The following is a 112,398-nucleotide window of genomic DNA, read 5'->3' as shown; positions in this document are numbered from 1 at the left end:
CGTGGAGGAGGGCACGCTTCGGCAAGTTTGCCGAATACGGTGTCGCACTCCCCTCCCCCCTCGTGGGGGAGGGGCTGGGGGTGGGGGCCACCCCCTCGTGGGGGAGGGGCTGAGGGTGGGGGGCATCCCCCTCTTCCTATTCCCCACCACCTACGGTATACTCATTAAGGCATAGTCTTCTGAACTGAGGAGCACTGGCTATGAGCAGCGTAATGATCGGTGTGATTGGCGGCAGCGGCCTGTATGCAATGCCCGATCTCAAAAATCCGGAAGAGGTGCGCCTGACAACACCGTTTGGCGATCCCAGCGATGCGTTTATCATCGGTGAATTGGAAGGTCGGCGAGTGGCGTTCTTACCACGCCACGGTCGCGGGCACCGCCTGAATCCCAGCGAAGTGCCGGCGCGGGCGAATATTTATGCCTTCAAGCTACTCGGCGTGCGCGCACTGATTTCAGTAAGTGCGGTTGGTTCGCTGCGCGAGGATTACGCTCCCGGTCATGCCGTTATCCCCGACCAGATTTTTGACCGCACGAAGGGTATTCGTCCCGCTACCTTCTTCGAGGGCGGTGTCGTGGCCCACGTTGCCTTTGACCGTCCCTTCTGCCCGCACCTCAGCAACATCCTTTTGCACGCAGCCCAAGCGGCTGGCGCGGTAGTGCATCAAGGTGGAACGCTAGTAGTCATGGAGGGGCCGCAGTTTTCAACCAAGGCTGAGAGCGAAGAGAATCGTCGCCGCGGCCATAGTTTGATTGGGATGACGGCGCTGCCCGAAGCGAAACTGGCCCGCGAGGCCGAAATTGCCTATGCGACGTTGGCAATGGTGACCGATTACGATGTCTGGCATCCTGAACACGATGCGGTGACCGCTGACCAAGTGATTAAGGTGCTGAGTGCGAATGTCTCTCTCTCACAGCAGATTGTGCGCTTGGCCGTAGCCCAGATCGACGAGAACTTTACCAGCCCTGCCCACGATGCGCTGCGCTACGCCATCATTACCCATCCCGATTATATTCCCGCCGCTATCAAAGAACGGTTAGCGCCGATCGCTGGCCGGTATTGGTCATAAAACGATGACCCAACACGACATCCGCATTATTCCGTTGCACGGTATCGGTGAAGTGCGGCCGGGTGATGATCTGGCCACCCTGCTCGCTACAGCGATCGATGCTGTGGGGGGCTTAGTTGCCGGCGATATTCTAGTCGTGACCCAAAAGATCGTCTCGAAAGCCGAGGGTCGGCTGGTTGATCCGGCTACGATCGAGCCGTCACCGTTTGCCGAACAGATTGCCCGTACCGCCAAGAAAGATGCCCGCTATCAAGAGGTCGTCTTGCGCGAGAGCAAACGCATCGTCAAGATGGCGAATGGTGTGCTCATCACCGAAACCCATCACGGTTTTGTTTGTGCCAACAGTGGCGTCGACGAGTCGAATGTCGATGGTGGTCGGCAGTTAGCCTTGCTACCGGTTGATCCCGACGCCAGCGCCGCCGCGCTGCGCGCCGCCTTAGCTGCCCGCTATGATCATGTGCCAGCAGTGATTATCACCGATACCTTTGGTCGGCCATGGCGTGAAGGGCAAGTCAATGTCGCCATTGGCGTCGCCGGCATCGCCCCGCTGCGCGATTTCGCCGGCGTCGATGACTCCTATGGCTATACGATGCAGGCTACGCTGATCGCTGTTGCTGACGAGTTGGCCGCCGCCGCCGAGTTGGTGATGGGGAAGATCGATCGCGTGCCGGCGGCACTGGTGCGCGGCTACCAGTACCAGCCGAGCGAGACCGCCACTGCGCGCCTGTTGATCCGCGATCCTCGTTTTGATCTGTTCCGGTGACGTTTTTGGCGATGTGCCAGAGGACGCGGAGAATATGTGCGAATCCTCTGCGTTCTCTGTGGTCTCTGCGATGAAATATCATAAGCTATGGACTTTTTTACGCTTGCCCAAACCCGCCGTACCGTGCGCGCCTTTTTGCCCGATCCGCCGCCACGGGCCGCTATCGAACAGATTCTCACTGCTGCCAGTTGGGCGCCATCGCCCCATGGCCGTCAGCCGTGGCGGTTTGTGGTCGTTGAGACGGCTGAACGCAAAGCAGCCTTGGCCGAAGCAATGGGAGCGGCGTGGCGTCATCATCTTGCTCTCGATGGCCACGATCCGGCGACGATTGAACAACGGCTGCAACGGTCGCGTGAACGGGTGCTCAATGCGCCGGTGATGATTGTTCCATGTCTGTATTTGAACGATTTAGATGGGTACCCTGATCCAGAACGGCAAGCTGCCGAAACAACTATGGCCGTTCAGAGTTTGGGTTGTGCCGTGCAGAATATGTTGTTGGCGGCATTTGCGTTAGGCTTGGCGGCCGGTTGGATGTGTGCGCCCTTGTTTGCGCCGGTGGCGGTGCGTGCGGCGCTCGAACTGACCGACGATCTGCATCCGCAAGCCCTTATTCCGATTGGATATCTGGCCCAAGAACCTAAGCGCCGACCACGCCGTTCGTTGGATGAACTCGTGGTGGGGTGGATGTAACGGCTGTCATCCCGCCCCGCCAATATCTTGCCGGTTGAGGGTACGGTAGGCGCTGTACCCAAAGATCGCACTGTAGACAATGATGACAATGATCGCTTGCCATTGCGAGGGCAGCAAATTGAGATCGAGTGCCGAGGTCAGTACACTCTGATCGAGGCCGAACATCCGGCTATTCTCTATTATCAATCGGTTGATGTTCGGTTGGAGCAAGAGGTTGACGAGGGCGCGAATCAGCGGATTAACCGCACCAATGGTGTTAAGTGAGCCGGCGCTTACGTCGAAAGCAAGAAAGATCAAGCCGCCGCCAACCCCAGCAATGACCGAGCGGCCAACGATGGCGCTTGCCGCAGCGATTAGGGTGTAAGGGAGCATGACTAGCAACGCTCGTACCATACCTATTGGCAAGAGCAGAAGGTCAACAATGCCGAGTCGTTGCGGCAAGCCAAGCAGACCACTGAAGAGCAGTGCCAACACGATGCCGACGATCAGCGTGATCACCATTGCGCTCAGCAATGCGAGTTGTAAGGCGACAAGCTTGGCCGAGAGGTATGCGCCGCGATTGGGGGCGCGTGTCAACAGTACTCGTAGCGTTCCCCAATTGAAATCACTGCCGAAGATGCCCGCCGTCAAGATCACTGCTAGAATGCCGCCGGTGCCGTTGATCGCGCTCAACATTGCGCCGAATACGCCGGGCAAGCTCAATTGACGCTTGATCTGCTCGATTGCTGCCGTGCTGAGTAAGCCAAACGTGACGTTACCGCCGCTGAAGGTACCTTCTTGCAGCGCTACTATCAGAAACCAGAGCGTCTGTTGCAATGCGGTTAACGTGAGGAAGATGCCCAATAGCAACAACGCCATAGGCCGGCGCACAATCTTCATCCACTCGGCAGCGAGCAGGTTGGTAAACGTTGTCCGTGCCTCCATGGCGGATACCTCTCTTCGGCTTCCGATTGCACCGCGTATCTTACACCTCTGCCTTTGTCACCGTTAAGAAGAACTCTTCCAGTGAGCTGTTGCTGGCTCCGATCTCAGCTACAATAATGTCAGCTTTTATCAAGAGCGCGTTGATTTCGCCGGCTCGATCAGCAGGCGCGTTAACGAAGATCGTCTCGCCTTGCACCATCACACTGCCTACCCATGTTAGCGTCCGTAAGAGGCTCACCGCTGGCCCCGGATCGCCTTGCACCCGCACGCGCACGCCTTGCCCGCGCCGCAACAGGGTGGCGACGTCACCGGACGCGATCAGCTTCCCGTCTTTCATAATTGCTACCCGCTGGCAGAGCTGCTCGACCTCGTGCAATAGGTGGCTGCATAGCAAAATAGTGCGCCCACTAGCGGCGAGTTCGCGAATGAGGTTGCGGATCTCGACTGTTCCCGCCGGATCGAGGCCATTGGTCGGCTCATCGAGCATAATCAGTTCGGGGTCAGGGAGCAGTGCCGCAGCAATCGCAAGGCGCTGCTTCATCCCTTGCGAGTAGGTAGATACTTTGTCGCGCGCACGTTCACTCAGCTCAACCGTCTCAAGTACGCGCTGCACCCGCTCAAGCGGAATGCCGCCGGCACGGGCCAAGACGCGCAGATTGTCGGCTCCGCTGAGGTATGGGTAGAACGCTGGCGCTTCAATCATTGCCCCAACCCGTCGCAAGGCGAGCGCCGGCTCACGTTGGACATCGTACCCAAGGACTAGTGCTCGACCTTTGGTTGGTTTGACCAATCCCAACAACATCGCGATGGTGGTGGTCTTGCCCGCGCCGTTTGGGCCGAGGAAGCCGAACACTTCGCCTGTGCCGACGGTAAGGTTGAGCTGATCGACGGCAATTCGTTTACCGTAGCGCTTGGTAAGTTCTATCGTTTCAATGGCGTTCATGTCCGTTCCGCAACGACGTTTGTCGGCTGTATGATAACACAAAGAATGTAGGAAGAAGGCGCGAGCAAGAAGGTTGTCAAATCAAGCGTTAGACGGATCGAACAGCCGGAGGAGCGAGCAATCACCGCGCACTGCAGCATGGGCGACTGCCCGCCCGCAGACTGCGCCTATGACGTTGCCGGTGCCGTTGTACGCGCCGATTGCCCACACGTGGGGCCGGATCTGGCGGGCAATTGGCAAAATACTATCACGACGGTAGGCTACCTGTGCCGCCCATCGCCGCTCGACCGGCGCCTGACTGCCGATCCGTTCGCGGAGAAGCCGTTCGAGCGCCAACTGTACTGGCACCGATGGCTTTGGCGGCGCATCCCATTCTTCGGCGGCGAAGCGATCGCGGCAGCCGCCGAGTGCGATGCGGCCATCGGGTAACTGTTGCCAGTAGTCGTAGCCCCAGCGAGTGTAGACCGGACGTGGGATGGAGCAGGCTGGGTCAGGGCCAGTAGCCAGCATTTGCAACCGAGCGCTGCGCACCATCCCGCACAGCTCCGGCGCTAGCCGTTCCAGACCGCCATCAACAGCAATAATCACGTGTCGGGCCAGAATTCGTCCGTGCGGACATTGTACGGTTGTGCCTTCAATGGCCAATGCCGGCGTGTGGGTAAAGAGCAGCGCCCCGCCCTGCTGCGCTCGTTCGGCTAACAGCCGGCACCGGTGCAGCGGTTGAAACGCGCCATCGGTGGGCAGCAGCAACCCTTCACCCTCTGGGCCGCAGTATGGCTCAACCGGTAAATCATCGGCCCGCATCGCCTGCAACTGGGCGTTACAGTCGATGGCCTCTTCCGGCGAAGCGGCAATGCGCAGCGATCCGACCCGGCGCACAACCTCCGGCATTGCGGTGGCCATCTGCCCGATTTCGGCGATCGTGAGCCGGTAGATGGCTGCGGCCCGCTCGCGCCCGATAGCGGCGACCGCATCGTGGTAAAACGCGGCGAGACCGGCCAGTAAAAAGCCGCCGTTCCGCCCGGCTGCGCCACCCCCGACCGCACCGGCATCAATGCCGGCCACGCTTACACCGAGATCGAGGAGCTCGTGGATGCAGGCGAATCCCGATCCGCCTAACCCAATGACGCAAACATCCACTGCAATCGCGTCGGAAAGCATGGGGTATGCCGGGTCTGGCGCATCGTGCCAAATTGGTTGGTCGTCTGATGATAGCAAGCGGGTCATGATCGCTGCCGGCTTCAAACCGGTTCTTGCCGGGTAGCCGGCGCTTGCAATCCCTGCCGGAAGATGCGCACCACCAAATCCGCTGTCGCCGCCGGATCATCGGTTGGCGGCAGATTGCGCCCACCCACAAACGGAAAGCAGAGCAGCGAAGAGAATGTACGAATCACATCAACTGGCTGCAAATCAGCCGCTACCTCGCCATTCGCGATTGCAGCTTCGGCCAAGCGCAAGACGCGGGCCTGCGCTTGCAACAGCTCATTGCGCGAATGGGGATGTTTTTCCAGCAGCTCGGCCACTTCCGGCAACCAGAGCTGGTACGCCGCTGCGCGATGTTGTATCTGGAACAACACGCTTGCATGCAAGAGATCGCAGAGCTGTTCGAGCGGTGATCGATCGGTTGGTTCACCAATCGCAGCCACCGCAAACAGATCGCGAATCAGGCGTGCAATCATAGCGGCCAGCAAATCTTCACGGGTGGGGAATTGGTTATAGAGGGTGGGTTTCGAGATACCAACCCGCGCAGCCAGTTCATCCATCGCCAGTGCGGCAAAGCCGCGTTCGGCGATGAGTTGATGGGTCGCGGCGAGGATTTCGTCGCGCAGCATCTGACGGCGGCGTTCACGGAGCGTTGTGCTCATAAGCGTCTATAATCAACCGGCCAACGACATTGTTGTCAACCGGCACTATACCACAAAGTAGGCAACAATGCGGCAGCCGAGGTGCGATCCACGGCTGCGGTCATCGTCCGCCAACATCACTTATCGGTGAGGATGGTAATGCGCACGCTCATGCCGGCACGCAACCCATTTTGCTCGGCAAGCTTGACCCGCACGGTGAAGGTGCGCACATTGCCGACCACATTTGCCACCGGCGCGACGAAATCAACAGTGCCATTGAAAACCGTGCCGGGCAGCGCGTCAAGCCGCACTTCAACCCGCTGGCCCTCACGCACGCGGGCCACGTCGGTGTCACTGATCGCCGCCTCGATGTGCAATTCGCTATCATCAACGATCTGCACTGCCGGCAGCGCCCCCGTGCCGGCTAGATCGCCGGGATCGACATTCACCCGTGCCACGATACCATCGAACGGTGCACGCAACACGGCCTTGTCGAGGTTGAGTTTCGCTGCCGCCAGCGCAGTTTCCGCAATTTTGACCGCAGCCTCGGCGGCGATCAGACTCTGGCGCGTCGGTGGTGCAGTAATCCGTTCCAAATTGGCTTGGGCTGCTGCTACGCCAGCCTGCGCTGCCGCCAGCGCGCCGGCTCGCTGATCGCCGCGTAGACGGTCAAGCGTGGCTTGCGCTTGCGCGACTGCTGCATCGGCGGCTGCGATCAGATCAGCCGTCGGCCCATCGAGCAGGCGTTGCAAGTTGCTGCGAGCCGTGCGCACCTGCGCTTCGGCAGCGGCAATGCCGTCAATCTCGTTTTGGCGCGCTTGCTCATACGCCAATTGCGCTTGTTTGTACCGCGTTTCTGCCGACTCAACCGCGCGGAGCAATTGCTCCTCGGCGTCTTTCGCTTCTTTGGGCAATTCGAGACCGAATTTGGCCAATTGCTCTTCGCGCTCACGGTTCTTCCAGTACAGATCGGAATAGGCTTGCTGGGCATCGCGTAGTGCATTGGCCGCTAGCGTCACTTGCAGTTCGGCATTGGTCTTCGCTGCCGAGAGGTTGGTGCGCTGAAGGTTCAAATTAGCTTCGGCCTGTTCAACCGCAGCCCACGCTGCTGTCAGGTCGGCGTTATTCGGCCCGTCGAGCAAGTCGTTGCGGCGGGCGATGGCCTGTGCCAGCGCTGCCTCAGCCGCAGCGATATCAGCGTCAGTGACACTGCCGCGCGCCTGCCGCAAGGCCGCTTGGGCTTGCGCTACCTGCGCGCGCACCGCCGCGATCTCTTCCGGCGTCGCCCCTTCGATCAGACGCTCGTAATTGGCTCGCGCTTGCGCCAAACTCGCTTCAGCTTGGGCGACTTGTAACTCGAGTTCGCGCGCATCGAGCGCCACTAGCGGATCACCGGCTTTGACCCGGTCGCCTTCAGCCACAAAGACCTCGGCCACCACGCCGGGCACGCGGAAGCTGAGATTTGCGCTGCTGCGAGCCACTACCTCGCCGCTGGCGGTGACACCAAGGCTAATGGTTGGCGCGCTCGCTAAGTCAATCGTTGTCACCGGCTCGGTGGTGGGCAGGGGCGCCACGGTTGAGCGCACTTCTACCGCCGCCGCCGTCGGTGCCGGGGTCGGCGCCGGGGCGGGAGTGGCGCAGGCGGTCAGGATCGCCAGCGCGCCGCCGATCAGGGTGGGAACAATCACTCGTCGCATTGTCACTTGGCTCCTACAATCGTATTCAGTGTATCTCTATTATTAATCTCCAGACGGTTCGCTCGCCGGCGTTGACGGTGGTGCAGGTGGCACTGCGGGTCGGGTAACTTGCGTTGCCGGCGGGATAGCCACACCGGGACCGGGGGCGGGCAGCTCGAAGCCTTCGTGCGGCTGGGAGCTGCGAAAGCGTTGCTTCAACCATGTTACTGCTGCATCCATCAAACTATAGACGGTCGGCACTACCAGCAGGGTCAGCGCGGTTGAGGTCAGCATACCGCCGATCAATACCCACGCCAGCCCTTTGCGGAACTCGTTGCCTTCACCGGTAGCCAGCAGGTGCAAGCCAAGCGCCGTCGGCATGGCGCCGGCCACCAGCGAGAGTGCCGTCATCAAGATTGGGCGCAACCGGATCGCGCCGGCCAGTTTCAGCGCCGAATGCTTGTCGAGGCCCAGATCGCGCAACCGATTGGTAAAGTCAACCAGCAAGATCGAGTTCTTGACCACTAAGCCGAGCAACATGATCAGACCGATCATGCCGGTGATGTCGAGATCAATCCCCACCAAGCGCAAGGCGAGGAACGCACCGATGAAGCTGAATGGCATTGCCATCATAATCACCAGCGGCTGGGTAAAGCTGCCAAATTGCGATGCCAACACCATGTACACGAAGAGCACCGACAGGCCCATTGCAAGAAAGAGCGATGAGAAGCCTTCGCTCGTCTGGGCAAAGGTGCCGACATAGCTGACAATCACTTCTGCTGGGATGTTAAGAGCGTCGAGCCGCGCTTGCAGCGCCGCTTGAGCGTCGCTCAGGTTGATGCCCTCAAGATTAGCCCCAATCAACACCTGATTGAGCCGATCGTAGCGGCGGATTGAGACTTGACTAGAGGCAAGCTCAAGCGTGCCCAGTGAGCTGAGCGGCACTACGCCAGCGCGGGTCGGGATACTAATCGCGCCAAGGGTCTCAATCCCGGCCCGATCTTGGGGGGCTAAGCGCACTACCACGTCAGTATCGCTGGTACCGGTGCGCAATACTGTAGCCCGGTCACCGTTGATTAAGGCCCGCACCGAAGTGGCAATATCTTCGTTGGTAATGCCCAACTCACCGATGCGCGACGGGTCGGCACGCAAGCGCAATTCGGGCTTGCCCACTTGCAAATTGCTGTCGATGTCAACCAATCCCGGTATGGCTGCCATCTCGCGCTGGATGGCTTCGACAATCGGTGCTAGCTCGATGGCGGGGCGGGTAGTTTGCAAACTCACTTGCAGCTCGCGCCCTTCCACCCCCGCACTTGAGGGTTGGAAGCTCGGCACCGAGAAGCTCAAGCGCGGCAAGAAATTCAACTGCTCACGCAGGCGCTCTTGGGTTGGTAATGTCGGTGTGCGGCCAACCAGCGTCACTGCGAATTCGGCTCGCTCAGGAAAACCGGTTACGCCCACCCGCGCAATCACATTCTCGACCGCCGGATCGTTCAGCAAGATCTGCTCGGCCTGCCGCGCTAGCCGGTCGGTTTCGGCCAGCGTTGTGCCCGGCGCTGCCTCGAAGCGCATGATGAACTCGTGCGGGTCTTGTTCAGGGAAGAAGGTCAGCTTGAGACCGCTCGCGACCCAGACGCTCAACACTAGCACCGCAATCGAGATGCCGACCACGATCAGCCGGTTACGCAGACTGGCTAGCGTCCAACCCAGCAATTTGCCGTACCAGCGGCCCATTACGCCGGGGTCTTCGTTGGCTTCTTGCAGCAAGCCGATGTCGCGCTCGCTGACCTCGTCGGAAATCGGCACTTCGACGATCGGTTCGTGCTTAGCATGATGCGGCTTGGGCTTGAGCTTGACATTGGGGAACAGATTGGCTGACATCATTGGCGCGAAGGTAAAGGCTTCGGCCAGCGAGAGCAGAATCGCGATCGAGACCACCAAGCCGAACGACTTGAAGACGATCCCGGCCACGCCTTCGGCGAAGGTGACCGGCACGAAGACCGCCACGATCGTCAACGTCATTGCCACTACCGATAGGCCGACTTCCCACGTGCCTCGTGATGAAGCCACCCGCGGGCTTTCGCCCCGTTCGAGGTGGCGGAAGATATTCTCGCGCACCACGATGGCGTCGTCGATTACGAGACCGACGCAGAGCGAGAGCGCCAGCAGGGTGACGAGATTAATCGTTAAGCCGAAGATCGGCATAAAAATGAAGGTGCCGATCAAGATCACCGGCAAACCGGCCATCGTGATAATCGTGCTGCGCAGGTTACGGAAGAAGAACCATACCACCAGAAATGCCGCGATCGAGGCGAACATCAACTCTTCTAGCGAGGAGAGCACCGATGAACGCACTGCCTCGGACGAGTCAAGCGGAATGTTGTATGTCAGTTCGGGAAATGCGGCAAAGGCCTGATCGAGCGCCCGGTAGACATTATCAGCGACAGTCACGGTATTGGCACCCGATTGCTTGAGCACGTTGAGGATGATGGCGTCGCTGCCGTTCAGCCGTGAAATGGTGGTAACGTCGGCAATACCCTCTTCGACGACTGCCACATCGCCCACCCGGTAGGGCGTGCCCGAAATCTGTACGCGGGCAATATCCTCGACGCTGCGTAACAGCGAGGGTACGCGCAGACTGATCTCGGCATTGTTCTCAACGATAGTGCCAAGACCAAGGTCAACGTTTGCCTGTTGCAGCGACCGGCTGACCTGCGCAGGCAGCAAGCCATACGCCTGCAACTTGGCGAGGTCGAGCCAGACGTTGATCTGGCGCTGTTGACCACCGTTTACCGTCACTGAGCCGACACCGGGGGCGCGCTGGATGCGCGGCACGATCTCGTTTTCGATCAGCGTGCGCAGTTCGAGAGGGGTGCGTCCACTCGTATCGGCGACGGCGATCTGCATAATTGGCGACTGATTAGGATCAAACCGCTGGAAGACCGGTTGCCGCACGTCGCGCGGCAGTTGCGGCAAGATGCTATTCACGCGTTGCCGCACATCCTCTTCGAGCTTTTCGGCCCGGTTGCCGGCTTCAAATTCGAGAATAATTAAAGCAAAACCCTCGCTGGCTTGCGATGTGATATGCTTGAGCCCGGCGAGGGTGTTTACCGCATTCTCGATTGGACGTACCACCTGATCGACGACGCTTTCGGGGCCGGCGCCGGGATAGGTGACGCTGACGGCCACAATCGGCACGTCAATTTCAGGCAAGAGGTTGACGGGGGTCGAGCGGAATGAGAGAATACCGAAGGTGATGAATGCCAGCATGACCATCGTGATGAAGACGGGCTGGCGAATCGAGACATCGGAAATCCAGATGCCGTTCAACTTCTCCCGGCGTGGCGGGGTCATTGGTTATCCTCCCACAAGACATTGTTGCACAGGCTTTGTTACACACTTGTTTTTACTATAGCGTAAAGTTTTCTGACGGTCAAGGATGAAAAGGATGAGATTTCGCCGATTACTAATCATCTTTTTCGCCATTTGGTGGGGATGGCCGGCACTGGTTGCGGCCCAACCCGCTGAAGTGTCGTTGGCTGATTACGATCGGTTACTACGGGCTGCCCATGCTGCGGCGCAGCGCGGCGATCTGCTTGATGTACAGGTGCTGGCGGGTGAATTGGCGGCGATCAAGCAGGTGCGTATGCCTGACGGCCAGCTTGCGCACGTCGATCAGAGCTGGCTTACAACGGCGCTAGCCTCCAGCGCTCCCGATTTGCCAGCGATTGCCGCCCGACTAGGGGCATTGATCGATGCGTTAGCGCCACCCGGCGTTGTGTCGCCGGAAGTAGCGTTGCGCCAGTGGCAAGCGGTGTACAACGAGCCTCCCTTCAATCGTGCAGGGGAGGGATGGCTAACCCGATTTTTAAATTGGTTGTTTGATCTGCTCGATCAACTGACCCCAAATCCCCCAGATGTTCCGGCTCCTGACGGGCCGCCAGCCAATCCCGTTGTGTTTACCCCGCTAGTCTGGACCATATTAGGGATTGCAGCCGCCTTGATCGTTGGTTTGCTCTTCTTCTGGGTGCGTGGTGTGCGCCGCACCCTGCGCGCGCCGGTCAAGACACCGGTCGCCGATGGCGATGATCCGGTGACGTACAGTGAGGCGCAACGTTTGGCCGCTGAAGCGCGCCGAGTCGGTGATCGGCGCAGCGCGGTGCGCTATCTTTATCTCGCTGCTCTGCTCTGGCTGGATGAACAGGGGTTGTTGGGCTACGAACGGTCGCTTACCAACCGCGAACACCTCCACCGGCTGCAGAACCAGCCGCCGGTGCGTGATCTGCTCGCGCCGGTGGTGGCAACCTTCGACGCGGTGTGGTACGGTTTCCAGCCGATCGATGACCAAGCGTTCGCCCGTTATGAACAGCAGGTGGCGGCGGTGCAGTCCTTGACCAAACAACCAGCGGGAACGTTATCATGAAGCTGCGGCTTGAATTGATCTTGCTGATTACGCTCTTTGCCGGTCTTGGTCTCTTTGCCGCCTACAGCGCCGAGCAGGCCGGCCAGCGCACCCCTGACGCGCGGGTGACCTCGTTTAGCAGTAACGATAATGGTGCGCTGGCGCTCTATCGTTGGCTCACGCGGGTGTATGGGCAGGTTGACCGGCTGGCCTATCGCCCGTTTGTCTTGACTCCGAATGACGGGCTACTGTTGGTGTTAGGGCCGAGTGAACGTTACCAGCCGGCGCAGGTTGAGGCCGTGGTCGAGTGGGTCAAAGCGGGTGGTGTTCTCGTGGTAGCTGACAATGTGCCCAGTCCGCAGAGTGCCGTGTCACCATTGTTGGCTGCGTTTGATCTCAAACTCATCGCAAGCGAACGACGTATCACCACTGCTGCTGTTTTGCACCCCGCGCTGGGCGCGCCGCCGGTCGCTCACGTGCCGGCATATACACGCGTGGTGTTGGCTGTGACCTCGCCGTTGCCAGCGTTTGCGCCGCTGGCGGCTGATGGTGCAACGACGATCGTAGCCGGCCAACGCTTCGGTGATGGTTATGTATTCGCCTTGTCAAGCGTGTATCCCTTCACCAACCAAGGCCTGCGTGAGCCTGAATCGGCGGCGCTGGCGCTCAACCTGCTCCGCTGGTTGCCTCCCGGCGAGCGGATCGTGTTCGATGAATTTCACCACGGCTTCGGCCCGTCAACCGATTTGCGCAGCTTGTTGCTAAGCAATCCGCTTGGTTGGGCCATCCTTTACAGTGTGGCGATGGTTGGCCTGTACATCCTAACCGGCAGTCGCCGGTTCGCTCGCCCACTGCCGTTGCGCAGCGAGGCCACTCGCCGCAGCAGTATCGAATTCATCGACAGTATGGCTGGCATGCTGCGCCGCGCGAAACAGATTTCCTACGCTGCCGAACATTACCGGCACATGCTCCGACGACGGCTAGGCCAGCCGTATGGCATTTCGCTTGCGCTTGACGATGATGCTTTTGTCGCGGAATTGGCCGCGATTCGCCCGATCGATCGCGCAGTCCTGAGCCGGGTGCTGGCCGAGTTACGGCGCGCCGATCTGAGCGAGGCAGAGTTATTGCGGCTTGTTGCCGAAGCCGATCGAGTTGGCTAGCGACAAGCCTGCCGGTCTATCTCGACACGTTCGGAGAGGTCAAACCGATGCGCAATACCCGGCGTTCAACGTTGCAAGAAGTGATCAGTCTGCTTGATGAAGGCGTCAATCTTTATCGGCAATACCTCAGCACCTTTGCGCTGTTGGCCGGTCTGTTTAGTTTGCCGGCGCTGGTAGTGACGTTCAATCTGCTCTTTTCACTCGGCGATATTGAGGACATGTTGTTTGAGGATCTGTTCCTGATTCTTATCAGTCTGCTCTGTACTTCCTTACTCATGATCCCGCCGCTGACGCGCGCCACCCGGATAGCGGTCGATGGACAGCCGCTGCCGCTGCGCCGCGTTATATGGCGTTGGCCACAGATCGGGCGCTGGATAATCGCTAGTATATACGGTGGGGTAATGGCGTTGGTTTGGGTGATGATCATGTCGTCGCTTGGCGGAGTCTTATTCTTTATCGTTTTTTGTGTACTGTTCGCTGTAGTTGCCGTTACAAGTACGGCGTTAAGTACCAGCGCTTTGATCGTGTTTGTGCCCTTAATTATCATCATGGCTCTCATAGCGTATTTTCTCTATCTCGTTCTTAGCGCCGCTGGTCTGGTGGCCGCTTTGTATAGCATCCAACCGCTCATTGATGACACCATTTCCATCGGGCTTGCATTCAAGCTCTCGTGGAGTCTGCTCTTCCGGCGTTTCTACTATAATGTGCTTGTTTTTGCCTGCGCGGCGTTGCTCTTCGGCGTGTTAGCGGTGATTGTGACGCTGACGATGGCGGTGTTGCTGCCTGCGCCCTTTGGTCTGCTGTTCGGCGCGGAACATCCACTTACCCGCGGCTTGAGCGCAGTGGCGTGGGTGATTGGGTTGACAGCAGCGATGCCGCTGTTGCCAATCTGGAGTACGCTTCACTACCGGCAGATGCTGGCCGAGCGCAATGGTGTCGATCTGGCTCGGCGCATCCAGCAAGCGGCGAACGGTGGGGTGCGGTTGGCGGCGTGAGGTTGGTCATTGCGCAGGGGTTGCCCACACCTGCACTAGCGGCTGGGATGGCTGAACTGTTGTCATTGTGAGGGAGTGGGTAGCACCCGACGGTAGCAATCTCCCGCTGTGGTGAGAACGAACGCTGAACGGGTGCATTCTGTGTTCGGAGGAGATTGCTGTGCCGCGTGGCTCGCAATGACAGGTGGAAAGCGGCAATAATGCAGAGCGATACTGTTATCCATAATGAACGGAATAACCGTATGAATCCCATCAGTGTGATCAAAGTCAGCGGCCACGAACTCGACGATCCGGCGTTTCTGGGAGGTCTGACTGAAACAATTCGTACCATGCATCAGCCAGTGGTGCTAGTGCATGGCGGCGGGAAAGAGATCAGCGCGGCTGTCGAGCAGGCCGGTTTGCAGGTAGAGTTTGTTGATGGTTTGCGGGTGACTTCGCCGGAAGTGATGGCGATGATGCAAATGGTTGTCTGTGGCACGATCAATAAGCGGATTGTGACTGCACTGGTTAATGCCGGCGTGCGCGCGATCGGTCTCAGCGGGCTTGACCTCGGTCTGCTTCGTTGTGACCCTTACCGGCCTAACGGGCGCGATTTGGGCCGGGTGGGGGTGGTGACAACGGTTGATGGCGCAGCGTTGCGCCAGATGCTGGCGTTGGGTTGGTTGCCGGTGATTGCGCCGGTGGCGTTGGGGAACGCCGATGGCCTGAGCTACAACGTGAACGCCGATATGGTGGCCGAAGCCGTGGCCGGCGCACTCAGCGGCGCTGAATTGGTGTTTGTCAGCAATGTGCCGGGTGTGTTGGTTGAAGGCCGGGTCGTGCCAACGCTCACCCCTTCGGCAACGGAGGCGTATATCGCAACAGGGGTCATCAGCGGCGGCATGATTCCGAAGGTACGGGCAGCCTTGGCCGTCCTCAGCCGTGGTGCCGCGAGCGTCCGGATCACAAATTTGGCTGGTCTCAGCGATGGCGGTACGCGCTTTGTGGTTGAGGAAACCAGACCATGACCAACCGCCAGAATCTCTTGACGCTCTTCCCCGATCTTGACCCAGCGGCCCAAGCCGATCTGGCGGCATTATTGCAGATTGGTTCGTATCCGGCGGGGCATATCTTCCATATGCCGAATGAAGCCGGCACGCACGTCTTTCTCTTGCAACAAGGCCGGGTCAGGATTTATAAGCTCTCGCCGGAAGGGCGGGCGTTGACCTTATTGGTGCTCCATCCACCTAGTTTGTTTGGTGAAATGGCGCTGATTGGGCCGGGAATTCACGATACTTGTGCCGAAGCGATGACCGAGTGCCTTGTAGCGCGGATCGAGCGGGAAGCGTTGCGCGCTTTTCTTAGCCGCCATCCGGGAGCGGCGATTGATCTGATGGAGTTGATGGGGGCTCGCTTGCGCACTATGGAGCAGCGGCTGGCCGATATTGCGTTCAAGAGCGTGCCGCAGCGATTGGCAGCCCTGTTGCTCGATTTGGCCGGCGATCCGGCTGATGGCGCAACGCCGGCTACGCTCGTCCGTTATACCCACCAGCAATTGGCCGAGATGATCGGCGCCTACCGCGAGACGGTAACGAAGGCGCTGGGCGATTTGCGCGAGGCTAACCTCATCCGGATCGCTGACGATGCAATCGTTTTGGTCGATCTTGCCCAATTGCGCCGCTTGGCATCCGGGTAAATATTCTCTACGGAATTATACCGTAACAACTACGTTCTCGTGTTACAGTAATAGTACCGATGATATCCGGCTAACGGCGGTTGCCATCATCGCCAGACTCGGGTACAATCGAGAGGTTATGATACTGTTGCAAGGAGTGCAATTGATGGTAACCTACGACGATCTCGTGATGGCGCTGGAAGATGCATGGCTTAGCGTTGGCCTGCATGAACACGCGCTCATAGAGAGCGTCATCCCCGCCACGCACGATCGTACCTGCAAGATTGAACTCTTCCCCGATCACGCCGAGCCGTTAACCTTGGCGACGATGCCGCCGTGGCTTGAGATTAACTTTACGTGGTCGCCGGTACATCAACTGATTAGCGAAGGCCGTGATTTGCCGGCTGATCCGCTCGAATTGACCATGACGTACACGGTGACGCTGACCAATCACCGTGATCGGAGCGACATTGAACTGGTGCGCATGTTTCAGCGCGCTGTCCATACCGCCTTCGAGCGCCACTTTCCGGCTGAGATAGCCGAGGTTGAGCCGGTTTCGGTGGAAGTGCGGCGCGTGTATCAACCTGCCGGGCAACGGGTTGAATTGGAAGCGGTGCAGTTAGTCAGCTCAACGATGGTTGACCTGTTCGAGCAGTGGGAAGACCGTGACGTGCAGAGCCTGCGCCGGCTGTTGCGTTCGGAGATGAGTCTGGCCCGCACGATCATCGCTAATCTGAGCGATACCTTCCATCCGCACGGTAATGGCGGCTATCGCTCGGTGGATGCGGCCTAGCATTGGGGCGCGATAAACCGCGCCCTTGCTTCAGCCGCTATCGAGCAGCACGCCACTTGTCGCTACCAACGCCGCGATTGCCCATCCATATCCCCATTGTACCGGTAAGCGGCACGATGCCGCTATACCGGCTAGCGCGATTGCCATCGCTGCCGCTACACTTAGCCACGCCGGGGCGACAGTGATGGTGTTGATGGCGGCGCTGAGCGGCAATATTCCGACTAGCATGAGACCTAATGCGCTGCAAGCGGCAGCTAGATGGGGTTGGGGCGGGGCAAGGCGCGGGATAGCGACGATCCAAGCCCCTGCACCGAGGAGGAATGCTGCCTGCCGCATCGGGCTAGGCGGCCAGCGTAACAGGCCGCTAAGCTCGAAGGTGCCTGCTGCGCTAACCAGCGCGAGCGCGGCAAGGAAGGTGGGCAGGTATTGCGCGGCGAGCTGGTTCGGATCGCAGCGCTCGGCGGCGGCGCGGCGCAATTCCGGCCAAAGCAACAACGTTACGGCGGTTAGTAAATCGAGACTGTAAGCGAACGCCGCCGCCGGGGCGAGTGGAAGCAGCGCAATAGCGCTGAGCGGCGGCAACAGATCGATCAATCTTGGCGCAGTGAGTGGTTCCATTTGCCGGATACCCCGCACCCGCGCTAAGAGCAACGCAGCTAACACCGCGCTCAACCCGCCGGGGTAGAGCAACAATCGCGGCCACCCTTGGCCAAACGTGCCCAGCAGATCGCTCATACCCACCCGCGCCAGCGACTGATCAGCCAGACGAGCGCGCCGAACAGCCCCATCAACGCGGACAACGCTAGTCCCGGCGCGGTCGCTACTGTGCGCGCGCCGGAGTCGAGCGCCAGCAACCCAGCCCATCCCCATGGTTCGATCGTGCCATACGGGGTCAACCCGCCTTGGAGATGGTCGCTGAGCGGGCGGAGCAGCCAACGCGCTAACGCTGGTGCTGCAAGGCCGAGCACGAGACCGGCCAGCGCGCTGGCTGCGCTTGACCAACGGCCCGGCCCTTGCATGTGGCGGCTCGCCGCCAGCATGCACAACAATGCAGTGGCCCACACAACAATGGCCAAGACCGGCACGCCAGCAGCCATCGCTGCGGCGCTGGCCGACCAGAACGCGACAAAGCCTAGGGTTCCCGGCACGGCGCCGGCTAACAGCCAACCGGCCCACGCTGCTGTTCCCGCGGTTGGTTGCGCCAGCCGGCGGAAGGTGAGCTGTAGCAGTAGCAACCCGGCAGCCGCTACCCCAGCCGGTGAGGCGCATCCGGTCGCGGTAAGAGCTAAGCCGCTCAAACTACGTTGCAGCCACTCCTCCGTTTCCAGCGGCTCAGTCGCTGTGGCCGCCCGCCACGCCGTGCTAATCGCTAGCATGCCGCCTACCAGCAGCATTGCCAACTGCCAACCCAGATTCCACGATCCCACGCTAAACAATCGTAGTACGGCGGCAATGCCGGCTAGCGTCGCTAGTGGCTCAAATGGTCCTCGTTTGGAAGTAGTGAGATCGAGGATGCCGGCGGCAATTGCTGTTCCAGCCAAGAGCAAGATGAAGCTAAGGCTATTCAAGCCATCGCCGCTGGCGTTCACGTGCCATGATGATGCCAACCAGCCGATCAAGCCATACCCTGCGGCCAACGCTAACCCAGCCCCTCGTTCCCGCCAACGTTCGCTCACGATCAGCGTTACCAGCAGGCCCATAGCAATGCCAGCCAGATGACCGCTCAGTATCGCTATGCCAAGCGCCGCCAGTTGCCCCAAGCGGCGCCAGTGGGCTGGCATAGTGAACATGAGAAGACCTGCCGTGATCAGCACGAGACAACTCAAGCCATCAATCACGATGAAGCCTTGTAATGTGGTGAATGGCTGGCGCTGGATGCGTAGCAGCATTCCGCTGCCGCTCAACGCAGCAATCGCGCCAGCTAGTCGGTAGGGTACGTGGTTAGAGGGTAGCGAACGCATGGAGAAACACACTTTGTCAAAATAAGATAAGTCCATTATAATCACCGAACAATCGTTTTTGCAACTGTTCTGTACAACGTATGAAACGCTTCTTCTCTATCCTGCTCGACATCCGCCACTCTGATGAAGAAGTCCGCCAGCGAGGACGAAATATTGCCATTATCGGGCTGGCCTTGTTTGTCATCAATGTGCTCATTGCGGTTTCAATTGTCATTTCTTTCCCAGAACTGATTGTACTCTTGATCCCGACTGGGTTTGGCGCCGCGCTCTACATCGCGATCATTGGCATGACCCGCATGGGGTATGTTGATCTTGCCGGTTGGCTGACCGTTGTGGTTTCATTGATTGGAACCATTTCTGCTACGATATTTCATCCTGATCGTCCGGTTGCCGTGTTTATTGTCGTGCCGTTGGTGCTAGCAGCAACGATTCTACGGTTTCGCGATGTTATCGTTGTAACGGTAGCAGTGCTAATTGGATTAGTGAGCATCGCATTTTTGGCTGAGTCAGCAATTATTTCGTTGCCATTACCCGATTTTTTAGTGACGACCAGCATGTTAGTGAGCTTTGTCGCGGTTATTAGTTTCGTCCAGAGCGCCGGTAATGAAAAGCTCTATCATCGTTTGCAGGCTGCATTGCAACAAACCCGACAAGCGGCAACGCAGTTGCAGCTCATGAACGAGGAGCTTGACCGGCGGGTAGAAGCCCAAACTGAAGCGTTGCAAGAGGCGCTGCGCGAGCTTGAAGATCGCGCTGTCGCCCAGAGTCGCCTACTGGCTGAAGTGATTGCGCAACGTGACGTGATCCGCGATCTGAGCGTGCCAGTGCTGCCGGTGGGCAAACAGGCGTTGGTGATGCCGTTGGTGGGTACCATTGATCGCGATCGGTTGACGCTGACTCAAGAGCAAGCGTTGGCCCAGATCGAGCAGCAGCGCGTGCGTTGGTTGATCCTCGATGTGACCGGCGTGCCGGTGATTGATACTGAGGTTGCCGCTGGGATGATGCAACTGGTGCAGAGCGTGCGCTTGCTAGGGGCGGAGGTGGCGCTGGTCGGGGTGCGACCTGAAGTGGCGCAGACAATGGTGAGTCTTGGCATTGAGTTGCCGATTTCGCACGTCTTCAGCGATCTCGCTGGGGCAGTCGAGTGGGTTGGCCGGCAATTGGTGACGCGGTAGGAACATTGCAGCGCAATATCCTTACGGCGCAGGGTACGTATGCTGGTAATCGGGGCGTGGACGGCGCGCCCACGGGTGATGTTAGCGGGATAGCGGCCAGTGCTCTGGCTTTAGCTACCGTTGATCAGCTCTTGCCGGCGATAGCGGCAGTTGACGCAGTAGGTGATGCGGTATCCGGCAACCGTAGCACGCTGGAGCGTATGCCCGCAGTTGGGGCACACGTTGGTTTGCACTTCGCCGCCGCCGGTCACAACCGGTTCAGGGCGCGCTGCCGGCGCCACCGGATGGGCTTGGCTCGATGATGGCGAGGCCGGCGCGGTTTGTTTGGGTTGGAAACTCCACGCTTTGCTGAGTAATTCAACGATCTGGGCATAGTCAAGCGCGCCGCGTGAGCGCGGATCGTGTTCGTAGATCGTCTTTCCCACTGCCGAAGCTTCCGATAAGCGCACGTTCACTCGTACCGGCGGCATGACAAGCTGGCCATAGGTGCGGTTGAGGTGTGCGAGCAGTTCAATCGATTGCTTCATCCGTGGATCGACCATGGTGGGAATGATTGCACGCACCACGCTAGTGCTGCCCTTCACCCGCGCAATTTGAGCGATCAGCTTTTCCAAGCCGCGCACCGAGAAGGGTTCGACGGTGGTAGGCACGATTACTTCGGTGGCGGCCATCAACGCATTTTGATTCAGCACCGTCAGCGAACCGCCGCAATCGAAGAAGATAAAGTCATATTCCGAGCGCAACGGGCGCACCAGTTGTTCGAGCACCCGCACCCAATCGGCGCGTCCGGCAATGGCTTGCTGGGCGAGCAGCAATGACTCATCGGCGGCGACGAGGTCGAGGTTGGGGCGTGCGCTGATCCGCAGATCGGTCAGCGGTTTATGATCGACGATCGCTTCGTAGAGGGTGCGGCGCGCGCGCACACCGAGCGCCATGGACAAATTGCCCTGCGCGTCGATGTCGATCAACAATACCCGCGCCCCTTTCAGCGCCAACCCGGCGCTGAGATTGACAACTGTGGTGGTCTTGCCGATCCCGCCTTTGAGATTGATAACTGCGACGATCCGCGCCATGCGCTGCTCCTTACTCTGGCGCTCTGCGAGGCAACGCGTTGCCAGTGTAGTAGAGCAGGGGCAGCATGTCAAGTAGCGACGACCCCGCAGGGCCGTCGCTAAGGCAGGTTTGGCGCTTAGCGCACCCCCTCCAACCGATCTTCGAGGTCAGCATAGATCTCGCGCAACTGCTCAAGGGTGGCGTCGTCGGCTTGCCAGAAGCCGCGATTGTGAGCTTCGAGCAGGCGACCGGCGATGCCGGCGGTGGCGTGCGGGTTGAGACTGGCGAGCCGCTCGCGCATCTCTGGATCAAGCAGGTAAGTTTCGGCGACGCCTTGGTAGACCCAACCGTCAACCGCTTGGGCGGTGGCGCTCCAGCCGTAGGTGTTGCTGACCCGAATCTCGATCTCATGCACGCCTTCGTAGCCGTGCTTGAGCATACCTTCGTACCATTTCGGGTTGAGCAACTTGGCCCGGCTTTCGATCCGCACCATCTGCTCAAGCGAGCGCACCCGACTGGCCCCCGGTGTGACCAGCTCGGCTACTTCACCCATGAGCGCCGTCGGTCGCACACCACGGGTCTTCTCAACGCTCTTGGTCAGACCGCCGAGGTACTCGTAGTAGTGGTCGATGTCGCTGATCCCATTCTCAACGCTATCGACATTTTGGAAGGTGACGCTCACCGTTGCCAACGCCTTTTCCATCACAGCGCGCGCTTCACTCCATTCGCCGCCGGGTTGGAAGGCGAAGCTCTTGCGAGTCATGAAGGCTTCGGCCAACTGGCCATCTTCCTCCCACGTGCTGCTCTCGACCAGATGGTTGACGTTGGCGCCATAGCTGCCGGAAGCGTTTGAGAAGACACGAGTCGCCGCCGCTTCGACGCTCAAACCCAATTCAGCAGCTTGCGCCAGTGCATGGGCGCGCACGAAGTTGTACTCTGGCGGTTCATCGGCGGTAGCGGCCATGCGGATGGCACGATCGAGCAACGCAGCCTGCGCGGCGAACAGATCGCGGAAGATGCCGCTCACCGTCAGCACCACATCAATGCGCGGGCGGCCTAACTCGGCCAGCGGGATCAGCTCGACCGTGGTGATCCGGCCTAGTTCGTCAGCGACAGCGCGCGCGCCGACCAACGCCAGCGCCTGTGCGATCCCCTCACCCTCGGTCTTGATATTATCGGTGCCCCACAACACCATCGCCACCGTTTCGGGGTAGGCTCCCTGTTCGGCGCGTACCCGTTCGAGTAGCTCGTTGGCGATGGCCATACCGGCGGCGGCGGCAGCCGGAGCTGGTATGTGGAACGGATCAAAGGCGTGGATGTTGCGGCCAGTGGGCACGACCGACGGGTTGCGCACCACATCGTTGCCTGCCGAAGGCAGCACATAGCCGCCGTTGAGCGCGCGCAACAAACCGCTAATTTCGCGCTCGGTGGTCATACGACGCTGAATGTCGAGCAAGTAGTCCCACAGTGGCGTAAGCTGGCCGTGCGGCAGCTTCACGTGGCGAGCCAACGCTTCATCGGCGGCGTGGCCTGTGCCGTGCTCAACTAGCGCCGTTACCGCTGCGCGGCAGATTTCCTCGATCTGGCGATACTGGGCTTGGGCCGCCGGATCGTGGCGCAGGCGTCCGGTCAAAGCAGGGTAGTCAACCCCCAAGGCGCGGCCAACAATGTGGGGCAGCGGTTCGAGCGGCGGCTGGTTATGGCCGCACGGCACGCGGGCAAAGGTTGCAATTAGGCTCAGCACATCGACCTGCTCGCTCGCTTGGGGTGGTTGGCCGAGCACGTGCAAGCCGACCGGAATCATCCGCTGCTCGACCTGCAACAGTTCGTGGCCGAGCGCGGCGACATACTCGTCACCCTCGCCGCTGACCGCAATATTCAGTGCCTCGGCTTGGGCGCGTAGGTCGTCGATCAAAGCCGGGTCGGGATAGGCTCGGTAGCGATCGATGCTGTCTTTGAGTGCGCGCAACCCTTTGTAGAGACCGGCCTGTTGCACCGGCGGTACCAGATAGCTGACCAGCGTCGCCATGCCGCGCCGGCGGGCAATGCTGCCTTCGCTGGGATTATTGACGCAGTAGTAGTACACGTTAGGCAAGCCACCGAGCAAGCGCAATGGCCAGCACTGCGCGCTGAGGCCGGCCTGCTTGCCGGGCATAAACTCAAGCGCACCGTGGGTGCCGAAATGGAGCACAGCGTGGGCTTTGAACACCTTGCGCAACCAGACGTAATATGCGGCAAAGCCATGGTGTGGGGCGGCGTCCTTGCTCATCAACAGCCGGATCGGGTCGCGCTCGTAGCCGAAGCTGGGTTGCAGACCGACAAACACATTCCCAAAGCGGCGGCCAAGGATATGGAGCCGCTTGCCGTCGCTGAGTAACTGGCCGGGGGCCGGCCCCCAATACGGTTCGATATCGACATAATCGGGGAAGAGGCGGCGGTACTCTTCAACTGGCAACGAATCGGCGACGTTACCGTCGGTGCCGTGCAGCAGAGCGTTACCTTCGACCACCAGCCGGCGCAAATCATCAGCGCTCGGCGGCAATTCGACCGTATACCCGGCGGCGCGCAGCTCTTGCATCAGGCGGAAAACACTGGCAAAGACATCGAGATAAGCGGCAGTACCGGCGTTGCCGAGATTAGGCGGGAAATTGAACAGGGTAATCGCGATCCGCCGTTCGGACGGGGGCGTGCGGCGTAGTGCCACCCGGCCTGCAATCCGGTCGGCGGCTAGTTCAATTTCGGCGGGCAGCGGGATCACATCTTCGCGACCGCGCGGCATACCGCCGATTACCAGCGGATCGGTTGCGCCGTCGAGTTCGGGCAGCGACACATTGAGTGCCAGTTGGAATGGCGCAATCCCGCGATCATCGCTGCGCCACTGCTCAATGTGCTGAAAGACCAGCGGGAACAGATCGAGTATCGGTGTATCGAGCTGGTCGAGGATAGCGCTGGCTTGGACGGGATCGGTGCTGGCCGGCCCACCGACGAGAGCGAAACCGGTAGTATTGACAATCAGATCAACATCAGCCGGCGGCTCGTGGCGGCGAGCGCGGACGGCATCGGTAAAGAAACGCTCGACCGTGGGGCGCATATCGAGCGTCGGGCTATAGGCGGCGCGCACTTCGATGCCACGGGCCTCAAGCGCGCGGATCAGCGCTTCGAGATGGGCGCTATTGCCCGACAGCGCAAACGGGCGCATGGTCAGTAACCCGACCGTGCCACCAGTAAATTTCTGGCGCTGCTTGCGCCGCCAAGCGCGGTAAGCGGCCAAATCAGCAAACGGCTCTGGTGCATCAGGGTGAAACGCACCGGATTCGGGAATATCCTGCGGATCAAGTACCGGCAGCTTGCCCTTATAGCCGGGTACATAGCGTTCGATGAACAGCAGTAGCAACCGGCGCAGATTTTCGGGCGTGCTAGCGGCCCAGAACTGGTGCGCTATGACATAGCTATGGATATCGCGCGCCTTGCCGGGCAAAAACTTCAACATCTTGCTCAGGCCGCGCACCAGCGACATCTGGCGCTGAATCTCGCCGTGACCGTGTTTGGGTTGGAATTGGCTCAGCCACTGGCGGAAGGCGCTCTGTTCGGCGGCGGGTTTGGGGCGGAGATCAAACTTGCCAATGCGCGTCTGCTTAATCAGCGAGGGGCTACTCATGATCATGCAAACCGGGCACGGCGCGGTTGCCAAAATTTCGCTCAAGGGGCGGATATACTCTTCGCCGAAGAGCATTGAGCCAAAGACAAAATCAGCTCGTGCCACCGCAGCGGCCAACCGCTCCCAATCGGCGGCGGTGCGCATATCGGGCGGGGTAAAGAAATCAATCGCTAACCGCAGACCGTATTCGCGTTCGATTGCCGCCGCCGCCTTGCGCAGCGCGGGAGCGTTGTTGGCTTCGATACACATGAACACGAAGCGCATAGCAGATCTCCTTGCTAGTTGGTGCAGCGACGCAATGGTACGGCGCGCCGGCGCCGTCACGTTTGTGTATTCAACCTTTGTCCAAGAAGCTATTTTTCATTATATGATATGTCATTATAGATACGTTATCTCATTTTGTAAAGAAACACATATTCTGGAGGCACGGATGGTGAAGATTCAGCAACCGGTGACCGGTTGGCCGCTGCGTGCGGTGGGGTGGTAGGGCAACAGATGGTTCGGTTATGCGGCACTCACACGCGCAGACAAGAAAATTGATGTTGTACCGTCTCTCGTTTTTCTAATACAGGTCTCGCCAATCCGTTGCTTTATGCTACACCTACCCTACAACGCGCCAATCGACCACAGCAAAGGAGCTTTGGGGTGGTCGTCTAGATTCACTGGCATGAGAACGATCGGGCGTGGCAAGAACAAGCATTACCGCAACTCAATTCCCATCTACCACTCGATCCGGTTGGTAAGCTTTTGCTCGCATCGCACTGCCTGAGCGGGCCTAGCATCATCTGTTTTGACCACGCTGCTGCCAAGCTCTGCGGCTTGGTTCAACGCTGGAGTTAGGGTAGCCGACAGCGCTTATTGCTCATTGTCCGCGAACCAGTGGCGCAGGTCGTTGTTACGGGTAGATACGTCCGAGGTGTTGGTATGGAGCGAATTGCCGGAATCGGCGGTCGTAGTAGGCGTGTTGATCCGGCGCTACGCGGTCATGGCCATTCTCATATCTGACCAAGCGAAGAACGGTGAGGGCGCTTGTCTGCCGATCTGATCTTCAAGCCTAGTGCTGCCGGCTTCAGAGTTGAAATGCCAATCCGCCCGCAGCATCGGCTCGGTGTCAATCCTGTCGATTCCGAGCTGGATACACGCGCCGCTGTGTTCTCAGCAACTGAACGCGAACATGTCCGCCAGTTCCTTGCGCGAGCGCATCTTTTTGCAGAGCTTGTAACGCCGTTATGATACGCTGTGTCGCATTGGCACCATGCTGGCGATCCGGCAAGCAGCATGGTTGCGTTGTGGACCAGTTCAGATAGCTCCGCGCAGCCGCACCTAACTTGCCCAAGACCTTGGCCTGCACGTTTCAACCGTATGTCGCGCGGTAGCTGGCAAATGGGCATTACTGCCTAACTGCGCGTTGGCGCCGCTTGATAACTTCTTCGCCGAGGCAAGACCGATGCAAGAGGCATTACGTGAGCTGAATGCAACTGAATCCTACCCGCTAAGCAATGAAGAACTGTCCCAACGGTTAGCTGCGCAGGGATATGCGGTTGCGTGGCGTACTATTACCAAATACCGCAAACAGATGGGAATTCTGGCCCGCCATCAGCGCACTCGTCAGCGCCAATTGGCCAATGCAGGTCAGCAGTTACGTAGGTTCATTTCAAAAAAGACATGAAATCTTCGCTTTGCATCTACATACGATATTCGTGTTCGTTTGCACAAATTTCTCTTTCTGCCTATACTACCCGCCAAGCAGCCTTTCAATCACATATGGAGCCATTCATATTATGAGCCGTGGTATCGCGTTGCTCCTTGACTACGATAATGCCAGTCGCACAACGTTGGTGAACCGCTTACACGAATGGCAATGGCCCGTGTTGGCAACAACCGATGCCCGGCTGATGGCGCATTATCTCAACGATCAGCGAATCGCTATCTGTATTGCTAATGCTACGCTTTTTTCAGATCCACAAAGCGATTTGAAAATAATCAGTAGCACCCTCTCGCCGCATCAGAAGATTGTGCTGGCCGGCGGCGACCCGTGGTTGTTTATGGCCCTCAATGCCAGTTGGCTAGCACACGTTCTCTGGTTGCCGTATCCGGTGCCACATACGTTGCTAGAGGCAATCGTTCGGCCTACACCCGTCGCTGACGATAGGGTTGTGCTTGCCACTGACCATATCGAGGCTGATTCGCCCGGTTTGTTCGCAATCGATCCCATCCAGCGCCGGCTTTACCTCGGCCACCGCGAAGTGCGTTTGAGCAAAGATGAATTGAAGCTGTTGCAATACCTTTACGATGCGAATGGCCGTCTCTGCCAGTACAAAGAACTGGCACAGCTCCTCTACCCGTCACATTATGACGAAGAGGAGTCGCGCCATTTATTGCGGGGGCGGATGTACTATCTGCAATCGAAGATCGAGCGTGATCCGAAGAATCCAAGGTATCTGGTGTGCGAACGCGGTGTCGGTTATCAATTGCGCGTGCCCCGCAAGCAATCGGCTGCCAACCCGCAGCCCCAATTGCTAGCGTAATCGCACCATCCGCACAATGCCGCCAGCAATACCTAACCCGATCGCCAGCCACACCAACCACAGTTCGCTGCCGGCAGCCGGCAGATTGACGCTGCGGGCAGTGACCATAACCACGCTCAGATCGCTGCGGGGTGCGTTGCCGGTGATTACCGGAATGATCCCATCAGTAGCAAAAAGTGTGTTGCCGCCAGATCGAATGTAGCCTCGGAGGGTGTACACCCGTCCGGCGTCGATTACCGCCGGGTTGTAGGTAAGATTAAAGCGGAACGGCGCCTGTGCGCCACTAGTGGCAAATGTCTGTTCAACAATCACCCGTCCGGCTGTGCCGCTAGCAGTCACTTCGGCAATTTGCAAGGTCACGAGCGCATCAGCCGGCAACGCTATCCGTTCGTAGTAGGTAATGGTGCCGGTGAGGCTGGCAGTGCCTTGTGCTATGGTCAGGGTTGGCGCGATAAGCAGCAATACCCCGATGAGAAGGACCATTGCCCGGCGATAGAACTGCATAGTCTGCTCCGTGCTGCAACATCGGCAAGAGAAGATGGTATACTCAAGATTATAAACGATGTGAACGCGCAAAATCTGGCGCAGAGATGCAGGTGCGAACCTGCTTAGGCGGTGATAATGAGATGACGCCAACCTGTTGACTCGTACTTGTGCGCCTTTGCGTTACGTTTCGGAGTTCTTATGCCGCTCTATCTTGTGACAGTGGCGTCGCGCGCCGCCGCTTCGCCGCAGACGCTCTATTTGCTGGCTGGCAATGAATTAGTTCCGGCGGCGGTTTCCCTCGTGGTCGATCAGCTCTTACACGATCCGATTGTGCAGCAGGCCCATTGGCAAGTGGTGGAGGAGAATCGGCCTTTGACCGATCCGTTTCTGCCAGCGACCGAGGCGCTAGTGTTGGAAGTGGCCTATCGGCCCGGCGTGACCGACAGCGAGGGTGAGAGTGCGCTTGAAGGGGCGTATCGGTTGGGGGTGCGCGGGATCGAGCATGCCCGCGCGTTGCGCCGCTATCTCTTACCGCCTGACACCGATCCGGCCCAAGCTGCTGCTGATCTGTCCATCGAGGTGGTGCATACGACGATTGCCTACCATTCCGGCCAGCCTAGCCCGGCGCGGACAGCGTTCTACACGATGCTGGTTGCCGATCCGGCCCCGACCAAGCCAGTGGTGGCAACGGTGCCGTTGCGCGCGGCTAATGACGCCGAATTGCTTGAGATTAGCCAGCGTGGGGTACTGGCGCTCGATTTGGCTGAAATGCGGGCAATTCAAGCTTATTTTACGGTGCAGGGGCGCGATCCAACCGATGGCGAGCTTGAGACGATTGCCCAGACGTGGAGCGAGCATTGTTCGCATAAGACCTTTAAAGCCCGCGTGCAGTATGAGCAGCCGCCAGAGGAGTTGCCGACGAATGCGGCGTTGCATCCTATGCTGGCCCGACTGGCCGCCGGCAAGGCTGACATTGACAGCCTCATCCGTACCTTCTTGATGCGGGCAACCGAGCAGGCGTTGGCCGGGCGCGATGATGCATGGGTGTTGAGCGCGTTTGTGGATAATGCTGGCATCCTTACTTTTGGTCACGATTACGAAGTGTCGTATAAGGTCGAGACCCATAACCATCCGAGCGCGCTGGAGCCGTTCGGCGGCGCGAATACCGGCGTTGGCGGCGTGATACGTGATGTGTTGGGCGTATCGGCCCGCCCGATCGCCAATATTGATGTGCTCTGTTTTGGCATGCCCGATGCGCCGCTCCCGCCTCCCGGCGTGCTCCATCCGCGCCGGATCGCGAGCGGTGTGGTCGCTGGTGTGCGCGATTACGGCAATAAGCTCGGCATCCCCACCGTTGGCGGGGCAGTATTGTTCGATCCCGGCTATACGGCTAATCCGCTGGTCTACTGCGGCACGGTCGGCATTGCCCCACGCGGCATGCACCCGCGCAACGCGCGGCCCGGCGATATTATCGTGGTAATGGGCGGGCGCACCGGGCGCGATGGCATCCACGGCGCGACCTTTTCCAGCATTGAGTTGACCCATACTACGGCCAGCGAAGTGGGCAGCGCGGTGCAGATCGGCGACCCGATCACCGAAAAGAAGATGCTCGATGTGCTGTTGCAGGCCCGTGATGCCCAGCTCTATTCGGCGATTACCGATTGCGGCGCCGGCGGCTTGTCGTCGGCGGTCGGTGAGATGGGCGCTGAACTAGGCGCTGAGGTGCATCTCGAACATGTGCCGTGCAAGTACGCCGGTTTGCAGCCGTGGGAAATTTGGCTGTCGGAAGCGCAAGAACGCATGGTGCTGGCCGTGCCGCCAGATCGGCTGGTAGCGCTGCTCACGCTCTGCACCGCCGAAGAGGTCGAAGCAACGCCGATCGGGCGCTTTACCGATGATGGCCGGTTGCGCGTCTATTATCACGATCTAGCGGTCGTTGATCTTGAGATGGACTTTTTGCACAAGGGGCGGCCCCAGCGTACCCTCAGCGCCCGTTGGGAACCGTCGCCGGCGCTGAGACGATCGCCATCGCTCGCTGATGTACAGCCGGAAGCAGCGCTGCTGGCGCTACTGGCCCATCCCTCTATTGCTTCCAAAGAGCGAATTATCCGCACGTATGATCACGAAGTGGGGGGCGGCACGGTGATCAAGCCGCTGGTCGGCGCTAGTCTCGCCGGGCCATCTGATGCGGCAGTGATCAAACCGGTGCCGCACGATCCGGCTGGCTTGGCGCTCGGCTTTGGCATCTGCCCGCGCTATGGCCGTCACGATCCGTATTGGATGGCGCTGGCCGCAATTGATGAGGCGTTGCGCAACGTGGTGGCAGTTGGAGGCGACCCTGACCGCACGGCTATTCTCGATAACTTCTGCTGGGGTGACCCCAAGCAACCCGATCGCATGGCTGGGTTGGTGCGGGCTGCGGCGGCCTGCTATGATGGCGCAGTTGCCTTCGGTACACCCTTCATCAGCGGCAAAGACTCGCTGAATAACGAGTATCGCGATGCGAATGGCAATCGGGTGGCGATCCCGCCCACGCTGTTGATTTCGGCCCTGAGCCACGTTCATGATATTGGCCAGTGCGTGACTATGGATCTCAAGCAGGCGGGTGATGTGATCTACCTGCTCGGCGCGACGCGGGCCGAGTTTGCCGGCAGCCATCTGGCGGCGGTTGGTATGATCGAAGACGCCGGCGCGTTGCCCAAAGTCGATCTGGCGGCGGCGCGTGCCACCTTCCGCGCGATCCATCGTGCCATTCGCGCCGGTTTGGTGCGCGCTTGCCATGACCTGAGCGAAGGTGGCTTGGCAGTGGCGGCAGCCGAGATGGCGATCGCCGGTGAGTTCGGGATGCACCTGACCCTCAATGGGGTTGACCTCGACCCGATCACGTTGCTGTTTAGCGAAACGCCGAGCCGGTTTTTGGTTGCGGTCGATCCGGCGCAGAGCGCAGCGTTCGAGGCAATGCTGGCCGGCTTGCCGCTCGTGCGGTTGGGTGTGGTGACGGCAGCGCCGGAGGTGCAGGCGGTATGGCGCGATCAGACCCTGATCAATCTGCCGGTGGCCCAATTGCGCGCAACGTGGCAACATGGTCTTGACGCAATTAGTGTGAAGGACGAGGAGCTATGAACGGGCAGAGTCCGCTCGATCGGGCCGCATTTGCGGCTGACATCGAGCGCCGGTTGGTGGCTGAGCCAACTGTCGATTTCCTTGGACGCGAAGGCGATATTTTGCAGGTGTGCGTCGCCAATCAACGGATGCGGGTTGATTTGACCAACTTCTACAATGCCTACACGCAGGCGCCTGAGCATCTTGATCTGGTGTACAGCACCCTCTTGCGAGTGCTGCACGAACAGACGCCGGCACGCGAGGCACGCACCTTCACCGAGGTGGCAGATCGAGTGATGCCGATGCTCAAACCGATTACGCTGCTGAACGCGGTGTTTGAAAAGAAGTTGCCGATGCTAGCCTACCGGCCCTTTCTGGCCGATCTGATCATTGCGTATGTGATTGATGAACCGCAGAGGGTAGCCTACATCAACGAGCGCCATTTGGAGCGGTGGGGGATTGGTGAGCACCAGTTGCACGAGCGGGCGTTAGCCAATTTAGCCGCCCGCACTCACGAGCGAGCGCACTTTTTGATGACCGGCGAAGGGGCGCAGCGGCTCATCGTCGCCAACACCCAAGACGGCTACGATGCGACCCGGCTGCTCTTGCCCGATCTGCTGGCGAGCTGGCAGCCCCATTTTCCGGGCAAGATGGTCATTGGTATTCCTAATCGCGATTTTCTGATTGCCTTTAGCGATGCCGACCAAGACATCTTGACCAGCGTCGCGCATCAGATCCAGCTTGATGCCGCCCAACGCGAATACAGCCTGACCGATCAGCTCTTCACTATCGAAGACGGTCAGATTCGAGAGTACATCTGGGAATAGCAGCGCGCGCCATTGCACGATAGCGCGCAAGGAGCGAGAACTCTGCTGGCGGTTGTTATTACCTTTCTGCTGTACGGCGCTGCATGCTGGTTGTGGTGGCAGCAGCGTAATCCGCTTTACGTCTTTGCATTGGCAGCAGGTCAACTGAGCACCCTGCTCGAGCCGTTTTGGCGGCTGTTGTACAGCATTCAAACGGTGCCGTCGCTGACCTCGCTGGTAACGGCGCTGACGACACCTTTCAATGTCACGGCTTCATTTCGCGCAGCATGGCCCGACACTTTGCCGGCGATGATTATTGCGGCGCTCTACCTCTATCGCTGGTGGAATCCCGGCCTGTTGAACGGTCTCTTCACCTACGCCATCTTCATCAGCATACAGTTGTTGGCAAGCGTGCTAGGCTTGCGCGATCCGGCGCCGCCGGCACTGCTCGGTTCATTATCCTTCGGCATCAGTGCCGAGTTGCTGGCAGCGCTGATGAGCGCCACGATCACGTATGGCCTCTGCTACGTCTTTATTACGGTACAGAATTACTCGTGGCCGATCATGGCGGCGGCTATCTTGCCGATGCCGCTCTTCTTGGGCGGGTTGGTCTACGGGGTGACCGGTGCGCCGTTGTTAATCAGCCGGCTGTTGCCCGACGGCGAGTGGCCGACACGAGTAGGATTGGTGCTGACGCTGCTGCTGTTGGGGTGGTGTGTAGCGATTATCACGTCGGGGTTAAACCGGTTAAACCGGGTGGCGTAAGCAAGATAAGCGACACGAGAGTCAGACAACAATCCGCGAACGGCGCTGACGATGGCAACATCACGCTTGACCCCCGAACTCCTGCTTGCCGCCTACCGGCAAGGCATCTTCCCGATGGCCGACGAGAACGGCGAGATCGGCTGGTACGAACCGGTGCGGCGGGCGATCATTCCGCTTGATGAACGCTTTCACGTCCCGCGCCGGTTGGCGCGCACCGTGCGATCGGGGGTGTTTGAGGTAACGTTTGATACTGCTTTCGAGGCAGTGATCACCGCTTGCGCCGAGCCGGCGCCGGGCCGGGAGACAACGTGGATTTCGCCGGAGATCATCCGGGCTTATAGTGAGTTGCACCGGTTGGGCTATGCCCACAGCGTCGAGTGTTGGCGTGACGGCCAACTGGCCGGCGGCCTGTACGGGGTAGCGATAGGCGGTCTGTTTGCCGGCGAAAGCATGTTTCACCGTGTGCGCGACGCCAGCAAAGTGGCGTTGGTGCATCTGGTCGAGCGATTGCGGCGGGGCGGGTTTGTGCTGCTCGACTCGCAGTTTGTGGTGGGGCCGCACATGTTGCAGTTCGGCACGATCGAGATCTCGCGCGGTGAATATCACCGGTTGTTGCGGGTGGCGTTGCGGACGCCAGCGGTATGGTGAGGAAGAGGGCGCGGCCTTGCCGCGCCCATGGGAACGAGGCAGGCCTCGCCCTTACCGTTGTTTGCGTTTGCGTTCGCGGCGGGCTTCGCGGCGACCGGTGGTAGCCACTGGTCGTGGTGTTGCGGGTGTCGCATCAGCCGGTACTTGACGAGGGGTAGGCGCACGGGTACGCGAATTACGCACCAACTCGGGCAGCACATTACGCATGTAGTAAAAGACATAACCGCCCAAGATCAGCTCAATGACAAACTGAATGTAAAACCAGAAACGCAGGTTAAAGGTTGGCGTATTGAGCATTCGGGCCACACCAAGCGCCACACCAAAGCCACCCACAATCATCAGCGCAATCCCCAACTGGCGGAAAAAGGTCGCTTTGGCCACATTCCGCTCAGTGTGCAGCCAGATGAAGTAGGCGCCGCCCGCGACCAGCAGAATCTGCACAATAAAGAATGTCCACGCATACGAGCCAAATGTAGGACTAACAGCCACGAAGTAGTCGAAGAACCCCATAATGACAAGCCTCTCTCCACGGTCGCCGAGCGTCGGTACTGCTAGATTGTGGCGGCGATTATAGCAGCGCCGGGGATGCTCGTCAACCGTCCATGCTCCATTGCACAATGTTCGCACCAGAAACGTGCCACCTTTTTCGCTAGACATATACAGCAAAAGTATGTATAATGTGCAAAACGCCGCGTAATTTGTGAGGGAGTACACTATGCCCTACCGCATTCGTCGCCGGGCCCATGATCTGATCTGGGTGGTGCTGGAGGATCATCTACACTTGGCCGAAGCGGAACGGTACTATCAAGAAATGTGGCGCTTACTTGACCAGTGCCCGAAGCCGACGGATCTGCTGGTGGATGGGCGACGAATCTCTAGCGCTGATTGGGGAGCGCGCCAGCGTACCGAAGCAATCGCGCGCCATAAGCATTTAGGCCGGATTGCCTTTATTGTTTCTGAACATCATTTACTGTTGTTTGCGCCGTTGGTGCGATTTGTTAGTGGGGTTGGTTTGTTTGGCACCGAACAAGAGGCATTACGGTATCTTGGTACGGTGATGGAATATGGAGATTGATAGTTTTTCTGTTCATTACTACTGCAAAACCTGTGCATAATTGCACAGGTTTTGTTCGTTTCATGTTCAGATTGTATTTGAGGCTATGATCTTGCATAATATACTCAGGTTATTATCGCTGACGACAGGAGCAATGGTGCTATGAGCCAGCCGACAGAATTTGTGATGGTGCTGGGGATGCAGCGGTACAGTCAGGATTTCTTTCGTCGCGCCGAGGCTGAGGTGCGCAAAGAGATACCCGATTTCCGCTTGCATATATTTGAAGATCGCGATGTCACCGTGCGCCCGGCTGAGGTTGAGGCGGCGATTGCCCGCTGTCAGTGTCTCATCCTTTCCCTAATTACGTTAAACGAGACAGCCGAGGTATTGATCCCGATGGTCGAGCGCCACGATCCGCCGGTGGTCTTTTCGTTTGAAGGCCTCCCCGAGGTGATGCGGCTGAATAAGGTTGGTTCGTATAATCTTAAGGGTGGCAAGGGCATGCCCAAACCGGTGCAGAATGTGGCGCGGCTGTTAGTCGGCGGGCGCGAGGAAGACGCGCTCTACGGCTACGTCAAATTGCAAAAAATTACCTCAAAACTGATCAATTTCTTGCCCGGCAAGCGGCTTAACGATTTTCGCAACTGGACGAATGTCAATAATTATTGGAATCATCGCAGTATTGCTAATGCAGCTAATATGTTTAAGCTCATCTTGCGCGAGTATAGCGGGATGAGCCATCTGCGGGTTGACCCGGTGGTCGAGCTGCCGAATATGGGGTTTGCTCACCCCGATGCGCCAAAGTTGTTCGCCAATCCCCACGAGTACGAGCGGTGGGAAAAGGAGCGCAACCGCGCGCGCAAAGGTGTGCCGGCTCCGCTCGGTACAGTGGCGGTGCTGTCGTTCCGCGCCCATATCCTTTCTGGCGCTGATTACCCCAATAAGATCGTCCAGACGCTCGAAGCCGCTGGCTTGCGGGTGCTGCCGATCTTTGTGATGGGGATCGAGAGCCATATCGTGGTGCGTGAGTGGCTCAGCCACATGAAGGTCGATCTGGTGATCAACACGATGGGCTTTCCACTGGTCGGCGGCCCAGCCGGTTCGACGAAGGCCGGCTTGACCGTTGATGTCGCCCGCGAGTTGCTCAGCAAGCTCGATGTGCCGTATATCGTCGCCCAACCGCTGTTTGTGCAAGACGAAGACGATTGGCGCGAGCGTGGCGTTGGCCCGCTGCAAAGCACCTTCCTCTATAGCCTGCCTGAAATGGATGGCGCGATCGCACCGGTGGTGTTGGGTGGGATGCGTGGCAGCACGATCACAACGGTGCAAGACCGGATCGAGCGGCTGGCCCGCATTGCGTGCGGGTTTGTCCGTTTGCGCAAGAAGGCGAACCGCGATAAGAAGGTGGCGATTATTGTGTACAATTATCCGCCCGGTCAAGGCAAGGTGGCGACGGCGGCCTTGCTCGACGTGCCGGCCAGCCTGATCGCGATCCTCGATCGGTTGACTGCTGAGGGCTATCAGGTGGGTCGCTATCCGCGCGATCCCGATACCTTCGCGCGCTGCCTTGAAGGTTTGGTGAGCGATCAGCCGCTGCCGCCCGGTCATCCGCCGGTGGTGATGGGGGTGAGTGCCGATCTGAAAGATTTCTACCGCTGGCTGCGGCCCAGCGATCAAGAGCGGATTAATGCTCGCTGGGGTGCGTTCCCCGGTGATATTGCCCCGCTGGGGCGCGATAAAGTGCGCTTGGCCGGTACCCAGATCGGCAATATCTTTATCGGCGTGCAACCGGTGATCGGTATGCCCGGCGACCCGATGCGACTGCTGTTCGATAAGGAAAATACGCCGCACCACCAGTACGCCCTCTTCTACCGCTACCTCAGTGAGAGCTTTGGTGCCGATGCGATCATTCATCTCGGCATGCACGGCACCGCCGAGTGGATGCCCGGCTTGCAACTTGGCCTGACCGATCGCTGCTGGCCTGATATTTTGCTCGGCGATGTGCCGAATTTTTATGTTTACCCGATCAACAACCCTGCCGAGGCCAATATCGCTAAGCGGCGCGGCTATAGCACCATCATTGGCCACGCTATTCCGCCGTATGGCCGGGCCGGTCTCTACCGTGAATTGCAAGCGTTACAAGACTTATTGGCTGAATACCGCGAGCGACCGGCAGCAGTCGCTGACGATGACCAAAGCCCAGAGGCGGTTGCGATCATGCAGAAGATCGCGTTGCTCAACCTTGATAGCGATCTGGTGCGCCAGCCCAACGAGCCGTTTAGCCGCTTCGCTTCGCGGGCCTACGCCTATCTGCGCGATTTAGCGGCGACGATGATTACCGATCGCTTGCACGTGTTGGGCAGTGCCCCGCCGCCCGAAGAGCAACTGACCCTGATCGTCGAGACGCTCAAGGTGCCGCGCGGCGAGTTGCCCGGTTTGGCTGATCTGTTCCTCGCGGCACGGCGCGTTACAATGCGCTACGGCGACGTACTGGCGCGGGCGCGGCAGGGTGATGCTGAAGCGTTGGCCCTGCGCGACGAGATTGAGTCCCGCTGCACCGAATTCGTCCAGCAGACGGTCTTTGGTCATCTGTCGCCCGATCAGGCTGCGCACCAGTTTGGCTTGCCTACCGGCAACGAAGTGCTGGGGCTGATCCAGCATGGGCGAGCGTTGCTGGCGGCATTGCGCGATAATACCCAAGAACTTGACTACCTCATGCGCGGGTTAGGCGGTCACTACATTCCGGCAGCCCCCGGTGGCGACATTATCCGCGATGGGGTGACGGTGCTGCCTACCGGGCGCAACATCCACAGTCTCGACCCCTTCCGGGTGCCGACCGATAGCGCCTACGAGCGCGGCGCGCGCATCGCCGAGGCGTTGATTGCTTCTCATCGCGCCGAAACCGGCCAATACCCAGAGACAATTGCGCAGGTGTTGTGGGGTCTCGATGCGATTAAGACGAAGGGCGAGTCAATCGGTATCGTGCTCGGCCTAATCGGCGCGCGCCCGGTGAAGGATGGGCAAGGCAAAGTCGGGCGCTACGCGCTCATCCCGCTGGCTGAGCTGGGCCGGCCCCGGATCGACGTGCTTATGACTGCCTCCGGTATCTTCCGCGACATCTTCGCCGGCACGATGGATATGCTCGACCGGTTGGTGCGGGAAGCGGCTGAGGCCGATGAGCCGGTGGAGATGAACTTCATCCGCAAGCATGTGCAAGAGCTAATGGCTACCGGCAAGAGCTTCGATCAGGCGACGGCGCGTATTTTCACCCAAGCTGCCGGCACTTACGGCACCGATGTCGATGAGGCGATTGAAGGCAGTGCGTGGGAGAAGCGGGAAGAGCTGGAGGAGCTGTTCATCAAGCGCAATGCCTACGCCTTTGGCGGGCGGCAGAATGGTGAAGCGCAGCCAGAGGTATTGCGCTCGTTGCTCGGTACGGTCAGCCGGGTAGCGCAAGAGATCGATAGCGTTGAGTACGGCTTGACCGATATGCAGCACTACTACGGTTATTCAGGTGCGCTGAAGGCTGCCGCCGAACGGGCCACCGGCCAGCGGGTCCCGCTCAATTTTGTCGAGAGCTTCACGGCTGAGACGAAACTGCAAACGCTTGAGCAGACGCTGCGGGTCGAATACCGTACCAAGTTCCTTAACCCGAAGTGGTACGAAGGTATGCTGCGTCACGGCCACAACGGCGCCGCCGAGATTGCCAGCCGCTTCACCTACATGCTCGGCTGGAGCGCCACGACCGATGCGGTTGATAAGTGGGTTTACGACGAAGCTGCCAAGACCTTCGTGCTTGACGACGCCATGCGCACCCGGATCGAGCAGCTCAATCCGGCGGCGGCGCGCAATATGGTAGGTCGCCTGCTCGAAGCGAACGCACGCGGGATCTGGCAGACCGACGAAGAGACGTTGGAACGGCTGCGTGAGTTGCATGCCGATCTGGAAGATCGGTTGGAGGGGGTGGCCTAGGGCCGTATGACGGCACCGGGAGAGCCAACTGCGGCTCTCCCGGTTTTGTTTTTCTGAGGCGCGGCGAGGGTGTATCTCTCGCTGATGTTGCAATCTGGCGGCCGCATCTTTAGATTACCCTACCCATCCCCCTTGACAAGCTGGGAAACTAGTTGTATCCTCCAAATAGTTTGAAAAAACAAACTATTTGGAGGATCAAATCGTGTACCACGAACTCGACCCACCCTACACCCCAGAGCGCGTCGCCGAGTTGTTCAACCTCGTGCATAGCGAGCTGATGGGCCAAAGCATGGAGACGCTCTTACAATTCTTGCAACGGACGAACCTCTCGATGCCGCGCCTGATTGCACTGATGCACATGCACCGTTGCCAAACGGCGACCATCTCATCGCTGAGCGAGCATCTCAATTTAACGATGGCAACCACCAGCCAGATCGTCGATCAACTGGTGCAAGATGGGTTGGTAGAGCGCAGCGAATCACCGTATGACCGTCGTCAAAAGCTCGTCTCACTCACGCCCGCCGGAGCGCGGCTGGTGGCTGAAGCGCGCCAGATTCGCTTGAGCGAAGCTAGCCGTCATCTCCGCCAGTTGCCGCCTGAGCTGCTCGAGCGGCTCGGTCAGGCGCTCAGTGCGGCGTGCCGCGAGTGGAACCTCGCGACGGCTGAGTAACCTTATACGCAGTGAGTGCGCCTTCGTTGAAGATAGCGTGGATGCCGCGCTGTCATGGGTGTCTGTTTGCAATACGCAAAGACGCGAAGGCGGCAACGGGTGCGAGGCTTTTGTGTTGGAAGGTATGAGGGTACATGTGACGATCCATCCTAACCCTTTGCGTGGATCACTTCTGCGCCTTCAGGTTGGAGGAGATTGCTGGTGGGCTACGTTCCCTCACCCTAACTTGAGGGTAAGATAGACAACATTTGACATAAGTTTGGCAAGACAAGGAGTTACCCAACCGTATGGCTACGACCACATCGCCAACGACTGTAGCTACAACCCGGATTGATTACGCCGTGACGCTTGATCAGCGCAGCAAAGTGCTGATCTTAATCGGAGTCTTGCTTGGTCTGTTTCTCTCGGCGCTCGATCAGACGATTGTCTCGACAGCTTTGCCGCGGATCGTGGCCGATCTGAAGGGGATCGAACTGATCGGGTGGGTTTCGACCAGCTATCTGCTGGCATCAACGGCGATGGTGCCGATCTACGGCAAGCTGTCAGATATCTACGGGCGCAAATATGTCTTATTGTTCGGGATCGTGGTCTTTTTGCTTGGCTCGCTGTTGTGTGGCTTAGCCGGTGATATGACCCAGTTGGTCTTCTTCCGCGGCTTACAAGGCTTTGGCGCGGCGGCGCTCACCTCAACCGCTTTCGCCATTCCCGCCGACCTGTTCGCACCAGCGGAACGGGCGCGCTATATGGGTCTGTTTGGCGCCGTATTCGGCTTGTCGAGCGTGGTGGGACCGTTTATTGGCGGTCTACTGACCGACAACCTGAGCTGGCACTGGATCTTCTTCGTCAACTTGCCGTTGGGCGTGATAGCACTCGGCTTTATCATCGCCAAGCTGCCACGCTTGCACAGCGGCCTCAAACCGGCGATTGACTACGCCGGCGCAGCAACGTTGCTGCTGACGGTGATCCCATTCTTGCTAGCGTTGACACTCGACAAGAATGACTTTCCGTGGACGTCGCCGCTGATCGTGAGCTTGTTTACCGTCAGCATAGTTGGCTTGATCTTCTTCCTGCTGATCGAGCGGCGGGCTGAATCACCAATCTTGCCCTTACACCTCTTCCGCATCCGCACCTTCACCCTCACCGCAATGATCGGCGTCACGGTTGGCGCCACTCTCTTTGCGGCAATCTTCTTCCTCTCGCTCTATCTGGTCAATGTGCTCGGCGTGAGCGCCACTGCCGCCGGCACTACGCTCATTCCACTCACCCTTAGCCTTGTGGTTGGGGCGATGGTGTCATCACAGATCGTGCAGCGCACCGGGCGCTACAAGTGGGTGATCATCGGCGGTATGGCGATTATCGTCGCGTCACTCTGGTGGCTGACAACGCTCACCCCTGAGACGTCGATCTGGATGGTGCGGCTGCGCATGATCGCACTTGGTCTTGGTCTTGGCCCCTCGATGCCGATTCTCAATCTGGCGATGCAGAACGCGGTACCGCGCACCGATATGGGGGCGGCAACGGCCAGCCGGCAATTCTTCCAGCAGATCGGACAGGTGGTGGGTTCGGCAGTCTTCGGTGCGCTGCTCACCAGCGTCTTGACCACGACTCTGAGTGCGAATCTGGCTCCGATTCAGGCCCAATTGCCGCCGGCAATGGCTGCTCAGTTCGACAGCAGCGCGCTGCGCAATGGGATGGGTGCCGGCGAAGGGGCAAGCGGCGAAGTGGTTGATCCGGCAGTACGGATCGAACAAGCGATTGCCGAGCAATTTGCCGCCCGGCGCGAGTTGATCACGCGCGCGCTGCGCGATGCTGATCCGGCGGCAATCGAGGCGCTACGCGCTGACCCGCAGATCCCTGATCAGCAGAAGGCGATGCTGGATATGGTTGGGAGTTTGCCGGCAGTCGCCCGCACGCAGGCACTCGACCGGGTGTTGGCGCAGCTTGACCAAGCCGAGCAGACGGCCCGTGCCGAGGGTCGGGCGATCGGCGAGCAGATCAGTGCAGCCCTGAAAGATGCCTTCACTACCAGTGTGACAACCATCTACTGGTACGCGATTTGGTTGGCAGTGATCGGGTTGGTGCTGGCATTGTTCATTCCCGAACTGCCGCTCCAACGCAGCTACGGCCAAGATTTGCCGCCAATGATGGAGTGAGCAGTCGCAACGCGAGCAAAGGGCGTTGCTTGCCCCCTCCCCCGCTGGGGGAGGGGAGGACGACTCCTCCGCCGGAGGAGGGATCAGGTAGGAGAGGAAGCCAAAAGGACGTGAACATCGCCGAGGGCGTAGGGGATGGGGATAAACTCCGCATCCTCTGCGCTCTCGGCGTCCTCTGTGGTAAACATTCTGCCCAACTTCCTCAGCCCAGCACTGGCGGCGATGGCGGCGCAAATCCCGGCTGCATTGTCGCTGGCGCAGTGTGACCGGCGGCATGAAAGGGCGATGGACACTTCATAGGCGACAACCGGCCAGCACGCAACCGCCGCCTCACTGCACAGCCTCGGCCAGTAACCGCATCGCCAAACGGTGCGCATCGCTGTTACGATAGCCCTTCATCGCCGTCGCATCGCGCCAGACCGTCTTCTTCCAAACAACATTGCCCCACTCGAAGCGGATGGCGATATGAACAATGCCATCGGCGCGTTAGTCCTGCACCATCGTGCGCCAGACAAAGAGTGGCATGAGGAAGACCGAACGGACGCGCAAGCGGGTAATCGAGACTTTCTCAATTGATAGTGTTTATTTATGATGTAAATACACAACGTTAATTTATTTTTGTCAAGCGGCTACTCCCATCACTAGTCAAGTCAGGTATAATACACAAAAGATCCGTCCGATATGGCAACGAGGTGTTATGTGGCTACTCCACGATCTCGTCGTGGTCGCGGCCAAAAACGCAGTTCCGCATTAACGGTGCAGCGGCGGTTATGGCTGATCAGTCGGTTTGTGCGCGGCCCGGCGACACCCGCCGAGCTAATCGCCGACGCGCGCCGCACCTTCGACTCTGGTATTTATCCTGCTAACGCACTGGTTGCGCTTCGCCACGATTTCAACGCGCTCCGCAGCGAATTTCTCTGTACAATCGAACGCCAACCTGACGGGCGCTACGCACTGACCGATTTTGGCCGGCTTACCTTACTCAATCTACCTGACGAAGAGCTTGAGGCATTGGCCTTTCTCATCACAATGTTCAGTGAAGGCAACTGGCCAAACGGCCCGCAGGTACGATCGCTACTCGATCACGTCATTGCGTTACTACCGCCAGAACGGCGGTCAAACCTCCGCCAACAGCAGGAAATGGAGATTGAATTCCCCCAAAGCAGCCAACCGGTTGATCAACAATGGTTAGCCCGACTCAAGCGCAATCTGCGCCGCCATGCGCTACGCTTTCTCTACCGCTCAACCTTTAGCCAAGAACCGGAAGCGCATCGGGTGGCGCCGGTACGGCTCTTGATGCGCGACGGCCATATCTATCTCGAAGCCTACTGCTACAGTTCACCTCATCCGACGACGGTAGGGCGCTACGTACCCTACCGGGTTGACCGCATCATTCCCGATTCGCTGCACGTCGAACGGCGGGTCTTGCCACCCGAACTGCCGCCGCGCAAGATGTGGTCATTGCGTTACCGACTCTCGCCGCAAGTGGCGCGCAACCGCGACGTAGCGCTCTGGTTTCCCAACAGTTCAGTGACGTATCACCCCGACGGCAGTGCCGAGATCTCGGCCCAAACCAGCGATCTGTGGCAAGCCGAGCAGATTCTGCTCCGCTACCGCGAACATTGCCGCGTGCTCGAACCGGATGAGTTGGTGGAAATGATCCGGCAGACGATCGAGCGGATGCGTGCGGTATATGCCGAGTAAAGGGATAGCGTGCGGCAGCTTGGTTGCCGACACGGAGATGCGATTATCGCCACAACAAGCTGAGATAAAGCAGCGTAATGACGGTGATACTGACGATGATAAGGCCGTTGATAAACCACTGTGGCGCCGGCTGCGGTTGTAAGCGCTCGTCGCGCACCACCTCAAGCTCGGCCTGCAATGCTGCTAGCGTCACCTGCCGATTTGCCGGAAACGGATTGAGCATTCTCGCGATCAGCGCTTGAGTGGAAGGCGGCAACTGCTCACCATCCAACAGCTCGTGCAACACCCAACCCAGCGCGAAGAAATCGCTCCGTTCATCAATCGGCCAGCCGGCCCATTGTTCGGGCGGGGTGTAGGTAGGCCGGCCAATCCCCTGCACTTCCGGCGCGAGCTGGCCGTGATAGCGGCTCAGGCCGAAATCGATCAGTGCCACCTCACCGCGCACTCCCACTATAATGTTTTGTGGGTGCAGATCACCGTGAATGATCCCGTGCGCGTGCAAGATGCTTAGCACCCAGCAGAGATTGATCGCGATGGTGAGCGCGTCGTGCGGATGACCGGCGGCAAGGATGGACGCTAGCGTCTGGCCGGGAATGTAACGCTGGACATAGTAATACCCGTGGCGATCGCGGCCCATCGTAATGAAACGCGGGAAGCAGGGCCATTCACCATAATATGCCTCCGGTAGTGCGTGAACTATCTTGATCTCGCGCAAGAACGCGCGGGCAGCGTCGCGGATCGGCAAGCTGCGACTAGTGGGGGCAAGGCGTTTGATCACTACGAATTGCTTATCCCGCCCATCGTAAGCTAGATCAACAATGCTGTGAGCCGTGCGGGTCAGCAGGCGAACCACCTGAAAGCGATTGGCCACGACCTCGTTGCGCGGAACCGTTGTCATCACGGCACCTCCAACAGGTCGCGGAGGGTGCTGAATGGCGTTAAGCCATCGAGGACGAGCGTTTCATCACCATATTCGATCATTAGTGTGCCGGTATCGAACCAGTAACCGATGGGATTGGACGGGAAGCAATATTCGCGGACATAGATCCGTTCGATGATGCGGCGTGAACCAAACGGATAGCCGTAATCGATGATGAGCCTGTCACGGGTGATCACGATGTTGAACCGGCGTTCTCGGATCACCAGCACGATCAAGACCAGCAGGGCAGTCGTACTTGCGAAGGCGAATCCAAATGCGAGCGAGATATGCCCAGTGATGAAGGTTTGCCGTGCCAATCCAGCGCAGCTTCCGTAGAGGGCAGCGAGGCCGAGATAGTGCTGTAGGCGCCGCAGCGGATGACGACGGAACGGGGTCGGGGGAGACTGGTGAATGATCGCCATCGTGTCCTCCTTCGCCGGGTGGCGCGAGCCGGTTCGGCAGCACGAACCGATCTGAGGGCCGGTGTTCCGCTAGGTGCCTGCTTCTAGCAAAAAGTACGGAAAATCACCTCCTTTTTACGCTTTTTTAATAAGTAAGTAAGTTTGTTGTATGCTGCGATGTGGATTTGATTTGTTACGATGATTATAAGTACCCACAGATCACATCGCATCCATCAGAAGACTCATGGTTGGATTAAGTGTGATCGCCAAAAGGATCATGCTTCATGGCAAAGATATGCCGGCGCTCGCCGCCATTCGGCAACAAAAAAACGGCGCAGCCGGCTGCGCCGTCTCTCAGTATCGCTATTGGCTCTCGGTTTAGGTCGATTCGGCTGGAAAGCTGCTGCCCACTTTTAAAATACCGAGATCATAGGCGCGCGCAATAGCGTGAACCCGATTGGTCACTTGCAATTTATCACAGATGTTTTGAATATCCCGTTTAACCGTGCCGGCGCTACAACTCAACTCTTTCATCATCTCTTCGATCAGAGCACCGCGCGCCATCAGGCGAAGGACTTGTTCTTCGCGTTCGGTGAGCGGGTTCGTGAGGTTATGCCGGGTATGCGCCCGCCGAACTTTCCGCAACACCTCCTCTAACAAGCGTTCGAGTTGGTCAGAGTCGTTGAAAACCTCTTTCGAGACGGCCATATCAGCGCCTTTGCGCTGGACCTGTTCGATCCACTCTGGATAAGCCGTCATCGCAATAACAGCCACCCGCGGCGCTTGGCGTTTGATCTGTTCGATCGCATGAACACCCGTCCATTTGTCGCCGTACCACGAAATATCCATCATGATGATATCTGGTTGGAGCTTGCTTGCCATGCTGATCGCTTCTTGTGGGGTGTGTGCTTCACCAACGCATTGAATATTGGGAATATAGGCGAGTACCTTTTTCAGCCCTTCGCGAAAGAGAGCTAAATCATCGGCAATAACGACTCTGATGAGGGTGTCCATGCCTGCTCCTCCTTGATCGGTCCGGTGATCTGCACGATGACGCCGCCGGTAGGACGTGGTTGTACGGTTGCCCGCCCGCCGATCCGTTCAGCCCATTGTTGAATTGCAGTTAAACCATACGCACCCCGCTGGCGCAGGCTTTCCATACTCTCCGCCATACCGCGACCGTTATCTTCGATCGTGAGCGTAAAGCCAGTGTCTGTTTGGGTGTACTTAATCCATACCGCGCCGTCTGGCTTGAGATGGATTTCAGCGTGTTTCGCGATATTGGCGAGTGCTTCTTGACAAATGCGGAAGAGGGCGTAAGCCGTTTTCCGAGGCAGGCTGATGTTGGTCAAGGGATCGAAGAAGATCGGGATATCTTTGAGCACCGATCCTCTAAGCAAATTGATGTAATCATTGACCATCCGGTCAAATGACTGCTCGAGATCGGTACGTCCGCGGAGATCGTCTTGAATATAGCGCAATTGTTGGTAGAGAAACTTCGCCGCTTGATTCGTTTGCAGTAACTGCGGGGTAATCGAAGCTACCGGCTCAGCTCGTTCGAGTTGTCTGATCATCGTATTGAGTGAGAAAATTATGGTTCCTTGCACAAAATTAAGCAGATCATGGACATCGAGACCTAAACTTTCGCGGGTTGTCCGGCGAATATTGACGATATTCACCCCGTTCAAGACTTGTTTACCAAATAATTCCAATAAATCATGCGCTGGCGCAGGGAAACCCTCGCCATAGTCAGGTTCGTAATTTTCAAAGATTAATACGCCAACCACCATCTGGCGCTGGTCGCGAATCGGGCCAGCAAGCAAGGAACGACCGCGCGCGGTAGGCAAATGCTCAAGCTCATCGCCGGCAATGCCATGTTCGGCATACCATGCCAGCAACGTATCACCAGTAAGGGTGATGATCTGATTGTGCGCCGCAATGGTGGTCGCCAAACGCCAATAGGCTTCATTGTCGAAGTAACCATCGCGCTGCGATGACACCGCTAGCTCAAACTCATAATCTGGTGATCGGCGCAGGAAGATGGTACAGTGCTCGCATGCGAACAGGTTCGCTCCGAGCTGGGCATACGATGCAATGAGTTTGCGCTCGTCATGAATGCTCATTAACGCCGTGCCGCTCTCAAGCAACACCCGTAACTGTTTTTGTTGCTGTTGTAGCGTTTCCACCAGCCGCGCGTTGTCAATTGCCGAAGCGGCGGCATTGGCAAGCAGCATGCTCAATACTACATCGCCTTCACGGTAGAAGGAGGGCGTATGGCTGTCGAGCGCGATCATCCCGATACATTGGCTGCGATAGATCAGCGGTGTATAGAGGATGCTGCGAATGTTCGCTGTCTGATACCGTTCCGATTCTTGGACAAAGTGGGGGTAGGTTTGGGTGACATCAGTCTCAACCAGCGGTTGTTGCTCACGCAACACACGGCTGTTAGGGAACCGCTCATCGTGAATATCGAACGATAAGGAACAAACCGCGTTCCGATCAGCAAAGCCGTCGCATTCGACAATCTGCAAATAATGGCCGTAGAGCAACTGAATCGAAGCGCTGTCGTAGCCTATCAGATTATGATAAGCTTTGAGGATATGCTGATAGACGCCGGTAATGCCTTCGCTCAAGTCGCTCATCTGCTGAATATGCTTGCGTAGGCGTTCAGCCTGTTCGTTCCGCCAAATCACGGCTGCTGCCAGCTGGGCATGGGTCGCCAGCGCCTCGAACCGCCGGCGTTCCTCGGAGGTAAATGTCCGTGGCTTATCGTAATCAAGGGTGAGAATGCCAATAATGCTGAGGTAGCCGATCAGTGGCGCGACCATCAGCGCGCCAATAGGTGGTTTGCGGTGAATAAAATCGGGGTCGTGAGCGGTATCCGTGACAAACTGAATGTGCCCTTCACGCAGTGCGCGCGCATTAATGCCGGCGAGGGGGCTAGGTGGTGCGCCGTAATCAAAGCCGCGCCGGTGGCGGGCCACGATCAATTGTAAGGTCTGGCTCGCCCGATCGAGCCGCCGGATTTCACATTTGCTTGCGGCAGGAAACGCTTTCAGCGCTTCTTCAACGATCGTAGCAAAAACGGTTTGGCCGCGCGTGCTGGCATCGTAGATGCGGTAGAACCGTTCCGTCTCTTCAAGCTGCCGTTGCCGGGCAAGGTACAGTTCCCGGTACTCGATTGCATGGGCGAGCCGTTCGCAGATCATGGTCAAATCAATTTCATGCAGGCGCTGAAACCCCTCACTGTGCAATTGGCCGTGCTCGTTCAGCCGGTTGACTAACCGCACAACGCCGATAATCCGCCGGCGTCCGTTGAGTGGTACGACTAAGAGATGTTTCACTTGCCTGCTAGGGAGGGCCTGTTTGTATGCCTCAAAATATTTGGGATGCGCGGCCAGATATTCGGCAAGATTATCGATGATCACTGGTGAGGCGTCGAGGTTATTGGCGACAACGGTTCGCCCAAACGGTGATCCCGCTAAACCGGGCAATGCAAGCCCGGTAATCCCTTGGCCTAATTCGTAATTCTCCTCGAACGGTAAGGGCGGGCCACTGATGATGTCACGGGTCAGCCGCCCATCCTTGAACCAAAAGATCGCCGCTGATTCCGCTCCAAAATCTTTACGCACCGAGTTCAGCAGTTGGTGAAGAGCGATTGTATACCCTTGCTGATCCTCTTCAACAATAGCATTGAGCAATTGTTCGTACAAATCCAGCCGGATCGTGCGCGGTGGATTGAGAAACAGCAAGAGCTGCTCACCATCTGCGACCCGTTGCGACTCGACATCAAATTTGATTCTACGCCCACCGGGAATTTGCATAGTGTATCGTTGCGGATAGGGTTGGGGCTGTTGGCAGGCTACGCAATTCGCATGCAAGCAAACCAAATACTCGTAGCAGGTCATCTTTGGCGTCCATGGGCCAAATTGCTGTTCGAGCGCATGATTGACAAACACGAGCCGGCGATGTTGATCGACCACGCAGATTCCAGCTTGATATCGATCAAGGATTTGGACTAATTCGGTCTGCAAACTCGCAAAAGCGTCCGGATGCAACGATATGCGGCGCAAGACATATAACAACAGCAAGCCAAAGATCGTAATGGTAGGCGCGATCGCGATTTCGAGCAGACTATCAGCATGAAAGCTGCCTACCGCGGTGGCCGCGCTAATCGAAAGCCCACTAATGATGCTGCCCCAGAGGTTGTTGAGAAAGCGCATCGCGCTAACGATGGGGATGAGGTAGAGTACCCAAAAGACGTTGGACGCCGCCCCAAGCTGCAGAATAGCCAAGCTGATTAAGATGACTTCGATCAGATTTTGCAGGAACTTCGCTAACGGTTTGTGCCATTGTTCCGGTTGAAACGCACCCCAAACAGCCGTAAACACCTGAAAACAGGTCATTATGCCGATGATAAGCCAGCCTGTTTTTAAGTTTGGCTCCGGTATGTTTGGCGCTTTGAGCCATGCCCACACGATGAGCAAACCTAAACCACCGACCCGCAGGCACCAAATCAAGAACAACGCACCGCGCTCTTGGCCGAACCATGCTCTGAGCTGGCGCCACCGCCAGTTGAGATTGAAACGCATGTCGGGGCTAGACTGCGCCTTCTCAGTTGCAGGATTGAGCGGCATGTTTGACCATCCTTTACGTACTGGTCGTCTGCCATGAATACATGTATCGTACCAGTCGCAGCAATCGTATGGGAAGGTACAAATTGTTCGATTCGTTCAGCAAACCGTGATCTGTTTAGCTCATCGCACGTGCTTTCAACACCAATGCGGTATACTTGCACCTAAATGCCAAGCTAGTTTGCGACCTACGTTTTGCGCTATCCGTTCCCGCCTTCGTGTAGGTGGAGCATGCGGCGCCATCTCCCGCCGGGGGGTGGCCTAGTGGCAATACGGTGTTCTTGGTTACGAGCTTTTGGTCACGGAAAGTCAATGGTTATGGCTGAACCTAAACTGACTCTGCCGGCGTTGCATGTGTTACGGATCCGGGTCACGCTGCGGCTGGCGGCGCCAGTACGGTTGCCGTCGTTCAAAGGCGCGTTGTTTTGCAGCGGGTTGGGCTATGCGTTGCAACGGATTGCTTGCCCGCAACAGTGCTAGGGCTCGTTTAGATCGAGGTGCGTCTACTACGGCAACGCTTAGAACGTGATGATTGTGGGCGAGTCACCCGGGCGCCGGGTGGGACGATAGGGCGTAGGTCGTTGGCCCGCCCTGAAACGAGATGCCTTAGGAGACAGCAATGGACTTTAGCGAACAACTCCGTCGCTTCTGCGAACGAGTAGGTGACCGGCGTGCGGTGGCATTAATCCTCACCGGCAGCGGCCAAACCGATACCGCTGCGCTTTTGCTGGCGGCACTGCAACCGCAGCGAGTTGCCTTTCTGCTGACGCCGGAAACGCATAACTTCCCTGAACGAGTGACGCAGCAGATCGAGTTATCGCCTGATCCGAATTGGTTGCGCGAGGAAGTCCATTACACCGACATTAAGCAGGTCTATCGCGCATTGCGCGCGATCATCGAGAAGTGGTCTGATCTGCCGCGCGAACAGATCCTCGTTGATTTAACCGCCGGTACCAAAGTTATGTCGGTAGGGTTGGCCAAAGCGGCCTATGTGCTCGACCTCGGCACCATCTACATCGAGAGTGATTACGAGCAAAACCGGCCTAAGCCGGGCACGCAGCGTCTGATCGATCCGCCTGATCCGTATGAAGTCTTTGGCGATCTCGAAGCAGAGGAGGCCGCTCGCGCCTTCAATACCCACGACTACCTGCGCGCAGAGCAAATCTACGCCGATCTAGCCCGGCGGGCGCCGGAACCTGATCGCGCAACGTATGCCGCCCTCAGACAATTGGCCGACTCTTATATCAAATGGGAAGCGTTTGATTTGAAGGCTGCTGCCCAGACGTTGCAGAGTCTGCTGAGTAAACCGTTGCCTGCGAAACTCGCGCACCATCATAACGTCTTACAAGCTCAGCAGACTGCGTTAGCGCACCTCGTCCAGACTATCAGTGCCATGACACAATCCGCTCGCGCTCTTGCCACTCTGAAAGACCTCGATGCTGTGCTGCCGCTGCTTGGTTCGCTGCACGCCAATGCTTTGCGCCGTGAAGCGCAGCGACGCTTCGACACAGCCGCATTACTGCGATACCGGTGTATGGAATTGATGAGCCAGCACCGGCTGGCGACCTATGACGTGTTAGCTGAAGAACCTGATTTAGATACGCTCAAGCAACGGATTCCAGATCTTGATCAACGTTACCGGCAGGTTGAGCAATCGCTCGGTTTTCAGGGGCGGGGATTGCAACCGAACCGCAATGGCGCATACAACCCGATTACGCTACTCAATGGCTATATGCTGCTAGCTGCGCTGAACGATCCTTTGGTGCAACGTGTGGAACCAATCGAGATTCGCAATCGCTCACACGTCCGCAATCGCAGCATTCTCGCCCACGGCTTCCGCCAGATTACCGAAGCTGAATATTGCGATTTTGTTGAGGTGGTTGAAGAGTTGCTCAATCAATTCTTCGCGATTGGGCAACGGTCGCGCAACGATTGGGAGGCGCTGTACCGGTTTGTGACGGTGTGATGAGGCAGCGGTTAAAGGCTGGCACTGGCTCGTCCTTATCAGTCAAACGGTTCAGTCCCTTCACCGGTTCCGCTCCCCAATTGTCATTGCGAGCCGCCGGAGACGGCACAGCAATCTCCTGCGAGCACGGGAAAGATTGGTTCCGCCATTGGTTGCGCTGAAGCAGGAGATTGCTGTGGTCGGGCGGTACCCAGCCGCGCCGGCTGCCGTCGCTCCCTCGCAATGACACGAGGGGCACACTCTCGCAATGACAACGTCACGGCACTAATATCGCAAAATCGCCGCAATCCGCTGGTGGGCTTGGAGGGAACCGTTCGGCACAAAGACCACCTTGCCGCCGCGATCAATCACCACTGCGATCACCTCGTCCACTGCGTCATCGAGAGCGGCTGGCGTGGTTGGCTCATCAATGAAGATTAAGCGTTGGCTGCTCTCGTCAACCAACGCGGGCTGGTGGTAGTCTTCCTCGACTAACAGGGTTGCGATGCGACCTTCGTGGGCAAATCGCCACACTTCCCCCAACGTAGAGCAGTAGCGTTGCCCTCCTACCGCTACCTCAAGCTCACGCAAGACTTGTTGGCTGCGGTGTTGCAGGTTGGTTTCAACCAACGGCCAGATCAGGCGGCCAAGATCGTGGGCGGTGAAGGTATCGTAATTGCCGGTCAGGGTGGCGACAATCGCGTCGTGGTGCTTGCTCACTTCGCGGAAAAAGGCGAGGTAGCGATCAACCCCAATCAGCGCCAGCGGCAACGGATCGCCAGCCATAAACGGCGCGAAGGCTTCATCAACTTGCCGGAAGAAGATGCGGTGATGTTCGTCGCGGTAGGCCGACTGGTTAATCGCCGGGTCGTTGGGAATGCCGCGCGCGCCACCCGGCCCAAGGTGGGTCATGGGGAAGCCGCCGGTCTGAATTTCTTGCAACGTCTCGCGAGTAGCCTCGAACAGGCGAGTTGGCTTCTCGCTGAGGGCAAGCACCCAATAGCGCGGCGTGCGGTTGAGCGCGTAAACCAGATCGCGGGTGTAGAACGTTTCATCCACCACTACCCGCTCTTTCAGCGCAAATGGCACCATAAACATAAATGAGGTGTCTTGATTGACAAACATTGCCAATCCGTCCAGCGTGTAACGGTAATCGATGTCGCCGGCCAGCGCCTCAAGCCGGCGCAAGATTGGTTCGACGGTGCGCTTGCCGTAGGTGCCGGTGAGCCGGTTAGCGGCAGCCGTAACCAGATTCTTGACTCGGATGGGGTCTTGTTTGTTGTCGGGGGAGGTGCGGTGAGTGGGTAACGTGATGGTCAGTGAGGGATTGCTGCGCATTGATTGCAAGAGTTTTACGTCATTACTATTCATAAACACCTCCTCGTGATTGAGCAATACGCGGCGAACAGTGCCACGCGATGCGCTTACTGGCAGCATACCACGAAATAGGCTTTGTTGGGAAAACAGGCTGTCGCCGATCACGAGTAGGTGGCCGGATGGCACGTTGCTCAGCCTACCGCTTGAACAGCAGTCGATCCCCCTGAGCACGATCACAAGCAGAATAATGGCGCCAGTGGTTAGAACCCTGCTTGGTGCACCAAACGCAGCAGGGCATGCACTGCCGGCGGCGCGTTGGCGGCAACGACTTCAAACTGGCAGATGCGTTCGCCAATGCGGACGTGGAAAGAGTAGACATAACTGTCGGGCGATAATGCGATGCGGCGGGGGAGGCGGCAGGGGCGCGCGCGCAAGAGGGTGTGGTAGAGGCGAGCGATGAATCGCGGCGAGAGGGTGCGTGGACGGCGGGCAGGATCGTTGCTGATCACCAAGCCGTTGTGGTAGATGGTGATAGTGCGGGTGGTGAAACGCAGGCCGCCGCTACGGCTCACCCTCAACAACGCTAGCCGGGGCAGCGCCGGTGCGCGCAATGATGCGTCGCTGCCATCAGCGAGACGCTCACCGAGCGACCAGCCGCCTTGCTCATCGGGCATACTCATGGCACCTCCACCGAAGCGATAATTCGCGCCAGCGTGCCTTTAAGCCGGTCAAATTCGGCGGCGGGAGCAGCTAGCGTCAGATAGAATGAATGGTTCGCGGTGATGAAGATATATTCGCGCACCCGCACTACCACCGGTAAAGCCGGACGGCGCGGCTCATCAATTGGCTGTACCACATAGGCAAAATCGGTAGCAATCGCGCGCTGGCCAGCGACTGCTGTCTCGGCTTCGCGCAGAAAATGGTAGGCAGTTAGCAGACTGCGATCTTCCATCCGGCGGTCGAGCAGCTCCTGCAAGGTCGGCGGATTGGCCGGATCAATGTCGCGTTGTTCAACGCTTAGCGTGGTCTTGAACAAGCTCGCCGTTTGCGGATCTTCCACCTTCAGCAGCAGATCATTCAGCGCGTCAACACTGACCCAATGGGCCGGATAGGCGAGGCGGAAAGTTTCATCAGGGCTAACAAACGATCGGGTTGCCGTCTCGGTGCGCCACATCAGCAACGTGCCGGCTAATAGCGCCAGCATCGTGACCAGCGCCACGCCGAGGTCTTTATTCCAGAGCCGCACGCGCCAAACGCGTTCATTGCCAATCTGCCCGATCATTAGGGTTCTGCTCGCTACTACGACTGCTGCAACGTGACCGTCACACTCCGCCGGACTAGGGCGATCAGGGTGAGATACGCGATCAGGGCCACCGCCACCCCCAGCGCCAGCGAACGCCACGGATCGACGGTGAGGCCCACGGCGCTCACTTCAGCGATTAGCCAGCTCACCAAACCGTTCAGCGCAGCGGTAACGGCGAAGCCAAGCGGTACAAACCAGATCGGGCGATGGCTAAATTTGGCTTCCGCCATGACGTACCCCATCAACCCGCCAAAGCTGGCCTGTGCCAACGCCGTAGTAGCAGTTGTGATCACCCCCGGCGCCAACCCCACCCCTTCGCTCGCCAACACGTAGCGCAGATTGAGCAGGGTAGCCACGCCGAGACCGGCGACCGTGCCATAGACAATCCCATCCATCCGTTCATCGAACTCATCGGTAGCGTAGACCATTGTGCGCACGGCAACGTAAGCGATCACCTGCCGTAGCGGCCCCAAGATACAGAGCGCCGCTAGCAACGACGTAGTTGTATCGGCGGCTGCCCATTCACTGACCCGCCACCACTCTTCGACCGCCCGCCGCCCGATCACATCGGTGAGCAACAACGCCATAAGGAACACGGCGGCAAGCTTGTGTTTCGGTTCTGGTTCGAGTCGGTCTTGGCGATAAAAGAAGATTAGCCACAGCGCCGCCGGCAACACCGACAAGACAATGCCGGCCAAGAGCAGGGGCAGGTCGCTGAGCGGGCCAATGGCATTGCCTAGCCATGCCAGCATCGCGCTGAGCGCAGCCATACCGAGAATCTGGATAAGGCTGGCCTGCCAGAAACCACGGTGCGGTTTGTTGACTAGCGCATAATGGCGCGCGCAATAGATCCTCCCGCCGAGGATGTGGTAGGGCGGCGATTGGGGTTGGTGGCAGATGCAGCATTCAAAGCGTTCGTTTGACATAAAATGAGTTCTTTGCAATCCGGTTACAGTTCGGGTGGAGCGCGCTCCGCCGCTACTACCGCGATCGGCGCATCTGGACATCGACCCGGTACGGATTGGTTGCCGTCGCCGGGATGCGCAATTCACCATCGGAAAGAATCGTTCGATACCCGCGCGCCACCACTATCACGCTATAACTCTGCCCGCGCAGCACCGGCTGCTCGGTACGGAAGCCGCCATTGTCATCAGCGATTGCCATCGTCAACACCTCATCGGGCGTGAGCGTATCATCAGCAGCGGCTTGGCGCGCCGTAATGCCCGGTCGCAGAATAAAGATCTGCGCGCCGCGCACACCACGCCCGCTGTCGGCGTTGCTGATCGTGCCTTGCAGGAAGACCAGATCATTATTATTGACCGGCGGCGTGCTTGGTGCATTGCCGGTAGTACAAACGATCAACGCCACATCATCAACAAACATACTGCTGATATTGCCACGCGGATTTTCGGCGGCAAAGACGATGCGCACCGTCTTGCCGGCATACCGGCTAGCATCGGCGCGCCGGTCACGCCACGTATCATCGCCATCGCGTGAGCGAATCCGCTCTACGACGGCTAGCGGATTGGTGCGGGTATCGGCGATGACGACTGAGAAGAACGCTTCACTGACAAAGAGACCAGCGATGCCGCTGGCCTCGAAATGCACCAGCCGGGCATAGCGCAACTCAACGCTGGTAGCATTCGCCGGAATACGAACATCTTGATAGATGAGCTGCAAACTCTCTTGATCGGTTCCTCCCAGCCATGCGCTGCGTTTGCCGCTGCGGGGCAATTCAGGGTCGATCAACGAGGCGTCAAGCGATGTGACCTGTTCCCAGCCAGTATCAGCTTCAAATCCGCCATTAACCATCAGATCGCTGCAACCGGGAGGGAGACTCTGTGCTGCCGGCGGCGCCGGTGTTGTGTTGGGCAAGCTGCTCGGCGGCTGCACTACTGGGCCGCCGGGGGTAGCCGTGCTGGTTATGCCAACGGCGGCAAAGGCATCGCGTACCGCAGCAACTTCGGTCTGGCCATAAAGATCGGCAGCGGCGCGAGCGGTGGCGGCGGCAGCATCGGCGAAAGTGCTGCTTGGCGCAAGGTATTGGGTCAGCGTGCGATAATAGATTCGTTCCACCTTTTCGCGCCCGATTTGTTGTGCGAGCAAGTAGGCGGCGTGGTTGGGAATGCCGCTATTCACATGCACGCCGCCGTTATCAGTGCGTCGAGTGTTGGGCAAGTTTGCATACTCTTTCATTGTGGCCGGTTGGCCGACGCTGCGCAGCGGATCGAGCGCATTATATCGTCCGTTTAACGTCGGATCAGCCAAGCTGCGCAAGTGATTGACCGGATACGGCGGCGACTTCACCACGTCCTCGCCGATCAGCCAGTCGTCGCGGTCGATCATCACCGCAAACACATCGGCATACGACTCGTTGAGCGCGCCTGACTGGTTTTCATAGATCAACTGCGCGGTCGCATCGATCACGCCGTGGGTAAACTCGTGGCCGATCACATCGAGACCATACGGCAACGGTTTGAAGAGCCGTCCGCCATCGCCGTAGATCATCTGCTTGAGTTCGCCAATCCATGCCGCGTTGTCGGCATCTTCAGGAGCGCTGCCATAGCTGACGGTTGAGACCATTGCGCCGCCGCGACCGTCAAACGAGTCGCGTTGGTGGGTATTGAAGTAGTAGTCGTAGACCTTGCCGGCTCCTTCGTGAGCGACGCGCGCAATTGCATCGCGGGGTAGTTCACCCTCTTCGGCCAGCAAGCGACCGGGCAAGCGGGTGGTATTGTTGGCGGTATAGGTGCGGCGGCGTTTTGCGCCAGCGAGTTGGTCAATCGCATGCACGACACTGCCGCGCCGTGCCTGCACAAACACCTGCCACTCGCCGAGCGGCGCGGTGGTCAGCACACGCACCGACCAGACCAGCACTGCATGGCCGTCGGCGCGAACATAGATCACCAAACTGGTGCGATCGGGCACCGGCGTAAATTGTACCTGCATCCGCTCGTCCGGCTCCAGTTCTTGCCAGATATGGCCGAGGGCAATTGTTAGTGCCGCTTGCGGCGCGATCGCAGGTTGGGTTTCGAGTGTAATTCCCGGTTCAAAGTGACCATTGACCGCCACCACCTGCCTTGCCGGATCGAGATGAACAATCAACCGGCGGCCAAAGACGGGTACGCCGTTGTAAACCTGTTCAAAGCGGATATGGTGAAAACCGAGCTGGCGATCAGGTTCCGGCGGTAATGGGCGTAACTCAGCGGCGACGCTGCGTAGGCCAAAGAGGGCGCGTTCGTGGTCGAGAAAGCCGCGAGCAATCGCAAGCGGGTTGCCGATTTCGGCGGCGGTCGGAGTGTAGGGCAAGCGGCCATCAGTAGTGGCGGGAACGAGAACAGTGGGGATGCCGGTACGGGCATCCCATGCGGCGAGCAACGGTGTTGTGGTGCGAGCAGCTAAGGCGGTGAAAGCATGGCTGGCGTGGGTCGCAACCGGCGCGAATAGAGGGCGGAGCGCAATATCAATTGGGGCAACCGGCCACAACTGTATGACCAGCAAAGCAACCATCAGCCCACTGATCAGTGCTCCGAACCGGTGTTGCTTGAGGCTTACCAGCACGCGCATTCCTTTCGCTACGCGGTTTTAACGCAGGCACCGGGCTAGAGGTGCATCGCTGGGGCGGCACAGCCGTGCGGCCCTACGAGGGCGATTGTTCGCGGGCGAGGTAATAGGTCATACTTTGCAACACCGCTACCGGATCGATATACCGCACCCAGACATCTTCAGGCACTTGCAAAATCATGGGCGCATAGCTCAGGATGGCGCGCACGCCAGCTTCGATCAACACATCGGCGACACGCTGTGCTTGCAATGCCGGCACCGCGATAATCGCTAACTTAATGTGCTTTTCGGCGATAACGCGCCGCACATTGGCGAAGTCTTGCACGACCAGCTCGCCGACCTGCTGGCCAATCTTCGCCGGGTCAGAGTCAAAGAGCGCAACAATCTCGATCCCTTCCGTGCGGAAACCTTCGTAGCGGGCAATGGCTTGTCCTAGCAGACCAATGCCCACAAGTGCCACTGGCCAATGTTGGTTGATGCCAAGAATGCGCTCGATGTGTTTCAACAACTTCTCGACATCGTAGCCGATACCTTGCTTACCAAACTCGCCGAAATACGAAAGGTCTTTGCGAATCTGGGCTGCGGTGACATTGATCCGTTCACCAAGCTCTTGGGAAGAGACAGAGTGAATACCCTCTTCGAGCAGGTAGCGCAAGCTCCGTGCATAGAGAGGAAGTCGCCGAATAACAACATCAGGTGGTAAATCAGAACGCTCCACGAAAGTCCTCCATTGGTTCGGGGAGAGTGTCGTGAAGTGTAGCACAAGCTTATCGGTTCTGCAAGAGCTTGTATCGCGTAATTTAGCGAGCATTTTACGCCAAACTACGCCTAGCTGTGGCATCGCGTCACATGTGCTACAATGCGCCCGCAGGGAGTCTGCCTGAATGACGGAAATGGGTATGGATACGCTAGCGGGCAAACGAATTGTACTAGGCGTGTGCGGCAGTATTGCTGCCTACAAAGTCGTACAAGTGGCGCGCGATCTCACGTTAGCTGGGGCGCAGGTTGATGTCATTATGACCGAAGCTGCCGAGCGGTTTGTCGGCCCGGCAACGTTTCAAGCACTCACTGGGCGGCCAGTCTTGACCGACATGTGGAGCTTGCCTGAAGACGGGGTGATCGGTCATGTGAGCCTTGGCATGCGGGCCGATGCAGTGGTGATCGCGCCAGCGACGGCCAATACTATTGCCCGGCTGGCTGCCGGTCTATGCGATGACCTGCTCACCACTACGGTGCTGGCAACGCGCGCACCATTGCTAATTGCGCCGGCGATGAATCCCTCGATGTACGAACATCCGGCGACGCAGGCCAATGTAGCGACGCTACGCGCGCGCGGGGCGTATGTACTTGAGCCGGAGGTGGGTCGGATGGCCGAGCCGGTGGTTGGTCGTGGTCGTCTGCCCGAACCAGCCGACCTGCTGGCTGAACTTCGCGCCTTACTGGGTCGCCAACACGGGCCGCTGCGGGGCCGTCGCGTGGTGGTGACGGCAGGCGGTACCCGTGAGCCGATCGATCCGGTACGCTACCTTGGCAATCGCTCGTCGGGGCAAATGGGGTATGCGCTGGCCGAACGCGCCCGTGATCTAGGTGCGACAGTGACGCTGATTAGCGGCCCGGTTGCGCTCACTCCGCCGCGAGCAGTCACCTATGTCGCGGTCGAAACCGCCTTAGAGATGCGCGCAGCGGTGCAAGCCGCTTGTACCCAAGCCGACATCTTGATTATGAACGCGGCAGTAGCCGACTTTCGCCCTGCTCACATAGCGGCTGAGAAGATTAAGAAGCATGGCGATGCAGGCATGACCCTGCAACTGGTACAAAATCCTGATGTCGTCGGTGAATTAGCGCACCGCACCGATATCTTTAAGGTTGGCTTCGCCGCCGAAACGCATGACCTATTGGCTAATGCCCGCAGCAAGTTGCAACGGAAAGGGTTGAATCTGATCGTTGCCAACGATGCGATTGCTAGCATCGGCCAACCTGAGATAACCTTGACCGTCCTTGATGGTGAGCAGGCCGTGGAATTGCCGCGGCAACTGAAAGCTGAAGCGGCGGCCACGCTGCTTGATCTGATCGTAGCCCGGTTTGAGCAGTGGCTGCTTGCGCGCCAGCCACGTGCCGGAGAGATTGCAGACTGATGACCACTGAACCGCAACCAAACCAATCACCACCTGAACCTACTCCAACCCCGCGCCCGACCCGGCGTTTAACAGCGCCCCGGCTGCCGCGATCAGCTCCACCGGCAGAACGCCACCCATCGCGGGCTGAGATTGACGATCTCATTGGCGCGCTTGGCGATCCGGCCCATCCGCGCCACGCCGAAGCGGTTGATGCGCTCGTCAACATCGGCTCAGCGGCAGTGCCGGCCTTGTGCGCCATTATTAACCCTGATCAGCCTTGGTTGGTCGTCTATCGCGCGACGGAAGCGTTGGCACAGATTGGCGATGGCCGGGCGACGGGGCCGTTGATTGCCGCTCTTAAGCATCAAAACGCCAATGTGCGGTGGGGGGCGGTGCGCGCTTTGACCCAAGTCGGCGATGTGCGCGCCTTATTGGCCCTCCGCGAAGTGGCCCGTTCGGATCAAGGCCGCACCAGTTGGGGCGAATCGGTGGCCGGCGCCGCGCAGAGCGCACTCGATTTGCTTAGCAAGCGGAGCATTTGGGCGCAGAGCCTCGAATTGATCAAATTGGCGATTGTCAGCGTGATCTTTTTGTTGTCAGTGGCGCTTGCTTTTGGTGTTGTCGGAACGTTGCGCAATGAGCTAGAGCAATTTGGTCGCTATGTGCCCGGCCAGACCGAATTGCCGACGCTCGTGCTGCCGACACCGCGCCCGACCGCGACCCCGCGTCGGCCAACGCCGGCGGCGAACCAAACTCCAGCACCGGTAGCACAGCCGATCACCGGCACGGCGTTGCAAGTGGCGAATGTGCGCCCGTTGCCGGGCACCAATAATCAACCGATCGGGCGCATTAATGCCGGTGATGAGATCATCTTTTTGGCCCGCACCGCAAATGACCAGTGGTACCTCATCCGGCTAGGCGAACGGTACAGTCCCGACTCGTTTATTGCCAATCCCGATGGCAGCGGTGCCGGTTGGGTGAACCGGGCACTGGTTTCACCGCCATCGGCAGAGGTGCCGATTCAAGAGCCGTTACCGCTCACTACACCCACGGTAACGCCGTAATGGGTGAGGGCGTATCTTGTGAGAGCACTCATTCCTATGCATACCTTGAATCCTGCGCTGGCTGGCGCGATTATGGCCGTTTTGGTCATTGTAATCTTCAGCCAAGCACCGGTGCAGTCCACGTTTGACATTGGGCGCAATGATGCGGCGGTGGTGCAAGGCTTCAGCGAACCTGAATACCGGATGGCCGGCGCTGATGGGGCAGTGCGGCAAGTGTTGCCGGCAGCAGCGCTGCGCTTGCCGCAGGTCGGCGCACCGGCGATGGTGACGTTCCGGTGGCAGGCTCCGGCTGGCACTCCATTGAAGGTGCAGGTGAATGATGAAGCGCCGCTTCAGGTGCTCGCCCGCGGCGATTGGGAAGAGCACACGGTGTCTATCACCAGTGGCTGGACGAAAGTGGTGGATGTCGTGATCCGCTTTGCTCCACCGGCTACGGATGCGCCCATCTTTTTGGATCAGGTTACGCTCAGCGCTATGCCGCCATTACTGCCGTATCCAGCGCAGTTGGGATATGCGGCATTGATTGGCGCCTTGGCCGGGATGATGTTACATCAGCGATCGTGGCAGTTGGTACTAGCCGCCGTCATTGGGTATGGCCTCTTCTGGTTGCTGTTCTACCGTCTTAGCCCATATCCTTTGCTTTATCTGCCGCCGGTGACGGCGGCGGTGATTGCTGCTGGTTACCTTGTCTGGCAATGGCCGCGATTGAGCGCCTCTTGGCCGCGCTGGAGTCTGTCAGTTCTTGCTCTTGCCGTCGCACTGGGTTGGATGGGATGGCTGATACCGGCGATGCAAGCGCACGTCACGCTGGCCCGCCCCGGCGTCGAGAACGATTTTCGCGTATTTGCCACCCGTGACACGCTGGCAACCATCTTTCAAGCCGATGGCTTCTACAATCTCGGCTATCCGTTCTTGCTCTGGCTGGTACGGCCATTGACCAACGATAACCCCTTTCTCGCTGCACGCCTCATTGCGCTTGTGAGCGGCGGGGTGTTGATCGGCGCTGGCTACCTGCTGGCGAGCAGCCTGCTCCCACCCGCTCCGGCAATGCTGGCAGCGCTGTTGTTGGCGTTGAGCGGCATGGTGGCACAATACGGCTTACTGGTCGGTAGTGATATGCCGTTTGCTGTCTGCTTCACGTTAGCGGTGGCCGTAACCTTGCACGCTCATTCGCGATCGTCGCGCCTGATAGCGTTTCTCGCCGGAATGCTGGCCGGCGCCGCCTTTCTCATTCGCCATCCCGGCTTGATCTTACTGCTGTGGGGTGCTGTCATACTCTGGCTGAGCGCCGGGAAAGGCGCTGCGCTCAGTTCTTTTGTGGTAGGATTTGCCTTGGTGGCAGCGCCGCAAATTGTGGTGAACACGGTGCAAACCGGCCACCCATTGTTCAATCAGCAAGCGAAAAATATCTGGCTGGCGGTTTATGCTAACACTGACTGGCAGCGGTGGGATGAGGTGCCCAATAGCATTAGTCTGTCAGAAGTGATTGGGCGGGATCCTCTGCGCTTTCTGGCCAACTGGGGCCGCAACATAGTGGGTTTTCTCGGCGCCGGTGCTGAAGATGTAAGCGAGTTTGGCCGGGCCGATCAATTGCGCTTACTTGGTTGGCCGGCCAACTGGTTGGCGATCGGTGGGCTCGCGGCGGCAGGGTGGTTGGCGTGGCATAAACAAGCCGATCAACGCTGGCTGGCGCTCCTCGCATTGATCGGGATGTATGTTGCAGTGATCGCCACTGCCTTCATCTTGCCGCGTTTCTTTTTGCCGTTGGCGCCACTGTACGCCGTCGCTGCGGCGTGGGCATTGGCGCGGCTTTGGGCAAAGCAGCGCGCTGGACTAGTGGCTACGCTAGCAGTGATTGTCATCTTGCTGCCCGGCCCAGCCAATGGCGTTCGCACAGTACTGGCGGCGCAGCCGGCAGATGAGGTAGCCGCAGTGGAGTTAGTCCAACGCACCATGCCAGCCATTGGCGCAAATCTTGTAGCCGCCATCCCCGACCGGTTGCCGCTGGCCAAATACTCGGCCATTGCGCACCTGATCAGCCGGCGGGTTCCGGTAACGGTGACATATGCCGAATTGCAGGCGCTGCGCACCGATTACCTCTTATGGGATAACGCACAAGGACCGCCACCGATACCGCAGCCGGAGGCGGCCCGGATTGGCACCGGCCGATTCACGCTGTACGCGATGTATGCCTCTACTCCGGCGGTGAATGAGGGAACGAGCAGACCATGGAACATTCGCCAACCAAACCCCTAGCTATCGAGCCGCCGCGTTGGCGACGCATCAAGCTTACCCGAGCGGCTAAGCCGTCTGTGGTCATCGGGGTGCTGATCGTGATTGGCCTCGCTTTGCGGCTCTGGTTTATCGCGGTCAATCAGATCGATCCGCGCTTTTCGGCAGCCGATGACGGCGACTACTACGTGCGTGCCCTCCGGTTTGCCGTCACCGGCGAATATGTCGACAATTCATGGCTCGTGCGCCCGCCCGGACATATCTTTTTCTTCGCAGCTATGCTGCGGATCGGGTTGTGGCTTGGCGATCCGGCTATCGGCATTGCCCTGATTCGCGCTGTCCAAGTCAGTTTGTCCTTGGCGCTCATCCCGCTTGGCTACGATCTGGCGCGGCGCTTGTTCGATCAGCGCACTGGCTTGATCTTTGCTGCCATCCTCGCCATTTGGATGCCGCTAGTGGAATTGCCGACGCTCATCCTCAGCGAGCCACTCTTCTTCAGCATGCTGTTCATTCATGCGTGGTTGCTCGTGCGCTGGCGTGATGACCGGCAGCTACGCTGGCTGATCGGGGCCGGGGTAACGTTGGCGTTCGCAGCGTTGGCCCGTTCGCCGGGTTTGTACGGTGTAGCGTTTGCGGTGCTCTTTATCGCGATGAGTGCGTGGCGCGCCGCCGGCCATCGTCGCCGGCAGCGAGTCGCCCTAGCTTTGCTCGCGTTTCTGTTGCCGTTTGCGCTGACGATTGCGCCGTGGACGATCCGCAACTACGTGCTCTACCGCGACATTATTCTGATCGACACCCTCGGCCCGGTCAATCTTTGGATCGCGATGAGCGATGCGGTGCATGAAGGGCGGGGGGAAGGAGAGGCGAAAGGGATCTTGCTGCGCTTGCCGCAAGAAGAGCGGCAACGCTTTGTGAGCGCCGAATTGCGGCGAATCATTCAAACCGAGCCGTGGCGGTTTACGCGCTATCTCTGGCCGCACTTTCAGCATATCTGGAAAGCGCAGTTTATTGAAGATTTTTTTGTCAAGGCCAGTTTCTTTGCCCGTCCTGTCCGCGAGATCTGGCCAGCCGGGATTATCAGTGATCTCATCTGGCTTGTGATGGTGCTGGCGGCGCCATTCACTTTGCTTTCGCGACCCCGCGAAGGCGCGTTCCGGCTGGTGGCGCTGGGTTGGATCGGCTACACGTGTCTGATGGTGATGCTCATCCACGTCGAGCCGCGTTACCTCTTGCCGGTTTGGCTGTGGTTTGCGCTGTATGGCGCGGCGACACTGGCCCGGATCGACCAACAACCGTTGCGCTGGGATCGATTTACGGTAGCCGGTCTCGCAGCAAGTCTTTGTCTTGCGGTTCTGATCTTTAGCTATCGCGACTACCCGCAAATCATCCGCGCCGGCATAGCCCGCGAGCAAGCATGGGTAGCAGCGCAAGAGGCGATGGCGCGCGGTGATACGGTTGCCACCGAACAGGCCTACCGGGCGATGTTGGCGGCTGATCCCGATTTTGCTGATGGTCAAGCCGAGTTTGCCCGTTGGTTGCTGGCGCAGGGCCGGTATGATGAGGCATGGCAGGTCATCGGCGATTACCCAACCCACCGGAGCAATTTGGTGCGAGGGGCATTGGCGCGGGCACAAGGTGATGCAGCGACGGCGATTACCCTGCTGCGCAATACTGAAGAACAAGCCGGTGAAGATGTGCAACGGCTGGCGTTTGCATGGTTAACGCCGGCACCAACGACAACACTGACGCTTGGTAACGACCTTGACCTTGGGTATTTGTACGGATTTGCCTCTGGCGAGCGCGCCGCCGCTACGACCTATCGCTGGCTGCAAAGGGAAGGAGTGATCCGCCTGCCCTTACCGGAGCCGCTCACCGGCAATGAGATGCTGGCTCTACGGTTAGCTGCTCCGGCGCCAACCCCGCTGACGGTAACGATTGGCAACCAGCGCTGGCCCGTGATAGTTGCGCCGGGAGGCTGGCGGGTGTATTATCTGCCATTGCCGGCGCAGATGCAGGGCATGCGCGAGGTGACGGTCAGTCTGAGCGCGCCGACGTTCTTACCTTACCAATCGTTGCCGAACAATACTGACGCGCGCCCGTTGAGCGTGATGGTACAGCAGATAGCGATTCGCTAAAGGGATATGATGCAACCAATGCAGATTTCGTCGCAGGCAATGCCGGAAGCCGTTCGCGACTATCCGTTTACCGTAAGTGTGGTCATTCCGGCCTACAACGAAGCGCACGGTATTGCCGACGTGATCGAGCGGGTGCGCACTGTCTTGCCTGCCGCCGAAATTATTGTCGTCGATGACTGTTCACGTGACGAGACAGCGGCGGTCGCGCAAGCCGCCGGAGCGCGCGTCATTCGGCATCCGGTCAACCGCGGCAACGGCGCAGCCGTCAAAACCGGCATCCGGCGGGCGCGCGGCGAGGTCGTGCTGCTCATGGATGCCGACGGACAGATGGATCCGCGCTACATCCCTGATCTGTTAGGCGGCATTGCCGCCGGCTACGATATGGTGGTTGGCGCGCGCACCCGCGACACGCAAGGCGACTCGGTCTTCCGGCGCTGGGGCAACCGGGCGCTCGATGCGTTGGGTAGCTATCTGGTTGAAACCGAGGTGCGCGATCTAACCAGCGGCTACCGAGCGATGCGACGTGACGTGATGATGGAGTTCATCAATTTGCTGCCCAATCGCTACTCATACCCCACAACCAGTACGTTGGCGTTGCTGAAGGCTGGCTACCATGTTGGGTATGTGCCAGTGATCAGCCAGCGCCGGCAAGGTGGCCAGAGCGGGCAAAAACTCTTGCGCAACGGCATTCGCTTTGGCTTGATCATCTTGCGGATTGTCTCGCTATTCGCGCCGTTGCGCGTCTACTTTCCGGTTGCCATCTCGATGCAATTGCTGGCCTTGCTCTCATTTTTGATCAGCTTCTTTATCACCGATCCGCTGCGTTTCCATATTCCTAACTCAGCCGTGGGTCTCTTTGTGGGCAGCATCATCATCTTTATGTTCGGGCTGAATGCCGAGCAGGTCGCCGCCCTCCGCTTCCAACGCCCGCCGCGCATCACTGAAGAGGAGTAGTGCGTTCATGCGACCCATCTTCTCGTGGCTGCTCCGGCTGATCGGGCCGGCATTGCTAATTGGTTTTCTTCTTACTAGCGATCTCGGTCTGCTGTGGGAGATTGTGCGCTCGGCTGAAATCGTCCCGATCATCTGGTCACTGGCTCTGCTGCCCCCGTTCATCATCCTCAAATCGTGGCGCTGGATCCAGATTTTGCGTGCGATGAACCTTTCGCTCGATCTGCCCACCGCCTGTGCCCTGTATACGGTCGGCATTTTCTACGGTGCTATGACGCCGGGTCAGGCCGGCGATCTGTTGAAGGCTATCTACTTGCGAGATCGCGGCCAACCGGTAGCGCCGGCCTTGCTCTCGGTGGTGCTGGATCGGTTGTGCGATCTCATCATTATGTCTGCCCTTGGCACGATTGGAGTCTTTGCCTTAGGCCGGCTGCTGCCTAGCCGTGAGTTGCAACAAGCAATCGTGATAGCGATGGGGATTGGCTTAGTGACGGTCACGGTGTTGCTTACGGCACGTGGGCCACGCTCGTGGCTGCTCACCGTTGTGTTACCGCGGATTGCGCCACGTTTGCGTTCCCGGCTCGATCAGTGGAACGAGCAAATGCATAGCCTGACTTTCACGCCAAGCCTGATTGCCACCGTGAGTGCAGCAACCATCGCGTCGGTCTTGTTTACCTTCTTGCGGTTGTGGCTACTCTACCTCGCGCTTGGTCTGAATGCAGTGCCGTTATTGGTGGTGATTGGCTCCTCGGCGCTCATCTCGGTCTTACAAGCGTTGCCAATTTCAATCGGCGGCGTCGGGGTGCGCGATGTCGTGTTGGTGGCAACGCTAGCTGCGTATGGCTATGCGCAAGAACAAGCCTTGACGCTAGCGGCGCTCTTCTTGCTGATTAACGTCGAGCATATTATTGTCGGCTTCATCGTCTCGCTCTGGTTCCCGCTAGGACGGAGTGGTACAATATCTTTATGATATACAATCGGTACGCGGCGGTGTACGATGGTAGCGGTCAGATCCGGTTTGCGCTACTGACCGCACTCTATCTCGAAGAGATCTTGCAGCGCCACCAAGTTGCCGGGCGACGGATGCTGGATCTAGCGTGCGGCACCGGCACGTTGCTCGCAATTATGGCCGAACACGGTTGGATGGTAACAGGTCTTGACCGCTCGCCGGCAATGCTGGCGCAAGCGGCGCGGAAGCTGGCGTATACTGCGTCAGCCGTTGAGTTGCGGCAGGGTGATATGCGTTATGTGGCCGAGTTGTTGCCGGCAAACGCCTTTGATCTGGTCACATGTACCTATGATAGTCTCAATTATCTGATCAGCGCCAACGATCTGGCTTCGTGCTTGCGTGGCGTAGCGCAGGTCTTGGCACCGGACGGATTGTTTGTCGGCGATATGAATACGCGCCACTTCTTATCCGTCGATTGGGGCCAATGTTCGTTCAGTGAGCAGGCAGGCTATGTGCAGGTGGAACGTACCCATTTTGATCCGGTGCGCAATACGTCAACTATGTGGCTAACCGGTTTTATCGGCAATGATCACGACGGCTACGAGCGTTTTGACGAGATCCATATCGAGCGCGCCTATCCGCCAGAGCAGGTGGCAATGATGATCGAAACTGCCGGGCTTATGATCGAAGGGTGTTATGACGGCTTTACCTTTCAACCGCCTACCGCGATGACTCAGCGCATTTGCTGGGTTGCCCGAAAACCGCTATGCCAAAGATTTTGATCCTCTCAACCGGTGGCGCTCTGGTCATCCGGCGTGCGCTAGGCAGCCGTGACGACCAGCCGTTGGCGCTGCGTTCTGATGTGATAGTGACCATTGAAGAATTCACGAATTTACCCGGCAGTCATCTCACGCCGCAGCAGATCTTGGCATTGGTTCAACGGATTAACGCACTGCGCGACATGTATGACGGGATCGTGGTTGCTTCCGGTAGCGATACGCTTGAAGAGACAGCCTATTTGATCGATCTGCTTGTGCCTGATGGCCCGCCGTTGACCGTCACCAGTCTGCCGCGGCTGAACGCGAGCGGCACTACCGCGACCAATGGCCTGCAGGCGGCGATCACCGTTGCTGCGACACCGGCAGCGGCTGGATTAGGGGCGTTGATGGTGGTGGATGATACCATTTACGCCGCGGCGACCGTGCGGTCGCATTACAGTCAAGGCAGCGGCATGTTTACCGCTGCCGGCGGCGCCCTAGGTCGAATTGAAGGCGAGCAAGCCGTTATTCGTTTTCGCCCGCTGGCGCGGCAATATATCGCGGCGTCGCGCTTAGTCGAGCCGGTTGACTTGATCCGGGTCGCACAGGGAGCTGATGACCGGCAATTACGCCACAGCATCGCCGATAATGTGGCTGGAATTGTGATTGAGACCTTGGGGAGCGGGCGGGTGCCGCCGTGGTGGCTGCCGGCGCTAGGCGAAGCAGTGCAACGGCGAATTCCGGTGGTGGCGGCGAGCCGGGCCGGCGCAGGTGGGTTAGGTGACGAGTTTGGCTTTGTCGGCGCGTATCATGATTTGCGAAAGTTGGGCATCATCTTCGCCCCCGATCTGAGCGGGGTGAAAGCGCGGTTGAAGTTAATGGCTGCGTTGGCTGTGGCCCGTTCACCTGCCGAGTTGCGCGCGTTATTTCGCCCATCCGCCTAGGGTAAAGCCGCACGGCAGTTCGACCAAAGAGTGTTCATCAAGAAGAGCCGCACGGCTGTGCGGCTCCCAAAAATAGATTATCGAGGGAGTCCATGGCCTCAGATCGATCAACAACCAACGTATTACCACCGCCGGAAGAAAAAGCGGCCTATGTTGAACGGATGTTTGCCCGCATTGCCCGTGGTTACGACCGCGTCAATCGAGTCATGACCTTTGGGTTGGATCAAGGTTGGCGGCGCAAAGTAGTTGAATATGTCGCGCCACCGGTGAATGGCCGGGCGTTGGATGTCGGCACCGGCACCGGCGACTTTTTGCCGGAATTAGCCGCTTGGGCAAGAGATGGCATCGTCGTTGGGGTTGATTTTACCCTCCCAATGATGCAGGCTGGCCAGTCCAAAATTGCCGAACTAGCGGCGGCAGGCCGGGCGGCCTTTGTCGCCGGCGATGCGTTGCAATTACCGTTTCCTGACAATACCTTCGACGCGATTACCACCGGATTCGTGCTACGCAATGTAACTGATATTCCGGCTGCGTTGCGCGAAATGTACCGCGTCGCCCGTCCCGGTGCAATGATGGCATGTCTCGAAGTCGCCCGTCCACATAACCCGCTTATCCGTTGGGGACACCGGGTGTATTTCGAGCAGGTCGTGCCGTGGATCGGCGCCTTGCTCGGCGGCGACCGGCGCGCTTATACGTATCTGCCCCAGTCGGCGCGCGTCTTTCCTTCGCCCGATCGATTGGCTGCGATGATGCAGGAAGCCGGTTGGCGTTACGTGTTTTACCGGTTGTACGGATTGGGGGCAGTTGCTATTCACGTTGGCGCGAAAGTGTAGCAGCGACGCAAGGTCTGAGAAAGGTCGTCGGCTAACTTTGACCGAGGAAGTGGCATTGCCCGTGGGAGAGTCTCGACCGCTCGTTCGTACCGTATCTCGTCGGCAACGGTGCGATGTTTTCGCAATCGTTCATGAGGTTTCCGATGTACGACGATGATGATGAAGATATCCGCCGTCGGGCGCAACGGTTGTCGCGTTTGCGCCGGCAGCGTGAGTGGCTTGACGATGACTGGGACGAACCCCCCCCGGTTCGTTACCGTTCGCGATCGATGAGTGGCGGGTGGCCAACGCCATTCATACTCCTTCTGCTGCTCATACTAGTGGTTGGGTTAGGTATGTTCTGGCTGTCGCAACGCATGAATACCTTTGGTGCGGCAATGCCGAACTTGCAAGTTATTGTGCAGACACCAACCCCGCAGATTATAAGTGGCGCGGCGGTGGTGCAACGCATTCAGCAACTGAGCCGGCTGGAAACCAGCAAATATACGATCGAGCGCGTGATAGACATTCGCCAAGGGAGCAATATTCCAATCATTGGCGACTGGCTGGCCGGCGATGCAATCCTGTTAATTGCCCACGGCACTGTTATCGTAGGTGTTGATCTCAGTCAAATCACACCTGATGCGGTAACTGTTTCTGCTGATGGCAAAAAAATGACCGTGCGTTTACCGCCGGTGCAAGTCTTGAACGCGACCCTTGACAACAGCAAAACGCGTGTCTATAGCCGTGATCGTGGTCTCTTTGCCCCTGAAAACCCAAATCTTGAAACGATGGCACGGCAAGCAGCCGAACAGCAGATTCTGCAAGCGGCGTGTGAAGATGGGATTATGGAACAGGGAACACGCAATGCCGAGCTAGCTCTGCGTCAGTTCTTGGGCCTGATGGATGGTGTCGTTGTTGAGGTGATTACCTCACCGCCGGCGGAATGCAAGCTCATACCGTAGCAATGTAAGTTTATTTATCTGAATTCGAGGCGTTGGGGAATGAGCGTTCCGTATGGGATTTTAATTAGCGGATTGGGCGAATATATTGATGAATATTTATCGCCACTGCTCACGTCCGCGGGGTATTACGTCCAACTAGCACGAGGCTCTGCCGTCTTATTCGACACACTTAACCGGCAAACCGATCTCGCGTTGATCGACCTGCCGGGAAAAGACCATCTCGATCTCCTCAATGCGTTACGCACTCACTATACCGGTATGCTCGTGGTTTTAGGACCACGGCACGACTGGCTGGTTGTGACGGCGTTTGCGCAGGGTGTCGATGACTATGTGACCCGCCCGTTTCGCGCCGATGAGCTTATGGCGCGGGTGCGGGCGCAGTTACGGCGACGGCAGCGTTATGCGCCGCCACCGTTTACGCTTGGCCCCTTTGTCTTCGATCTCGCGACGCGCACCATTTCGTACCAAGGCCACCCGCTCGCGCTTGATCTGCCGTCGTTTACCTTACTCAGCGTCTTGGCTGAAGCCCCATATCGCACTTTCACCCCAGAAGAATTGTTGGAGTCAGTGTGGGGGCGTGGGCAGACCCACAATCTGCCGTTGCTTGCAGCGACATGGCAATCGCTCTGCCAGCAGATGCCCAGCAGGGAGGCGACCAAGGTATTGGTTGGCAATCCCCACTGCGGCCTCGCATTGTTGCAGTCGTAGCGCCGCAATCAATCGCTCACGCACCAAGCAAGCCAATGCCCGGCAGGAAAACGACCAAGGGGCTTGGCGATCCCCACTGCGGCCTCGCATCGTGGCAGTCGTACAACCGCGCTCCCATCAACAAACCTTAAGAACGCCCTTCGCTCACTCCTTTGTTTATTCGTATAACCATTCGTTGTCTAACGAGGCGCGATCTGCGTTACCACGCCCATAATGTAACTCACTCTCACCGGATCGCCTGCCTGTGGATGAGGGTAGACGCTCTCGGCCCCAATTCGAGCCCGGATGGCTTGGGTTTCGCCTTCGTGGTGGAAGGTGACGTCGTAGAAGATGGTGCCATGAATATCGACCCGCTGCACTTCGAGCAGTACGGCTTCGCGCATACCAGAGAGGATCATGATTGGTGGCTCCTTAGGCTGATGTTATATGGTACATACGGTAGATTGCAGACAAAGAACCACCGCTTTGGATGCGGTGATTATTGTGCTCGGTAAGAGCGTATACAGCGAATATGATACCGCGTTTAGTTGCAGGATCAGGTAGTCGATTGGCTTAGCGTCGCCGTCTCTCACCCGTCGGTGCGTTTTGGGGTTGAGGCTGCGGCCAGCTCGCGGGCAAATTCGCGAATGAAGGCCGCTACTTCACGCGGGCGTTGTTGTTGCGGCATGTGGCCGCAGCGGGGCAAGAATGCAACTCGCGCTTGCGGCAGATTGGCGCAGAAGAAATCGCGTGATTCACGCGGAATGAAATAGTCATCTTCGCCCCAAATCATCGCCACCGGCACCCGCAGCAAGCGTAGATCTTCTGGGCGCAAGAGCGCGTTTTCGTCAAGTGCGGCGACGAACTGACGCACCGGATCACGGCGGAACATGGAACGCAACCCTTCGCTGGCCAAATAGAGCGGCAAGGGCGGGCGGCCATACATCTGGCGCAACACCTTCCGCACGGTGCGCCTGTCGGGCAACTCAATCGTGTGCAGGAATGGCTCCCACGACTCGCGCCCGCGCAAGATGGCCCCTCCCGGCGCCAGCAAGACGATGCCGGCGACCAGTTCTGGTGTGGCGAGCGCCACTCGCACCGCGATCCAGCCACCCATCGAGTTGCCCACAATCAGCGTTGGTTGCCCAATCACCTCGCGAATCATTGCCTGCACCAACGTCGTCTGCTGCTCGATGGTAGCATAGCGCTGGCCGGGCGGGAAGCCGCTCAAGCCAAACCCGGCCAGATCGAGCGCGTAGACCGGGCCGATCGCGGTGAGCTGCCGCATCACGAATGACCACGTTTGGGCGCGATCGGCGATGCCATGCAAGAGCAGCACCGGCAGGTTGCCTTCACCGCGCGCCGGCATGAAATAGTAATGGGTGCGAATCTCGGCCAAACGCCGTTCGTGGCTCGTCGCGCCCAACCGCAGCAGCGCGCGATGGCTTAGGCCGTAGATTAACGGTACTGCCGCGGTCGAAAGCGGAGTAAAGAGTTGTCCGAGCATCGTTCACTCCTCCTCGCTGGCATAAACACACGAGACACCGGCGCCGGCGGTGCAGACCAGCGGCTGCATCGTGCGCCCAGTACGAATGGCGTATCCGGCGATCATCGCAGCGACAAATTCATCAACCCGATCTGCTGCTACCAGCGACACCGTGCTGCCGCCGAAGCCGCCGCCGGTCATTCGGCTGCCGAAACACCCCGGCGCGGCCAACGCCAACTCAACCAGCGTATCGAGTTCGGGTACGCTGACCCGATAATCATCACGCAGACTATGGTGCGACTCGACCATTAACCGGCCCATCTTAACGAGATCACCAGCGGCAAGCGCATCAGCGGCGGCGAGCGTGCGCTCATTCTCACTGACAACGTGGCGCGCAAGCGGCAGCAGGTCAGGCGGTAACAGATGGCCGTACTCGGCCAGATCGGTCAAACGCACGTCGCGTAAAGCTTGGATCTTGCCCAAGGCCGGCTTCAGCAAGCGCACCGCCTCTTCACACCCGGCCCGGCGCTGATTATACTCCGAGCCTGCCAGCCGGTGGCGCACGCCGCTATCGCAGACCACCACCCGCACGTTAGCCGGGATCGGCACCGGGCGATAGCTCAGGTCACGGCAATCGATCAGCAGGGCATGGTCAGCTTCGCCCAACGCAGCGATCAACTGATCCATAATTCCGCACTTCACACCGACAAACGAATGCTCAGCGCCTTGGGCCAACAGCGCTAGCTCTTCGCCGAGCAGGTTAATATCGTTGAGCAGTTGGAAGGTGTACCCTACTGCCACCTCCAGCGCCGCCGACGATGAGAGACCGCTGCCGGCTGGCACATCACTATCGATCAAGAGGTCGGCGCCGCGCAACGGCAGATCGCGGGCCAGCAATCCCTTAGCTACACCACGAATGTAATTGACCCACTGGCGTTGCTCGTCACGCACAATCTGATCGAGATGAAACCGATCCTCTTCACGGAATTTAACGCTAAATACACGCACGATTCGATCTGCGCGTGGGCGAGCGGCGACGTAGGTTGCCCGATCGAGCGCCATTGGGAAGACGAAGCCATCGTTGTAGTCAGTATGTTCACCGATCAGATTCACCCGTCCGGGAGCGCGGGCGATGCGGGTGGGTGGCTGGCCGAAATACCGTTCAAACGCGGCGTAGAGGGCAGATAACTCAAACATAACCATACTCCTCAACGGCAACAATGCCTGCTGCGGAGTATAGCACCTTTTTGCACCGAGCCGTCAACGGCGCTAAACAAAACAACCGCATGAATCAATGGCTAAACCGCCCTGCCATACCACTTCACCGGCATGTTACTCCCCCACGGCCCGAAACCTCTGGCCGAAATACCGCAAACCCGCGCAACAAGTCGTCTAGTCGTTGGCAACGAAGGTAGGAGCCGAACGAATGTGCGGTTTACCAAAACAATTTGTTCATTTGTTGTCCTATTCGTTGGAGCCTGTCAACACCACGTGCTGCGGGATTGCTCTGTTTTCATCATTACGCACGCGCTGCCGGCGCAGATCGTCAGGGCTATGCGCCGGGGCAAGGAAGGTGACGGCTAGCGCAGCTAGCGCAAAGATCAGCGGCGTGGTGAAGACCGCGGCCAGCGCCGCCGCCAGTGCCAGACGCGGCTCGCCGGCTAGCATCACCGCTGTCGCACCCTCGCCGATCAGCGCCTCAACCGGAATAGCGTCGGGTTGCAAGCCGCGCACCGCCAATTCCGCCGTTAACCGGCTCGTCAACAGCGTGCCGAGTGCGGCCACGCCGATCGTGCCGCCAATCGTGCGCGAAAACTGCAAACTGGCCGTCGCCGCGCCCAACACGTTGCGCGCCACCGTGCTTTGCACCGCAATCAGGAATGATGGAATGCTCGCACCCATCCCGACTCCCATCAGTCCCAATGCAATCGCTAATTCCAAACGGCTCATATCGGGCCGGATACGGGCCATCATAAATGCGCCGACCACAAAGATAGCCATCCCGCCGATCGTGAGCGTGCGATAGCTATAGCGCAACAACAACCTTCCTCCGATCACGCTGGTAAAGACCCACCCCAGCATCATCGGCGTCAGCGTCGTGCCGGCCTCAGTGGCGCTCGCACCCAACACACCCTGCACAAACAGCGGCACATAATTCATACTGCCAAACAAGACCCCACCGGCCAGAATGCCGTGAGCGCAAGCGACGGCAAACACGCGGTCGCGCAACAATCGCACCGGCAAGACCGGTGCCGGTGCGCGTAGCTCGACCACGACTAGCAAAGCCAGCGTAGCAATAGCCACGCTCAGCATAGTGATACCGGGCAGCGAAGTTGGTGCATCGAGGCCGAGCAAGAGTAAGATGACTCCCATACTCAGCAGCACCGCACCAGCGTAATCGATCGGCGGGCGCTCGCCGCTGGCTTGGGTCACGCCACGCCAAGCCGCCCACACCAGTGCCGCTGCGATCGCTGCCGGCGGCAGATTCACCCAGAACACCCAATGCCATGAGATCTGATCGACCAAAAAGCCGCCGATCAACGGGCCGATCACCGAACTAACGCCCCACACCCCGGCAAAGAGACCCTGCACCTTGGCACGTTGATCAAGGGTGAAGATATCGCCGACAATGATAAACGCTAGCGGTAGCAAACCGCCCGCCCCCACCCCCTGTAAAGCCCGCGCCGCGATCAGCTCCGGCATGGTCATCGCCAACCCGCACCATAGCGAGCCAAGGCTAAAGATGGCAATCGCCGCCATATAAATCGGTCGCCGGCCAAACAGATCTGACAACCGGCCAAAGATCGGTCCGGCAGTGGTGCTGGCCAGCATATAGATGGCAAATACCCAGCTAAAGCTCTCGATATCACCGAGATCGCGCACAATGCTCGGCATCGCCGTCGCAATGACGGTTGACTCCATCGAGGCCATAAACATGCTCATCATCACGCCAAGCGTGATCAAGACGGTGCGCTGGCGACTCACACGGTACTCCTTGGGTTGGCGCAAAATGATGCTTGATCAAATATTGCTTCATTCAACGATACCGCAAAATCGCCACAAGCGCAAGGTGGTCAGCGAATACGCAGGGAATAGCCACCAAAACTCGCAAAAGGCGCACACGATATTCCCAAAAACCTCTGCACGCTTCGCGCCGTTACGTTAAGCGTTCCTAGAGTCTTTGCTTGCTTTATGCTTGACTCTCACCCCGTCCCCACTAGGAGAGGGGTGAGGGCCATCAGCCCGTGCAGCGGGCTTTGGGGTGGGTATTTGAGCGGCATTCCCGTAGTGTGGACGGACTCCCCGCAGGACGCAACGAAGTGTGGTGTTGCAAATGGCTATGGCTGTTGCGCCCGGCCATCCCGCGTGACTAGATCGTGCTCGTCTTGGCCGGCTGCGGTTTAGAAGCTCGCTAGTTATTTCGGCGGATCGTTCGCTTGGGCTGGCATCTATTGTTATTCATCACCACTGGCGTGATGTTCCGGTCCGCTAGGCAGGTGTGGTGAGAATTGCTCTCGCAACACCCATTCGGCTGCTTCGCGCACCGCCATTCCCACGCGCACCCCGCGCGCCGCCGCGCTCACATTGCAGGCGCTGATCACGCCATGCTCCCATGTGTCGGCAGCGTCGCCAATGCGGGCCGAGGTGTGAGCCACCGCCATCGCTGGAATGCACTGTACGTCGAGCATCGTGAGACCAGCGATGCCGGCGTTGTCTTTGCCAATCCCAGCATCGTTAAAGACCACGCCGGCTAGCGGTACCTCCAGCGCATATTGTGCTGAGCTTACACCGCCGTGCGAGCCACTGACAACGAACGTCCCTTGATCGCTCTCGTTGATGTACGAGATGGAATCCATCAAGACGATCCGGCTTAGGCCGGTCTGAAGAATGACCTTGGCCATAGGTGTTCTCAATATGGCTAGCGGGTATTCTATCCATATTGTACAACGGTTCAGGTGGATGGGCACAGATTGCCGAAAGCGTAGCGGAGGAGCATTATTGGCGCTCTCCAACCCTCTACGCCCGCAAAGGCAGGCAATGATTCAGATGATGTTAGCGCTTTGCGCAGCGTTACTGTCCCGCCATGTGCAAGTAATACCGACTGGCCCGGCTATTATTAGCTGTGCGCTGACCAACCATGACCATGCGCATTACTTGTTCGGCTTGGGCAACCACCAGATCAAAAGCCTCAGCAATTGCTTCCTCTAACGCCATCGGGCGCGACAAGACGCTGGTGTACGCACTAATCCCATACTCTTGGTTGATTGCGGCGCCATGGCCGATTGTACCGGCCAACGCAATGACAAGAACACGATAATCCTGCGCCCGACGTGCCACTTCGGCTGGAATCTTGCCATATGTGGTTGTGACCAGCGGATTGCGTTGATCGCGTGGTACCAGCCGTAAGCCGGCTGCTGCTGCCATTTCGAGCACTGCCGTGCGTGGTTCCAAACCGCCAAGCAGGTCAATATGTGCATCGACTAGTTGCCCAACCAGACCAGTTACCGTGACCGGATCCAAGCTACCGCCGGTGATGCTAACCAGCGTTTTGCTGAAACATTCACCACCATCAACCAAGTGATTCTGGCAAGAGACCAATGCTTCCGACACGAACAATCACCAACACGATAGCAATTTGGGTTTTCGTTCAAGGTGCAACGGCATCCACTTGCCGGCAGTAGAGAGGAATTGTGGCTTAATTATGAGTTAACTCCTCATTCATATACACTCTTTGTACATAGAAGAGGAGCCTCGCGCGACAAAAATACACACCGGCCCAACATCGGGCCGGTGTTGTGCGGGAATAAATAAAGAAGCCTCAAAGAGGCTTCTGAGTGGGGTGCCTGATGGGGCTCGAACCCACAACTTCCTGATCCACAGTCAGGCGCTCTGCCATTGAGCTACAGGCACCGCGCAGCAAGAATATAGCACAATCGCGCTGTCTCGTCAAATCGATGCGCTCACCCTTGTGCTATTCATCATCCATCGTTCGTTGACTTGCGGTTTGGTGTTTGAACTGCACTGCCGTGCGGCGCTCTAGTCGTTAGCTATTTGCCGTTGACCATTCACCGTTCGCGCGCATTACGTCATTGTACAACACTAAACACAACAATCCCATACTGCCACTGCGCCCGCAACTGCAAGCCTGCCTGCGCAACGTACTGATTAAGTTCGTCAAGCGTCGGGAACTGCAAGCCGCCACTGCCTAACGCTTGCTGGAATGTACGGCCAAGCTGACCGCTTGCCGCCGCGAGACTCATCATCACGCCGCGTCCGCGTGGCGCTAATAGTCGGCGCCATTCAGCAAGCGCCGCTGGAATGTCACCGATCTCGTTGAGCGAGCCACCCATCACCAGCACGCTGGCTGTGCCGCTAGCAAACGGCAGCGCTTGTGCGCTCGCACGGATAAAATTGATGTGCAAGCCTGCTCGTCTTGCGCGTTGGCGTGCCTCTTGCAGCATCGGCAGGCTGAGATCGATCCCAACCACAAATCCATCGACACCGCTCCGCCGACGCGCCTGTTCTAGTGCGCGTGCGTACAGGCCATTGCTACAGCCGACATCGATCATCAGTCCACCCCGTTCAACGCCGGCTAACTCGGTGATCAACGTCAGCTCGCGTTCGAGCGGAAACTGCTCGCCGCTGAGTATACTCAACGCCAGTGGTCGCCACGTCCGTTCGTAAGCCCACGCCGCCAGCGGCAAGACATTGACGAATTGGGCGATGCTACCCGGCCATTGTCGGCCAAGCAGGTCGAGAATACCATCGACAATCGGGTACGAAGTGGCGCAGTGCGAGCAGCGTAACCGACCGGTTTCGATGGCCCCATCAACAACCCGGCCAATCTGCTCAACGCGAAGGGGGGTCTCGCGATGGCATGGGCAGGTGATATACGGTAACAGTTTAAAATCCATATGAGTATGGTAACAGGGTATTGCCCCTGCGCGCAAATAACTTCCTCTTGCCTTGCCGACACGAACACGTCAGGGACGCGGGCGTACATCGCTTATGTGGTGGGTAGGCATAAAATTTCCCTCTCCCGGAGAAGGGGAGAGGGTCTGAGGGTGAGGGTGTAACTCGTTAATTCATTCTCGTGTAGCGCTGTGCAATCGTGATCAGATGGTCGTAATCAATCGGCTTTGGCAGAAACTCACTGCATCCGGCTCGCTTGGCTCGTTCAATGTCATTGCGGGTTACATGACCACTAACCGCTACCACCGGAACGTCTCGTAAACGCGGATCACGCTTGACATATTCGGTTGCTGTCCAACCATCGAGACCGGGCATTGACAGATCCATCAAAATGAGACTTGGCCGACGATGTTTCATAATCTCTAGCGCTGTTTGCGCATCGGACGCCAACTCAACGGCAAAGCCACTGAAACTCAACATCTGGCCAATGATCTGACGGTTGTCGAAGTTGTCATCAACGATCAGAATGAAGCTCATGCGGGCTCTCCTACCATATGCGGTGCTGGCGATGAAGGATCGATAATAACCGCAGATTCTGGTGCTGTTGGGATCCAAACGGTGAAGGTTGAACCAACACCAACCTCACTTTCAACCTCTATCGTGCCTCCAAGCGCTTGAACAATCTGCTTAGAAAGCGCTAAACCTAGCCCCGTGCCTTCGTACCGGCGCGTGACCGATTCGTCGAGCTGACTGAATGGCTGAAAGAGTTTATGTTGCTTCTCACGCGGAATACCGATACCGGTATCAATCACAGCAAAGCGGATGCCGTCTGTACCATAGCGTGACTCGGTCGTAACTTCGAGCCTAATAGTACCGCGCTCGGTGAATTTGGCTGCGTTGCTGAGTAGATTAATCAATACTTGTCGCAATCGACGACCGTCGGTCCTGATACTACCAATATCAGACGGGCAGAGCGTGATCATTTGATTGTTGTTGCGTTGCGCCAATGGCATAGTCATCGCCGCCAACTCATCTACGAGTGTGGCCACTTCAACGCGGCTGAATTCTAATTCAAGCGCGCCTTGTTCAATCCGAGCAAAGTCAAGCACATCACTAATAAGGGCGAGCAAATGTCGCCCAGAGGTGAGAATACGTTCGACGTATGTTGTATGCGGTTCAGACACTGCCTTATTCAGATGGAGCAACTGGGCGTAGCCAAGAATTGCATTCAGTGGTGTGCGCAGTTCATGGCTCATTGTTGCGACAAAGGCACTCTTAGCTTGACTAGCTGCTTCTGCTGCCGCACGTGCCCGTTCGGCTTCAGCCTCAGCTTGCTTCCCACGTATGACCTCCTCCATTAACTGCTCTTGCCGAGCAAGGCTCGTTTGCAAGGCGCGATTGCGCTCTTCGAGTTCAGCTCGTTGCCCACGCAAGCTAGCCAGCATCTGATCAAATGCCTGCGCGAGATCGCCGATCTCGTCGCGGATGTGCTCGTTAATTGAGCCAACTAAATTACCCTCCGAGACCTGACCGGCAGCCTGCGCGAGCCGCCGTAACCGGCGGGCAATTCGCGCCGAGAGGAAGAGGCCAATCGCAGCCGAGATAATAATCGCTACGACAGTATCGATCATGATGAATGTGCGGGCCGTGTCATAACTGGCAGCAACAACATCAAGTGAAGCACGAGCTTGCCGTTGGTTTTCTTGCACGAGTTCGTTCATCGCCTTATCGAGCGCATCGTAGAGTGGATTCATCCGTGAGTAGAATGGCTGCACGCTCCCATCGCTCACCAAACGCACTGCCGGGATAAATCGATTGTGATTGGCGTCGATGACCTCTTGCCACGCCGCCACAACGGTATCAAGCCGGTTCTGCTCAGTTTCCGAGCCAATCAGGGGGCGGTAAGTACGGAAATAGGTCTCCATCTCAGCTTCGATCGCCCGCATGTGATCAAGAATGCGCCCACGATCGCCATTGTTGGTGTAGATCAGAAATTCCAACTGGCGCGCGCGATAGCGGTTGATCGCCGTTGTCATATCACCAACGGTGTCGAGTGATGGGATTGTGTGTCGCTCAATGAAGACAGCTCGATCATTCATCGTCGCCATTTGATGGGTGGCGAAGAAACCGAGTACCATCATGAGGATAAGGTCGATGGCTAACGCTCCCAACAGTTTTGCTCGGATCGGAAAACGCATTGCTAACGATCCTCTAGTTGCAACAACTGCTCAATGGATAGTCCTACCTGCGAGCCGCCACTGAACATCGAGCCGGTGCGTTGACGTTCTACCCGCCGTAAAGCCAATTCGTAGGCTTTCTCCGGCAAGGGAACATACAGAGCTTTGCTGGCGAAGAGCGTACCATTGCGTAAATACGTATCAATGAACGCCCGTACTTCGGGTCGTTTAATAGCATCGGCACGGACATAGATAAAGATTGGACGAGACAAGGGTTGATAGCTGCTATCAGTAATGGTCGCTTCAGAAGGGCCGATACAGCCTGCGCCATTGTCAATCGCTACTGCTCGTAACTGTCCGGCGTATTCAACGTAATAGGCGTAGCCAAAGAACCCTAACCCTAACCGATCTGCTGATACGTCTTGGGCCAGTAGATAATCATCTTCGCTAGCAGTGAAATCGCTGCGACTCACTCCCTCTTGCCCAACGATTGCCGAGGTGAAGTAATCGTAGGTACCCGAATCAACCCCGGCGCCGTAAAGGTGCAACGGTTCGTCTGGCCATTCAGGGCGGATCTGATTCCAGCGCGTGATCAGGCCCTCAGCCGCCGGTTCCCAGATCCGCTTAAGCTCGGCAACAGTGAGGCACTGCGCCCAGTCATTTTGGGGATGCACGACGACTGATAGGCCATCAAACGCGACTGGCAACTCGATGAACACAATCCCGTTTGCGGCACAGGTTTCCATCTCACGCTGTTTAATCGGACGTGAGGCGTTAGAGATGTCGGTTTCACCGTTGCAGAAGCGGGCAAATCCACCACCAGTACCGCTGACGCCGAGCCGGATAGTCACATTTGGTGCTACATTACTGAAGGCGACCGCTACCTGTTCGGTAATCGGAAAGACCGTACTTGAGCCATCGATCTTGATTTCGCCACTGAGGGCAGCAAGATCGGTGTTGGGCATCACTAATTCTGCCGTTGGTGATGGTTGCGGTGTGGCAGATATTGGTGGTGGGGTAGGCGAAGGAAGCGCAGCAGTTGAACCGCTACAAGCTACCAGCAACAGCGCGACGAGGCTGAGAGCAACGATACGCAATATGTTCATATGGGTGCAGCGAATATGTCAGATAATTCGAAGGCTAGGCAACGCTGCATAACCGTTCCTATTATAACCCTTTGACACAGCATCGTTGGTTAAGGCGAGGTTAAGCGTATTTGAAGCGTTGCTCTTCCCGATCCGTCGCACTCTGTGGTGCTTCCCGATCTATGAATACTGACAATCTTCAATATATTACCTACACTATTAGGTAGTCGTTGTATCTGCGGAGGATCGATGGAAGCTCACCTAGAACAGCGTATCACTGCTGATCGTTCAGTGCCCGGCTGCTGCCAGCCAACGATCGATGTGGCTCTCACGGAAGCTGAAGCCAACCAGCTTGCCGAGTCGCTATCGTTGCTGGCCCACCCAATCCGTCTGCGCTTGCTCGCGATCCCTGCCCGCAACGGCGGCCATGTGTGCGTGTGTGATCTGGAGGCTGCGTGGAATACGCCTATCAATACATTTTGCGTATAGATGTTCTTATGTGGGATACAGAGGATGCTCGACATAAAGTTCTATTGCGAGAAGATATTGCCAATTTGCAACGTATGTACTACCATCTGTTTAAAAATGTACTGAGATTACGGTGGCCATCCAATGCAGTATGGCAACTTTATCCCGATGGACATACTGCAATGGATTGGAAGTGTGTTCAGGACTTTTTAGATCGCGCTGGTGAGAATGTGGAAATTGAAAAGTCTCTTTTTACTCGAGGAGCATTTCGCTTGCGATTGCAACGTGAGTTCGCAATCGAAAAAATTTCCCTGCATTGTCACATGAACACCCTTTTCTTCAGGTTGCTGATTTATTTGCCGGTTTAGCCGTATTCTTACGAGAAAAGTTTAATGAGTATCAATAATGGCTAAAAATGACTTCACCCCAACTCCAATTACCAGAAAACATCGAACCGGAAGTGCGACTATCTGGAAGCACAAAGGAACGGTTTCCGGTGCTGCAGAAGTTAAATAATCTGTGCAAACAACGCAAAATAGGAGTTAGCCTGAAATTGTCGCGCGGACTTAGGACATGCGATCCAAGTAACCCGATCAACTTCTGGCTCTATGGGCCTCAGCATCCCGAAGATATAGCGCCAACGAAGAGGTAGGAGGTGGTTATGAAATATGACCCCGAAAAACACCACCGCCGCAGCATCCGGCTCAAGGGGTACGATTATTCCCAAGCCGGGGCGTATTTCATCACCATCGTCACCCAAGATCGGGCCTGCCTGTTCGGCGAGGTGGTGGACGGCGAAATGCGGTTGAATGACGCCGGACGGATGGTGTGGGATGAATGGGATGCCCTGCCTGATCGGTTCCCCGGTTTGGAATTGGATGCATTCGTCGTCATGCCCAACCATGTCCACGGCATTATCGTGTTGACCGGGTCCGCCACCGTGGGGGCAGGCCTCGTGCCCGCCCCCGATGGGGATATGCCCGCCCCGGATGGGGTACGGGCAGGCCTCGTGCCTGCCCCCAACGAGGCAACCACAAGGGTTGCCCCTACGATTGGCGACATCGTCGGCGCGTTCAAATCCATTACCACGGTGGCGTATATCCGCGGCGTCAAACAATCCGGCTGGCCGCCGTTTCGCGGCCGGGTGTGGCAACGCAATTATTACGAACACATCATCCGCAACGAGGAATCCCTGAACCGTATCCGCCAATACATTGCCGACAACCCGCTGCGATGGGCATTCGACCGAGAGAGCCTACTGGTGACCCAACCAGAACCGGAGGATGAATGGCGCGCCTGAACGAGTCCGATATCGAATCCGCTGCCCTAGCCTAGCTGGAAGGCCTAGAGCCTGTTATGCACTGGCTTCGTGCTGCTGCTGCGCCGCTGGGTCGTTGAGCGAGGCGTCACCTAGATGGCGCGCGTTCGCCGGTTGGCACGCGATGATGAGCGGTTGCCGGAACCCTTGGCCGGAGTGCATGTGCTGGCCAGTGCGATGCTCAGGCGGAAGCGGTTCATTCCCGTTATGGTCGAACGTCCATAACAGGCTCTAAAGATGTGCGACACGTCAGCTCGCGCCGGCCAACGTAACGTCTCACCCATTCCCTGCATCTATACTTCATAAGAAAATGCTAATAGCACGACGGAGGAAGTTGCATGACGCGACGGGTAGTAGTTGTCGGTGGCGGCGCAGCCGGGATGAGCGCAGCGGCCAAGGCCAAGCGCACTGATCCAGCACTTGAGATTGTGGTCTACGAACGCTCTGGCTATGTGAGCTACGGGGCCTGTGGCTTTCCCTACGCAATCAAGGGTGAAATTGCGCGGCTAGAGGATGTCGTTGTGCGCACGCCGGCCCAGTTTGCCAAACAAGGCATTCAGGCCTTGATCCGACACGAGGTGCTCGAGATTGATCCCGTCCGGCAGACGGTGCGCGTGCGCGATCTGGAGGATGGCCGCGAGTTTGTCGATCACTGGGATGAGTTGGTGCTGACAACTGGCGGTCAGCCTGCTCGCCCACCGTTGCCCGGTCTCGATCTGCCCGGCGTGTTTGCGTTGCGGAATGTGGAAGAGGCACAGGCCATCAAAGCATGGTTGATCGAGCAGCGCCCGCGCACCGGTGTGATTATTGGTGGCGGCTACATTGGTCTTGAGATGGCTGAAGCGTTGGCGGCGCATGGACTGACGCTTACGCTGGTTGAACGGTTACCACAGGTGTTGCCCTCGTTCGATCTTGATGTTGCAACCCACGTTGCTGATGAACTTACCCGTCAGCATGTCGATCTCCGCTTGGGCCAGTCAGTGCAGGCCATTGTCGGTGATAAACGGGTGCGTGGTGTTATCGTTGGTGAACAGATGATCCCGACTGAGATGGTGATTCTGGCGGCAGGAGTTCGACCAAGCACGACACTGGCTCGAGCTGCTGGGATTGCCCTCGGCCCGACCGGTGCGGTCACGGTTGATGATCGTCAGCGAACGAACCTACTTCACGTGTGGGCGGCGGGTGATGTCGCTGAAGCCTTGCACCGCGTCACCGGCAAGCCAGCGTGGATTCCGCTTGGTACGACTGCTAACAAACAGGGTCGTGTGGCCGGTGAGAATCTCGCTGGCGGCAATGCTCGTTTTGGCGGGATTGTCGGCACGACCGTGGTGAAGGTGTTCGATCTAGAAGTAGCGATCAGCGGCCTTTCGCTGTCCCGTGCCCAAGCCGAAGGCTTCAACGCCACCGCGGTCAGCGCCACGGCCTCCTCGCGCGCGCACTACATGCCGGGCCACCAGCCGATTACGGTCACGCTGGTCTTCGATCAGACGACACGCCGACTGCTCGGCGGACAATTGGTTGGTCGCGAAGGTGTGGCAAAACGAATCGATACTGTCGCAGCCGCGTTACAGGCTGGCTGGACAATCGATGAATTTGCCGAGCTTGATCTTAGTTACGCGCCACCTTTCGCGCCGGTGTGGGATCCGTTGTTGGTTGCGGCGAACCTCGCTCGGCGATGAATGTACCCGCGTCCGTCGACCCCCTACGCATCCGTGCCGATCTGTTGCCGTTTGGGGAAGCGCGCGGTGCTGGCGGCGGCGGGGCATAGGCCACGGATGACCACGGATACCCGATCTGTGTCCATCCGTGGCCTATGCCCAATCCGTTCCTCTCTGTCTCCGTGTGCGCCACAACCCTATCGACCGCGCCCGTCGGGACCCCGACCGCAGAGCCGCACTACCGTGTGCTCTGCGTTTTCGGCAAAATAATCACCCTTTCCGACACACAAAGATGGTCTCTTGCGTCGGTAAACCCATCCACGCAATGTCTGCTTGATGTTGCACAATATCTTGGGCTGTCACCAGTGTGACGCTAAAGCCGGCCTGTTGCAAGCGCTGGACAACATCGCGCCCGTATACCCGCACGTGATCGAACTGCCCAAAATATCGCTCGCGGAGGATCGGATCGGTAATGCTGGGATCTTCAATCGTTTGCTTGCCCTTGATCGGCACCAGAATCACAGCGACGCCCGATGGTTTGAGTACACGATATAGCTCTCGCATTGCTTGTTCATCACGTGGTACATGTTCAAGCACATGACTACAGAGAATGCTATCGAATTCATTATCACGGAAAGGGAGGTTTATTATATCTACTCTTACCATCGTTGGTTGCGTCAAATCGACCGTGATATAGCGTAACGTTGGTACACGAGCGAGCCGCATTGCTAATCCCGGTTCCGGAGCAAAGTGCAGCATTGTCTGCGGCTCATAAGCTGTGAGTAAGCCGTGCCGCTTGAGGAAAAGCCATGTCAAGCGATGTCGCTGCAACGAGCGGCATACCGGACACCAACGGTGGTAGGGCCGATGCAGCGTGAGAAAACCGGATATGTGCGTCTCGCAGATCGGGCAGAACGCCTCCTGACCGGCAAAGAGTCGTTTACGTGCAGTGATTGGCAACCTAAATAAGGCATTGGCGACAACCAAATCGATCAGTCGGCGTGTCGGAGCCGGTGAGCGCATAGCAAGGCGCACTTGTAATGCGAATCTTCGCCAATGCCAAGCCATCCTGTGAAAGTGAACAGACATCATTGTAGGTCTTGTTTGACATAAAAATAACGCCGGAGCAATCGTTGTCCTGCTCCGGCACTCATAAAGCTTTGTCCACTTAAATCTGGTCGAGGTAATCCTTCAGCAGCTTGCCCAACCGGGGATGGCGCAACTTACGCAGCGCCTTGACTTCGATCTGACGCACCCGCTCGCGCGTCACACCAAACGCCTTGCCAACCTCTTCGAGCGTGCGTGGTTGGCCATCGGCCAAGCCATAACGCAACTCGAGCACTCGTCGCTCGCGTTCGCTAAGCTGGTCGAGTGCAGCGGCGATCTGCTGGCGCAGCATACCGCTTGCCGCGGCATCATCCGCATCGAGCGCATGGGGATCAGGGATAAAGTCGGCCAACGTGCTATCAGCCTCTTCCCCAACCGGTGTCGCCAATGATACCGGATCCTGCGCTGTCCGCCGCAACTCGCGCAGCTTTTCCTCGCTCATTCCCAGATGATTAGCCAACTCAGCGTCGGTCGGTTCACGCCCAAGCGACTGAGTCAACTGGCGGCGCGCGGCCTGAATCCGGTTCAGCGTTTCGCCGAGATGGACAGGCAAGCGCACCAGTCGCGATTGATCGGCTAACGCGCGCGACAGGGCCTGTTTGATCCACCATGTAGCATACGTGCTAAACTTATAACCTTTAGTGTGATCAAACTTCTCGATCGCGCGCAACAAGCCAAGGCTCCCTTCTTGGATCAGGTCGAGCAAGGGCAACCCACGGTCGCGATAACGTTTGGCGATGCTCACCACCAAACGCAGGTTCGCTGCCGCCATTTGTTGGCGCGCTTCTTCGCCTTGTGCCTTTAGCGCGCGCAAACGCTCCGCCTCTGGGCTATCGGGCGGAAGTGTCGCCAATTTTCGTTCAGCAGCTTGGCCGCGCTCGATTAACTGAGCGAGCCGCTTCTCCTGTTCGGCAGTGAGCAGCGGCACCTGCCCAATCTCGCGCAAATAGAGCCGCACACTATCGCTCAACAACGCATCTGATAACTCATCATCGAGCTCCAGATCCATTGTTGGCGGCGCCGGCAGATCATCGAGCGCCGGTTCCTCTCCATCTTGGACGGGGACACCGGCCTCGGCCAAGGCGGCATAGATACTGTCGATCAGCTCGATCGACTCGTCTGGGTTGGGAACCAGCCGCTGAATATCCTCGAATGTGACAAAGCCTCGCTGCCGTCCCTGCGCGATCAGGGCCTGCAGATCGGCTGCATTGATCGCAGGACTGGCGCGGTCGGTCTCGGGCTGGCTCTGCGTCATACTACTTCCTCGTCTGAGACCAAACGGGCACTGGCTACCGTGCGTTCTTTATTGTAGCACAAGCTGTTACCCGCGCAGGCCAAGGACCGAATGCGCAATCACGTTGCGCAAGATTTCCGAGGTGCCTTCACCGATAGTCAAGAGGCGTGTGTCGCGGTATAACCGTTCTACCGGGTATTCTTGGCTGTAGCCGTACCCGCCGAAAATCTGGATGGCATCGCGGCAGATCCGTTCCGAAGCTTCCGAGGCGAAGAGTTTGGCTATAGCCGCCTCGCGGGTATGCGGCTTGCCGGCATCTTTCAGCTTAGCTGCGCCATAGACCAGCGCGCGGGCGGCAGCGAGATCAACGGCCATATTCGCAATCATGTTGGCAACCGACTGGTGAGCGCCGATCGGCTTGCCAAACGCGGTGCGTTCACGGGCGTAAGCAACAGCAGCTTCATACGCCGCTTGTGCTAACCCAATTGCCATCGCGCCAATACCAATTCTGCCACCGTCGAGCACTTGTAAGAACTGGATAAACCCACGCCCCCGTTCACCCAGCAAATGTTCGCGCGGCACCCGCACATCGTCTAGCATCACCGCCGTGCTAACCGAGCCGCGCAAACCCATCTTCGGCTCGTGCTTGCCGAAGCTCAAGCCCGGTGTGCCGCGCGGCACAATGATCGCCGAAATCCCCTTCTTGCCTAGATCGGGATCAGTTACTGCCGTTACAATGATGTGGCCGGCCAGCGGCGCATTGGTAATCCACATCTTTTGGCCGTTGATGACCCACTCGTCACCCACTAGGCGGGCGGTCGTGCGGGTAGCACCGGCATCCGAACCGGCATGCGGTTCGGTGAGGCCAAACGCGGCCAGATACTCGCCTTTGGCTGCCGGTGTCAAAAATCGGCGCTTTTGCTCTTCGGTGCCGAACATCGCGATCGGCGCGCTGCCCAAACCGATGTGGGCTGCGTAGGCCAATGCCGTACTGCCACAGCAACGCGCCACTTCTTCGATCGCGATCGCTGTGCTGACGCTATCGGCCCCAGCCCCGCCGTACTCTTCAGGAAAGGGCAACCCCATCAGGCCAAGTTGTGCCATCTTCGCAAACGTCTCGTGCGGGAAGGCGCTGTGCTCGTCAACGTAGCGTGCCTTGGGGGCGATCTCTTTCTCGGCGAATTCGCGCACCGTCTGGCGAATAAATTCCTGTTCGGGCGTCAGTTCAATCTCCATATCGAGCCTCTTTGCTAAAGATGCTTATCCGTGCGTTGCTTGCGACTCGGCTTCAAAGCTCATCACCGGCACGCCTTCCATCGTCTCGGCGATCAGATTATCCACCACTGCTTTCAAATCGTTGGTCTCGGCAAAGACGCGCAATTGGCGGTCGGCGCTGGTACCCTGATCAACAATTGTGAGCAGGTATTCGACTTCTTTGCGCGAGCCGAGCATGTCAACCACATCGTCAACCAGCTCGACAATTTCATGCACGAGCGCCTTGGCCTCAACCTCTTTGCGCTTGCCGAAATCGATCAGTTTGCCGTCGAGACCCCAGCGTTGCGCGCGCCATTTGTTCTCGTTGATCAAGGCGCGCCGGTAGACGCGGAAGGTGGTGTTGTTTTCAAACATGGTGTAAAACTTGACGATCAGCGCCTGCATCGTTGCAGCCAACGCCAGACACTCCTCGACCTTGGTGGCGATGTCGCAAACCCGGAATTCAAGCGTTCCAAAGAACGGATGCGGGCGTAGATCCCACCAAATCTTCTTGCCGTTGTCGATACAGCCGGTGTTGATCAACAACTGGACATACCGCTCAAATTCGCTGGCCGAATGGAACGTCGGCGGGATGCCGGTGCGCGGGAAGGTGCTAAAGATCACGCTGCGGTACGACTTGAAACCGGTATTGCGGCCCATCCAGAATGGCGATGAGGTGCTGAGCGACAGCAAGTGCGGGCAGATGTAGCGCGCGACATTCATCAATTCAATCGCCACCTCGTTGTTCGGCATACCGACGTGGCAATGCATGCCGAAGATAAGCAATTGCAATGCGGCATCTTGCATCTCACCCACGACCATATGGTACCGTTCGTCGGGCGTGATCTCTTGCTGCATCCACGACGAAAAGGGATGGGTGCCGGCAGCGACGATGCGCAGATTGTGACGGGCTGCTAGTCCGGCGATTGCGCCGCGCAGACGGGTGATCTCTGCCCGCGCTTCGCTGATAGTGCGGCAAGGGCGGGTGCCGACTTCGACGATACTTTGGTGCATTTCGGGCTTGATCTGCTCACGCAGGATCGTGCGTCCCGGTTCGAGGATCTGAGTAATGTAGCTCCGTAACTCGCGGGTTTCAGGATCGACGATTTGGTATTCCTCTTCGATCCCGATCGTAAACGCAAAATCGGCATCGTTGGGGTTGTAGACGCTCACCGCACACTCCTCGCTGATGGTTGGGATTGGTTTGTCACCGGTATGTTGTATTATATCGTGTCTTGGTGCTGTGTGGGGCAAGCAATAGGAAGGTGTGAAGTGCGACAGTCTCACTGCCACACTTCACGGTTGTATGTTGGCCTTAGTGGCCGTCCGCCGCCGCCAGCGTTCGCGCAGCAAGGCGATCGTATTCCGCTGGTAGTAGAGCCATTCCACTAACAGCACGCCCAGCGCCGCCAATGCCAGCCAGCGCCACATCTCTTGGCGACCATCGCGCTCACGGGCAACCGTGCTCTGCGCGCCGCTAAGCTGCGGGATGGTTAGATCACGTTGCGGCGTGATCTGCGATTCATTGGGAGCAAAGAGATTGACGGCAAAGCGACGACTGGCGATGACTTCGTTGCCGCGCCGTTCTTCGAGCGTGTAGACACCGGGTCGATCGGTTTCGGTGTAGAAGGTTTGGTTCGCCTGTACCTGCACCTGCCCATCGCGTGAGCTAGCGACCCGGCCATCGGGCCGGATGACCCGTACCTCTTCGATCGTGCTATCAACCGGCGCCACAATCGGTTGGCCGGTTGTCAGTTGCACGCTGCTCACCGGCAAGAGGTACTCGATCATATTCGAGAGCAAGATTGGGAAGGCAATATTGAGCGGTAAATCTGACAAGTGCAGATCGAACGCCAACACCACAATTCGCCGGCCTTCGCGCTCACCGGCCAGCAAGAGCGGGCCGCCATCGCTATCGACGATCACCCGCGCCCATTGGCCGGGTACGATGCGCGGCGCACGGAGAATATTGATGTCGTTGAGCCGCACATTGCGCAAGAGCGGATCTTCCAGCGCCGCCGGGCGGATCAGCGGAAAGTCAAATTCACCGGTGATCGAGAAGAGTTCGGTGCTACGCAGCGGGCCAATGAAGAGCAGATTGCCGGGGGGCAGCTCGGTGGGAACTACCCCATCAAAGATGGTCAGCGGCACTTCGGCAGCGCTTTCGGTAAATGTCAGGGTCGTCGTCGGCACGCGCGTCACCTCAAGACCGGGTAGCAGCGCAAGGCCGGTTTCGAGAAAGCGATTGCCGTCGCTCACTAACCGCACCTTCACAATCTCGCGTTGCGGGCTAACTGCGTAGGCCCGATCATCCACCGGCAACGCATCGCCATGTTCATCAAGGCGCGCCTCGACTACTGCTACGGTTGCCGGAATCGCCTCGATCCAACTTCGTTCACGACCCGGATCGATCGTCAAATCCACTGCATTTGAAAGAACACCATCGTAATAGAGTGAGAGCCGGCGAGTGACAGGGCTGCTGCCATAATTGATCGCCTGCACGAACAGGTTCTGCTCGAAGGGGCCGGGTTGAAGTGCAATCGCGTTAATCGCCACATTGTCGGATGAACGGCCAATCGGGAAGTAACGCACCCGCGCCGGTACCCGCAACCCGTCGGGTAGGATCACATTCCCGTCGGAAATAATCGCCACGTCGCTGTCAGGTTCGCGGGCAGCCAATGCTGAAGCTAGCGTTAACGCTTGGGTGAGATCGGATTGGCCGCTGTAGCTCGGTTGAATGCGCTCGATCACGCGCCGTAGCTCGCGCCGGTCGCTTGAGGAGGCGATTGGCGCTTCCATCTGGCCGCCAATGGTGATGATTGTCGCCCGCCCGTTATCCGGTAGTTGATCGATCAGCGCTAGCGCCTGCCGGCGCGCCGCCTCTAACCGGTTCGGCGATTCGTCGGTAGCGAGCATACTGATCGAGCGGTCGAAAATAATGATCAGGTTCGCGCCGCTAATACCGGTGACGGGCAGGAAAGGCCGGGCCAAGGCCAGCACCAACAATAGCATGAGCAGCAGTTGCAAAAACAGCAGTACATTACGGCGCAACTTCTGCCACGGCGCATTCGCTTCGATATCGCGCACCATGCGCTGCCAGAGAAAGGTTGATGAGACGACTTGCTCTTCGCGGCGCAACTTGAGCAAATACATCGCCACGATCAGCGGGCCGACAATTGCTGCGCCAAGCAACGCTAATGGAGCAAGGAATGACATACTCGTGTACCCATCTGTAGAGACAGAGCGTCGCTCTATCCCTAAGAGACGTTAAATGGTTGTTCACCACGCACAATCAAATCACGCAATTCGGCAATCGCCGCGCGCAACGCCGCATCGGTATCCGGTTCAGCTAACGCCAACCCGCGCGCTTCATACTCTGCTAGATCGGTAATCTCGACACACTGGCGATCGGCGCTCACGATCACATCGATCTCTAAATCTTCCGTCTCGATCACATCATCATCGATCCGGGCCGGGCGAGCAAGGTTGCAATACCATCCCCGCGTCACACCATCGGGCCGTTGGGCGCGAAAGATGTTATACCAGCGGTTGGTGTAGAACGTTTCGATCATCACATCCCCCGGCTCGATGCTAAACAGACCGAGATCGACCCGCCCTAACCGCCACTCGGCCTGTACCGTCACGCTCTGCGCATCGCGCGCTAGCACGGTTGCTTGATAGCGGATAATCTGGCCGCGCCTTGGTTTGATCAACCGCACTTCGATCATCGGATTACACCGGCCCGGCGCAATTGGCCAAACACGAAATCTTCGATCGGTTCAGCAGTATTCACCGGCACATAGCGCATGCCCCGCCCGCTACAAAATGCCTCAATCTCGCTTTGCCATGCGCGCAATGACTCGCGGTAACGTTGCAATACATCGAGATCGGCACTAATTTCTACCGCTGGTCCCCCCTCGCTATCAATCAGACGAATATCACCCTCAATCGGCGGATCAATCTCTTGCGGCGCGAGCACGTGCATCACGGTAATCTCGAATGGGCGCGAACTTAATGCGCGCAGAGCATCGCGCCAACCCGGATCAAACAGATCAGAACAGAGCAAGAGCGGGCCGGCACTACGCGCAGTCTGAATATAGTTGCGACAGAACTGGGTCAGGTTAGCGCTACTGCCGGCTTCGAGCCGCTGCAAGAACTCAAATAGCGCCACTGCGCCGCGTTTGCCGCGAATCCCGCTCACCGCCGCCGGTCGCCCGCCAAACGCAGTCACGTTAACCCGATCAAGGTTGCTAAGCGCAATATAGCCAAATGCCGCCGCAATCTGACGCGCATAGTGCAGCTTTTCCGGCTCGCCCCACGCCATACTGCGACTGGTGTCAACCAGCAGGTGAACGTTGAGTTCTTCTTCGGCCACAAACAGCTTCAGGTAGAACCGTTCAGCGCGGGCGTAAAGGTTCCAGTCGATCTGGCGAATATCATCGCCGGTTGTGTACGGGCGAAAATCGGCAAATTCGACCGACGAGCCGCGTTTTGGGCTGCGCCGCTCGCCTTGGAGATCACCGGCCATTGCGCGCCGGGTTTGCAGTGCCAACCGATCGAGCTTGCGTAGGAAAGTGGCTGTGAGCAACGGCTCGGCCATCACTCCTCCTTGACCGCTTCCAGTACGCCCTTGACCACCTCGTCAGCACTGATCCCTTCAGCCTGCGCTTCAAAGTTGAGCACAACCCGGTGGCGTAGCGCCGGTAAGGCTGCCAAGCGAATATCGCCAAACGAGACGTTATAGCGCCCATCTAGCAATGCTAAAATCTTGCCGGCCAGAATCAAGGTCTGCATCCCGCGCGGCGACGCGCCATAACGCACATACTGTTTGGTCACCGCCGGCGCATCTTTGCCTTCAGGATGGGTGGCCGTGATCAGCCGGGCCGTGTAGGCCAGCACATGGCTGGCGATTGGCACTGTGCGCGCCAGCTCTTGCATCTGGATGATAGTCTGCCCATCGGCGACGTGACGAGCTACTGGCTGGCGAGCGCCGGTCGTGCGTTGAGCAATCTCGACCAGTTCGGCTGCTGTTGGGAAAGCGACGTGGATCTTGAAGAAGAAGCGATCGAGCTGCGCTTCCGGCAGCGGGTACGTCCCCTCCATCTCCAGCGGATTTTGGGTTGCCAAGACGAAGAAGGGACGGGGTAGCTGATGGATCGTCTTGGCGACGGTCACTGTGCGCTCTTGCATTGCTTCGAGCAACGCCGACTGGGTCTTCGGCGTAGCACGGTTGATCTCATCGGCCAGCACTAAGTTGGCGAAAATCGGCCCCGGCTCAAAGCGGAACGACTTATGGCCATGGGCGTCCTCACTGATCAGCGTGGTGCCGACAATATCCGCCGGCATCAAATCGGGCGTAAACTGGATGCGCGAGAACTTGCAGTCGATCACATCGGCCAAGGTGCGCACCAGCGTAGTCTTCGCCAAGCCGGGTACGCCTTCGAGCAGCGCATTCCCGCCGGCGAGCAGCGTAATAATCACCTGCCGGATCAGTTCGTGCTGGCCGACAATCACTTGCGCGACTTCGGCTTCGATTTGTTGCGCGCGTTGCCGAAACTCTTCCGGCGTCATGGCGATCGCAGCTTCCGAAGCAGCGGTCATGCTGATGTCCTCCTCGTATGGATGTAAGGTAGCGTCAAACGTTTTAGGCAAGCAGACACCGGTAGCGAGCGCCTAGCTTGCTACGGTTCTAGCCGCGAGAAGTATTCGCGGACGAGATTTTGTAAGTAAATCGGTACGCTGCCGCGATCGATCGCTTCCGTCGCCGTGCGCTGGTATTCAGGAAACACCTGCTCGTAAGGAATGACCGACGGATTATTCAACCCACCCTGCTGCCCTTGACCCGGACGCACCTCGCTGCTGCCGCTGCTGCCCTGCTGGCCGGCGATAAAATCAGGATCACCGGTTTGGCCGGAGGGCCGGAAGGGTTGGTACACCAATCCATCGTTGCGCCCTTGCCCCTGTTGCGAACTTGGCCGATTCGGATCGACATTGCCCGGCGCATTACTCTGTTGTTGGCCGAGATTGTCAGCAGTCGAGCCACCGCCTTGCCCGGGTTGGCCTTGCTGGCTTTGCCCGGGTTGGCCTTGTTGCCCTTGTTGCCCTTGCTGGCCTTGCCCTTGGCCTTGTTGAGCCTGCCCCTGTCCTTGCTGACCTTGCCCTTGGCCTTGTTGAGACTGTCCTTGCCCCTGCTGGGCCTGCTGGCCTTGGCCGGGTTGGCCGGCCTGCGCAATTTGTTGGCGAGCCGCTTGGGTATTGTTAAGCGCCTGTTGCACTGCGCGCTGGTTAGCAATAGCTGCTTGGGCATTCTGCACCTGTTGGCCAGCCTGTTGCAATGCCTCGGCAGCCGCTTGGGTGTCGCCGCGTTCGAGGGCTTGTGCTGCATCTTGCAAAGCCTGCGCGGTGGCGCGATCCGCCGACGCGAGTTGCGCAGCCTGTTGAGCCAGTTCTTGGGCTAACGCCTCACGCTCTGCGGCGCTCATCTGATCGAGGCTGGCCGCCAAGTTCTCAAGTTGTTGACGCAACTGGTCAAGCGTTGGGCGGGGCGAAGTCGGGTTATTAGAGAGCTGTTCCAATCGGCGCGCCAACTGTTCCAGCGCCGCTTGGCGCACGTCGGTTTGCGGATTAAGCTGTTGGCGCAGGCGCATTTCGGCCTGCGCTAGATCGGCCAGCGCCTCTTGGCGATCACCGGGGTTGCGGGCTAATTCAGCTTGCAATTGGCGCAGGATCGCCTCTAATTCCGCCCGTTGTTCGGGCGTGAGATCATCACGCGCGGCCAACTCTTGTTCTAATTCCGCCAATTGCTGATTGACCTGTTCGATCATCTCGGCGACCGCGGCGCGCTCGGCCAAGATCTGGTTCATCGGGTTGGGCAGCGTCAGTAACGCAACCGTCACCAGCGCCGGCAGCAGCGCCAATAGCAATGGCTGGCGCGGCACCACGATCGGGATCTGGCGCGGATGGAGCTGCAACGCTAGCGCGCTCGCGTCAGCCTGTTGGTAAGGAGCGAGCGGCGTATCCGCGCCGGTCTCATACAATTCAATCGCCGTCGAGAGCCGTTCGCGCAGGTTGAGGATGCGGTCAACCCGCTGTGCAGCCCGGCGCGGCGGTAGTGGCCGGAATGCGCTGACGCCGACGATGGCTACAAACCACAACGCGATCGGTACCAACACCCACCATAGCAAATGAGGCACCGGCGTCATCCAGCCGATGGCAGCCACCAGTGCGCTACCGGTTAGCGCCATCCATAGGGTGCGGCTTGCCAGTACAATGCCATCGCTCAGGCGCAGTTTGATGCTCAGCGGGCGCAACTGCCGGCGCAATAGCTGATACGTTGAAGGGTTTATCGCCTGCGTCATCGCCAATCCTTCCTATATCGGTGGTAAGAGTATCGTACCACACTATGGATGACGCTGCCAGACCCGCGCCGGTTCCGGGGAATAGTCACAGCAAAACGCACATCGTTGGGTGCTGCTGATGGGGCACCAACGCTGATAGCGCATTGCCCCACCGGTAGCAGTATGATGTGCCACTTGGCTTAGAAGGGAAAAGCTAGACCTGCGCCGCACGTTATCGGTTTCACTGCGCCGGTTTGCAGCTAATCTTTGCGCCAGACATGCCGCTCAACCACCTGCCGCACCAATTCACCACGCTCCCAAATCTCAACCACACGCTGGCTGATGATTGTGGTCGTCACACTGATCGGTTCAGCGACAGGCGTGATCGCGCTCTGGGGAACGGTGGTGATCGGCGCAACCGGCGCCGGCGTCCCCATCCGGCGGCGCAGCCATGCCTTGCCAACTTCGACTGCCAGCGTGGCCGCACCGAGCGCCAGCGCAGCGCCGATCTGGCGCATCTGCGCCGGCGAGAGTGACAAGGTGCGGGGAGCCAAGGCGCTCGGTTCGCGTGGGGCCAACGCATCATTACCCGTGAGCGCTGCGCCGCACGCGCCGCAGTACCGGTTCTCAAGCGGGTTGCCATGGCGACAGGCCGGACAAATCCGTTCCACCATAACGCTCACCTCCAACCATTGATGCTGATGCCTTCTAGTATAGCAATGCGCTCCCTGTGTACACAGCAGAGCTGTACCGTTACACCTGATACGCCTATGCCTCGATGTTGCGCTTGGCTTTGCGCGGCGCTTGGGCCGCTGGCACAAACCGTGCCAAAATCACGCCAACCTCATAAAGCAGATACATCGGCAACGCCAGCAACATCAGATTCACCGGATCGCCGGTCGGAGTAATAAACGCCGCGATGATCACGACCACTACCAGCGCATAGCGCCGGTAGCTTGCCAATTGCTTAGCGGTGGTGACATTCAGATACGCGAGCACGTAGATAATGATCGGCAATTCAAACACCACGCCGTTGATTAACAACAACATCGATACCGTCTCGAGGAAATCAGACAGCGTCGGTTGGGTTTGGATCAGCGGCGAGTCGGAAAAGCCGATCAGGAACTGAATGGCGACGGGTGTGGTAACAAACCAGCCGAAGGCAATCCCGGCAAGGAAGAAAAAGGTCACAAAGGGCAAGGCGCGGTAGATCAGCCGCCGTTCGCTGTCGGTCAGACCCGGCACAATAAAGGCCAGCAGTTGGTAAACGATTACCGGCATCGCCAGAATCACGCCAACCAATAACGCCACCTTCATGTAGCTGGTGAACTGCTCGGTGGTGCCGACTGACTGGATTGGGGCGAAGCGGTCGTTGATCGGGGCAAAGGTCAAGATAAGGATATCGATCAGTTTGATCGGGCCTTGGGGCCACACTGCGATAAATCCAAACACCATGCCGATCAGCACGCCGATGCCGGCCTTGACGATCCGGCTACGTAGCTCGATCAAGTGCTCGATCAGCGTCATCGACGTCTCATCGGCTTGGCCTGCTTTGGCCGGTTTGGTAGTCATGGCGTGACAGTCTCCTCAGAAACGGGTGCCGGCGCGACGGTCGGTTGCCAGTGTTGATCCAACAAGCCGCGCGCCTGCAACTGCAAGACAATCGACTGGAGTTCAGCCGCCAACCCATTCAGCCGGGCCAGTAGTTCACTGATCTCGGCAGGCGTGACCGGTTCCGCAGCGTTTTGGGCAGGTGCGGTCGCCGCCGGAGCTGCCACATCAGCAAAGAGCATCCGATCTTCATCGGTAATGGGTTGGGCAACACCACCGTCGTTGGTGACCGGCTCGACGGGCATTGCTGCCGGTATAGGCGCTTGTGCCGGTGGGCGGATCGTTGGTTGCGCTGGCGGCGCTGCATCAGGTGGAGGTAAAGTTGGCTGAGCGGCTGGCAAGGCCTCGTTCAGTGTGGTTTGCACCTGCTCGCCAACGGCTTTTACCTCATCGACCATCGCTTGGACATCGTTACGCACATCGAGCTGGTTGCGCGTCCGCACTAATTCATCGCGCAATTGGGCGATCTCGCGCTCAAACTCGTTGCGCATCTCGTTAATCATTTGCAGTTCAGGCGACTGTTGCTGCCACGCAAGAAATTTCGCCACCTGCTTACCGGCGAAGCGCCCCAATTCTGGCAACCGTTCTGGGCCAAAGAGCACGAGCGCGAGACCGGCGATGAGAATCAGTTCAGGCAGATGAACGTTGAAGATCTCCATACAACTCCGCAGTTTGCCGGTGATACCATGCTACTACTATCTTACCACAGCGCGCGGTTTGTGCGGAGGGTGTAAGCGCCGACGCTGCTCATCTGGGGCAATGACCCGCAAACAAACAACGGCGGGTCGTTTTACCCGCCGCGTATCCTTGCCTTACAATCCGAAATCAACTCACTGCTACTCGTTGCTCTGATGGGTTTCGAGGTATTTCAGCGCATCGGCGACCGTCTGGATCTTCTCCGCCTCTTCGTCGGGGATCTCGACGCCGAATTCTTCCTCAATCGACATAATCAGCTCAACTAAATCGAGCGAGTCTGCATTCAGATCCTTCGTAAACGACGCGCTCGGCACCACTTGCGCCTCATCAACGCCGAGCTGATCCACGATAATCTTGCGCAGGCGCTCCTCCATCTCAGGCGAAGCCATACTGGTTGTGTTCCTTCCTTTCAAAGACGGCTATTCCCCATCGTCGCGCTCGGCAAGGTAGCGAATAACTACCGTGCCGAGCACGCCGTTTACAAACCGGCTGGAATTATCACTGCCGAACTGTTTGGCCAGTTCGACCGCCTCATTAATCACTGCCTTCATCGGCGTCCGCTCAATATCATCAATGAGCAGCTCAAACAGAGCGATCCGCAGCACCGCCTTATCAACGCCGGGCATCTGAGCAACCGGCCAGTTCGGTGCCGCTTCTTCGATAATCCGGTCGAGATACGAACGGTGCTCCCATGCGCCAAAGACGAGGCGGCGCAAGAACTCGGCGCTCTCAGGCGGCATTGGTTCATCGGCAAGCCGGCGTTCGAGCACCTGATCAATCGCGTGATCGGTTTCATCAACTTCAAACAGGATCTGCAAGGCTGCGATCCGCACTCGATGCCGCTGACTGGCCAATCTCGCCCTCCCCATACGCATCCCGCCACTGGCCTATGCCGGATTGAGTGACTCCTTCCACTGGCGCAGCAGTTCGGCCACATATCCAGTGTGAATCCGTCCCGCCCGGAAATCCGGATCATCGATCAACGCCAATTGGAACGGGATGGTTGTTTTGATCCCAGTAATCACACACTCATTGAGTGCTCGCCGCATCCGGTTCAGAGCTTCATCGCGAGTATCGCCGAACGTAATAATTTTTGCCAGCAACGAGTCGTAGTTACCGGGAGGCGCGTACCCTGAGTAGAGGTGCGAATCAACTCGTACTCCGGGGCCGCCGGGTGGTAGATAAAATTCCACTTCGCCGCTGGCCGGCAAAAAGTCACGCTCCGGATCCTCGGCGTTAATCCGGCACTCAATCGCGTGCCGCGCTATTGTAATGTCTTCCTGCCGCAGCGTCAAGCGTTCGCCACTGGCGATCAGCAACTGCCAGCGCACCAAATCGACGCCAGTCACCTGTTCGGTCACCGGGTGCTCGACTTGGATGCGCGTGTTCATCTCGATGAAATAGTAATTCCCCTGCTCATCGAGCAGAAATTCGAGCGTGCCGGCATTGACATAACCAATTGACTGGATACCGCGCACCGCATCGGCGCCCATACGGGCGCGCAATTCTGGCGTAACAACCGGCGATGGCGCTTCCTCAACGATCTTTTGGTGGCGGCGTTGGGCCGAACAGTCGCGTTCGCCGAGGTGGATCGCGTGGCCGTACTGGTCAGCCAGCACCTGAATCTCGACGTGGCGCACGCGGGTGAGGTACTTTTCCAGCAGCAGCGCGCCGTTGCCGAAGGCGGCCTCGGCTTCAGCGCGAGCGGTGGGGTAGGCACGTTGCAAATCGGCTTCATCATACGCCACGCGCATACCGCGCCCACCACCACCACCAGACGGCTTGAGTAATACCGGATAGCCGATCTGGCGGGCAATATCGATCGCCTCTTCGAATGAACGAATCTCGCCATCGGAGCCGGGGACGGTAGGCACTCCCGCTTTGCGCATCGTCTCCCGACCAATCGCTTTGTCACCCATCAAGCGGATCGGCTCAGGCGGCGGTCCGATGAAGATCAGATTGCAGTCAGCGCACATCTCAGCAAAATACGGGTTTTCCGAGAGAAAGCCGTAACCGGGATGCACTGCATCACAGCCTGAGATTAGCGCCGCACTAATCAACGCTGGCGCGTTGAGGTACGATTTCGCCGGTGGCGGTGGCCCGATACAAACTGCTTCATCTGCCAGTCGTACTGCCAACGAATCACGGTCGGCAGTACTGTACGCCGCAACGGTACGAATACCCAACTCCTGACAAGCCCGAATGATACGCACGGCAATTTCGCCGCGGTTAGCCACTAACACTTTGCGAATCATCAGGACATCACCATCCCGCCGTCGATTGTCAGCGTTTGCCCGCTGATATATGCGCCGGCATCAGAGGCCAGAAAACAGATTAATCCCGCCACTTCAGCCGGCTGGCCGAACCGGCCGAGGGGGATCGTTGCCAAAATGGCTTTGCGCGTCTCTTCGTTGAGGGCATCGGTCATCTCAGTCTCGATAAAGCCGGGAGCAATTGCATTGACGGTAATACCACGGCTTGCCATCTCGCGCGCAGTCGATTTAGTAAAGCCGATGATTCCCGCCTTGGCCGCAGCGTAGTTCGCTTGGCCGGCATTGCCAATCAACCCAATCACCGAGGTGATATTGATAATCCGGCCGAAGCGCTGCTTGGTCATCGGGCGCAGCACCGCGCGAGTACAGAGAAAGGCACCGCGCAGATTGGTTGCGATCACCTCATCGAAATCGCTCTCCTTCATTCGCAAGAGCAGATTGTCGCGGGTGATGCCGGCATTGTTGACCAGAATATCGATCCGACCAAACTGTTCCAATGTTGTTTTCACCAAATGCTCGACATCAGCCGGTTGGCTCACATCACCCTGCACGGTTATCGCTTTGCCGCCGGCAGCAGTGATAGCCGCCACGGTTGCCGCGGCCGCCGCAGCATTGCCACGGTAATTGACCACGACCGTCGCCCCGCTGGCTGCCAACCGTTCGGCGGTAGCGCGGCCAATCCCGCGGCTGCCGCCGGTGACAATCGCAACCCGCCCGCTCAGATCAAGCAGCATGCTCTTTTACCCCTCTGCCATTGCAAACAACGTCGCCCCATCAATAATGAGTACATTGCGTCGCCCGCTGGCCGCCTTGACGGTATCGGGCGTGAACTCAGTTGACGTAATGACCAACCCTTTCGGAATGCCCATCCGCTTCATATCTTGCAACAGGCTTTCAAGCGTACCGGGCCGCACCTTATCGGCAACCGACAGCCGGAGTAGATATGTAACACCTTCGTAGGTCAGTTCGAGATCAAGGTGCTTATCCTTGTCGATAAAGCGATAATCTTTGAACTCAAACCCCTTCTTGCGAAAGAGATTAAGGACATACGAGCCAAACTGGGGCAGCGACAACCCTTGCAAGTCTTCGAGCGTGCGCACCACGTTGGGGCGTTCGAGGCGGCCACCACGCTCGGCGATCTCCTTCTGCAACTGGCGGTTGCGTTCTTCGGCCCGGCCCGACATCACGGTGCCGAATGCAGGGAAGGGGATCAAAGCAAACGCCGAGAAGATAAAGTAGATCGTGATCAGATCTATCAACGTGGCCGGTGCTGCTGGTTGATCAGGATCGAGCTGAATCACCGGCATCGGGGCAATGCCGGCTTGACCAACCAACCCGTACCCGGCCATAATGGCCAGCCCAAAGAGAAATGTTACTACCCCGAGGGCAAGGCCATTGGCCAGATACTCGCCGCGCACCTTGCGGCCCAGATAGATGCCGGCCAGCACCGGCACCACCCCTGCGAGAATCTGCAAAATGTTGTTGGCCAAAAAGAGCGAACACCACGCAATGGCGGTAAGAAGGCCAACCAGTAGCACTTGTACCCATTCAATCGAGCGAAATGAATGGGCAAGGCGCTGGAGGAAAGACGGCTTCGCTGTTGGTTCTGACACCGGCTGCGGTGTCGTCTCGACGCTCATAGAATCCTCTACATTGTCAATTATGGACGGCCATTGCGATCGCCTTCGCGTTCCAATAATTCATCAACCGCTTCACGCAATTTGCCGATGTCGGTGAATGCGCGGTAGACCGAAGCGAACCGGATGTAGGCGACTTCATCAAGATCGCGTAACCGGCGCATGACCGCATCACCGATTACCTGCGAGCTAATCTCTTGTTCGTCGGTTGCCATGACCATCGCCTCGACATCGTTTACCAATTGTTCGATCGCGTTCGCCGATACGGGGCGGCGATAGCAGGCCGTACGCACACCGCGAGCGATCTTCTCGCGATCGTAGGGTTCGCGGGTGCCATCCTTTTTAACCACCATCAGACTCACCGATTCGATCCGCTCATAGGTGGTGAAGCGACGGCTACAGGCGCGGCACTTGCGCCGGCGCCGGATCACCTCGCCCTCGTAGAGTTTGCGCGTATCGATCACATCGGTCTCTGGAAAGTGGCAGAACGGGCACCGCATGAACGATGTCTACTCCTTCAAGTGTCTTTAACACGCATTATAGCACACGCTTATGCCGCCCTGATCTGCACCTCGCGTCCGAAACTACGGCGGAGGAGGCCACTGCGGCGAGTAGCCTCCCAAATTTCGACGTGGGCATCACCATCGGCAATGATATCAATCGTAATCGCTTCACCGATTTGCACCCGTACATCGCGCACTATCTGGCTCTTGCTGCGTTCAAGATACTCGGCCAACCGCAGCATTGCGCTGAGGCGGGCGATGCGCGTTTCATCATCCGGGGTGACAATCGCCGCATAGGGGGCCGGGCCACTCCAGCCTTTGCGGTGGTTGCGCACCAGACTGGCGATTATCACAATTTCGCGGTGGCTGAAACCAAGCAGCGTGGCGTTGTGAATCAGATACTCGCCGTGCTTGTGGTGGTCGTAGTAGCCGACACTCACGCCTACATCGTGCAAGATGGCGGCATACCCAAGCAATTCCCGCTCCCACGCGCCGTAGCCGTGCAAGGGGGCTAGTTGATCGAAGAGCGACTGGCTGAGGTGAGCGACACGGGCGCAGTGTTCGGGTTCATAGTGCGTGAGCCGGGCCAGATTAAGCACGCTAAACCGACGTGGATTGGCCAGGAGCGGTTGCGGCTGGTCGGCGAGAAAGTGTTGGTAGAAAATGCCTTCGCGCACGCCTTGGCCGCTGACCAGCAAGCTGGAGAAGCCGCCACGATCCATTAAGGTAGCGATGATGACCGCGCCGGCCAGCGTCACATCCACCCGCTCCTCTTTCATGCCCGGAATTTGGAGCCGTTCACGGCGCGGACGGCGGGCCAGTTCATCGATCATCCGCTCGAGCGCTTCACGGGTTAGTACATAGCCATGCACCCGTTCGAGCGGGTAGTTACGCTGCTTTTGGTCAATCCGGGCCAATTGGCGCACCGTGCCACCCATCCCGCCCAACTTGCCGTGGTGCAGGTCGGGCAACCAATCGAGCGGAGCAAAGGCGGCGCGGGCGGCTTCGCGCAGCCGGCGAAGGTCAGCGCGGCTAATGGGGTCGCTCTGCACAAATTGTTCGGTAAAGCGCACGACGCCGGCCTGTACCGAGAAACTGCGGGTGAGCGAACGATCGTAAACCGCCATGACCTGTGTCGAACCGCCGCCGGTATCGAAGAGAGCACCGGTTTGCAGCGGCAAGGCATTGATCGCGCCCAGATAGCCAAAGTAGGCTTCCTCCTCCGCCGAAATAATACGCAGATCGAGCGGCGTGGCCGCGCGCAGGGCGGCCCAAAACTCGGCTTGGTTGGCCGCCTCGCGGATGGCACTAGTACCGACCGCGATCACCTGATCAACACCGGTAGATAGGCAGAGGGAATAGAACATCCGCAGGGCTTCAACCGCCCGCCGGATTGGCACCGGCTGGAGCATGCGCGACGGGCCGATCCCCTCGGCGAGGCGCACGGTTTCGCTCACCTCATCAGTGAGCCGGAAGCTGTAGCCCGGCTCGTATGCCATCACAATCAGGCGTGTGGTGTTGGAACCGAGATCGATCACGCCGATTTTTTTCATAGTGGTAGTCCTAGCGGTTAGGCGAGGCTGTGAGTCGCTCGGAAAGACAGCTCTGCCATTCAACGCAACGGCACGTTGCGATTGCTGCATAAGGATTATGGAATGAGGCGGGGATGCTGTCAAATGACAACATAGGGACCACGACTCAGCAGCGCCTTCGGCGCGGCATGGGCGGGGGGTGGGGCGGCGCCCAAGAGCTGCACCGCCGTGAGGCTCTCTATGTTACTTTGGACGGTACAATCAATGGTGTTGGGAATGATGCATGGCATGGTGCAGATTATGGCGCGCACGATCGCGTTGGCAATGCAAAAAGGCGGCGTCGGCAAGACGACGACGGCGCTGAATCTAGGGGTCATGTTGGCGGCGCGCGGGCGACGGGTGCTGCTGGTTGATCTCGACCCGCAGGCTAACCTGACGCAAGGGCTTGGAGTTGACCCGGCGGGGTTGGAATACAGCGTCTACGAAGTCTTGCTCAACCCTGAACACGGGAGCGCTTTCGCTACTCGCACCCTCAGCGACGGGTTGGATCTCATTCCAGCCTCGCTCGATCTCGCCGGAGCCGAACTCGAATTGGCCGGGAGGGTAGGGCGCGAATTGCTCTTGCGCAAGGCCTTGCGCGCCGCCCAGAGTCAGTACGACTACATTCTGCTCGATCCGCCGCCGAGCCTCGGCTTGTTTGCGCTCAATGCGCTGGCCGCCGCCGAGATGGTGCTGGTGCCGCTGCAACTGCACGCTTACGCCTTGCGCGCCCTACCGCCGCTTGAAGCGACGATCGCGTTGGTGCGCGAGATTAATCCGCCGTTACGGATCGGCGGGATTGTCTGTACAATGGCTGACCGGCGCACCAACTTGAGCCAGCAGATCGAGCAGCAAGTGCGGGCACAATACGGCGATCTGGTCTTCAAGACGGTCATTCCTTTCAACATCCGGTTGGCTGAAGCGCCGGCAGCCGGCGCGTCGATTGCGACCTTTGCCCCACAGAGCGCTGGCGCGCAGGCGTATGCCGCCTTGGCAACCGAATTGGAGGAACAGTATGGCCGATGAAACAAACGAATCGATCCGGCGTGGACGCGGATTGCGCATCTCGGTGTCCTCTGCCGATCAAGCTGCTGAGTCTCCTCTGCCGGAACGTGATACGATTGTGCGCGGACACGGGCTACGGCTCTCAACAGCAGCAACCACCATGCAAATAGCAACGGTGCGTACCGTGAATGGCCCATTGCGTTATCGCCGTATCGGTGAAGGGCCACCATTGATAGCAGTGCATGGCGTTGGCGCATCCGGTCATTTGTGGCGTGATGTGTTGAACGGTCTGGCAGACATCCGTACCGGCTACGCTATCGATCTGCCCGGTTGCGGTGAGTCACCGGCGCGGAGTAGCGCTCCAACGTTAGCGATGCTGGCCGATGAGATCATTGCGTTCGCCAATGCACTAGGACTGCGTCGATTTGATCTGCTTGGTCACGCACTGGGTGCCGGTGTGGCAGCGATAGTCGCAGCAACTCATCCGGCACGGGTAAGTCAACTGATTCTCGTCAGCTTTGGTGTACGGCCTAGTACCCCTGATGCGCTCACTCTCGCCCTCACTCGCACCCCATTCGATGTCTTCCTCGGCCTTGCTCGTCCCCTGATCAATACGTGGACGGGCTGGGCAGTCGGGACTCCATTAACCAATCAGTTGATGGCGGCGTGGCTGCTGGCCGGGCCACCGGCTGATCCGGCATGCTGGGATGCGTATCTGTCCGACCATGCGCGTGCTGATAGCCGAATGTACGTTACAATGCAGACAATGCCTGCCGATCCGACACTGAAGCGCCGGTTGCAGGCGATCAAAGCCCCTACGTTGCTCATCAGCGGACAAGACGACCGGATCATCCGTCCTGCCGATGTGCAGGCAGCAGCAGGATTTATCGAATCGGCAAAAGTGGAATTGATCCCTGCTTGTGGTCATTTACCACCAATTGAGCATCCGGTTGAGTGTCAGCGGCTAGTACGCGAGATGATAATGGCGTGACCCCATCTCCCTTCTCCCCAGCAGGGATGTGCCGCGTGCTTGCGGGCGATTACTGCGATCACTGCACACCCGCGCAATGACAGACATCTCCACGTGGGGGAGAGGTCGGGGGTGGAGGCACCTCCGGCATCCAGCAGATTGACAGGAACGGGATCTATTCACCTCGTCTCCTCGCAGCCAGAGATTGCTGCGAGCGATCTGCGCCTGCACAATGACAGTAGCCCCATTCACCGACACGGAGGAGAAGCCGGGGTGGGGCCATTTCGCTCTGAATTGTTGAATGGAATAAATTCCGCTCTATGAGAAGCGAGCTAGGGTAAGGGTAGAAAAGAGGGAGGGCCATATTGATTGCCTTGACAGCGTGACAGTCACGTGCTATATTTTGCTTAACCGATTAACCGCTTAAACGTTTAAAGCGGAGTAAGAGCTGTGGCCACCATCAAAGATGTCGCACGGCGCGCGCAAGTCTCCACCGCAACGGTCTCGTATGTGCTCAACGGCACCGGCACTGTCAGCGACGCCACTCGTGCACGCGTACTGGCCGCCGTAGCCGAGCTTGGCTACCAACCCAACTACAGCGCCCGCGCCCTCCGCACCCGCTCGCACACCATCGGTGTCGTCGCCCCCGGCATTGCGAGCCGGCTTGCCGACCCAGCCACCGCCGAGATTCTGGCCGGTCTCAGTGAAGCAGCCACGGCTGCCGGTTACTGCCTCTTGATCGCTGCACCTACCGATAGCGAAGCTGAAGGCGAACTCGATCTACGCCTTGCCCGTAGCGGCAGAGTCGATGGTCTTATCCTCTTCGATCTGCATATCGATGATGAACGCCCGGCATTACTGACCAACGCTCACATTCCAACGATTGCCATCGGCGCGCCAACCAACGGCGTCGCCTGTCCAATCGTTGGCTTTGATCTCCGCGCCGGTGCTGAACAAGCCACCCAGCATCTTATCCGACTTGGTCATCGCCGCATTGCCTTGCTCACAGTGCCGTCAGACCTCAGCATCAGCGAGCCATTCTACGCTGGCTATGTGACTGCGCTGCACGCTGCTGGTCTACGTCGCGATGCTACTTTGGTGATCGAAGCTGGTACCAGTGAAGACGATGGCGTAGCAGCAATGCAAGAGCTACTAGCGGCTCGGACACCGCCTACCGCTGTACTAGCCGCAACCGATACGCTAGCATTCGGCGCAATGCATGCTCTGCGCGACTCCGGTAAGGTCGTTGGGCAAGATGTCTCGGTGATGGGGTGTGACGATCTACCACTGGCGGCGCATACCTATCCGCCGCTCACGACCCTGCGCGCGCCGCGCCGCGAGCTAGGTGCGACCCTCGCCCGCCATCTGATTGGCCTAATCGAACGACGCACCGTTCCACCGGTTACGCTGCTGCCGGTGCGTTTGATTGTCCGTCACTCCACCGCTGCGCCGCGCGCAGCCGGTTGAGAATAGAGCATGAATCGGCGAGCGCAAACTCGCCCAGCAAAGGAGTGTTGCCAATGGCCTCGATTAAGTATGATCACGTATGGAAACGGTTTGGCGAAGTCACCGTGCTCAAGAATCTCGACCTCGACATCGCCGATGGCGAGTTTCTGGTGCTGGTCGGCCCGTCGGGTTGTGGTAAATCAACCGCACTGCGCTGCCTCGCCGGATTGGAAGAGGTCACCGAAGGGCGCATCTTCATCGGTGACCGCGATGTGACCGACATCCCGCCCAAGGATCGCGACATCGCGATGGTCTTCCAGTCCTACGCGCTCTACCCACACATGAGCGTCTACGACAATATGGCCTTCGGCCTTAAGCTCCGCCGCGTGCCCAAAGCCGAGATCGACCGGCGGGTGAAGGAAGCTGCCGAGATGCTCAGCATCGCCCACTTGCTTGACCGCAAGCCCAAGGCTCTGTCTGGCGGCCAGCGCCAGCGCGTTGCCCTTGGCCGCGCCATCGTGCGCGACCCCGCCGTCTTCTTAATGGATGAGCCGCTCTCGAACCTTGACGCCAAGTTGCGCGTGCAGACTCGCGCCGAGATTAGCAAACTCCACCAGCGCCTCAAGACCACCTTCATCTACGTGACCCACGATCAAACCGAGGCGATGACGATGGGTTCACGCATTGCTGTCATGCGCGATGGCATCTTGCAGCAGATCGACACGCCGCAGAACCTTTACGATCACCCGGTGAATATGTTTGTGGCCGGATTCATTGGCAGCCCGGCAATGAACTTCTTTGAGGCGAAGCTTGAGCGCACCGACGGCGGGGTGAGCGTGGTGGTAGGCAAAGAGTTTGTCTTGCCGGTGCCGGCTAGCAAGCTCGATCACGTCAGCAGCCACATTGGCAAGAGCGTTTATTTCGGTATTCGCCCCGAAGACTTGCACGACGCTCACTATGTACCGCGTGGCGTTGATGAGCGGGCCAAAGTGCGTGCCGCCGTCAATGTCGTTGAGCCGATGGGATCCGAGATCTACGCTTACGTTGAGAACAGTGGCAAAGAGTTCATTGGCCGCTTCGACCCGCGCTCAAACGCACGCACCGGCCATACAATCGATGTGGTCTTCGATATGGAGAAGATGCATATCTTCGACCGCGAAACTGAAAAGGCGTTGACGTAATCTGACGACACAGCCGCACTGCCGTGCGGCTTACCGAGAACAAGCCCGCTATGCCCTTTTTCCCCCTCTCCCCTTGTGGGAGAGGGGGAATACCCCTATGTGGAGGAGGGGCAGGAGGTGGGGGGTAGACTATAACAACCCTGTCGTTTCAGCGAATCCCAACATCAGATTCATATTCTGCACAGCCTGCCCGGCTGCACCCTTCACCAGATTATCAACGACCGCGACCACGATTGCGCGGCCCGGTTCGACCATCTGATGCCCAATCACCACATAGTTCGTGTGTTGCACGTGGCGCAGTTCCGGCAACTTCCCAGCCGGCAAGACGTGAACGAACGGCTCAGCGGCATACGCATCGGCGTACACCGCAGCGAGCGCCGTATCGTCAACTTCTGACTTAAGATTGACATAAATAGTTGAAAGAATCCCACGGAAGACCGGCAGCAGATGAGGGGCAAAAATAATGTGCAGCCCAGTCTCCTGTTCCATCTCGGCCAGATGACGATGGACGCGGCCAACATTATAGGCGCTAAAGGTCTCGTGGGTCTCGCCAAAATGCGTCTTCAATGATAGCGAACGACCGGCCCCGGAAACACCCGACTTACTATCAACAATAACCGTGGGATCAGCAAGGAAACCGGCGCGCACCAACGGCACCAGCGGCAAAATGGCCGTCAACGGATAGCAACCGGTATTCGCCACCAAGCGGGCTTGACGAATGCGTTCGCGGTGCAGTTCAGGCAGACCGTACACCGCCAACTCAAGTAAGTCCGGCGCCGGATGCGGCTTACCGCGTCGCGCTGCGTAGACTGCGGGGTCGGCAATGCGAAACGTGTCGGAAAAATCGACCACCTTCGCGCCAGTAACCAGCGCACGTTGCACAATCGGGATCAAGTCGGGGGTGTTATGGGGAAGGCAAGTGAAGACCACATCAACACTCGCCGGATCGACCTCTTCCGCCGCAGTGAGCCGCAGATCGCTCACAATCGGGAAGACCTCGCTGAGGCGCTGCCCGGCTGCTGAACGAGCGGTAGCAAAGGCAACTTCTACCGTTGGATGACGGGCGAGCAGCTTTAGCAACTCGATCCCGGTGTATCCGGTTGCGCCATAAATACCGACACGGGCCATTGGTGCGCTCCTCGTACAACGAACGAATACCCTACTCGCTCCATTGTACTCTACTTACCACGTGCGGTCAGGCGCGATGGCGATCACGGCGGGGTGAATCTGGCCAAGCCGGCGCAAGAAGTTCAGAATCCGAGTAAACATACCCATTACTCCTCTCGCAGACGACCGAACACCTGTGCGCAACGCTTCTCCCCGGCGCATCGAACGGTTCAGCGGAGAAGGCATTGAGCGCACACGCTGCTTCACGCAGCCGCAAGCCGGTGAAACCCGGCGGGTGAGCGGTCATCGGACATTATCGATGCGCCATGATCAGCATAGCATAGCCATGTTAGTGTTTCATCAGCCCAAAGGTTGAGGAGTATTAACGCCGCAGGAATACACTGCCATGTGTCTCCCGTAGGGCGGAATCCATTCCGCCCTATAGCAAGCCAGAGATTTCTTCAAGCGCTCCGCGTCTGCGCAACGACAGTAGCTACCCGTTGGGGCAAGGACTGGGGTGATGGGATACCACCTCACTTGCCATTCTTCTTAGACTTCAATACAATATCCGTCAATGATCAAAGATCGACAAATGCACAGCTATGACTTCTCCTACCAATGACCTCGCTCAGCTCGATCAGGCAGCAGCACAAGCGCGTTCGATCAGGCGCGACCCGGCCCAAATGCTGCGCATTGCCGCCCTTTTTGCCGCACCGGTCCTTGATCCGCATCACCCGGATCGTTCGCCTGCACACCTTAACCTGCGCGCCGAGTGGGAGCGGTTGGTACGCGCTGTTAGCGATGCCCACACCCCCATTCTCCTTGCTCGCTTGACACCGCCAACCCTCGCAACGTTGCGGCGCGAATTGTCTCCCCGTGTGGCCAACCAAGGCCTCTTCCCGCATGTGCTGCACATCAGCGGCCATGCGTGGGCGCAGGGGCTGATCTTGGAAGATGACTACGGGCAAACGCACGCTGTGACCGCCGCCGACCTGCTCGCGATGATCCGCCCGCCCCAACCGCTCGACCTCGTGGTGCTCAATGCCTGTGAGACTGCTGCCGAGACGCAGTCGGCGGCACAGGCGCTGCTCAATACCGGTCTCGCGCGCGCCGTTGTAGGCCACCCGCAGCGCGTGCGCGACGACGAGGCGATTGCTTTTGCCCGCATGCTCTACACCGATCTGACCGACGGCTATCCGCTCCGCGAGGCAATGGCCCGTGCGCAACGTACCATCACTACTCATACAGTGGTGATGCTTGGCGATGGTGATCTGTGCTTTGGGAAGTTGGAGCGCGGCGAGGCGCTTATTCACGATGCCCGTCCTTTTGGCAACCTTCCTGCCGAGACCGGTATCGGCTTCGTCGGGCGCGGGGTGGAACTTGTCACGCTTGCCCGCCAACTCGACCAGCCACCGAAGGTGATCGTCATCTCCGGCCCGGCGGGTATTGGTAAGAGTCGCCTCTCGCTCGAAGCGGCGCACCGCAATGCATGGCGGTTTCCCGGCGGCGTTGCCTATGCCGAAGCAAGGGGAACGACGTGTGCAATCGATTTGCTGCTCCTTCTGGCCAATGCGCTGCGCTTGCCGGGGTTGACCGACGGGAGCGCAGTGCCGCCAGACGGCACTAAGGCATCCACCTTGCCGCTACACCGGCGCGTCGTTGACGCACTGCTTGGCCACGCACGCACCTACGCGACGCTGTTCGTACTCGATAACCTCGAAACCCTGCCGCTCAACGAACTAGCGATCATCAGCGATTTCGTGGGGCGATTGGGCGGACCGAGCGCGGCGATCATTGCGCTGCGTTCGGTGCCTGAAGCGTTGGAGGAGTTGCCGCATAGTTGGGCGCTGTCGCTGTACGAAGGATTGCGCGAAGACGATGCCGTTCACTATGCCTCGGAGATAGCGCGCAGCAAGGGGGTGCCGCTGACCGGTAGCGATGCCGAAGAGATTGCGTGCGCCACTGCCGGACACCCGCTGCTGATCACCCAGATTGTGACGCGCGCACGCCGGCGTGATCGGCAGGCGCTGTTGGCCGAAGTCCGCAGCCGCGCCGGAGATTTCGCAGCGCAGGTAGAAGCAGTCTATGCATGGAGTGCGGAGCGAACCGGTGCCGCAGGCGAACGTGCGTGGAGCGCACTACCGCTCTTCCCGGCCGGATGGGTACCTGAAGCTGCGCTGCGTACACTAGCAGGCGATGACGGTATCGAGGCGTTGCGCAGTGCGGCTATCGCCGATTTCGACCCGATGCGGCAAGTGTGGCGCTGGCACCCGACTGCAGCCGGCTACGCAGCGCAGCGCTGGCCCCTGCGCGACGCCGAACGGAAGCAGCGACACGCTGCCACGTTGCCCGCATGGAGTGACTGGTTGGCAGGTTTGGGGGAAGACACGCAGTCGGATGCACTGCTTGAAGCCGCGCTGCTGAACCTCGCGCCACTGATTGATGCAGCGCGTGATGCTGACGCAGGGCTGAGATTCCTGCACCAACTGGCTCGCGTCCTGCCGGCGCCAGATCACACGTTGACGCTCCGGTCGATCCAAGAACCGCTCTACCGGACAATGGCTGACTTGGCGCCGGATACGGCGCAACGAGCGCAGGCACTGAGTAGGCTTGGCTACGCTCGATCGGCGGTCGGGCGGTACGCGGAGGCGCTGGCGGCAACGGCCGAAGCGGTCGATCTCTTGCGCAACCTGACCGCAGCCCAGCCGGACGCCTTCCGCCCTGCCCTCGCTCGGAGCCTGGCGAACCTCGGTGAGCATCTGGCGGCGGTCGGGCGGTACGCAGACGCGCTGGCGGCGACGGAAGAAGCGGTCGATCTCTTGCGCAACCTAGCCGCGGCCCAGCCGGACGCCTTCCGCCCTGCCCTCGCTACGAGCCTGTCGAACCTCGGTAAGCATCTGGCGGCGGTCAGGCGGTACGCGGAGGCGCTGGCGGCAACGGAAGAAGCGGTCGATCTCTTTCGCAACCTGACCGCGGCCCAGCCGGACGCCTTCCGCCCTGCCCTCGCTCGGAGCCTGT

The 112,398-nt window shown here is 58.4% G+C and carries 96 protein-coding genes, 1 tRNA gene and 1 pseudogene; 45 read left to right on the top strand and 53 right to left on the bottom strand.

What is annotated here, in order from left to right; translation table 11 throughout:
• The first annotated feature begins 200 nt into the window (after positions 1-200).
• The 3 genes from mtnP (at position 201) to Q1A00_RS13275 (ending at position 2,520) form a co-directional block, all read left to right on the top strand.
• Positions 201-1,067, top strand: a complete 867-nt coding sequence (gene mtnP, locus Q1A00_RS13285) for an S-methyl-5'-thioadenosine phosphorylase (protein WP_298405265.1) — start codon at positions 201-203, stop codon at positions 1,065-1,067.
• A 4-nt stretch (positions 1,068-1,071) separates the two neighbouring features.
• On the top strand, positions 1,072-1,830 hold the full coding sequence (gene cofE / locus Q1A00_RS13280; protein ID WP_298405268.1) for a coenzyme F420-0:L-glutamate ligase: 759 nt from the start codon (positions 1,072-1,074) through the stop codon (positions 1,828-1,830).
• An 87-nt stretch (positions 1,831-1,917) separates the two neighbouring features.
• Positions 1,918-2,520, top strand: a complete 603-nt coding sequence (locus Q1A00_RS13275; protein WP_299757264.1) for a nitroreductase family protein — start codon at positions 1,918-1,920, stop codon at positions 2,518-2,520.
• 6 nt (positions 2,521-2,526) lie between these two features.
• On the opposite strand, the gene Q1A00_RS13270 is transcribed toward Q1A00_RS13275, so the two are convergent.
• From Q1A00_RS13270 to Q1A00_RS13245, 6 genes are all read right to left on the bottom strand, one after another.
• Positions 2,527-3,444: an ABC transporter permease subunit gene (locus tag Q1A00_RS13270; protein ID WP_298490050.1), complete on the bottom strand. Its 918-nt coding sequence runs from the start codon at positions 3,442-3,444 to the stop codon at positions 2,527-2,529.
• Between the two features lie 40 nt (positions 3,445-3,484).
• Positions 3,485-4,387, bottom strand: a complete 903-nt coding sequence (locus Q1A00_RS13265; protein ID WP_298405277.1) for an ABC transporter ATP-binding protein — start codon at positions 4,385-4,387, stop codon at positions 3,485-3,487.
• A gap of 81 nt (positions 4,388-4,468) precedes the next feature.
• Positions 4,469-5,614 (bottom strand): FAD-binding oxidoreductase, encoded by a 1,146-nt coding sequence (locus Q1A00_RS13260; protein WP_298405280.1) that lies wholly within the window; start codon positions 5,612-5,614, stop codon positions 4,469-4,471.
• A 14-nt stretch (positions 5,615-5,628) separates the two neighbouring features.
• Positions 5,629-6,252, bottom strand: a complete 624-nt coding sequence (locus Q1A00_RS13255; RefSeq protein ID WP_298405284.1) for a TetR/AcrR family transcriptional regulator — start codon at positions 6,250-6,252, stop codon at positions 5,629-5,631.
• A 116-nt stretch (positions 6,253-6,368) separates the two neighbouring features.
• The gene (locus tag Q1A00_RS13250; RefSeq protein WP_298405287.1) at positions 6,369-7,928 is read right to left on the bottom strand and encodes an efflux RND transporter periplasmic adaptor subunit; all 1,560 of its coding nucleotides are present in this window, start codon (positions 7,926-7,928) and stop codon (positions 6,369-6,371) included.
• A gap of 42 nt (positions 7,929-7,970) precedes the next feature.
• Positions 7,971-11,261 carry an efflux RND transporter permease subunit gene (locus Q1A00_RS13245; RefSeq protein WP_298405290.1) on the bottom strand — a complete coding sequence of 1,097 codons (3,291 nt, stop codon included), beginning with the start codon at positions 11,259-11,261 and terminating at the stop codon, positions 7,971-7,973.
• Positions 11,262-11,355: 94 nt separating this feature from the next.
• On the opposite strand from Q1A00_RS13245, the gene Q1A00_RS13240 reads away from it, so the two are divergent.
• From Q1A00_RS13240 to Q1A00_RS13215, 6 genes are all read left to right on the top strand, one after another.
• Positions 11,356-12,330 (top strand): DUF4129 domain-containing protein, encoded by a 975-nt coding sequence (locus Q1A00_RS13240; RefSeq protein ID WP_299757257.1) that lies wholly within the window; start codon positions 11,356-11,358, stop codon positions 12,328-12,330.
• Positions 12,327-13,469, top strand: coding sequence for a DUF4350 domain-containing protein (locus Q1A00_RS13235; protein WP_298405295.1), 1,143 nt, complete (start codon positions 12,327-12,329; stop codon positions 13,467-13,469). The genes Q1A00_RS13240 and Q1A00_RS13235 overlap by 4 nt, the downstream gene beginning before the upstream one ends.
• Before the next feature lie 47 nt (positions 13,470-13,516).
• Complete coding sequence (locus Q1A00_RS13230; protein WP_298405298.1) at positions 13,517-14,464, top strand: hypothetical protein; 948 nt, start codon at positions 13,517-13,519, stop codon at positions 14,462-14,464.
• A gap of 242 nt (positions 14,465-14,706) precedes the next feature.
• Entirely contained in the window at positions 14,707-15,471 is a 765-nt protein-coding gene (gene argB / locus Q1A00_RS13225; RefSeq protein WP_298405301.1) for an acetylglutamate kinase, read from the top strand.
• Positions 15,468-16,139 carry a Crp/Fnr family transcriptional regulator gene (locus Q1A00_RS13220; RefSeq protein ID WP_298405304.1) on the top strand — a complete coding sequence of 224 codons (672 nt, stop codon included), beginning with the start codon at positions 15,468-15,470 and terminating at the stop codon, positions 16,137-16,139. The genes argB and Q1A00_RS13220 overlap by 4 nt, the downstream gene beginning before the upstream one ends.
• A 145-nt stretch (positions 16,140-16,284) precedes the next feature.
• Positions 16,285-16,911, top strand: a complete 627-nt coding sequence (locus tag Q1A00_RS13215) for a hypothetical protein (RefSeq protein ID WP_066785235.1) — start codon at positions 16,285-16,287, stop codon at positions 16,909-16,911.
• 30 nt (positions 16,912-16,941) lie between these two features.
• Here the strand turns inward: Q1A00_RS13215 and Q1A00_RS13210 are convergent, their stop codons facing one another.
• Complete coding sequence (locus Q1A00_RS13210; protein ID WP_298405312.1) at positions 16,942-17,646, bottom strand: hypothetical protein; 705 nt, start codon at positions 17,644-17,646, stop codon at positions 16,942-16,944.
• The gene (locus Q1A00_RS13205; RefSeq protein WP_298405315.1) at positions 17,643-18,872 is read right to left on the bottom strand and encodes a hypothetical protein; all 1,230 of its coding nucleotides are present in this window, start codon (positions 18,870-18,872) and stop codon (positions 17,643-17,645) included. The genes Q1A00_RS13210 and Q1A00_RS13205 overlap by 4 nt, the downstream gene beginning before the upstream one ends.
• A gap of 80 nt (positions 18,873-18,952) precedes the next feature.
• On the opposite strand from Q1A00_RS13205, the gene Q1A00_RS13200 reads away from it, so the two are divergent.
• Positions 18,953-20,047 (top strand): STAS domain-containing protein, encoded by a 1,095-nt coding sequence (locus Q1A00_RS13200; protein WP_298405318.1) that lies wholly within the window; start codon positions 18,953-18,955, stop codon positions 20,045-20,047.
• A 110-nt stretch (positions 20,048-20,157) separates the two neighbouring features.
• On the opposite strand, the gene Q1A00_RS13195 is transcribed toward Q1A00_RS13200, so the two are convergent.
• Together Q1A00_RS13195 and Q1A00_RS13190 are read right to left on the bottom strand one after the other, a co-directional pair.
• Positions 20,158-21,120, bottom strand: a complete 963-nt coding sequence (locus tag Q1A00_RS13195; protein ID WP_298405321.1) for an AAA family ATPase — start codon at positions 21,118-21,120, stop codon at positions 20,158-20,160.
• A gap of 116 nt (positions 21,121-21,236) precedes the next feature.
• Entirely contained in the window at positions 21,237-25,058 is a 3,822-nt protein-coding gene (locus Q1A00_RS13190; protein ID WP_298490071.1) for a magnesium chelatase subunit H, read from the bottom strand.
• Between the two features lie 729 nt (positions 25,059-25,787).
• On the opposite strand from Q1A00_RS13190, the gene Q1A00_RS13185 reads away from it, so the two are divergent.
• The 3 genes and pseudogenes from Q1A00_RS13185 to Q1A00_RS13180 all read left to right on the top strand — a co-directional run bounded on the left by Q1A00_RS13185 (position 25,788) and on the right by Q1A00_RS13180 (position 27,286).
• Entirely contained in the window at positions 25,788-25,991 is a 204-nt protein-coding gene (locus tag Q1A00_RS13185) for a hypothetical protein (RefSeq protein ID WP_299757250.1), read from the top strand.
• A 106-nt stretch (positions 25,992-26,097) separates the two neighbouring features.
• Positions 26,098-26,427 (top strand): annotated as a pseudogene (locus Q1A00_RS18485) (hypothetical protein); the annotation flags it as partial.
• A gap of 112 nt (positions 26,428-26,539) precedes the next feature.
• Entirely contained in the window at positions 26,540-27,286 is a 747-nt protein-coding gene (locus Q1A00_RS13180) for a winged helix-turn-helix domain-containing protein (RefSeq protein ID WP_298405323.1), read from the top strand.
• Here the strand turns inward: Q1A00_RS13180 and Q1A00_RS13175 are convergent.
• The gene (locus Q1A00_RS13175; RefSeq protein ID WP_298405325.1) at positions 27,278-27,790 is read right to left on the bottom strand and encodes a YbaY family lipoprotein; all 513 of its coding nucleotides are present in this window, start codon (positions 27,788-27,790) and stop codon (positions 27,278-27,280) included. The genes Q1A00_RS13180 and Q1A00_RS13175 overlap by 9 nt on opposite strands.
• Before the next feature lie 180 nt (positions 27,791-27,970).
• Between Q1A00_RS13175 and purL the strand changes: the two genes are divergently transcribed.
• From purL to aat, 4 genes are read left to right on the top strand one after another with little or no spacing between them, the layout of a single operon-like run.
• Positions 27,971-30,895, top strand: coding sequence for a phosphoribosylformylglycinamidine synthase subunit PurL (purL, locus tag Q1A00_RS13170; protein WP_299757246.1), 2,925 nt, complete (start codon positions 27,971-27,973; stop codon positions 30,893-30,895).
• Positions 30,892-31,701, top strand: coding sequence for a DUF1444 family protein (locus tag Q1A00_RS13165; protein ID WP_298405330.1), 810 nt, complete (start codon positions 30,892-30,894; stop codon positions 31,699-31,701). Before purL ends, Q1A00_RS13165 begins: the two co-directional genes overlap by 4 nt.
• A gap of 12 nt (positions 31,702-31,713) precedes the next feature.
• A complete protein-coding gene (locus tag Q1A00_RS13160) occupies positions 31,714-32,445 on the top strand; it encodes a hypothetical protein (RefSeq protein WP_298482645.1) in 732 nt (243 codons plus the stop codon).
• A 51-nt stretch (positions 32,446-32,496) separates the two neighbouring features.
• On the top strand, positions 32,497-33,093 hold the full coding sequence (aat, locus tag Q1A00_RS13155) for a leucyl/phenylalanyl-tRNA--protein transferase (protein ID WP_298405335.1): 597 nt from the start codon (positions 32,497-32,499) through the stop codon (positions 33,091-33,093).
• A gap of 51 nt (positions 33,094-33,144) precedes the next feature.
• Here the strand turns inward: aat and Q1A00_RS13150 are convergent, their stop codons facing one another.
• Positions 33,145-33,720 carry a hypothetical protein gene (locus Q1A00_RS13150; protein WP_298490059.1) on the bottom strand — a complete coding sequence of 192 codons (576 nt, stop codon included), beginning with the start codon at positions 33,718-33,720 and terminating at the stop codon, positions 33,145-33,147.
• An 88-nt stretch (positions 33,721-33,808) separates the two neighbouring features.
• On the opposite strand from Q1A00_RS13150, the gene Q1A00_RS13145 reads away from it, so the two are divergent.
• The 5 genes from Q1A00_RS13145 (at position 33,809) to Q1A00_RS13125 (ending at position 42,646) form a co-directional block, all read left to right on the top strand.
• Positions 33,809-34,168 (top strand): STAS/SEC14 domain-containing protein, encoded by a 360-nt coding sequence (locus Q1A00_RS13145; RefSeq protein ID WP_298405341.1) that lies wholly within the window; start codon positions 33,809-33,811, stop codon positions 34,166-34,168.
• A 141-nt stretch (positions 34,169-34,309) separates the two neighbouring features.
• Complete coding sequence (gene bchH, locus Q1A00_RS13140) at positions 34,310-38,119, top strand: magnesium chelatase subunit H (RefSeq protein ID WP_298405344.1); 3,810 nt, start codon at positions 34,310-34,312, stop codon at positions 38,117-38,119.
• 202 nt (positions 38,120-38,321) lie between these two features.
• Positions 38,322-38,789, top strand: a complete 468-nt coding sequence (locus Q1A00_RS13135) for a MarR family transcriptional regulator (RefSeq protein ID WP_298405348.1) — start codon at positions 38,322-38,324, stop codon at positions 38,787-38,789.
• Positions 38,790-39,076: 287 nt separating this feature from the next.
• Positions 39,077-40,942, top strand: a complete 1,866-nt coding sequence (locus tag Q1A00_RS13130) for an MDR family MFS transporter (RefSeq protein ID WP_299757239.1) — start codon at positions 39,077-39,079, stop codon at positions 40,940-40,942.
• 699 nt (positions 40,943-41,641) lie between these two features.
• A complete protein-coding gene (locus Q1A00_RS13125) occupies positions 41,642-42,646 on the top strand; it encodes a WYL domain-containing protein (protein WP_298405354.1) in 1,005 nt (334 codons plus the stop codon).
• 43 nt (positions 42,647-42,689) lie between these two features.
• Here Q1A00_RS13125 and Q1A00_RS13120 read toward each other — a convergent pair whose 3' ends face one another.
• The 4 genes from Q1A00_RS13120 to Q1A00_RS13105 form a co-directional block, all read right to left on the bottom strand.
• The gene (locus Q1A00_RS13120) at positions 42,690-43,544 is read right to left on the bottom strand and encodes a serine/threonine-protein kinase (protein WP_298405356.1); all 855 of its coding nucleotides are present in this window, start codon (positions 43,542-43,544) and stop codon (positions 42,690-42,692) included.
• Complete coding sequence (locus tag Q1A00_RS13115) at positions 43,544-43,987, bottom strand: PH domain-containing protein (protein ID WP_298405358.1); 444 nt, start codon at positions 43,985-43,987, stop codon at positions 43,544-43,546. Before Q1A00_RS13115 ends, Q1A00_RS13120 begins: the two co-directional genes overlap by 1 nt.
• Before the next feature lie 357 nt (positions 43,988-44,344).
• The gene (locus Q1A00_RS13110) at positions 44,345-44,980 is read right to left on the bottom strand and encodes a response regulator (protein ID WP_298405361.1); all 636 of its coding nucleotides are present in this window, start codon (positions 44,978-44,980) and stop codon (positions 44,345-44,347) included.
• Positions 44,941-48,603, bottom strand: a complete 3,663-nt coding sequence (locus Q1A00_RS13105; RefSeq protein WP_298405365.1) for a GAF domain-containing protein — start codon at positions 48,601-48,603, stop codon at positions 44,941-44,943. The genes Q1A00_RS13110 and Q1A00_RS13105 overlap by 40 nt, the downstream gene beginning before the upstream one ends.
• Positions 48,604-48,918: 315 nt before the next feature.
• Here Q1A00_RS13105 and Q1A00_RS13100 point away from each other — a divergent pair, with 315 nt between their 5' ends.
• Together Q1A00_RS13100 and Q1A00_RS13095 are read left to right on the top strand one after the other, a co-directional pair.
• A complete protein-coding gene (locus Q1A00_RS13100; RefSeq protein WP_298405368.1) occupies positions 48,919-49,080 on the top strand; it encodes a hypothetical protein in 162 nt (53 codons plus the stop codon).
• 139 nt (positions 49,081-49,219) lie between these two features.
• Complete coding sequence (locus Q1A00_RS13095) at positions 49,220-50,566, top strand: TIGR02710 family CRISPR-associated CARF protein (RefSeq protein ID WP_298405371.1); 1,347 nt, start codon at positions 49,220-49,222, stop codon at positions 50,564-50,566.
• Between the two features lie 264 nt (positions 50,567-50,830).
• Here Q1A00_RS13095 and Q1A00_RS13090 read toward each other — a convergent pair whose 3' ends face one another.
• The 6 genes from Q1A00_RS13090 to Q1A00_RS13065 form a co-directional block, all read right to left on the bottom strand.
• Positions 50,831-51,916, bottom strand: a complete 1,086-nt coding sequence (locus Q1A00_RS13090) for a hypothetical protein (protein ID WP_298405374.1) — start codon at positions 51,914-51,916, stop codon at positions 50,831-50,833.
• A 206-nt stretch (positions 51,917-52,122) separates the two neighbouring features.
• Complete coding sequence (locus Q1A00_RS13085; RefSeq protein ID WP_298490064.1) at positions 52,123-52,536, bottom strand: hypothetical protein; 414 nt, start codon at positions 52,534-52,536, stop codon at positions 52,123-52,125.
• Between the two features lie 2 nt (positions 52,537-52,538).
• A complete protein-coding gene (locus Q1A00_RS13080) occupies positions 52,539-53,144 on the bottom strand; it encodes a hypothetical protein (RefSeq protein ID WP_298405379.1) in 606 nt (201 codons plus the stop codon).
• Between the two features lie 17 nt (positions 53,145-53,161).
• Entirely contained in the window at positions 53,162-54,091 is a 930-nt protein-coding gene (locus tag Q1A00_RS13075) for a PrsW family glutamic-type intramembrane protease (protein ID WP_298405382.1), read from the bottom strand.
• Between the two features lie 55 nt (positions 54,092-54,146).
• The gene (locus Q1A00_RS13070; protein ID WP_299757229.1) at positions 54,147-56,726 is read right to left on the bottom strand and encodes a M4 family metallopeptidase; all 2,580 of its coding nucleotides are present in this window, start codon (positions 56,724-56,726) and stop codon (positions 54,147-54,149) included.
• Between the two features lie 79 nt (positions 56,727-56,805).
• A complete protein-coding gene (locus Q1A00_RS13065) occupies positions 56,806-57,447 on the bottom strand; it encodes a redox-sensing transcriptional repressor Rex (protein WP_298405388.1) in 642 nt (213 codons plus the stop codon).
• Positions 57,448-57,628: 181 nt separating this feature from the next.
• Here Q1A00_RS13065 and coaBC point away from each other — a divergent pair, with 181 nt between their 5' ends.
• From coaBC to Q1A00_RS13010, 11 genes are all read left to right on the top strand, one after another.
• Entirely contained in the window at positions 57,629-58,864 is a 1,236-nt protein-coding gene (coaBC, locus tag Q1A00_RS13060; RefSeq protein ID WP_298405392.1) for a bifunctional phosphopantothenoylcysteine decarboxylase/phosphopantothenate--cysteine ligase CoaBC, read from the top strand.
• A complete protein-coding gene (locus tag Q1A00_RS13055) occupies positions 58,864-59,910 on the top strand; it encodes an SH3 domain-containing protein (RefSeq protein WP_298405395.1) in 1,047 nt (348 codons plus the stop codon). The genes coaBC and Q1A00_RS13055 overlap by 1 nt, the downstream gene beginning before the upstream one ends.
• Before the next feature lie 36 nt (positions 59,911-59,946).
• Positions 59,947-62,166, top strand: coding sequence for a glycosyltransferase family 39 protein (locus Q1A00_RS13050; RefSeq protein WP_298405397.1), 2,220 nt, complete (start codon positions 59,947-59,949; stop codon positions 62,164-62,166).
• Entirely contained in the window at positions 62,139-64,277 is a 2,139-nt protein-coding gene (locus Q1A00_RS13045; RefSeq protein WP_298405400.1) for a glycosyltransferase family 39 protein, read from the top strand. The genes Q1A00_RS13050 and Q1A00_RS13045 overlap by 28 nt, the downstream gene beginning before the upstream one ends.
• Positions 64,278-64,283: 6 nt before the next feature.
• A complete protein-coding gene (locus tag Q1A00_RS13040) occupies positions 64,284-65,231 on the top strand; it encodes a glycosyltransferase (protein WP_298482651.1) in 948 nt (315 codons plus the stop codon).
• Between the two features lie 7 nt (positions 65,232-65,238).
• Positions 65,239-66,198 (top strand): lysylphosphatidylglycerol synthase transmembrane domain-containing protein, encoded by a 960-nt coding sequence (locus Q1A00_RS13035; RefSeq protein ID WP_298405405.1) that lies wholly within the window; start codon positions 65,239-65,241, stop codon positions 66,196-66,198.
• Positions 66,195-66,959 carry a class I SAM-dependent methyltransferase gene (locus Q1A00_RS13030; protein WP_298405407.1) on the top strand — a complete coding sequence of 255 codons (765 nt, stop codon included), beginning with the start codon at positions 66,195-66,197 and terminating at the stop codon, positions 66,957-66,959. The genes Q1A00_RS13035 and Q1A00_RS13030 overlap by 4 nt, the downstream gene beginning before the upstream one ends.
• The gene (locus tag Q1A00_RS13025) at positions 66,944-67,879 is read left to right on the top strand and encodes an asparaginase (protein WP_299757222.1); all 936 of its coding nucleotides are present in this window, start codon (positions 66,944-66,946) and stop codon (positions 67,877-67,879) included. The genes Q1A00_RS13030 and Q1A00_RS13025 overlap by 16 nt, the downstream gene beginning before the upstream one ends.
• A 92-nt stretch (positions 67,880-67,971) precedes the next feature.
• Complete coding sequence (gene ubiE / locus Q1A00_RS13020; protein WP_298405411.1) at positions 67,972-68,712, top strand: bifunctional demethylmenaquinone methyltransferase/2-methoxy-6-polyprenyl-1,4-benzoquinol methylase UbiE; 741 nt, start codon at positions 67,972-67,974, stop codon at positions 68,710-68,712.
• Between the two features lie 143 nt (positions 68,713-68,855).
• Positions 68,856-69,656, top strand: coding sequence for a DUF4230 domain-containing protein (locus Q1A00_RS13015; RefSeq protein WP_298405412.1), 801 nt, complete (start codon positions 68,856-68,858; stop codon positions 69,654-69,656).
• 39 nt (positions 69,657-69,695) lie between these two features.
• Entirely contained in the window at positions 69,696-70,364 is a 669-nt protein-coding gene (locus Q1A00_RS13010) for a response regulator transcription factor (RefSeq protein WP_298405414.1), read from the top strand.
• A gap of 179 nt (positions 70,365-70,543) precedes the next feature.
• On the opposite strand, the gene Q1A00_RS13005 is transcribed toward Q1A00_RS13010, so the two are convergent.
• From Q1A00_RS13005 to Q1A00_RS12955, 11 genes are all read right to left on the bottom strand, one after another.
• Positions 70,544-70,762, bottom strand: coding sequence for a hypothetical protein (locus tag Q1A00_RS13005; RefSeq protein WP_298405416.1), 219 nt, complete (start codon positions 70,760-70,762; stop codon positions 70,544-70,546).
• A gap of 170 nt (positions 70,763-70,932) precedes the next feature.
• Positions 70,933-71,850, bottom strand: a complete 918-nt coding sequence (locus Q1A00_RS13000) for an alpha/beta fold hydrolase (RefSeq protein ID WP_298405418.1) — start codon at positions 71,848-71,850, stop codon at positions 70,933-70,935.
• A gap of 3 nt (positions 71,851-71,853) precedes the next feature.
• Positions 71,854-73,026 carry a galactokinase gene (gene galK, locus Q1A00_RS12995; RefSeq protein ID WP_298405421.1) on the bottom strand — a complete coding sequence of 391 codons (1,173 nt, stop codon included), beginning with the start codon at positions 73,024-73,026 and terminating at the stop codon, positions 71,854-71,856.
• 267 nt (positions 73,027-73,293) lie between these two features.
• On the bottom strand, positions 73,294-74,814 hold the full coding sequence (locus Q1A00_RS12990; RefSeq protein ID WP_299757216.1) for an MDR family MFS transporter: 1,521 nt from the start codon (positions 74,812-74,814) through the stop codon (positions 73,294-73,296).
• A 470-nt stretch (positions 74,815-75,284) separates the two neighbouring features.
• Positions 75,285-75,731 (bottom strand): hypothetical protein, encoded by a 447-nt coding sequence (locus Q1A00_RS12985; RefSeq protein WP_298405426.1) that lies wholly within the window; start codon positions 75,729-75,731, stop codon positions 75,285-75,287.
• 169 nt (positions 75,732-75,900) lie between these two features.
• A complete protein-coding gene (locus tag Q1A00_RS12980; RefSeq protein WP_299757212.1) occupies positions 75,901-76,440 on the bottom strand; it encodes a glycerate kinase in 540 nt (179 codons plus the stop codon).
• Between the two features lie 225 nt (positions 76,441-76,665).
• Positions 76,666-76,740, bottom strand: a tRNA-His gene (locus Q1A00_RS12975).
• 176 nt (positions 76,741-76,916) lie between these two features.
• Positions 76,917-77,744 carry a methyltransferase domain-containing protein gene (locus tag Q1A00_RS12970; protein WP_298405429.1) on the bottom strand — a complete coding sequence of 276 codons (828 nt, stop codon included), beginning with the start codon at positions 77,742-77,744 and terminating at the stop codon, positions 76,917-76,919.
• 166 nt (positions 77,745-77,910) lie between these two features.
• Positions 77,911-78,279, bottom strand: a complete 369-nt coding sequence (locus tag Q1A00_RS12965; protein ID WP_298405431.1) for a response regulator — start codon at positions 78,277-78,279, stop codon at positions 77,911-77,913.
• A complete protein-coding gene (locus Q1A00_RS12960) occupies positions 78,276-79,940 on the bottom strand; it encodes an ATP-binding protein (protein ID WP_298405434.1) in 1,665 nt (554 codons plus the stop codon). The genes Q1A00_RS12965 and Q1A00_RS12960 overlap by 4 nt, the downstream gene beginning before the upstream one ends.
• A 2-nt stretch (positions 79,941-79,942) precedes the next feature.
• On the bottom strand, positions 79,943-81,025 hold the full coding sequence (locus Q1A00_RS12955) for a PstS family phosphate ABC transporter substrate-binding protein (protein ID WP_298405436.1): 1,083 nt from the start codon (positions 81,023-81,025) through the stop codon (positions 79,943-79,945).
• 228 nt (positions 81,026-81,253) lie between these two features.
• Between Q1A00_RS12955 and Q1A00_RS12950 the strand changes: the two genes are divergently transcribed.
• The 5 genes from Q1A00_RS12950 (at position 81,254) to Q1A00_RS12930 (ending at position 84,469) form a co-directional block, all read left to right on the top strand.
• Entirely contained in the window at positions 81,254-81,493 is a 240-nt protein-coding gene (locus Q1A00_RS12950; protein WP_299757207.1) for a hypothetical protein, read from the top strand.
• Positions 81,460-81,840 carry a hypothetical protein gene (locus Q1A00_RS12945; protein WP_298405442.1) on the top strand — a complete coding sequence of 127 codons (381 nt, stop codon included), beginning with the start codon at positions 81,460-81,462 and terminating at the stop codon, positions 81,838-81,840. The genes Q1A00_RS12950 and Q1A00_RS12945 overlap by 34 nt, the downstream gene beginning before the upstream one ends.
• A gap of 293 nt (positions 81,841-82,133) precedes the next feature.
• The gene (locus Q1A00_RS12940; protein WP_299757204.1) at positions 82,134-82,772 is read left to right on the top strand and encodes a transposase; all 639 of its coding nucleotides are present in this window, start codon (positions 82,134-82,136) and stop codon (positions 82,770-82,772) included.
• 114 nt (positions 82,773-82,886) lie between these two features.
• Complete coding sequence (locus Q1A00_RS12935; protein WP_298405448.1) at positions 82,887-83,015, top strand: hypothetical protein; 129 nt, start codon at positions 82,887-82,889, stop codon at positions 83,013-83,015.
• Between the two features lie 113 nt (positions 83,016-83,128).
• The gene (locus Q1A00_RS12930) at positions 83,129-84,469 is read left to right on the top strand and encodes an FAD-dependent oxidoreductase (protein ID WP_298405451.1); all 1,341 of its coding nucleotides are present in this window, start codon (positions 83,129-83,131) and stop codon (positions 84,467-84,469) included.
• A 249-nt stretch (positions 84,470-84,718) separates the two neighbouring features.
• On the opposite strand, the gene Q1A00_RS12925 is transcribed toward Q1A00_RS12930, so the two are convergent.
• From Q1A00_RS12925 to Q1A00_RS12835, 19 genes are all read right to left on the bottom strand, one after another.
• Positions 84,719-85,207 carry a class I SAM-dependent methyltransferase gene (locus tag Q1A00_RS12925; RefSeq protein ID WP_298405454.1) on the bottom strand — a complete coding sequence of 163 codons (489 nt, stop codon included), beginning with the start codon at positions 85,205-85,207 and terminating at the stop codon, positions 84,719-84,721.
• A gap of 409 nt (positions 85,208-85,616) precedes the next feature.
• The gene (gene rpoD, locus Q1A00_RS12920) at positions 85,617-86,810 is read right to left on the bottom strand and encodes an RNA polymerase sigma factor RpoD (protein ID WP_298405457.1); all 1,194 of its coding nucleotides are present in this window, start codon (positions 86,808-86,810) and stop codon (positions 85,617-85,619) included.
• Between the two features lie 66 nt (positions 86,811-86,876).
• Positions 86,877-88,025 (bottom strand): acyl-CoA dehydrogenase, encoded by a 1,149-nt coding sequence (locus Q1A00_RS12915; protein WP_298490651.1) that lies wholly within the window; start codon positions 88,023-88,025, stop codon positions 86,877-86,879.
• 24 nt (positions 88,026-88,049) lie between these two features.
• A complete protein-coding gene (locus Q1A00_RS12910; RefSeq protein ID WP_298405461.1) occupies positions 88,050-89,216 on the bottom strand; it encodes a carboxylate-amine ligase in 1,167 nt (388 codons plus the stop codon).
• Between the two features lie 123 nt (positions 89,217-89,339).
• On the bottom strand, positions 89,340-91,259 hold the full coding sequence (locus tag Q1A00_RS12905; protein ID WP_298405463.1) for a VWA domain-containing protein: 1,920 nt from the start codon (positions 91,257-91,259) through the stop codon (positions 89,340-89,342).
• Positions 91,260-91,300: 41 nt separating this feature from the next.
• Positions 91,301-91,771: a DUF402 domain-containing protein gene (locus tag Q1A00_RS12900; RefSeq protein ID WP_298405465.1), complete on the bottom strand. Its 471-nt coding sequence runs from the start codon at positions 91,769-91,771 to the stop codon at positions 91,301-91,303.
• On the bottom strand, positions 91,768-92,643 hold the full coding sequence (locus tag Q1A00_RS12895) for a DUF58 domain-containing protein (protein WP_298405467.1): 876 nt from the start codon (positions 92,641-92,643) through the stop codon (positions 91,768-91,770). The genes Q1A00_RS12900 and Q1A00_RS12895 overlap by 4 nt, the downstream gene beginning before the upstream one ends.
• Positions 92,643-93,644 carry a MoxR family ATPase gene (locus Q1A00_RS12890; RefSeq protein ID WP_298405470.1) on the bottom strand — a complete coding sequence of 334 codons (1,002 nt, stop codon included), beginning with the start codon at positions 93,642-93,644 and terminating at the stop codon, positions 92,643-92,645. The genes Q1A00_RS12895 and Q1A00_RS12890 overlap by 1 nt, the downstream gene beginning before the upstream one ends.
• An 80-nt stretch (positions 93,645-93,724) precedes the next feature.
• Positions 93,725-95,401: a hypothetical protein gene (locus Q1A00_RS12885; RefSeq protein WP_299757195.1), complete on the bottom strand. Its 1,677-nt coding sequence runs from the start codon at positions 95,399-95,401 to the stop codon at positions 93,725-93,727.
• 239 nt (positions 95,402-95,640) lie between these two features.
• Positions 95,641-96,054, bottom strand: coding sequence for a zinc ribbon domain-containing protein (locus Q1A00_RS12880; RefSeq protein WP_298405991.1), 414 nt, complete (start codon positions 96,052-96,054; stop codon positions 95,641-95,643).
• 94 nt (positions 96,055-96,148) lie between these two features.
• The gene (gene tatC / locus Q1A00_RS12875) at positions 96,149-96,952 is read right to left on the bottom strand and encodes a twin-arginine translocase subunit TatC (RefSeq protein WP_298405989.1); all 804 of its coding nucleotides are present in this window, start codon (positions 96,950-96,952) and stop codon (positions 96,149-96,151) included.
• Positions 96,949-97,650 carry a twin-arginine translocase TatA/TatE family subunit gene (locus Q1A00_RS12870; RefSeq protein ID WP_298490653.1) on the bottom strand — a complete coding sequence of 234 codons (702 nt, stop codon included), beginning with the start codon at positions 97,648-97,650 and terminating at the stop codon, positions 96,949-96,951. Before Q1A00_RS12870 ends, tatC begins: the two co-directional genes overlap by 4 nt.
• A gap of 177 nt (positions 97,651-97,827) precedes the next feature.
• On the bottom strand, positions 97,828-98,076 hold the full coding sequence (locus Q1A00_RS12865; protein ID WP_066785478.1) for an acyl carrier protein: 249 nt from the start codon (positions 98,074-98,076) through the stop codon (positions 97,828-97,830).
• A 30-nt stretch (positions 98,077-98,106) separates the two neighbouring features.
• Positions 98,107-98,556 (bottom strand): transcription antitermination factor NusB, encoded by a 450-nt coding sequence (gene nusB, locus Q1A00_RS12860; RefSeq protein WP_298405984.1) that lies wholly within the window; start codon positions 98,554-98,556, stop codon positions 98,107-98,109.
• A gap of 18 nt (positions 98,557-98,574) precedes the next feature.
• Positions 98,575-99,942: an acetyl-CoA carboxylase biotin carboxylase subunit gene (gene accC, locus Q1A00_RS12855; RefSeq protein WP_298405983.1), complete on the bottom strand. Its 1,368-nt coding sequence runs from the start codon at positions 99,940-99,942 to the stop codon at positions 98,575-98,577.
• Positions 99,942-100,694 carry a 3-oxoacyl-[acyl-carrier-protein] reductase gene (gene fabG, locus Q1A00_RS12850; protein ID WP_298405981.1) on the bottom strand — a complete coding sequence of 251 codons (753 nt, stop codon included), beginning with the start codon at positions 100,692-100,694 and terminating at the stop codon, positions 99,942-99,944. Before fabG ends, accC begins: the two co-directional genes overlap by 1 nt.
• 6 nt (positions 100,695-100,700) lie before the next feature.
• Entirely contained in the window at positions 100,701-101,600 is a 900-nt protein-coding gene (locus tag Q1A00_RS12845) for a restriction endonuclease (protein WP_298405980.1), read from the bottom strand.
• A 20-nt stretch (positions 101,601-101,620) separates the two neighbouring features.
• Entirely contained in the window at positions 101,621-102,097 is a 477-nt protein-coding gene (gene nrdR, locus Q1A00_RS12840; RefSeq protein ID WP_298405979.1) for a transcriptional regulator NrdR, read from the bottom strand.
• A gap of 50 nt (positions 102,098-102,147) precedes the next feature.
• Positions 102,148-103,653 (bottom strand): Ppx/GppA phosphatase family protein, encoded by a 1,506-nt coding sequence (locus Q1A00_RS12835; protein WP_298482796.1) that lies wholly within the window; start codon positions 103,651-103,653, stop codon positions 102,148-102,150.
• 219 nt (positions 103,654-103,872) lie between these two features.
• Between Q1A00_RS12835 and Q1A00_RS12830 the strand changes: the two genes are divergently transcribed.
• The 4 genes from Q1A00_RS12830 to Q1A00_RS12815 all read left to right on the top strand — a co-directional run bounded on the left by Q1A00_RS12830 (position 103,873) and on the right by Q1A00_RS12815 (position 108,273).
• Positions 103,873-104,697, top strand: coding sequence for a ParA family protein (locus Q1A00_RS12830; RefSeq protein ID WP_298405977.1), 825 nt, complete (start codon positions 103,873-103,875; stop codon positions 104,695-104,697).
• A complete protein-coding gene (locus Q1A00_RS12825) occupies positions 104,687-105,667 on the top strand; it encodes an alpha/beta hydrolase (RefSeq protein ID WP_298405975.1) in 981 nt (326 codons plus the stop codon). Before Q1A00_RS12830 ends, Q1A00_RS12825 begins: the two co-directional genes overlap by 11 nt.
• Before the next feature lie 429 nt (positions 105,668-106,096).
• Positions 106,097-107,113 carry a LacI family DNA-binding transcriptional regulator gene (locus tag Q1A00_RS12820; protein ID WP_298405630.1) on the top strand — a complete coding sequence of 339 codons (1,017 nt, stop codon included), beginning with the start codon at positions 106,097-106,099 and terminating at the stop codon, positions 107,111-107,113.
• 53 nt (positions 107,114-107,166) lie between these two features.
• A complete protein-coding gene (locus Q1A00_RS12815; protein WP_298405628.1) occupies positions 107,167-108,273 on the top strand; it encodes an ABC transporter ATP-binding protein in 1,107 nt (368 codons plus the stop codon).
• Positions 108,274-108,402: 129 nt separating this feature from the next.
• On the opposite strand, the gene argC is transcribed toward Q1A00_RS12815, so the two are convergent.
• Entirely contained in the window at positions 108,403-109,401 is a 999-nt protein-coding gene (gene argC / locus Q1A00_RS12810) for an N-acetyl-gamma-glutamyl-phosphate reductase (protein WP_298483095.1), read from the bottom strand.
• 581 nt (positions 109,402-109,982) lie between these two features.
• On the opposite strand from argC, the gene Q1A00_RS12805 reads away from it, so the two are divergent.
• A partial coding sequence (locus Q1A00_RS12805; RefSeq protein WP_299757184.1) for a CHAT domain-containing protein occupies positions 109,983-112,398 on the top strand: 2,416 nt, incomplete at its 3' end.

Source organism: uncultured Chloroflexus sp. (assembly GCF_938091255.1).
Taxonomy (GTDB): domain Bacteria; phylum Chloroflexota; class Chloroflexia; order Chloroflexales; family Chloroflexaceae; genus Chloroflexus.
The sequence above is the reverse complement of the archived record's forward strand: the minus strand, read 5'-3'. Positions and strand labels throughout refer to the sequence as shown.

Coding starts and splice junctions, on each gene's coding strand:
- Q1A00_RS13100 (WP_298405368.1), top strand. CDS start 48,919: ATGGCTGAACCTAAACTGACTCTGCCGGCGTTGCATGTGTTACGGATC.
- accC (WP_298405983.1), bottom strand. CDS start 99,942: ATGATTCGCAAAGTGTTAGTGGCTAACCGCGGCGAAATTGCCGTGCGT.
- Q1A00_RS13235 (WP_298405295.1), top strand. CDS start 12,327: ATGAAGCTGCGGCTTGAATTGATCTTGCTGATTACGCTCTTTGCCGGT.
- Q1A00_RS12965 (WP_298405431.1), bottom strand. CDS start 78,279: ATGAGCTTCATTCTGATCGTTGATGACAACTTCGACAACCGTCAGATC.
- Q1A00_RS13110 (WP_298405361.1), bottom strand. CDS start 44,980: ATGGACACCCTCATCAGAGTCGTTATTGCCGATGATTTAGCTCTCTTT.
- Q1A00_RS12865 (WP_066785478.1), bottom strand. CDS start 98,076: ATGGCTTCGCCTGAGATGGAGGAGCGCCTGCGCAAGATTATCGTGGAT.
- mtnP (WP_298405265.1), top strand. CDS start 201: ATGAGCAGCGTAATGATCGGTGTGATTGGCGGCAGCGGCCTGTATGCA.
- Q1A00_RS12815 (WP_298405628.1), top strand. CDS start 107,167: ATGGCCTCGATTAAGTATGATCACGTATGGAAACGGTTTGGCGAAGTC.
- Q1A00_RS12915 (WP_298490651.1), bottom strand. CDS start 88,025: ATGGAGATTGAACTGACGCCCGAACAGGAATTTATTCGCCAGACGGTG.
- Q1A00_RS12930 (WP_298405451.1), top strand. CDS start 83,129: ATGACGCGACGGGTAGTAGTTGTCGGTGGCGGCGCAGCCGGGATGAGC.
- Q1A00_RS12940 (WP_299757204.1), top strand. CDS start 82,134: ATGAAATATGACCCCGAAAAACACCACCGCCGCAGCATCCGGCTCAAG.
- Q1A00_RS12935 (WP_298405448.1), top strand. CDS start 82,887: ATGGCGCGCGTTCGCCGGTTGGCACGCGATGATGAGCGGTTGCCGGAA.
- nusB (WP_298405984.1), bottom strand. CDS start 98,556: ATGGGGAGGGCGAGATTGGCCAGTCAGCGGCATCGAGTGCGGATCGCA.
- galK (WP_298405421.1), bottom strand. CDS start 73,026: ATGTTTGAGTTATCTGCCCTCTACGCCGCGTTTGAACGGTATTTCGGC.
- Q1A00_RS12900 (WP_298405465.1), bottom strand. CDS start 91,771: ATGATCGAAGTGCGGTTGATCAAACCAAGGCGCGGCCAGATTATCCGC.
- Q1A00_RS13180 (WP_298405323.1), top strand. CDS start 26,540: ATGAGCCGTGGTATCGCGTTGCTCCTTGACTACGATAATGCCAGTCGC.
- Q1A00_RS12970 (WP_298405429.1), bottom strand. CDS start 77,744: ATGGATTTTAAACTGTTACCGTATATCACCTGCCCATGCCATCGCGAG.
- Q1A00_RS13090 (WP_298405374.1), bottom strand. CDS start 51,916: ATGAATAGTAATGACGTAAAACTCTTGCAATCAATGCGCAGCAATCCC.
- Q1A00_RS13005 (WP_298405416.1), bottom strand. CDS start 70,762: ATGATCCTCTCTGGTATGCGCGAAGCCGTACTGCTCGAAGTGCAGCGG.
- Q1A00_RS13105 (WP_298405365.1), bottom strand. CDS start 48,603: ATGCCGCTCAATCCTGCAACTGAGAAGGCGCAGTCTAGCCCCGACATG.
- Q1A00_RS12955 (WP_298405436.1), bottom strand. CDS start 81,025: ATGAACATATTGCGTATCGTTGCTCTCAGCCTCGTCGCGCTGTTGCTG.
- argB (WP_298405301.1), top strand. CDS start 14,707: ATGAATCCCATCAGTGTGATCAAAGTCAGCGGCCACGAACTCGACGAT.
- Q1A00_RS13030 (WP_298405407.1), top strand. CDS start 66,195: ATGATATACAATCGGTACGCGGCGGTGTACGATGGTAGCGGTCAGATC.
- Q1A00_RS13130 (WP_299757239.1), top strand. CDS start 39,077: ATGGCTACGACCACATCGCCAACGACTGTAGCTACAACCCGGATTGAT.
- Q1A00_RS12950 (WP_299757207.1), top strand. CDS start 81,254: ATGGAAGCTCACCTAGAACAGCGTATCACTGCTGATCGTTCAGTGCCC.
- tatC (WP_298405989.1), bottom strand. CDS start 96,952: ATGACTACCAAACCGGCCAAAGCAGGCCAAGCCGATGAGACGTCGATG.
- Q1A00_RS12835 (WP_298482796.1), bottom strand. CDS start 103,653: ATGAAAAAAATCGGCGTGATCGATCTCGGTTCCAACACCACACGCCTG.
- Q1A00_RS13045 (WP_298405400.1), top strand. CDS start 62,139: ATGGAACATTCGCCAACCAAACCCCTAGCTATCGAGCCGCCGCGTTGG.
- nrdR (WP_298405979.1), bottom strand. CDS start 102,097: ATGCGGTGCCCGTTCTGCCACTTTCCAGAGACCGATGTGATCGATACG.
- Q1A00_RS12880 (WP_298405991.1), bottom strand. CDS start 96,054: ATGGTGGAACGGATTTGTCCGGCCTGTCGCCATGGCAACCCGCTTGAG.
- Q1A00_RS12890 (WP_298405470.1), bottom strand. CDS start 93,644: ATGACCGCTGCTTCGGAAGCTGCGATCGCCATGACGCCGGAAGAGTTT.
- Q1A00_RS13275 (WP_299757264.1), top strand. CDS start 1,918: ATGGACTTTTTTACGCTTGCCCAAACCCGCCGTACCGTGCGCGCCTTT.
- Q1A00_RS13255 (WP_298405284.1), bottom strand. CDS start 6,252: ATGAGCACAACGCTCCGTGAACGCCGCCGTCAGATGCTGCGCGACGAA.
- Q1A00_RS13205 (WP_298405315.1), bottom strand. CDS start 18,872: ATGCGTTCGCTACCCTCTAACCACGTACCCTACCGACTAGCTGGCGCG.
- Q1A00_RS13075 (WP_298405382.1), bottom strand. CDS start 54,091: ATGTCAAACGAACGCTTTGAATGCTGCATCTGCCACCAACCCCAATCG.
- bchH (WP_298405344.1), top strand. CDS start 34,310: ATGAGCCAGCCGACAGAATTTGTGATGGTGCTGGGGATGCAGCGGTAC.
- Q1A00_RS13195 (WP_298405321.1), bottom strand. CDS start 21,120: ATGGCGCGGATCGTCGCAGTTATCAATCTCAAAGGCGGGATCGGCAAG.
- Q1A00_RS13115 (WP_298405358.1), bottom strand. CDS start 43,987: ATGGCGATCATTCACCAGTCTCCCCCGACCCCGTTCCGTCGTCATCCG.
- Q1A00_RS12925 (WP_298405454.1), bottom strand. CDS start 85,207: ATGCTGCACTTTGCTCCGGAACCGGGATTAGCAATGCGGCTCGCTCGT.
- purL (WP_299757246.1), top strand. CDS start 27,971: ATGCCGCTCTATCTTGTGACAGTGGCGTCGCGCGCCGCCGCTTCGCCG.
- Q1A00_RS13245 (WP_298405290.1), bottom strand. CDS start 11,261: ATGACCCCGCCACGCCGGGAGAAGTTGAACGGCATCTGGATTTCCGAT.
- Q1A00_RS13120 (WP_298405356.1), bottom strand. CDS start 43,544: ATGACAACGGTTCCGCGCAACGAGGTCGTGGCCAATCGCTTTCAGGTG.
- ubiE (WP_298405411.1), top strand. CDS start 67,972: ATGGCCTCAGATCGATCAACAACCAACGTATTACCACCGCCGGAAGAA.
- Q1A00_RS13240 (WP_299757257.1), top strand. CDS start 11,356: ATGAGATTTCGCCGATTACTAATCATCTTTTTCGCCATTTGGTGGGGA.
- Q1A00_RS13250 (WP_298405287.1), bottom strand. CDS start 7,928: ATGCGACGAGTGATTGTTCCCACCCTGATCGGCGGCGCGCTGGCGATC.
- Q1A00_RS13165 (WP_298405330.1), top strand. CDS start 30,892: ATGAACGGGCAGAGTCCGCTCGATCGGGCCGCATTTGCGGCTGACATC.
- Q1A00_RS12960 (WP_298405434.1), bottom strand. CDS start 79,940: ATGCGTTTTCCGATCCGAGCAAAACTGTTGGGAGCGTTAGCCATCGAC.
- Q1A00_RS13050 (WP_298405397.1), top strand. CDS start 59,947: ATGCATACCTTGAATCCTGCGCTGGCTGGCGCGATTATGGCCGTTTTG.
- Q1A00_RS13000 (WP_298405418.1), bottom strand. CDS start 71,850: ATGCTCGGACAACTCTTTACTCCGCTTTCGACCGCGGCAGTACCGTTA.
- fabG (WP_298405981.1), bottom strand. CDS start 100,694: ATGCTGCTTGATCTGAGCGGGCGGGTTGCGATTGTCACCGGCGGCAGC.
- Q1A00_RS13230 (WP_298405298.1), top strand. CDS start 13,517: ATGCGCAATACCCGGCGTTCAACGTTGCAAGAAGTGATCAGTCTGCTT.
- Q1A00_RS12905 (WP_298405463.1), bottom strand. CDS start 91,259: ATGTCATTCCTTGCTCCATTAGCGTTGCTTGGCGCAGCAATTGTCGGC.
- Q1A00_RS13080 (WP_298405379.1), bottom strand. CDS start 53,144: ATGATCGGGCAGATTGGCAATGAACGCGTTTGGCGCGTGCGGCTCTGG.
- Q1A00_RS13220 (WP_298405304.1), top strand. CDS start 15,468: ATGACCAACCGCCAGAATCTCTTGACGCTCTTCCCCGATCTTGACCCA.
- Q1A00_RS13040 (WP_298482651.1), top strand. CDS start 64,284: ATGATGCAACCAATGCAGATTTCGTCGCAGGCAATGCCGGAAGCCGTT.
- Q1A00_RS13010 (WP_298405414.1), top strand. CDS start 69,696: ATGAGCGTTCCGTATGGGATTTTAATTAGCGGATTGGGCGAATATATT.
- Q1A00_RS12870 (WP_298490653.1), bottom strand. CDS start 97,650: ATGGAGATCTTCAACGTTCATCTGCCTGAACTGATTCTCATCGCCGGT.
- Q1A00_RS13035 (WP_298405405.1), top strand. CDS start 65,239: ATGCGACCCATCTTCTCGTGGCTGCTCCGGCTGATCGGGCCGGCATTG.
- Q1A00_RS13215 (WP_066785235.1), top strand. CDS start 16,285: ATGGTAACCTACGACGATCTCGTGATGGCGCTGGAAGATGCATGGCTT.
- Q1A00_RS13200 (WP_298405318.1), top strand. CDS start 18,953: ATGAAACGCTTCTTCTCTATCCTGCTCGACATCCGCCACTCTGATGAA.
- rpoD (WP_298405457.1), bottom strand. CDS start 86,810: ATGACGCAGAGCCAGCCCGAGACCGACCGCGCCAGTCCTGCGATCAAT.
- aat (WP_298405335.1), top strand. CDS start 32,497: ATGGCAACATCACGCTTGACCCCCGAACTCCTGCTTGCCGCCTACCGG.
- cofE (WP_298405268.1), top strand. CDS start 1,072: ATGACCCAACACGACATCCGCATTATTCCGTTGCACGGTATCGGTGAA.
- Q1A00_RS12895 (WP_298405467.1), bottom strand. CDS start 92,643: ATGGCCGAGCCGTTGCTCACAGCCACTTTCCTACGCAAGCTCGATCGG.
- coaBC (WP_298405392.1), top strand. CDS start 57,629: ATGGATACGCTAGCGGGCAAACGAATTGTACTAGGCGTGTGCGGCAGT.
- Q1A00_RS12830 (WP_298405977.1), top strand. CDS start 103,873: ATGTTACTTTGGACGGTACAATCAATGGTGTTGGGAATGATGCATGGC.
- Q1A00_RS12885 (WP_299757195.1), bottom strand. CDS start 95,401: ATGACGCAGGCGATAAACCCTTCAACGTATCAGCTATTGCGCCGGCAG.
- Q1A00_RS13025 (WP_299757222.1), top strand. CDS start 66,944: ATGCCAAAGATTTTGATCCTCTCAACCGGTGGCGCTCTGGTCATCCGG.
- Q1A00_RS13210 (WP_298405312.1), bottom strand. CDS start 17,646: ATGAGCGATCTGCTGGGCACGTTTGGCCAAGGGTGGCCGCGATTGTTG.
- Q1A00_RS12985 (WP_298405426.1), bottom strand. CDS start 75,731: ATGGCCAAGGTCATTCTTCAGACCGGCCTAAGCCGGATCGTCTTGATG.
- argC (WP_298483095.1), bottom strand. CDS start 109,401: ATGGCCCGTGTCGGTATTTATGGCGCAACCGGATACACCGGGATCGAG.
- Q1A00_RS13270 (WP_298490050.1), bottom strand. CDS start 3,444: ATGGAGGCACGGACAACGTTTACCAACCTGCTCGCTGCCGAGTGGATG.
- Q1A00_RS13055 (WP_298405395.1), top strand. CDS start 58,864: ATGACCACTGAACCGCAACCAAACCAATCACCACCTGAACCTACTCCA.
- Q1A00_RS13260 (WP_298405280.1), bottom strand. CDS start 5,614: ATGACCCGCTTGCTATCATCAGACGACCAACCAATTTGGCACGATGCG.
- Q1A00_RS13085 (WP_298490064.1), bottom strand. CDS start 52,536: ATGCCCGATGAGCAAGGCGGCTGGTCGCTCGGTGAGCGTCTCGCTGAT.
- Q1A00_RS13175 (WP_298405325.1), bottom strand. CDS start 27,790: ATGCAGTTCTATCGCCGGGCAATGGTCCTTCTCATCGGGGTATTGCTG.
- Q1A00_RS13095 (WP_298405371.1), top strand. CDS start 49,220: ATGGACTTTAGCGAACAACTCCGTCGCTTCTGCGAACGAGTAGGTGAC.
- Q1A00_RS13145 (WP_298405341.1), top strand. CDS start 33,809: ATGCCCTACCGCATTCGTCGCCGGGCCCATGATCTGATCTGGGTGGTG.
- Q1A00_RS12845 (WP_298405980.1), bottom strand. CDS start 101,600: ATGAGCGTCGAGACGACACCGCAGCCGGTGTCAGAACCAACAGCGAAG.
- Q1A00_RS13265 (WP_298405277.1), bottom strand. CDS start 4,387: ATGAACGCCATTGAAACGATAGAACTTACCAAGCGCTACGGTAAACGA.
- Q1A00_RS13015 (WP_298405412.1), top strand. CDS start 68,856: ATGTACGACGATGATGATGAAGATATCCGCCGTCGGGCGCAACGGTTG.
- Q1A00_RS12825 (WP_298405975.1), top strand. CDS start 104,687: ATGGCCGATGAAACAAACGAATCGATCCGGCGTGGACGCGGATTGCGC.